Source organism: Affinundibacterium nitidum (assembly GCF_014284155.1).
Classification (GTDB): domain Bacteria; phylum Pseudomonadota; class Gammaproteobacteria; order Burkholderiales; family Burkholderiaceae_D; genus Undibacterium; species Undibacterium nitidum.
In genome coordinates, this window is the sequence record NZ_JACOFZ010000001.1 from 57,672 (window position 1) to 173,014 (window position 115,343).

The 115,343-nt window shown below is 46.1% G+C and carries 103 protein-coding genes and 3 tRNA genes (2 of these 106 cut by a window edge); 64 read left to right on the forward strand and 42 right to left on the reverse strand.

Features of this window, described 5'->3' with window-relative positions:
- From H8K36_RS00270 to H8K36_RS00315, 10 genes are all read right to left on the reverse strand, one after another.
- Positions 1 to 6, reverse strand: the start of a protein-coding gene (locus tag H8K36_RS00270) for a cobalamin-binding protein (RefSeq protein ID WP_329604193.1). Its footprint begins 783 nt before the window's first position; only the first 6 of its 789 coding nucleotides appear in the window; it begins with the start codon at positions 4 to 6; its stop codon lies off the left edge, out of view.
- A 107-nt stretch (positions 7 to 113) separates the two neighbouring features.
- Positions 114 to 953: a pantoate--beta-alanine ligase gene (panC, locus tag H8K36_RS00275; RefSeq protein WP_186915631.1), complete on the reverse strand. Its 840-nt coding sequence runs from the start codon at positions 951 to 953 to the stop codon at positions 114 to 116.
- A 77-nt stretch (positions 954 to 1,030) separates the two neighbouring features.
- Positions 1,031 to 1,879: a segregation and condensation protein A gene (locus H8K36_RS00280; protein WP_186915630.1), complete on the reverse strand. Its 849-nt coding sequence runs from the start codon at positions 1,877 to 1,879 to the stop codon at positions 1,031 to 1,033.
- A 71-nt stretch (positions 1,880 to 1,950) separates the two neighbouring features.
- Positions 1,951 to 2,157, reverse strand: a complete 207-nt coding sequence (locus tag H8K36_RS00285) for a DUF3460 family protein (protein WP_186915629.1) — start codon at positions 2,155 to 2,157, stop codon at positions 1,951 to 1,953.
- A gap of 170 nt (positions 2,158 to 2,327) precedes the next feature.
- Complete coding sequence (locus H8K36_RS00290) at positions 2,328 to 2,909, reverse strand: LOG family protein (protein WP_186915628.1); 582 nt, start codon at positions 2,907 to 2,909, stop codon at positions 2,328 to 2,330.
- Positions 2,910 to 2,935: 26 nt separating this feature from the next.
- Positions 2,936 to 3,610: a TetR/AcrR family transcriptional regulator gene (locus tag H8K36_RS00295; protein WP_186915627.1), complete on the reverse strand. Its 675-nt coding sequence runs from the start codon at positions 3,608 to 3,610 to the stop codon at positions 2,936 to 2,938.
- Positions 3,611 to 3,775: 165 nt separating this feature from the next.
- Positions 3,776 to 4,303: an RDD family protein gene (locus H8K36_RS00300; RefSeq protein WP_329604194.1), complete on the reverse strand. Its 528-nt coding sequence runs from the start codon at positions 4,301 to 4,303 to the stop codon at positions 3,776 to 3,778.
- Complete coding sequence (locus tag H8K36_RS00305) at positions 4,300 to 4,902, reverse strand: DUF3106 domain-containing protein (RefSeq protein ID WP_186915626.1); 603 nt, start codon at positions 4,900 to 4,902, stop codon at positions 4,300 to 4,302. The genes H8K36_RS00300 and H8K36_RS00305 overlap by 4 nt, the downstream gene beginning before the upstream one ends.
- A complete protein-coding gene (locus tag H8K36_RS00310; protein ID WP_186915625.1) occupies positions 4,899 to 5,339 on the reverse strand; it encodes a DUF3619 family protein in 441 nt (146 codons plus the stop codon). The genes H8K36_RS00305 and H8K36_RS00310 overlap by 4 nt, the downstream gene beginning before the upstream one ends.
- A complete protein-coding gene (locus H8K36_RS00315; RefSeq protein WP_186915624.1) occupies positions 5,336 to 5,905 on the reverse strand; it encodes an RNA polymerase sigma factor in 570 nt (189 codons plus the stop codon). The genes H8K36_RS00310 and H8K36_RS00315 overlap by 4 nt, the downstream gene beginning before the upstream one ends.
- 628 nt (positions 5,906 to 6,533) lie before the next feature.
- Between H8K36_RS00315 and H8K36_RS00320 the strand changes: the two genes are divergently transcribed.
- From H8K36_RS00320 to ilvC, 3 genes are all read left to right on the forward strand, one after another.
- The gene (locus tag H8K36_RS00320) at positions 6,534 to 8,309 is read left to right on the forward strand and encodes an acetolactate synthase 3 catalytic subunit (protein ID WP_186915623.1); all 1,776 of its coding nucleotides are present in this window, start codon (positions 6,534 to 6,536) and stop codon (positions 8,307 to 8,309) included.
- Positions 8,309 to 8,800, forward strand: a complete 492-nt coding sequence (gene ilvN, locus H8K36_RS00325) for an acetolactate synthase small subunit (RefSeq protein ID WP_186889435.1) — start codon at positions 8,309 to 8,311, stop codon at positions 8,798 to 8,800. The genes H8K36_RS00320 and ilvN overlap by 1 nt, the downstream gene beginning before the upstream one ends.
- A gap of 172 nt (positions 8,801 to 8,972) precedes the next feature.
- A complete protein-coding gene (ilvC, locus tag H8K36_RS00330; protein WP_186915622.1) occupies positions 8,973 to 9,989 on the forward strand; it encodes a ketol-acid reductoisomerase in 1,017 nt (338 codons plus the stop codon).
- A 118-nt stretch (positions 9,990 to 10,107) separates the two neighbouring features.
- Here ilvC and H8K36_RS00335 read toward each other — a convergent pair whose 3' ends face one another.
- A complete protein-coding gene (locus H8K36_RS00335) occupies positions 10,108 to 10,962 on the reverse strand; it encodes an AAA family ATPase (protein ID WP_186915621.1) in 855 nt (284 codons plus the stop codon).
- A gap of 282 nt (positions 10,963 to 11,244) precedes the next feature.
- Here H8K36_RS00335 and H8K36_RS00340 point away from each other — a divergent pair, with 282 nt between their 5' ends.
- Positions 11,245 to 11,565, forward strand: coding sequence for a c-type cytochrome (locus H8K36_RS00340; RefSeq protein ID WP_186915620.1), 321 nt, complete (start codon positions 11,245 to 11,247; stop codon positions 11,563 to 11,565).
- 12 nt (positions 11,566 to 11,577) lie between these two features.
- Positions 11,578 to 11,922: a c-type cytochrome gene (locus H8K36_RS00345; protein ID WP_186915619.1), complete on the forward strand. Its 345-nt coding sequence runs from the start codon at positions 11,578 to 11,580 to the stop codon at positions 11,920 to 11,922.
- A 71-nt stretch (positions 11,923 to 11,993) separates the two neighbouring features.
- On the opposite strand, the gene H8K36_RS00350 is transcribed toward H8K36_RS00345, so the two are convergent.
- Entirely contained in the window at positions 11,994 to 12,425 is a 432-nt protein-coding gene (locus tag H8K36_RS00350) for a DUF1841 family protein (RefSeq protein WP_186915618.1), read from the reverse strand.
- A gap of 139 nt (positions 12,426 to 12,564) precedes the next feature.
- On the opposite strand from H8K36_RS00350, the gene H8K36_RS00355 reads away from it, so the two are divergent.
- A complete protein-coding gene (locus H8K36_RS00355; RefSeq protein ID WP_186915617.1) occupies positions 12,565 to 13,149 on the forward strand; it encodes a malonic semialdehyde reductase in 585 nt (194 codons plus the stop codon).
- Positions 13,150 to 13,178: 29 nt separating this feature from the next.
- Here the strand turns inward: H8K36_RS00355 and nth are convergent, their stop codons facing one another.
- Both nth and rsxB read right to left on the reverse strand, forming a co-directional pair.
- Positions 13,179 to 13,826 carry an endonuclease III gene (gene nth / locus H8K36_RS00360; protein ID WP_186915616.1) on the reverse strand — a complete coding sequence of 216 codons (648 nt, stop codon included), beginning with the start codon at positions 13,824 to 13,826 and terminating at the stop codon, positions 13,179 to 13,181.
- Positions 13,823 to 14,515 (reverse strand): electron transport complex subunit RsxB, encoded by a 693-nt coding sequence (gene rsxB, locus H8K36_RS00365; protein WP_186915615.1) that lies wholly within the window; start codon positions 14,513 to 14,515, stop codon positions 13,823 to 13,825. The genes nth and rsxB overlap by 4 nt, the downstream gene beginning before the upstream one ends.
- Positions 14,516 to 14,872: 357 nt before the next feature.
- On the opposite strand from rsxB, the gene carA reads away from it, so the two are divergent.
- The 3 genes from carA to greA all read left to right on the forward strand — a co-directional run bounded on the left by carA (position 14,873) and on the right by greA (position 19,925).
- On the forward strand, positions 14,873 to 16,042 hold the full coding sequence (carA, locus tag H8K36_RS00370; RefSeq protein WP_329604208.1) for a glutamine-hydrolyzing carbamoyl-phosphate synthase small subunit: 1,170 nt from the start codon (positions 14,873 to 14,875) through the stop codon (positions 16,040 to 16,042).
- A gap of 1 nt (position 16,043) precedes the next feature.
- Positions 16,044 to 19,262 (forward strand): carbamoyl-phosphate synthase large subunit, encoded by a 3,219-nt coding sequence (gene carB, locus H8K36_RS00375; protein WP_186915613.1) that lies wholly within the window; start codon positions 16,044 to 16,046, stop codon positions 19,260 to 19,262.
- Between the two features lie 186 nt (positions 19,263 to 19,448).
- A complete protein-coding gene (gene greA, locus H8K36_RS00380) occupies positions 19,449 to 19,925 on the forward strand; it encodes a transcription elongation factor GreA (protein WP_186915612.1) in 477 nt (158 codons plus the stop codon).
- A 77-nt stretch (positions 19,926 to 20,002) separates the two neighbouring features.
- Here the strand turns inward: greA and H8K36_RS00385 are convergent, their stop codons facing one another.
- Positions 20,003 to 20,518 (reverse strand): YhbY family RNA-binding protein, encoded by a 516-nt coding sequence (locus H8K36_RS00385; RefSeq protein WP_186915611.1) that lies wholly within the window; start codon positions 20,516 to 20,518, stop codon positions 20,003 to 20,005.
- 32 nt (positions 20,519 to 20,550) lie between these two features.
- Between H8K36_RS00385 and H8K36_RS00390 the strand changes: the two genes are divergently transcribed.
- The 5 genes from H8K36_RS00390 to H8K36_RS00410 all read left to right on the forward strand — a co-directional run bounded on the left by H8K36_RS00390 (position 20,551) and on the right by H8K36_RS00410 (position 25,748).
- Complete coding sequence (locus tag H8K36_RS00390; protein WP_186915610.1) at positions 20,551 to 21,195, forward strand: RlmE family RNA methyltransferase; 645 nt, start codon at positions 20,551 to 20,553, stop codon at positions 21,193 to 21,195.
- Between the two features lie 172 nt (positions 21,196 to 21,367).
- Positions 21,368 to 23,245 (forward strand): ATP-dependent zinc metalloprotease FtsH, encoded by a 1,878-nt coding sequence (gene ftsH / locus H8K36_RS00395; protein ID WP_186915802.1) that lies wholly within the window; start codon positions 21,368 to 21,370, stop codon positions 23,243 to 23,245.
- Positions 23,246 to 23,318: 73 nt separating this feature from the next.
- Entirely contained in the window at positions 23,319 to 24,194 is an 876-nt protein-coding gene (gene folP, locus H8K36_RS00400; RefSeq protein WP_186915609.1) for a dihydropteroate synthase, read from the forward strand.
- A gap of 17 nt (positions 24,195 to 24,211) precedes the next feature.
- Positions 24,212 to 25,549 carry a phosphoglucosamine mutase gene (gene glmM / locus H8K36_RS00405; protein WP_186915608.1) on the forward strand — a complete coding sequence of 446 codons (1,338 nt, stop codon included), beginning with the start codon at positions 24,212 to 24,214 and terminating at the stop codon, positions 25,547 to 25,549.
- Between the two features lie 122 nt (positions 25,550 to 25,671).
- Positions 25,672 to 25,748 (forward strand) — tRNA-Arg (locus H8K36_RS00410).
- Between the two features lie 63 nt (positions 25,749 to 25,811).
- On the opposite strand, the gene H8K36_RS00415 is transcribed toward H8K36_RS00410, so the two are convergent.
- The 5 genes from H8K36_RS00415 to H8K36_RS00435 are packed head-to-tail and all read right to left on the reverse strand — an operon-like array spanning position 25,812 to position 31,817.
- Positions 25,812 to 26,255, reverse strand: coding sequence for a DUF4124 domain-containing protein (locus H8K36_RS00415; protein ID WP_186915607.1), 444 nt, complete (start codon positions 26,253 to 26,255; stop codon positions 25,812 to 25,814).
- 9 nt (positions 26,256 to 26,264) lie between these two features.
- Positions 26,265 to 27,671: an FAD-binding oxidoreductase gene (locus H8K36_RS00420; RefSeq protein WP_186915606.1), complete on the reverse strand. Its 1,407-nt coding sequence runs from the start codon at positions 27,669 to 27,671 to the stop codon at positions 26,265 to 26,267.
- Between the two features lie 21 nt (positions 27,672 to 27,692).
- Positions 27,693 to 28,091, reverse strand: coding sequence for a DUF2069 domain-containing protein (locus tag H8K36_RS00425; RefSeq protein WP_186915605.1), 399 nt, complete (start codon positions 28,089 to 28,091; stop codon positions 27,693 to 27,695).
- Positions 28,084 to 28,698: an NAD(P)H:quinone oxidoreductase gene (wrbA, locus tag H8K36_RS00430; protein ID WP_186915604.1), complete on the reverse strand. Its 615-nt coding sequence runs from the start codon at positions 28,696 to 28,698 to the stop codon at positions 28,084 to 28,086. The genes H8K36_RS00425 and wrbA overlap by 8 nt, the downstream gene beginning before the upstream one ends.
- A gap of 32 nt (positions 28,699 to 28,730) precedes the next feature.
- Complete coding sequence (locus tag H8K36_RS00435) at positions 28,731 to 31,817, reverse strand: glycosyltransferase family 4 protein (protein WP_186915603.1); 3,087 nt, start codon at positions 31,815 to 31,817, stop codon at positions 28,731 to 28,733.
- Positions 31,818 to 32,037: 220 nt separating this feature from the next.
- Here H8K36_RS00435 and H8K36_RS00440 point away from each other — a divergent pair, with 220 nt between their 5' ends.
- From H8K36_RS00440 to bamC, 19 genes are all read left to right on the forward strand, one after another.
- Complete coding sequence (locus H8K36_RS00440; RefSeq protein ID WP_230404252.1) at positions 32,038 to 33,342, forward strand: YihY family inner membrane protein; 1,305 nt, start codon at positions 32,038 to 32,040, stop codon at positions 33,340 to 33,342.
- Between the two features lie 297 nt (positions 33,343 to 33,639).
- Positions 33,640 to 34,947 (forward strand): isocitrate lyase, encoded by a 1,308-nt coding sequence (gene aceA, locus H8K36_RS00445; protein ID WP_186915602.1) that lies wholly within the window; start codon positions 33,640 to 33,642, stop codon positions 34,945 to 34,947.
- A 162-nt stretch (positions 34,948 to 35,109) separates the two neighbouring features.
- A complete protein-coding gene (locus H8K36_RS00450) occupies positions 35,110 to 35,769 on the forward strand; it encodes a phosphoribosylanthranilate isomerase (RefSeq protein ID WP_370587129.1) in 660 nt (219 codons plus the stop codon).
- Positions 35,770 to 35,836: 67 nt separating this feature from the next.
- On the forward strand, positions 35,837 to 37,114 hold the full coding sequence (gene trpB / locus H8K36_RS00455) for a tryptophan synthase subunit beta (RefSeq protein WP_186915600.1): 1,278 nt from the start codon (positions 35,837 to 35,839) through the stop codon (positions 37,112 to 37,114).
- Between the two features lie 109 nt (positions 37,115 to 37,223).
- Positions 37,224 to 38,021: a tryptophan synthase subunit alpha gene (gene trpA, locus H8K36_RS00460; protein ID WP_186915599.1), complete on the forward strand. Its 798-nt coding sequence runs from the start codon at positions 37,224 to 37,226 to the stop codon at positions 38,019 to 38,021.
- Between the two features lie 169 nt (positions 38,022 to 38,190).
- Entirely contained in the window at positions 38,191 to 39,063 is an 873-nt protein-coding gene (accD, locus tag H8K36_RS00465) for an acetyl-CoA carboxylase, carboxyltransferase subunit beta (RefSeq protein ID WP_186915598.1), read from the forward strand.
- A gap of 88 nt (positions 39,064 to 39,151) precedes the next feature.
- Complete coding sequence (folC, locus tag H8K36_RS00470) at positions 39,152 to 40,453, forward strand: bifunctional tetrahydrofolate synthase/dihydrofolate synthase (RefSeq protein ID WP_186915597.1); 1,302 nt, start codon at positions 39,152 to 39,154, stop codon at positions 40,451 to 40,453.
- Between the two features lie 123 nt (positions 40,454 to 40,576).
- A complete protein-coding gene (locus tag H8K36_RS00475) occupies positions 40,577 to 41,647 on the forward strand; it encodes an SPOR domain-containing protein (protein WP_186915596.1) in 1,071 nt (356 codons plus the stop codon).
- 53 nt (positions 41,648 to 41,700) lie between these two features.
- Positions 41,701 to 42,189: a CvpA family protein gene (locus tag H8K36_RS00480; RefSeq protein ID WP_186915595.1), complete on the forward strand. Its 489-nt coding sequence runs from the start codon at positions 41,701 to 41,703 to the stop codon at positions 42,187 to 42,189.
- A gap of 41 nt (positions 42,190 to 42,230) precedes the next feature.
- Entirely contained in the window at positions 42,231 to 43,751 is a 1,521-nt protein-coding gene (purF, locus tag H8K36_RS00485) for an amidophosphoribosyltransferase (RefSeq protein WP_186915594.1), read from the forward strand.
- Between the two features lie 236 nt (positions 43,752 to 43,987).
- Positions 43,988 to 44,935: an ABC transporter ATP-binding protein gene (locus H8K36_RS00490; protein ID WP_186915593.1), complete on the forward strand. Its 948-nt coding sequence runs from the start codon at positions 43,988 to 43,990 to the stop codon at positions 44,933 to 44,935.
- A 27-nt stretch (positions 44,936 to 44,962) separates the two neighbouring features.
- Positions 44,963 to 46,264, forward strand: a complete 1,302-nt coding sequence (locus H8K36_RS00495; RefSeq protein WP_186915592.1) for an ABC transporter permease — start codon at positions 44,963 to 44,965, stop codon at positions 46,262 to 46,264.
- Between the two features lie 252 nt (positions 46,265 to 46,516).
- A complete protein-coding gene (locus tag H8K36_RS00500) occupies positions 46,517 to 48,775 on the forward strand; it encodes a TonB-dependent receptor plug domain-containing protein (protein ID WP_186915800.1) in 2,259 nt (752 codons plus the stop codon).
- A 75-nt stretch (positions 48,776 to 48,850) separates the two neighbouring features.
- Entirely contained in the window at positions 48,851 to 49,699 is an 849-nt protein-coding gene (locus tag H8K36_RS00505; RefSeq protein WP_186915591.1) for a 3',5'-nucleoside bisphosphate phosphatase, read from the forward strand.
- Between the two features lie 80 nt (positions 49,700 to 49,779).
- Positions 49,780 to 50,655, forward strand: a complete 876-nt coding sequence (gene htpX / locus H8K36_RS00510; RefSeq protein WP_186915799.1) for a protease HtpX — start codon at positions 49,780 to 49,782, stop codon at positions 50,653 to 50,655.
- A gap of 66 nt (positions 50,656 to 50,721) precedes the next feature.
- Positions 50,722 to 51,345: an L-threonylcarbamoyladenylate synthase gene (locus H8K36_RS00515; protein WP_186915590.1), complete on the forward strand. Its 624-nt coding sequence runs from the start codon at positions 50,722 to 50,724 to the stop codon at positions 51,343 to 51,345.
- 18 nt (positions 51,346 to 51,363) lie between these two features.
- Positions 51,364 to 51,918: a class I SAM-dependent methyltransferase gene (locus H8K36_RS00520; protein ID WP_186915589.1), complete on the forward strand. Its 555-nt coding sequence runs from the start codon at positions 51,364 to 51,366 to the stop codon at positions 51,916 to 51,918.
- 201 nt (positions 51,919 to 52,119) lie between these two features.
- On the forward strand, positions 52,120 to 53,004 hold the full coding sequence (dapA, locus tag H8K36_RS00525) for a 4-hydroxy-tetrahydrodipicolinate synthase (RefSeq protein WP_186915588.1): 885 nt from the start codon (positions 52,120 to 52,122) through the stop codon (positions 53,002 to 53,004).
- Between the two features lie 98 nt (positions 53,005 to 53,102).
- Complete coding sequence (gene bamC / locus H8K36_RS00530; RefSeq protein WP_186915587.1) at positions 53,103 to 54,296, forward strand: outer membrane protein assembly factor BamC; 1,194 nt, start codon at positions 53,103 to 53,105, stop codon at positions 54,294 to 54,296.
- Positions 54,297 to 54,436: 140 nt separating this feature from the next.
- Here the strand turns inward: bamC and H8K36_RS00535 are convergent, their stop codons facing one another.
- Entirely contained in the window at positions 54,437 to 54,652 is a 216-nt protein-coding gene (locus H8K36_RS00535; RefSeq protein ID WP_186915586.1) for a hypothetical protein, read from the reverse strand.
- Positions 54,653 to 54,957: 305 nt separating this feature from the next.
- Complete coding sequence (locus tag H8K36_RS00540; RefSeq protein ID WP_186915585.1) at positions 54,958 to 56,097, reverse strand: cupin domain-containing protein; 1,140 nt, start codon at positions 56,095 to 56,097, stop codon at positions 54,958 to 54,960.
- Between the two features lie 116 nt (positions 56,098 to 56,213).
- Between H8K36_RS00540 and H8K36_RS00545 the strand changes: the two genes are divergently transcribed.
- Both H8K36_RS00545 and H8K36_RS00550 read left to right on the forward strand, forming a co-directional pair.
- The gene (locus H8K36_RS00545; protein WP_186915584.1) at positions 56,214 to 56,747 is read left to right on the forward strand and encodes an FKBP-type peptidyl-prolyl cis-trans isomerase; all 534 of its coding nucleotides are present in this window, start codon (positions 56,214 to 56,216) and stop codon (positions 56,745 to 56,747) included.
- Between the two features lie 123 nt (positions 56,748 to 56,870).
- A complete protein-coding gene (locus tag H8K36_RS00550) occupies positions 56,871 to 57,539 on the forward strand; it encodes a hypothetical protein (protein ID WP_186915583.1) in 669 nt (222 codons plus the stop codon).
- Positions 57,540 to 57,626: 87 nt separating this feature from the next.
- On the opposite strand, the gene mutS is transcribed toward H8K36_RS00550, so the two are convergent.
- The 3 genes from mutS to H8K36_RS00565 form a co-directional block, all read right to left on the reverse strand.
- On the reverse strand, positions 57,627 to 60,263 hold the full coding sequence (gene mutS, locus H8K36_RS00555; protein WP_230404253.1) for a DNA mismatch repair protein MutS: 2,637 nt from the start codon (positions 60,261 to 60,263) through the stop codon (positions 57,627 to 57,629).
- Between the two features lie 197 nt (positions 60,264 to 60,460).
- Positions 60,461 to 61,834, reverse strand: coding sequence for a DEAD/DEAH box helicase (locus H8K36_RS00560; RefSeq protein ID WP_186915582.1), 1,374 nt, complete (start codon positions 61,832 to 61,834; stop codon positions 60,461 to 60,463).
- Between the two features lie 123 nt (positions 61,835 to 61,957).
- The gene (locus tag H8K36_RS00565; protein ID WP_186915581.1) at positions 61,958 to 62,752 is read right to left on the reverse strand and encodes an inositol monophosphatase family protein; all 795 of its coding nucleotides are present in this window, start codon (positions 62,750 to 62,752) and stop codon (positions 61,958 to 61,960) included.
- A 277-nt stretch (positions 62,753 to 63,029) separates the two neighbouring features.
- Between H8K36_RS00565 and H8K36_RS00570 the strand changes: the two genes are divergently transcribed.
- The 4 genes from H8K36_RS00570 to H8K36_RS00585 all read left to right on the forward strand — a co-directional run bounded on the left by H8K36_RS00570 (position 63,030) and on the right by H8K36_RS00585 (position 71,788).
- A complete protein-coding gene (locus H8K36_RS00570; protein ID WP_186915580.1) occupies positions 63,030 to 63,791 on the forward strand; it encodes an RNA methyltransferase in 762 nt (253 codons plus the stop codon).
- A 190-nt stretch (positions 63,792 to 63,981) separates the two neighbouring features.
- Positions 63,982 to 65,907, forward strand: a complete 1,926-nt coding sequence (locus tag H8K36_RS00575; protein WP_186915579.1) for a type IV pilus assembly protein FimV — start codon at positions 63,982 to 63,984, stop codon at positions 65,905 to 65,907.
- A gap of 196 nt (positions 65,908 to 66,103) precedes the next feature.
- On the forward strand, positions 66,104 to 70,105 hold the full coding sequence (gene purL, locus H8K36_RS00580) for a phosphoribosylformylglycinamidine synthase (RefSeq protein ID WP_186915578.1): 4,002 nt from the start codon (positions 66,104 to 66,106) through the stop codon (positions 70,103 to 70,105).
- 345 nt (positions 70,106 to 70,450) lie between these two features.
- Entirely contained in the window at positions 70,451 to 71,788 is a 1,338-nt protein-coding gene (locus tag H8K36_RS00585) for a DUF3472 domain-containing protein (RefSeq protein ID WP_186915577.1), read from the forward strand.
- A 95-nt stretch (positions 71,789 to 71,883) separates the two neighbouring features.
- Here the strand turns inward: H8K36_RS00585 and H8K36_RS00590 are convergent, their stop codons facing one another.
- Positions 71,884 to 72,846: a sodium-dependent bicarbonate transport family permease gene (locus H8K36_RS00590; protein ID WP_186915576.1), complete on the reverse strand. Its 963-nt coding sequence runs from the start codon at positions 72,844 to 72,846 to the stop codon at positions 71,884 to 71,886.
- A gap of 147 nt (positions 72,847 to 72,993) precedes the next feature.
- On the opposite strand from H8K36_RS00590, the gene H8K36_RS00595 reads away from it, so the two are divergent.
- From H8K36_RS00595 to H8K36_RS00610, 4 genes are all read left to right on the forward strand, one after another.
- On the forward strand, positions 72,994 to 73,884 hold the full coding sequence (locus tag H8K36_RS00595; protein WP_186915575.1) for a LysR family transcriptional regulator: 891 nt from the start codon (positions 72,994 to 72,996) through the stop codon (positions 73,882 to 73,884).
- Between the two features lie 272 nt (positions 73,885 to 74,156).
- Positions 74,157 to 75,077: a ChaN family lipoprotein gene (locus tag H8K36_RS00600; protein ID WP_186915574.1), complete on the forward strand. Its 921-nt coding sequence runs from the start codon at positions 74,157 to 74,159 to the stop codon at positions 75,075 to 75,077.
- A 103-nt stretch (positions 75,078 to 75,180) separates the two neighbouring features.
- Complete coding sequence (gene pnuC / locus H8K36_RS00605) at positions 75,181 to 75,822, forward strand: nicotinamide riboside transporter PnuC (protein WP_186915573.1); 642 nt, start codon at positions 75,181 to 75,183, stop codon at positions 75,820 to 75,822.
- Positions 75,819 to 76,334: an AAA family ATPase gene (locus H8K36_RS00610; protein WP_186915572.1), complete on the forward strand. Its 516-nt coding sequence runs from the start codon at positions 75,819 to 75,821 to the stop codon at positions 76,332 to 76,334. The genes pnuC and H8K36_RS00610 overlap by 4 nt, the downstream gene beginning before the upstream one ends.
- A gap of 73 nt (positions 76,335 to 76,407) precedes the next feature.
- On the opposite strand, the gene rpoD is transcribed toward H8K36_RS00610, so the two are convergent.
- Positions 76,408 to 79,194, reverse strand: a complete 2,787-nt coding sequence (gene rpoD, locus H8K36_RS00615; protein WP_186915571.1) for an RNA polymerase sigma factor RpoD — start codon at positions 79,192 to 79,194, stop codon at positions 76,408 to 76,410.
- 478 nt (positions 79,195 to 79,672) lie between these two features.
- On the opposite strand from rpoD, the gene serS reads away from it, so the two are divergent.
- The gene (gene serS, locus H8K36_RS00620; protein WP_186915570.1) at positions 79,673 to 80,965 is read left to right on the forward strand and encodes a serine--tRNA ligase; all 1,293 of its coding nucleotides are present in this window, start codon (positions 79,673 to 79,675) and stop codon (positions 80,963 to 80,965) included.
- A 101-nt stretch (positions 80,966 to 81,066) separates the two neighbouring features.
- Here the strand turns inward: serS and H8K36_RS00625 are convergent, their stop codons facing one another.
- Complete coding sequence (locus H8K36_RS00625; protein WP_186915569.1) at positions 81,067 to 82,920, reverse strand: GGDEF domain-containing protein; 1,854 nt, start codon at positions 82,918 to 82,920, stop codon at positions 81,067 to 81,069.
- Positions 82,921 to 83,372: 452 nt separating this feature from the next.
- On the opposite strand from H8K36_RS00625, the gene H8K36_RS00630 reads away from it, so the two are divergent.
- The 3 genes from H8K36_RS00630 (at position 83,373) to H8K36_RS00640 (ending at position 84,931) form a co-directional block, all read left to right on the forward strand.
- Positions 83,373 to 83,463 (forward strand) — tRNA-Ser (locus H8K36_RS00630).
- Between the two features lie 282 nt (positions 83,464 to 83,745).
- A complete protein-coding gene (locus tag H8K36_RS00635) occupies positions 83,746 to 84,036 on the forward strand; it encodes a hypothetical protein (protein WP_186915568.1) in 291 nt (96 codons plus the stop codon).
- A gap of 307 nt (positions 84,037 to 84,343) precedes the next feature.
- Positions 84,344 to 84,931, forward strand: coding sequence for an AAA family ATPase (locus H8K36_RS00640; RefSeq protein ID WP_186915567.1), 588 nt, complete (start codon positions 84,344 to 84,346; stop codon positions 84,929 to 84,931).
- A gap of 58 nt (positions 84,932 to 84,989) precedes the next feature.
- Here the strand turns inward: H8K36_RS00640 and H8K36_RS00645 are convergent.
- Positions 84,990 to 85,066, reverse strand: a tRNA-Pro gene (locus H8K36_RS00645).
- Positions 85,067 to 85,322: 256 nt separating this feature from the next.
- On the opposite strand from H8K36_RS00645, the gene H8K36_RS00650 reads away from it, so the two are divergent.
- Positions 85,323 to 86,447: a M14 family metallopeptidase gene (locus H8K36_RS00650; protein ID WP_186915566.1), complete on the forward strand. Its 1,125-nt coding sequence runs from the start codon at positions 85,323 to 85,325 to the stop codon at positions 86,445 to 86,447.
- A 36-nt stretch (positions 86,448 to 86,483) separates the two neighbouring features.
- On the forward strand, positions 86,484 to 86,960 hold the full coding sequence (locus H8K36_RS00655; protein WP_186915797.1) for a CYTH domain-containing protein: 477 nt from the start codon (positions 86,484 to 86,486) through the stop codon (positions 86,958 to 86,960).
- Between the two features lie 78 nt (positions 86,961 to 87,038).
- Here the strand turns inward: H8K36_RS00655 and H8K36_RS00660 are convergent, their stop codons facing one another.
- The gene (locus H8K36_RS00660; protein ID WP_186915565.1) at positions 87,039 to 88,274 is read right to left on the reverse strand and encodes a DUF2863 family protein; all 1,236 of its coding nucleotides are present in this window, start codon (positions 88,272 to 88,274) and stop codon (positions 87,039 to 87,041) included.
- Positions 88,275 to 88,355: 81 nt separating this feature from the next.
- Positions 88,356 to 89,048: a glutathione binding-like protein gene (locus H8K36_RS00665; RefSeq protein WP_186915564.1), complete on the reverse strand. Its 693-nt coding sequence runs from the start codon at positions 89,046 to 89,048 to the stop codon at positions 88,356 to 88,358.
- 203 nt (positions 89,049 to 89,251) lie between these two features.
- Between H8K36_RS00665 and H8K36_RS00670 the strand changes: the two genes are divergently transcribed.
- The 3 genes from H8K36_RS00670 to H8K36_RS00680 all read left to right on the forward strand — a co-directional run bounded on the left by H8K36_RS00670 (position 89,252) and on the right by H8K36_RS00680 (position 91,839).
- Positions 89,252 to 89,665 (forward strand): BlaI/MecI/CopY family transcriptional regulator, encoded by a 414-nt coding sequence (locus tag H8K36_RS00670; RefSeq protein WP_230404254.1) that lies wholly within the window; start codon positions 89,252 to 89,254, stop codon positions 89,663 to 89,665.
- Complete coding sequence (locus H8K36_RS00675; RefSeq protein ID WP_186915563.1) at positions 89,662 to 91,584, forward strand: M56 family metallopeptidase; 1,923 nt, start codon at positions 89,662 to 89,664, stop codon at positions 91,582 to 91,584. Before H8K36_RS00670 ends, H8K36_RS00675 begins: the two co-directional genes overlap by 4 nt.
- A 66-nt stretch (positions 91,585 to 91,650) precedes the next feature.
- On the forward strand, positions 91,651 to 91,839 hold the full coding sequence (locus H8K36_RS00680; protein WP_186915562.1) for a hypothetical protein: 189 nt from the start codon (positions 91,651 to 91,653) through the stop codon (positions 91,837 to 91,839).
- 211 nt (positions 91,840 to 92,050) lie between these two features.
- On the opposite strand, the gene serB is transcribed toward H8K36_RS00680, so the two are convergent.
- Together serB and mfd are read right to left on the reverse strand one after the other, a co-directional pair.
- Positions 92,051 to 92,914, reverse strand: coding sequence for a phosphoserine phosphatase SerB (serB, locus tag H8K36_RS00685; protein ID WP_230404255.1), 864 nt, complete (start codon positions 92,912 to 92,914; stop codon positions 92,051 to 92,053).
- Positions 92,915 to 92,929: 15 nt separating this feature from the next.
- Positions 92,930 to 96,349, reverse strand: coding sequence for a transcription-repair coupling factor (gene mfd, locus H8K36_RS00690; protein WP_186915561.1), 3,420 nt, complete (start codon positions 96,347 to 96,349; stop codon positions 92,930 to 92,932).
- A gap of 301 nt (positions 96,350 to 96,650) precedes the next feature.
- On the opposite strand from mfd, the gene ispD reads away from it, so the two are divergent.
- The 3 genes from ispD to H8K36_RS00705 all read left to right on the forward strand — a co-directional run bounded on the left by ispD (position 96,651) and on the right by H8K36_RS00705 (position 98,235).
- On the forward strand, positions 96,651 to 97,349 hold the full coding sequence (gene ispD, locus H8K36_RS00695) for a 2-C-methyl-D-erythritol 4-phosphate cytidylyltransferase (protein ID WP_186915560.1): 699 nt from the start codon (positions 96,651 to 96,653) through the stop codon (positions 97,347 to 97,349).
- A 61-nt stretch (positions 97,350 to 97,410) separates the two neighbouring features.
- Entirely contained in the window at positions 97,411 to 97,914 is a 504-nt protein-coding gene (ispF, locus tag H8K36_RS00700) for a 2-C-methyl-D-erythritol 2,4-cyclodiphosphate synthase (RefSeq protein WP_186915794.1), read from the forward strand.
- 48 nt (positions 97,915 to 97,962) lie between these two features.
- Entirely contained in the window at positions 97,963 to 98,235 is a 273-nt protein-coding gene (locus H8K36_RS00705) for a DUF4404 family protein (RefSeq protein WP_186915559.1), read from the forward strand.
- 81 nt (positions 98,236 to 98,316) lie between these two features.
- Here H8K36_RS00705 and H8K36_RS00710 read toward each other — a convergent pair whose 3' ends face one another.
- The 8 genes from H8K36_RS00710 to H8K36_RS00745 all read right to left on the reverse strand — a co-directional run bounded on the left by H8K36_RS00710 (position 98,317) and on the right by H8K36_RS00745 (position 105,414).
- Positions 98,317 to 99,093 carry a peptidylprolyl isomerase gene (locus H8K36_RS00710; RefSeq protein ID WP_186915558.1) on the reverse strand — a complete coding sequence of 259 codons (777 nt, stop codon included), beginning with the start codon at positions 99,091 to 99,093 and terminating at the stop codon, positions 98,317 to 98,319.
- A 62-nt stretch (positions 99,094 to 99,155) separates the two neighbouring features.
- Complete coding sequence (locus H8K36_RS00715) at positions 99,156 to 99,431, reverse strand: BolA family protein (RefSeq protein WP_186915557.1); 276 nt, start codon at positions 99,429 to 99,431, stop codon at positions 99,156 to 99,158.
- The gene (locus H8K36_RS00720; RefSeq protein WP_186915556.1) at positions 99,424 to 100,047 is read right to left on the reverse strand and encodes a septation protein A; all 624 of its coding nucleotides are present in this window, start codon (positions 100,045 to 100,047) and stop codon (positions 99,424 to 99,426) included. The genes H8K36_RS00715 and H8K36_RS00720 overlap by 8 nt, the downstream gene beginning before the upstream one ends.
- Before the next feature lie 9 nt (positions 100,048 to 100,056).
- On the reverse strand, positions 100,057 to 100,446 hold the full coding sequence (gene msrB, locus H8K36_RS00725) for a peptide-methionine (R)-S-oxide reductase MsrB (RefSeq protein WP_222611088.1): 390 nt from the start codon (positions 100,444 to 100,446) through the stop codon (positions 100,057 to 100,059).
- Between the two features lie 69 nt (positions 100,447 to 100,515).
- Positions 100,516 to 102,030 carry a protein adenylyltransferase SelO gene (locus H8K36_RS00730; protein ID WP_186915555.1) on the reverse strand — a complete coding sequence of 505 codons (1,515 nt, stop codon included), beginning with the start codon at positions 102,028 to 102,030 and terminating at the stop codon, positions 100,516 to 100,518.
- Positions 102,031 to 102,173: 143 nt separating this feature from the next.
- Positions 102,174 to 103,997 (reverse strand): chemotaxis protein CheA, encoded by a 1,824-nt coding sequence (locus H8K36_RS00735; protein WP_186915554.1) that lies wholly within the window; start codon positions 103,995 to 103,997, stop codon positions 102,174 to 102,176.
- A complete protein-coding gene (locus H8K36_RS00740; RefSeq protein WP_186915553.1) occupies positions 103,998 to 104,738 on the reverse strand; it encodes a protein phosphatase CheZ in 741 nt (246 codons plus the stop codon).
- A gap of 229 nt (positions 104,739 to 104,967) precedes the next feature.
- Entirely contained in the window at positions 104,968 to 105,414 is a 447-nt protein-coding gene (locus H8K36_RS00745; protein ID WP_186915552.1) for a putative toxin-antitoxin system toxin component, PIN family, read from the reverse strand.
- 109 nt (positions 105,415 to 105,523) lie between these two features.
- Between H8K36_RS00745 and yaaA the strand changes: the two genes are divergently transcribed.
- Positions 105,524 to 106,300, forward strand: a complete 777-nt coding sequence (yaaA, locus tag H8K36_RS00750; protein WP_186915551.1) for a peroxide stress protein YaaA — start codon at positions 105,524 to 105,526, stop codon at positions 106,298 to 106,300.
- Positions 106,301 to 106,339: 39 nt separating this feature from the next.
- Here yaaA and H8K36_RS00755 read toward each other — a convergent pair whose 3' ends face one another.
- Complete coding sequence (locus tag H8K36_RS00755) at positions 106,340 to 107,137, reverse strand: outer membrane protein assembly factor BamD (protein WP_186915550.1); 798 nt, start codon at positions 107,135 to 107,137, stop codon at positions 106,340 to 106,342.
- Between the two features lie 43 nt (positions 107,138 to 107,180).
- On the opposite strand from H8K36_RS00755, the gene H8K36_RS00760 reads away from it, so the two are divergent.
- The 8 genes from H8K36_RS00760 to H8K36_RS00795 form a co-directional block, all read left to right on the forward strand.
- Positions 107,181 to 108,212 (forward strand): RluA family pseudouridine synthase, encoded by a 1,032-nt coding sequence (locus H8K36_RS00760; protein ID WP_186915549.1) that lies wholly within the window; start codon positions 107,181 to 107,183, stop codon positions 108,210 to 108,212.
- A 12-nt stretch (positions 108,213 to 108,224) separates the two neighbouring features.
- Positions 108,225 to 108,986 carry a peptidoglycan editing factor PgeF gene (gene pgeF, locus H8K36_RS00765; protein ID WP_186915548.1) on the forward strand — a complete coding sequence of 254 codons (762 nt, stop codon included), beginning with the start codon at positions 108,225 to 108,227 and terminating at the stop codon, positions 108,984 to 108,986.
- A 364-nt stretch (positions 108,987 to 109,350) separates the two neighbouring features.
- Complete coding sequence (gene phaC / locus H8K36_RS00770; RefSeq protein WP_230404256.1) at positions 109,351 to 111,075, forward strand: class I poly(R)-hydroxyalkanoic acid synthase; 1,725 nt, start codon at positions 109,351 to 109,353, stop codon at positions 111,073 to 111,075.
- Between the two features lie 41 nt (positions 111,076 to 111,116).
- The gene (locus H8K36_RS00775; protein ID WP_186915547.1) at positions 111,117 to 111,857 is read left to right on the forward strand and encodes a 3-ketoacyl-ACP reductase; all 741 of its coding nucleotides are present in this window, start codon (positions 111,117 to 111,119) and stop codon (positions 111,855 to 111,857) included.
- A gap of 162 nt (positions 111,858 to 112,019) precedes the next feature.
- On the forward strand, positions 112,020 to 112,571 hold the full coding sequence (phaR, locus tag H8K36_RS00780; RefSeq protein ID WP_186915546.1) for a polyhydroxyalkanoate synthesis repressor PhaR: 552 nt from the start codon (positions 112,020 to 112,022) through the stop codon (positions 112,569 to 112,571).
- Positions 112,572 to 112,660: 89 nt separating this feature from the next.
- Positions 112,661 to 114,049: a 30S ribosomal protein S12 methylthiotransferase RimO gene (gene rimO / locus H8K36_RS00785; protein WP_186915545.1), complete on the forward strand. Its 1,389-nt coding sequence runs from the start codon at positions 112,661 to 112,663 to the stop codon at positions 114,047 to 114,049.
- Positions 114,050 to 114,117: 68 nt separating this feature from the next.
- Positions 114,118 to 115,296 (forward strand): cystathionine beta-lyase, encoded by a 1,179-nt coding sequence (locus H8K36_RS00790; protein ID WP_186915544.1) that lies wholly within the window; start codon positions 114,118 to 114,120, stop codon positions 115,294 to 115,296.
- Between the two features lie 26 nt (positions 115,297 to 115,322).
- Positions 115,323 to 115,343, forward strand: the beginning of a protein-coding gene (locus tag H8K36_RS00795; protein ID WP_186915543.1) for a GNAT family N-acetyltransferase. 459 nt of this gene lie beyond the right edge of the window; only the first 21 of its 480 coding nucleotides appear in the window; its start codon is at positions 115,323 to 115,325; its stop codon lies off the right edge, out of view.

Here is a 115,343-nt window from a genome sequence, read left to right on the forward strand (position 1 = left end):
GTGCACGACACGCTTCGAATCATCAATTATGGAAACATCTGCCCTCGTTTGAAATGAAATGAAGGTGAGGGTGAGTAGGAAAATGATTCGCAACATCATGTGGATGCGGTTCCTCAAATTTCGAGGTTGTCGATTAAGCGTGTGTTACCTAATTTAGCGGCTGTCAATACGACCAAAGCTTCTTTGTTGGCGATGTCGTCCGTGCTCGGCGCCTGCAGGTTGACTCGTTTTCGGACCGCAACATAATCTGGCTTCCAATGACGATCAGCTAGTGTTGCCATTGCTTCTTGTTCGATTTGTGTGATGTCCGTACGTCCGCTTCTGACTTCGTCTGCAACCCGATTCAATGTTTGGTATAGGATCGGAGCTTCGGCTCGTTCATCGGCACTCAAATAGCCATTGCGTGACGAGAGTGCCAGGCCATCTTCGGCACGCCAAGTTTCCGCAGCGATGATTTCAGTAGGAAGGGCAAACTGCTTTGCCATATTTCGGATGATCATTAATTGCTGGTAATCCTTTTTCCCAAAGACAGCGACTTTTGGCTGAACACAGGAAAACAACTTCATCACGACGGTGCTAACACCATTAAAAAAACCTGGGCGGAATTCACCCTCAAGTATGCCGCCCAAGTCATCCGGTGGTTGCACCCGATATTCTTGCGGCTCGGGATATAAATCTTTTTCGGTCGGCGCGAATAAAACGTAAACGCCTTCTTTTTCAAGTTTCTCAACATCGGCTTGGAAGGTACGTGGATATTTCTCAAAATCTTCGTTTGGTCCGAACTGCAGCCGATTGACGAAAATGGATGCAACCACGGGATCGCCATGGCGACGTGCCAAACGCATTAGCGACAAATGCCCCTCATGCAAATTGCCCATGGTGGGAACAAAAGCAGTGCGTAGTTGACCGCGTAGTTGATCGCGTAATTCTTCGATGGAGGAAATGATTTTCATGAGGGATATAGGTTTTTATTTTTTACGCAGCTTGGTTCTGTTTCTACGCTGCTCAGATTTTCTTTAAGATCTTCAACTCAAACGGGAGCATAGGCAAGGCGAACATAAATTGGTGCATATGATTCGGCTTGTGTAATTTCAATGAGTGTTTCTTTGGCGAGTTCAAGTAAGGCAACGAAATTGACCACCAAAACAGGAGCGCCGCGACTGGGGTCAAACAAATCTGAAAACTCGACAAATTTGCTTGATTGCAATCTGCGTAAAATGGCACTCATGTGCTCACGTACCGACAATTCTTCTCGACTAATCTTATGGTGAGCCACCAATTTAGCGCGACCCAGCACGTCAGCCCACGCTTGCTGTAGATCGACGAGTTCAACATGTGGCCAATGTAAAATCGTATTTTGCTCGATGAAAACTTGAGCATGTAAAAAGTCGCGGCCGAGTTGTGGCATGGCGTTTAAATCGTAGGCCGCTAATTTCATTTGCTCGTACTCAAGCAGTCGTCTGACCAATGCAGCGCGGGGATCGTCAGCTTCTTCGCCTTCTTGCGTCTTATTACTTGGAACGAGCATGCGAGATTTGATCTCAATTAGCATCGCGGCCATCAACAAATATTCTGCTGCGAGTTCTAGATTGTGCTTACGGATCTGATCAACATATTGCAAGTACTGCTGCGTAACTTGCGCCATCGGAATGTCAAGAATGTTGAAGTTCTGTTTGCGGATCAAATATAACAAAAGATCAAGAGGACCCTCGAATGCTTCTAAGAAAATTTCGAGAGCATCCGGTGGAATATAAAGATCATTTGGCAGCTTAAAGAGCGGTTCACCATAAAGTTTAGCGAACGCGAGTCCATCCACAACATCTGGTGTGGTGTCGTGACTGCCTGCTGGTGGTAGCTCGGTTGCGTTTGTGCTTGACATAAGTCGACTAAGTGAATGCAGTAAGCTTACTCAAGAAACCACTTCATTAACTTTAGCTATGTGCCTTGATCTTACTTTGATTGGTATACGTAGGCTTGCTGATTGATGCGTGCATCAGCCAATCGACGTTGATTGTCGAGATCAATTGGGCTTTTGTCCCACAATAAAGCACGGCCATCGCGTTGCGACTGCTCCAAATGTGGACTTGCTTCCTTTAAGCCGTTGATGAACTGCGTGGCTTCGGATTGATAGAGAGAAAATTGTTTTGAAAATTTCATTATTTTTCAATCAAAAGGATTATCGTTGAGACTCGATTGCTTTCTATGAGTCTGAAATTCACATTTTACCCTGTTATGTCGGATTTTGACGGTCAGAACGATGGAAATGTGGAAATTGTTGTCTGTTCTTTGGAAATGGCCTGTTGTGCAGCCATCAATATGGAGTCGACCTAATTTTTGGTGATCTCTGCACGATAGCCGTTGATGGCGTTTTCAAAATGCTGCATGCGTTGCAAAAGCAGGCTGCTATCAGTTTCCTTAATGAGTAGAGCGTTGTGTTCCGCTTTCATAAAACCAGCCCCGACTGCATGATCTAGGAAGCTAAGTAAATGATCATAGTAGCCGTCGATATTCAGTAGACCAAGAGGTTTATGGTGAAAGCCTAGCTGTAACCAGGTGAACATTTCAAATAATTCTTCGAGTGTCCCCAAGCCACCTGGCATTGCGATGAAACCATCTGAGAGCTCTGCCATTAATGCTTTTCTCTCATGCATATTGTTCACGACATGAAGTTTACTTAAGGCTGGATGCCCAACTTCACGATCAAATAGAGCTTGAGGAATGACCCCAGTGACATGTCCACCTAATCGCATCACTTCATCTGCGATGACTTTCATAAGGCCAACATCGCCACCGCCATAGACGAGGTCTAATTTATGCTCAACTAATTGCGCGGCAAGGTTTCTCGCGAGGGAGGCAAAAGCGGGCGAATTGCCCGATGCTGAGCCACAGTAAACGCAGACTGATTTCATAAATTGATAACGTCGAATTTGATCGATTAAGACTGTTGTTTGATTTTTATAAGATAGTCTTGCGAAAGCTTCTCGAATACAACTTTGGTATTGCCGCGCAAATAGGGACTGATCTGCACGATCACTTGATAGCAACCGCGAGCCAAGGACTCGGACATAGTCTGCAGTTCCGTATATTTGCGTGGGTTACGTACATATTCATACGATAACCAGTAAGTCGCAACCACGACCATGTTGGTTGCCAGCGCTTCGATCGTAATGTCGTCCGCTTCAAATTCACCATCCGCACGCAAACCTATGCAAAGCTCTGTCGCCACTTTGATTTTGTGATTCAAAATCTGCTTGAAAGTGAGTTCAAGTTTTCGATTGCGGGTTAAGAGATCATTGAGATCGCGGTAAAAGAAGCGATAACGCCAGATTAACTCGAAGGTGAGATGCAAGTATGTCCAAATATCTTGGATGTTGGCTTTTCGCCCTTGGGGGAAAGCCAGTTTCTTGTTGATCTCTTCCTCGAACTGTAGGAACAGTGAGTTGACGATATCTTCCTTGTTTCGGAAGTGATAATACAGATTGCCCGGAGAGATGCTCATCTCTTCAGCAATAATTGTCGTTGTGATGTTCGGTTCACCAAAGTCATTGAATAACTTCAGTGAAAGATCAAGAATTCTGTCTCTGGTACGTCTTGGTGTCTTATTTTGCATAGGGAATGCCTATTGATCTTGTCAATCGTAAATATCGATCATTTGGCAATAGAATATCATTGATTGAGGGAATCCCCCAAACATGTGCATGCAAAATTGTGTCAAAACAAAATCTTATTAATTGATTTGAGTTTGTCATCGCAGCTTGATTGTGCGACGCGAAATTCAGTTTTGCTTCGGATTGGTTTCGGGAAGGGGTAATTGGATTAGGCGTGTTTTCGCTAATTTATCGTGCAAGAATTGCTTATCTTTGTCGAAAATCGCGGTTGTTGCCCATGCCATAAAACCCAGTGCTACAGGAATAAGGAGTTGAGCATTTTTTAGGCCTAACTGATGGGCTACAATTAGTCCTGGAATGCACCAGCACCATGCTAGAAAATATCGCAGTATTGCCTTTATTAGCGGTACTTTTTGACCATTATTGTCAACAAGCTTGATGCGCCAAGTTTGCATAGCAAGGGTTTGCCCGCTGCGACGCCAAAAGAAGACAAAGTATGTACCAATTACGAGAAATAAGAATGCTTCACGTACGTGTCTAAGCATTAAGGCATGCTTGCTTTGGGTTGCGACATCAAAAATAAAACTAGCGAAGAAAATGACGCCAAAAACCAAAAGCGCCTCGTAGATCATACATACGAGGCGACGTTTAAGATTTGGTGTTGGGATGGGGGCGAGAGAGTTCTGTTCAGTCACTGTTTGGATGCTGTAGGTTGTGAAATTGCTGCGGCCTCAACTTTACTTGCTGGGACCTTTTTTAAAGGTTCGATGATTGCGCCAGTTCGTTTTGATTCTGGTTGAATCGCAGTCACCGACTTTTTGGTCTTGGCCTCGGCCGCGAGTTTTTGTTTTTCTTCATCGCTCAGTTGTTGGTATTGCTGCCATTGAGCGGATTTTTGTTCGGGAGTTTTCTTTGCGGTATTGGTAAAATTCTCGCGCGCCATCATTCGTTGCTCAGGCGTCAATTTCACCCAAGCCGCTACTCGTTCTTGAATGCGTTTTTGTTCTTCTGGCTTCATTGTGGAATATTTATCCGCGATGCCGAGCCATTTCTTTTGTCGTAAGGAATCCATCGCATCCCATTCGCCGGCTAAGGGGGATAGCGCTGCTTTTTGATCCGCACTAAGATTGACCCATTTGACATTCGCACCCGCGGAAGTGGTTGTGGGACCAGTTGGCGCAGTGGCGTGGGCGCTCGGCGCCGACGCCACCGAAATGTAAGCAGCGATTACACCGAATGCGCCCAAGATGAAGCTATTCTTGATAATTGATGACTTGCCTCGAAGCACGTTCATTCCTCAGTTTTTTGTTCCGCTGGTTTATTGTTGTCTTTATTTAAGTAGGCATTGAAACCATTGTCTACATAGGCGTCTGGTGGCAGTTCGTCCACTAATACAGCCGCATCAATTTCGGCAAGATCGTTAATTTGTTGCTGCTGTTCATACTCAAAAATTCCATAGAGTCCAACAGCCAGTACAATTAATGGTAGCGAAAACGCAAGTTTCTTAACCCAAGATTTCTGCGAGAATGAGGCGCCGTTATTGCCCGCTAAGATGCCGCCAAATGCCAAAGCTGCTGTAGGGCTAGACTGTTTTTGACGCGACAACGCAAGTTCACGTGCTTTCGCCAGACGCTCCAATGTTGGCTCAGAAATGCTTTCTGCAGACTCTGTCATGGCACGACGAACTTTGTAGGCAAAGTCGATATCTGCTTTTTCTTTTGCGTAAGTCATAAGTGAACTCCTAAGGCTTTAAGTGCGGCGGCTAATGCGTGTGTTGCTCGAGAGCAATGGGTTTTGACGCTACCTTCAGAGCAACCCATGGCTAATGCTGTCTCGGCGACATCCATGTCTTCCCAATAACGCATGAGGAAGGCTTCGCGTTGACGCGTTGGAAGTTTTTTTATTTCTTCGTCGATGATGTTGAGAACTTGTTCTCTTTCTAACTTATTCTCGGTTGACTCTGCTGCTTCACTGCCTTCTTCTGGTGCGTAACTTTCCAATAAATCAAAATTGTCATCTTCTTGATTGGATGGTGTGATGTTAGAAAATAAACTCACCCAATTGTTTCTTACTTTTTCTCGGCGGAAAAAATCAAGAATAGTGTTTTGAAGGATTCTTTGAAAGAGCAAGGGAAGTTCGTCTGCAGGCTTGTCACCATATTTTTCAGATAACTTAATCATTGAATCCTGCACGATGTCGAGTGCAGATTCCTCATTGCGCACCATGTACACGGCATGCTTGAAAGCACGACGTTCTACGCCTTCGAGAAAGTTAGATAGTTCTTTTTTTGTAGCCATTCGGAGGGTAGATTCTCAATGCCTTAATAAACGTCTTTCGCTTCGCAAAGATTGAGTCCTATACAGTTTTGCTGAATATGTAATAACGATAAACGCAAAAGGCAGGTATATGGTTGACTTTTCTGTATGCATGGGCAAGTTAATATCTGCATGCAAATTGGCGAAGCACCAAAAGTGCGCACATGCTAACAAAAAAAGCTCATCGTGTCCTGCGCTTTCTGGTGAAACGAACCTTTATCATCATTTTTTATTAAGTTTTCACAGAAAGTCTAACAAATATACTTGACCAAATTGTTGCATCGCAGTACTGTAGAGGCTCGTCCCAAAATCTCGGGGCACACACACTTATTGATTTGGCCCACAATGCCTTTGTCAATAAGTCACTATCAGTAAATTGTTAGTAGCTGTTTGTTCTAACCCATGCCACAAGCGTGAGAAATTAAAGATTTCTTAGCTATACCCTGACCGCACGAGTCGCCATTAAGCTTTGCCTGGAATATTGTCCAACGGATAGTAGAAGGGGAGAGTGACCGCACAAAAAGGAACGTCAGTTGACTGCTATTGAAACTTGAATTTCGTCAGGAAAGAACATCCGATCAATCTCCAATGGACCTTGAAAGGAAACAAGATGAGTTCAGAACGACCGTCCGATCGTCAATCGGAACGCGGTGCTGAAAGAAATTCAGACCGCAACACTGAGTACACTGGCGCAGAAATTCTCGTTAAGTGCCTCGCAGAAGAAGGTGTGGAACACGTATTCGGATATCCGGGTGGTGCTGTTCTTTACATCTATGACGCGATTTTTAATCAGCGTAAATTTCAACACGTACTAGTTCGTCACGAGCAGGCTGCCATTCATGCTGCAGATGCTTATTCTCGTTCGTCCAATAAAGTCGGCGTCGCTCTGGTGACCTCTGGCCCTGGCGTAACGAATGCAGTGACTGGATTAGCGACAGCGTACATGGATTCTATTCCCATGATCGTCATTTCTGGACAAGTGCCTAGCCATGCCATTGGTGAAGATGCCTTCCAAGAGTGCGACACCGTGGGTATCACACGTCCGTGTGTAAAGCATAATTTTTTGGTCAAGGATGTCCGCCAATTGGCAGAGACAGTAAAGAAGGCTTTCTTTATTGCGACCACAGGACGTCCAGGCCCAGTCTTGATCGATATTCCTAAAGATATCAGTAATCAAAAGACGACCTATCACTATCCAAAAGAAATCGAAATGCGTTCATATCGCCCAGTCGATAAAGGACACGCAGGACAAATTCGTAAAGCCGTTCAATTATTGTTGCAAGCTGAGCGCCCGATGATTTACACCGGTGGTGGTGTGATCTTGGCGAATGCTGCACCAGAACTCAATAAATTGGTCGATCAACTGGGGTTTCCTGTCACTAATACCTTAATGGGCTTGGGTGGCTATCGTGCCACTGACGAGAAGTTCGTTGGTATGCCAGGTATGCATGGCACCTATGAAGCGAACATGGCAATGCAGCACTGCGATGTGCTAATTGCGATTGGTGCTCGTTTTGATGATCGTGTTATCGGAAATCCTAAGCACTTCGCTTCGCATCCTCGTAAGATTATTCACGTCGACATTGATCCATCATCAATCTCGAAGCGTGTGAAGGTCGACATTCCTATCGTCGGAAATGTGAAAGACGTTTTGGTTGAGATGCTCTCCCAACTGTCTACGGGCGATGCCAAGCCAAACACCAAAGCACTGGCTGATTGGTGGAAGCAGATTAATAAATGGCGTGCACAAGATTGCTTGGGTTATGAGCAGTCATCGACCATCATTAAACCGCAATCTGTGATTCAGAAGGTATGTGAACTGACGAAAGGCGATGCGTTTATCACCTCCGACGTTGGACAACATCAAATGTGGGCGGCACAGTACTATAAATTCAATCAGCCGAAACGCTGGATCAATTCCGGTGGCCTTGGCACCATGGGTGTTGGCTTGCCGTACGCGATGGGGGTGCAAATGGCGAACCCAGATGCGACAGTCGCTTGCGTGACAGGTGAAGCGTCGATCCAGATGTGTATTCAAGAGTTGGCGACTTGTAAGCAGTATCATCTGACACCGAAAATTATTCTCTTGAATAATCGTGCTTTGGGTATGGTTCGCCAATGGCAACAGATCGACTATGCAGGCCGTTATTCTGAGTCTTATATGGACTCTTTGCCAGATTTCACTAAGCTGGTGGAATCGTACGGACATGTTGGGATGAAGATTGAAAACCCTGCGGACGTTGATGGCGCTTTGCAAGAAGCGTTCGCGATGAAGGATAAATTGGTATTCATGAATTTCATTACAGATCAGGACGAGAAGGTTTGGCCTATGGTGAAAGCCGGTAAAGGTCTCACTGAAATGTTGCTTGGTTCGGAGGATTTGTAATGAGACACATTATCTCTGTATTGCTCGAAAACGAAGCGGGCGCATTATCACGTGTAGTCGGTTTGTTCTCCGCACGTGGTTACAACATCGAAACTCTAACGGTCGCTCCGACCGAAGACGCAACCTTGTCGCGTATGACGATCGTGACAACAGGTTCTGATGACGTGATTGAACAGATCACCAAACACTTGAATCGTTTGATTGAAGTGGTGAAGGTCGTCGACTTAACTGAAGGTGCGCACATTGAGCGAGAACTCATGCTCATTAAAGTGCGAGCCGTTGGTAAAGAGCGTGAAGAAATGAAGCGCACTGCGGATATCTTCCGTGGGCGCATCATCGATGTGACTGAGAAAAGCTACACCATAGAATTGACCGGCAACAAAGGGAAACTCGATGCTTTTATCGACTCCATTGAGCGCACGGCGATTCTAGAGACGGTTCGTACCGGTGGATCAGGTATTGGCCGTGGTGAACGCATCCTCAAGGTTTAATCAGATCTAGCAGAAGAAGTAAAACCGCACAGGCGCAGAGGATGCAGAGTATTGCTGGCTCTTCCTCTACGCACTCGGTGTCTCTGCGGTTCAGATTGTCACCAGACATAAAGTTCAATTTCGTTTTTCGATTATTTACATACAATTTAATTTAATTTAATAGGATATCAACATGAAAGTTTTTTACGATAAAGATTGCGATCTCTCTTTGATCAAAGGCAAAAAAGTTGCCATCATCGGCTACGGTTCACAAGGTCATGCACACGCCTTAAATATGAGCGAATCTGGTTGCCAGATTACTGTCGCTTTGCGTAAAGGTGGAGCATCTTGGGATAAGGCAAAAAATGCAGGCTTGAAAGTTGCTGAAGTTAATGATGCGGTGAAAGAAGCAGACGTCATCATGATCCTTCTGCCAGATGAAAATATCGCTCAGGTTTACAACGAAAATGTTGCTCCTCACGCGAAACAAGGTGCTGTATTGGCATTCGCCCACGGCTTCAACGTTCATTATGGTCAAGTTGTGCCGCGCGCTGATATGGACGTGATCATGATCGCTCCTAAGGCGCCAGGTCACACAGTACGTGCAACTTATACGCAAGGCGGCGGTGTACCTCACTTGGTCGCTGTGTATCAAGATAAATCGGGCTCCGCTCGTGATATCGCCTTGTCCTACGCCATGGCGAATGGTGGTGGACGCGCCGGTATCATCGAAACGAACTTCCGTGAAGAGACAGAAACAGATCTGTTCGGTGAACAAGCTGTTCTGTGCGGCGGTGCTGTTGAGTTGATCAAAGCGGGCTTTGAAACTCTGGTTGAAGCTGGCTACGCACCCGAAATGGCGTATTTCGAATGCTTGCACGAATTGAAGTTGATTGTTGACTTGATCTACGAAGGTGGTATCGCCAATATGAACTATTCGATTTCGAATAACGCGGAATACGGCGAATATGTGACAGGTCCACGTGTTGTTACTGCTCAAACCAAGGAGGCTATGCGTCAATGTTTGAAAGACATTCAAACGGGTGAATACGCGAAGAGCTTTATTTTGGAAAACAAAGCAGGTGCTCCAACCTTGATCTCGCGTCGCCGTTTAAACTCTGAGCATCAAATCGAGCAAGTTGGCGCTAAGTTGCGTGCGATGATGCCTTGGATTGCTAAAAACAAGATGGTTGATCAATCGAAAAACTAATTTCGCGATCGATTAGTCATGATTAGGTCTAGTTTTCTAGACTGAAATTAAAAACCACCCGGATACTATGTCGGGTGGTTTTTTTATGTGTATCTAGGTGAAATGCTGATGCCGCCAGTTAGCGATGGTTGCGCGACATCATCATCAGACGTTCAAATAAATGCACGTCTTGTTCGTTCTTGAGCAATGCGCCATGCAAAGGTGGTACAGCATGTTTCGAGTCTTTTGATTGCAATGCTTCTAAAGGTATGTCTTCCGCTAATAGCAGTTTTAGCCAATCAATTAGTTCGGAGGTCGATGGTTTTTTCTTGAGACCATTCACTTCGCGAATTTGATAAAACGATTCGAGTGCCGATGTAATGAGTTCGGTCTTTAAATTTGGAAAGTGCACATTAACAATTGCTTGCATCGTCTCCTTATCAGGAAACTTGATGTAATGGAAGAAGCAACGGCGTAAGAACGCATCCGGCAATTCTTTCTCGTTATTCGAGGTAATGATCACTAATGGGCGATGCTTTGCCTTGACCATTTCTCTCGTTTCGTAGACATAGAATTCCATACGATCTAGTTCACGCAATAAATCGTTTGGGAATTCAATGTCTGCCTTATCAATTTCATCGATCAACAAGACCACAGGCTGTTCTGCGGTAAAAGCCTGCCATAGCACACCTTTTACAATGTAGTTGTGGATGTCTTTTACGCGTTCATCGCCAAGTTGAGAGTCTCGTAAGCGAGACACGGCATCGTATTCGTAGAGACCTTGCTGAGCTTTGGTCGTCGACTTGATGTGCCATTGTAGAAGCGGCATGTTCAGCGCTGCTGCGACTTCTTCTGCCAGCATGGTTTTGCCAGTGCCAGGTTCACCCTTGATTAACAGCGGGCGTTGTAGGGTCAAGGCGGCGTTCACCGCTAACTTCAAGTCGTCGGTAGCGACATAATTGTCGGCACCCTCAAATCGCAGTTGTGTTGTCATGGAATAGTTGCGCTTATTGTTTTGAATAAATGATGATGAGGAGTATAAACACTTTCTCGTTTTTGAAAGTGACGAGTACTTCTAAATTGTTCTTTGTCGGATTTGTACTAGCAAAACTTGTTGAAAAGTTTAGAGGGAAGATGTGATTCATCCTGTGTTGCAATCGTCACGATGTCCAGACTTATTCGGTATTTCCCATTCGAAATTTGCGCAAAATTAAGTTTTATCGGCTAAAATACTGATTTAAATCAATCCGTCACTTCGATTATTCACTTGGCTAATATGAAAAAATTATTCGCTTTACTCGCGTTGGCGAGTGTTACACAGCTGGCAATGTCAGCAGAGATCAAAGGCGATGCAAACGCTGCAAAAAACAAAGTAGCAATGTGCATCGGTTGTCATGCGATTCCAGGCTACAAAGCTACTTTTCCTCAAGTTTACCAAGTGCCTATGATCGGCGGCCAAAGCGAAGGCTACATCAAGAGTGCCTTGGAAGCTTATCGTAAAGGTGATCGCAAGCATCCATCGATGCGCGGTATCGCAGGTAGCTTGAGCGACCAAGATATTGCTGATTTGGCAGCTTACTACTCACAACAAAAATAAGCCGAGGAATTCATGAAAAAGATCTCTTTATTGGTATTGATGCTGGTTGCTGCTTCTGCAGCTCATGCAGGTGGTAACATTGCAGCTGGCAAAGAGGCTGTTGCGAAATTTAACTGCGTGTCTTGCCACGGCGATAAATTTACAAACCCAATTGATCCAAGCTACCCAAAGCTTGCTGGCCAACATAAGGATTATTTGGTACAAGCGTTGAAAGCTTACCAACGCGGTGCAAATGGTTTGGCGGGTCGTAGTAATGCGATCATGGAAGGTCAAGCGAAAGCATTGAGTAACGCAGACATTGAAAATATTTCTGCCTACCTCAATAGTTTGCCAACAGATTTGGTGTTGAAAAAATAATTTAATATCAGTCAAAGCTGATATTAAGCTGGAGTTAAGCTGAAAAAGCCGCGAGTTAAACGCGGCTTTTTTTATTTTCCGGCGCGGCGTAGCAGAGATGCGATATACGCTTCACCGTCAGGTGGCGTGCCGTTTCTCTGAGAGTTCCAGATCATTTCCCCGAGGCAGTCCATCATCTCGTGATGTGCTTCGTGAATCGAACTCTTCTTGTGTGCCAGTGCCTCATAGGCAATCCGCACGCCATGCGGTTGATTGATCGTCACTTGTTCTGCGATGGTCAAGTGCATGGAGAGATGTAGGAAGGGATTTGTCTTGCCATTGTCTACACTATAGTCCCGCGCCAACGCCGCATCCACATCACGAAAGTCGTCAGCATATTCTGGATGTTCGGCGATCCAGTCGGCGGCTATAGTTTCGAGGGGCGTCAGGAGTTCTTTTGCTTGGTATTTACGAAAAGTTTCACAAAAAAAGCGCCTGACATCGGCTTGGCTAGGATTAAACATAGTTGACTGAATTAAGTTAAGGTCGCGATTTTACCGTGAAATTTGCTTTGCCATCACGATGCGTCGCTTCGTGCGTTAGTGCTCAGAAAAAGAATTGGTTTTGAGATATGATCTTGGCTTCATCATTGGAGGTCAAAGAATGTTAAATCAAGAACAATTAGCTTTGCTGTTTTCAAACGCGCGTACCCACAACGAATGGCTGGATAAGTTGGTCAGCGATGAACAAATTCATGCCATGTATGAAGCCATGAAATGGGCGCCGACTTCAGCCAATAGCTCGCCTGCACGCATTGTGTTTGTCAAGTCGGTTGAGCAGAAAGAAAAATTGGTGGCTTGCATGTCGCCCGGCAATGCAGATAAAACGCGCAAAGCGCCGGTCACTGCAATTATTGGTATGGATATGGCGTTCTACGAAAAACTCTTGCAACTGTTTCCACATGCGCCAGATGCTCGCTCTTGGTTTGAAGGGAATGATGCGGTTGTAGAATCGACAGCATTTAGAAATTCGAGCTTGCAAGGTGCTTACCTGATGATGGCCGCTCGTGCTCTGGGTTTGGATTGCGGGCCAATGTCTGGCTTTGATGCAGAGAAGATTAATGCGGAATTTTTCGCGGGTACGAATGTAAAAGTTAACTTTGTCTGCAATATTGGTTATGGAGATGCAGAAAAGTTATTCCCACGTTCGCCTCGTTTAACATTTGAGGAGGCATGCAAAATCGTTTGATCTTGCACGCTGAGGTAATTAAAACGCCTTTACACAGATTCTGGTAAAGGCGTTTTTTCTTTGTATTCGCAAAGATCTTGAATCATGCAGTTCCAGCACTTCGGCGTGCGGGCGAGACAGGTATAGCGTCCGTGCAAGATGAGCCAGTGATGGGCGTCGAGTTTAAATTCCTTAGGTACAAACTTGAGTAGTTTCTGTTCAACTACATCGACATTTTTGCCTGGCGCAATGCCGGTGCGATTGGATACTCGAAAAATGTGTGTATCGACTGCGATAGTCGCTTCGCCAAATGCGGTATTGAGAACGACATTGGCGGTTTTGCGGCCAACGCCTGGCAGCGCTTCGAGCGCTTCGCGATTGCGCGGAACTTGTCCCTGGTGCTGCTCAAGCAAAATGCGGCAGGTCTCAATGGTATTTTTGGCCTTGGTTCTGAAAAGGCCGATGGTTTGGATGTAGGGGATCAAGCCATCGACACCCAATTTGAATATGGAATCAGGCGTATTGGCGATAGGGTAGAGCCGTCGTGTCGCCTTATTTACCGAGACGTCGGTGGCTTGAGCAGATAAAAGCACAGCGATCAAAAGTTCAAATGGGCTCGTGTATTCAAGCTCAGTTGTGGGGTGAGGATTTTCATTGCGCAAGCGGGAAAAAATCTCATGGCGCTTTTGCTCATTCATTTTTGCGTCTCGTCCAATTGGCTGTTGCTTGGGTTTTTCTTAAGGGCGGCTTTGCGAATCGCATCGGCAATGATTCTGCGTTTGCGTTCTTTTTCATCGAGTTCCGCTTGTGTTTCAGGGATTTCCGCGTTAACTAGCTTTAGTTTTTCTTGTGCCTTCAATGCAAGGCGAGCTTCATTCTCTTGCTTTTCACGAACGAGACGTATTTCACGGGCTTCAAAGCGCTCACGTGCTGCTTGAGCCTGTTCGTTTGACCAAGCGTCCCATCCTGTCGCACTACTGTCTTCGTAAATCATCGTGATGCAGTCGACTGGACAGGGTTCAACGCAGAGATCGCAACCAGTGCAGAGCTCTGGAATGACCGTGTGCATTTGTTTGTTTGCACCCATGATGGCATCGACTGGGCAGGCTTGTATGCATAGCGTGCATCCTATGCATACGTTTTCATCTATAAATGCGACTGGGCGGGGACGTTCCAGTCCATGCTCAATATTGAGTTGGATTGCTGGTTTTTGAATTGCCAAAGCAATTCTATTGATGCCCTCTGCACCGCCTGGAGGGCATTGGTTGAAGTTGGCTTTGTTGCTCGCAATTGCTTCTGCATAAGATCTGCAATTGGGGAATCCGCATTTGGTGCATTGCGTTTGCGGCAAGATGTTGTTAATTTGATCTGCTAATATTGAAAACACGGTTGAATAATTTCATGCAGGAAAAACCTTATTATCCGGATAAACGCATGCTTCACCAAATCTTTTGCGACTTTTGTTTAGCCTGTTGATTAAAGCAGGTTTCCTGTCGAATGCCGGATCTTGTTCGGGAAAGATGGTGGTTTTGCATTCACTTCGATTGCTTGGGGGCTCTAAATGCGCTATAATTCGAGGGTTTAGCTTATTCAAATCTCGTCGTAGCGCATATCCAAAAAATCACTCTCTACTTTGATAGTTTCTCATTCTCTGGATAGCGCAATACTATTTAGGGACAGTCAGTAACGATCGATGTTTTGGCGCGCAGCGACGGTAACACTACAGGAGTTGCCCTTGCTGCCCATTCCGCAGTCCTTAAGTTCCAATCCCGATGCCATCGCCATTCTTGCCCTCGCTGACGGCACGATTTTTACAGGCGTTTCCATCGGTGCCAACGGACACACTATCGGTGAAGTCGTCTTCAATACCTCCATGACTGGTTATCAGGAAATTTTGACTGATCCTAGTTATAGCTCTCAAATCGTTACTCTAACCTATCCACATATCGGTAATACCGGTATTAATAGTGAAGACGTCGAGTCTGAAAAAATTCATGCTGCAGGTTTGATTATTAAAGACTTACCGATGCAAGTGTCTAATTTCCGCTCTGAGCAATCTTTGTCTGACTACTTAAAGTCGCAAAACATTGTGGCAATCGCTGGTATTGATACGCGAAAATTGACGCGTATCTTGCGCGAAAAAGGTGCGCAAGGTGGCGCGATTTTGGTCGGTGCGGATGCAGCAAAAGCATTAGAGTTAGCAAAAACTTTCCCAGGTTTGTCTGGCATGGATTTGGCAAAAGTCGTTTCAGTGACGAAGTCCTACGAATGGACCGAATCCGAATGGAAGCTAGGTCAAGGTTACGGAAAATTGGCGAATCCTGAGTTCCACGTAGTGGCTTTTGATTTCGGCGTAAAGCGCAATATCTTGCGCATGTTGGCTGAGCGTGGTTGCAAAGTCACGGTATTGCCAGCGCAATCGAGCGCAGCAGACGTGTTGGCCTTGAATCCGGATGGTGTGTTCTTGTCGAATGGTCCTGGTGATCCAGAGCCATGTGATTACGCCATTGCAGCAGCTAAAGAATTAATTGAAAAAGGTATTCCTACTTTCGGTATCTGCTTAGGTCATCAAATTATGGCTTTGGCTTCAGGCGCGAAAACCCTGAAGATGAAGTTTGGTCACCACGGTGCGAATCACCCAGTGCAAGATCTCGATAGTAAACAAGTCTTGATCACTTCTCAAAACCACGGCTTTGCAGTGGATGCGAGTTCTTTACCAGACAACTGCCGCGTGACACACGTGTCTTTGTTTGACGGTTCATTGCAAGGATTTGCGCGTACAGATAAACCGGCATTCTGCTTCCAGGGACATCCTGAAGCTTCACCAGGTCCGCATGATATTGCTTACCTGTTTGATCGTTTCACGTCCTTGATGAAAGTTGCAAAGTCAGCTGCAACGATGGAGAAGAATTAAAATGCCAAAACGTATTGATATAAAAAGTATTCTGATTATTGGTGCTGGTCCGATCGTAATTGGCCAAGCATGTGAGTTCGACTATTCTGGTGCACAAGCTTGTAAAGCGTTACGTGAAGAAGGCTATAAAGTTATTTTGGTCAATAGCAATCCTGCGACCATCATGACCGATCCCGAGATGGCCGACGTTACATACATTGAACCAATCACTTGGCAGATCGTTGAACGCATTATCGATAAAGAGCGTCCAGATGCAATTTTGCCGACGATGGGTGGTCAAACGGCGTTGAACTGCGCCTTGGATCTGCATCGTCATGGTGTACTTGAAAAGTACAAGTGCGAGTTGATTGGCGCGACACCAGAAGCCATTGATAAAGCCGAAGATCGTTCGAAATTTAAAGAGGCGATGACCAAGATTGGTTTGGGTTCTGCGCGTTCTGGCGTAGCTCATACTATGGATGAATCTTGGGAAGTGCAAAAACGCATTGGTTTCCCAGTCATTATTCGCCCATCTTTCACAATGGGTGGAACCGGTGGCGGTATCGCTTACAACGAGGAAGAATTCGAAACGATCTGTAAGCGTGGTCTGGAAGCCTCTCCAACTAGTGAATTATTGATTGAAGAGTCTCTGATCGGTTGGAAAGAATACGAGATGGAAGTTGTCCGCGATAAAGCGGATAACTGCATTATCGTTTGCTCAATCGAAAACTTAGATCCAATGGGCGTACATACTGGTGACTCTATCACTGTGGCGCCAGCGCAGACTTTGACTGATAAAGAATATCAAATCATGCGTAATGCCTCTTTGGCAGTGTTGCGTGAAATTGGTGTTGATACCGGTGGTTCGAATGTGCAGTTCTCAGTTAATCCTGAAGATGGACGCATGATCGTTATTGAGATGAATCCACGTGTCTCTCGCTCATCGGCTTTGGCTTCGAAAGCCACTGGTTTTCCGATCGCGAAAATCGCAGCGAAATTGGCAGTGGGCTTTACGCTCGACGAATTGCGCAATGAAATTACCGGCGGTCAAACACCAGCATCGTTCGAGCCTTCGATCGACTACGTCGTGACTAAGATCCCGCGTTTCGCATTTGAAAAATTCCCGACTGCAGACAATCGTTTAACGACACAAATGAAGTCTGTCGGTGAAGTGATGGCCATCGGTCGTACATTCCAAGAATCCTTCCAAAAAGCCTTGCGTGGTTTGGAAGTTGGCGTAGATGGAATGAACGAGAAGACGACAGACCGCGAAGTGTTAGAAAAAGAATTGGGTGCGCCTGGTCCTGATCGTATTTGGTACGTCGGTGATGCTTTTGCTCAAGGCTTCACAGTGGAAGAAGTTCATCAATTGACGCGTATCGACCCATGGTTCTTGGTGCAAATTAAAGATATCGTTGATATCGAATTGTGGTTGGAAACGCAGTCGCTCGACGCTATCAGCAAAGAAGTGTTGTTGAAATTGAAGAAAAAAGGTTTTTCTGATCGTCGTTTGGCAAAGCTCTTGAAAACAACCGCAGCTGCGGTTCGTGCGCAACGTAAGGCATTGAATGTACGTCCTGTGTATAAGCGCGTCGATACTTGTGCCGGTGAGTTCGCGACGAATACGGCGTATATGTACTCAACCTATGAAGAAGAGTGTGAGTCTGCTCCAACCGATAAGAAGAAGATTATGGTTTTGGGTGGCGGCCCGAACCGTATTGGCCAAGGTATCGAGTTCGATTACTGCTGCGTTCATGCAGCATTCGCGATGCGTGACGACGGTTATGAAACCATCATGGTCAACTGTAACCCGGAAACAGTCTCGACTGACTACGACACTTCTGATCGTTTGTACTTCGAGCCCTTGACTCTAGAAGATGTGTTGGAAATCGTTGAGCTGGAAAAACCAGTCGGCGTGATCGTGCAATACGGTGGTCAAACGCCGTTGAAATTGGCATTGGAATTAGAAGCTAATGGTGTGCCGATTATCGGTACCTCGCCAGATATGATCGATGCTGCGGAAGATCGTGAACGTTTCCAAAAAATGTTGCAAGACCTAGGGTTGCGTCAGCCGCCAAATCGTACTGCGCGTACAGAAGAAGAGGCTTTGGCCTTGGCGCAGGAGATTGGTTATCCATTGGTGGTTCGTCCATCCTACGTTTTGGGCGGCCGTGCGATGGAAATCGTGCACGAACAACGTGACCTCGAGCGCTACATGCGCGAAGCGGTTAAAGTTTCCCACGATTCGCCAGTATTGCTTGACCGCTTCTTGAACGATGCGATCGAAGTTGACGTTGATTGCTTGTCAGACGGCACTCGCACCTTTATCGGTGGCGTGATGGAACACATTGAACAAGCAGGTGTTCACTCTGGTGACTCTGCATGTTCATTGCCGCCTTACTCATTGAAACAAGCAACAATCGATGAACTCAAACGTCAAACGAGTTTGATGGCAAAAGGCTTGAACGTCGTTGGTTTGATGAACGTACAGTTTGCGATCCAGCAAAAAGATGGCGAAGACATCGTTTATGTACTTGAAGTGAATCCTCGCGCATCACGCACGGTTCCTTATGTTTCTAAGGTTACTGGCTTGCAATTGGCGAAGATTGCTGCTCGTTGCATGGTGGGACAGTCTTTGGATTCTCAAGGCATCTACAAAGAAGTGGTTCCTTCCTACTTCAGTGTTAAAGAGGCAGTATTCCCATTCGTGAAGTTCCCGGGTGTTGATACGATTCTTGGTCCAGAGATGAAATCCACTGGCGAAGTGATGGGCGTTGGCCGCACGTTTGGCGAAGCTTTTGTAAAATCACAGATGGGTGCGGGTATTAAGTTGCCAACTTCAGGCAAAGTTTTCCTGACTGTGAAAAATGCGGATAAGCCACGTGCTATTAACATTGCCAAGAATTTGGTCGCGATGGGCTTTGAGTTGTTGGCAACAAAAGGCACTGCGGCAGCAATTTCGGCTGCTGGCGTGCCATGTGCACCAGTGAACAAGGTTGCTGAGGGACGTCCACACGTTGTCGATATGCTTAAAAACCGCGAAATCGTGATGGTCATCAATACGGTTGAAGAGAAGCGTAATGCAATTGCAGATTCTCGCTCAATTCGTGTGGCGGCCTTGGGATCTGGTGCAACGACTATCACGACGATTGCAGGTGCTGAGGCGGCGGTGGAAGGTATGCGTCATCTCAATCAATTGCATGTCTATGATTTACAAGGTCTGCATAAGTCTTTACACTAAGCAAAAATCGAGATCGCTGTGATGGCGATCTTAACGATTTCAAGAAGTAAATGCTGAGGTCACAACAGGTAACGTGATGCGTTATCTCTGTGACCTCTCTATTTTTGGTGCGGTAATTTTTGTGGTCGAATTACCGATAGTGCAGAAAGCACAATATTTTTAACCTTTTACATTGAGTAGTAAGCTATGAGTACAGTACCCCTGACAAAATTTGGTGCAGAATTGCTCAAGCAAGAGTTGCATAAGCTGAAGACGAAAGAACGTCCTGAAGTGATTAATGCGATTGCTGAAGCGCGCGCACAAGGCGACTTGTCTGAGAATGCGGAATACGACGCGGCAAAAGAGCGTCAAGCTTTTATCGAAGGCCGTATTGCCGAACTTGATAGCAAGTTGAGCGCAGCACAAATCATTGATCCAACGGAATTGGATGCAGAAGGTCGCGTTGTCTTTGCTTCAACAGTTCACCTCGAGGACTTGGAAAACGGGCAAAAAGTTACGTATCAAATCGTCGGTGAAGACGAGGCCGACTTGAAGTTGAGTAAAGTCTCAATTACTTCTCCAATTGCACGCGCGTTGATTGGTAAATACGCAGGTGATGTGGTTGGCGTTCAAGCACCAGCAGGCGTTCGAGAATACGAAATTTTAGAAGTGCAATACATCTAAATTGCGCTTGTCGCTAAAAACAAAGGGCACTCGCTGTGCCCTTTGTTTTGTATGAAGTGTTCACGAGTGTGTCAGTATTAAGCAGCTGACTTTTTGACACTCTTTTGACGCGGTTTAGCACGCTTGATGTTACCACCTTGGGTCACGCGTTCGTTGCCTTTGACCAGAACCTTAGAAACAGATGGTTTTTTTGTGCCACTTGCGCTAGGCTTAACTACTGTCACTTCCCGTAAACCCTTACCGCGTTTGACGAATTTTGTTTCTTTCGTGCCTTCTAATTTGGGACGGTAAATAACCAGTAACTTGCCGATGTGTTGTACTGGTTCGGCACCAAGTTCGGTGCAGATTGTTTCGTACATTTCGATGCGTGCTTCACGGTCATCACCGAAAACGCGCACCTTAATGAGACCATGAGAATTCAAACTCGCATCGATTTCTTTTTTGACTGATGCAGTAAGGCCCGCTTCACCAATGATGACTGTAGGTTTCAACCCATGAGCTTCCGCACGCAATTCGCTACGTTCAGCAGGGGTGAGTTTCGATTTTAGTTTTGATTTTAGTGTTGAAGTTGCGGTTGTAGCTTCGTTTGACATATAAATTCCTTTAAAAGCAGTATTTTACGCCAATGGCCAAGAATAAATTCAATCAAAATTGGGTTCACGATCATATTAATGATCCTTATGTGAAATTAGCACAAAAAGAGGGCTTCCGGTCACGTGCTGTGTATAAGCTTAAAGAGATAGATGAAAATGAGAAACTGATCAAAAGTGGTCAAATTATTGTCGATCTTGGGGCGACGCCCGGGGGATGGTCTCAGTATGTGAGGCAGAAACTCTCTGGTAAAGAGGGTGGCGGCATTCATGGTGCAATTTATGCACTGGATTTGTTACCGATGGAGCCAATCGCAGATGTTGAGTTCATCCAGGGAGATTTTCGTGAAGAAACCATTCTCGCCCAGTTAGAAACTCATCTTGAAGGAAAAAAAGTTGACATAGTATTATCCGATATGGCGCCCAATCTTTCGGGTAACTCCACAACGGATGCAGCGCGAGTTGAGTATATCATCGAGCTAGCAGTGGATTTTGCTAAGGCTCACTTGAAACCAAATGGTGCGTTGTTGGTCAAATGTTTCCATGGTCCGAGCTATAATACGCTCGTAACGCTATTTAAAAACGAGTTCAAGATTGTGGCGAACAAAAAGCCCAAAGCGAGTAAAGATAAGTCGGCAGAAGTGTTTTTGCTTGGCAAAGGCTTAAAAAATTCAAATTAAGGCGATTTACCCCTTGATAATTGTCAAGCTCGCCAGCATATCAACTGCAGCAAGCTCTATTCATTACGAGTAGAATAAACGTTTACCAGTGCAAGTTGTTTTGCGTGATTAAAATGGACCGCGGCACTTTGTACAAAAATGCACCCAAGGAGTTTTCGTGAATAATTCAAATATGACCAAACTGGCGATGTGGGGAGTTGTGTTATTGATCCTCTTCATGGTCATTAACAATTTCACCAGTAAGAACCTCGCTGCAGGTGCGACTATAGTTGGTTATTCTGATTTCTTGGATGATGTGAAATCCAAGCGAATTAAAGAAGCGACATTCGATGACTCGACCTTCTCCATTGTCGGAACAACACAAGATGGTAAGAAAGTCAAAGCTCAAGTGCCTCGTCAAGAGCGAGGATTGGTTAAGGATCTCGTAGATAACAACATCAAATTTGATGCGAAAGCACCAGATGAACCTTCATTTATTGAGAAGATTTTGTGGAGCTATGGCCCAATTTTGTTATTGATAGGTGTCTGGATTTTCTTCATGCGTCAGATGCAAGGAGGAGGCAAGGGTGGTGCATTCTCTTTCGGTAAATCAAAAGCTCGTATGCTCGATGAGACCAACAACCATGTTACCTTTGCCGATGTCGCAGGATGTGATGAAGCTAAAGAAGAGGTAAGTGAGGTAGTCGATTTCTTGCGAGATCCAAGTAAGTTTCAGAAGCTCGGTGGACGTATTCCACGTGGTGTATTGATGGTAGGTCCTCCAGGTACTGGTAAGACTTTGTTGGCGCGTGCTATTGCAGGTGAAGCGAAAGTCCCATTCTTTACTATTTCCGGCTCAGATTTCGTCGAAATGTTCGTTGGTGTTGGTGCATCACGTGTTCGCGACATGTTCGATAACGCAAAGAAGCATGCTCCTTGTATTATTTTTATTGATGAGATTGATGCGGTAGGTCGTCATCGCGGTGCAGGTATGGGTGGTGGTAATGATGAGCGCGAACAAACTCTGAACCAAATGTTGGTGGAGATGGATGGTTTCGAGCCGAACTCTGGCGTCATTGTTATTGCTGCTACTAACCGCTCCGATGTATTGGACAAAGCATTGTTGCGCCCAGGTCGTTTTGATCGCCAAGTGACGGTTGGTTTGCCGGATATTCGTGGACGTGAGCAAATCTTGAACGTACACATGCGTAAGGTTCCTATTGCCCCAGATGTGCGAGCTGATATTTTGGCGCGCGGTACGCCAGGCTTCTCCGGTGCTGATCTCGCCAATTTGGTTAATGAGTCTGCTTTGTTTGCTGCACGTCGCAATAAGCGTTTGGTGGAGATGCAAGACTTTGAAGACGCAAAAGACAAAATCTACATGGGGCCAGAGCGCAAATCTATGGTGATGCGTGAAGATGAGCGTACCAACACGGCTTATCATGAATCTGGTCATGCAGTGGTTGCGAAACTGTTGCCTAAGGCTGATCCGGTTCATAAAGTCACGATTATGCCGCGCGGCAATGCACTCGGCTTGACATGGCAGTTGCCAGAGCATGACCAAATTAGTGGCTACAAAGACAAAATGTTGGAAGAGATCGCGATCTTGTTTGGTGGCCGTATCGCAGAAGAGATTTTTGTTGGTCAGATGTCGACAGGCGCATCGAATGACTTCTCACGGGCGACTAAGTTAGCTCGTGCCATGGTGACGCGTTTTGGTATGTCGGATACCTTGGGCGTGATGGTATATGAAGATAGTCAAGATCAAGGTTACTTCGGCGGCAGTTCCAAGACAATCTCTGAAGCAACTCAGCAAAAAGTAGATGCTGAAATTCGGACTATTCTCGACGCGCAGTACGCCATCGCACGCGGTTTATTGGAAGAGAATCGTGACAAAGTCGAAGCGATGACGAAAGCGCTGTTGGAGTGGGAAACGATCGATGCTGAGCAGATCAATGACATCATGAAGGGTATTGAACCAACACCACCGAAGTCGGTTTCGTCTGTGCGTAAATCTTCTTCAGATACACCTCCAGGTGGTGTGTCGCCAAATGCAACTGCACCGGCCTAATCGTCGATTGTAAGAGCGCTTTATTGTTCAATGTATATGCTAGGGTGGGGAGTGATCCTCACCCTAAATTTTTATGACGACAGCTTTTTTTGACTGCGGACGATATCGTTTCCGCATGCATTCCTCGGATCCTGCGATACGAGTGAAACCATTGGTGATGGGTGTTTTAAATGTAACACCGGACTCATTTTCGGATGGTGGAAAATATCAATCTTTAGATCACGCTTTGTCACATGCAGAGCAGATGATAGAGCAGGGTGTCGACATTATCGACATTGGTGGTGAATCAAGTCGGCCTGGTTCGGCGCCTGTATCGTTGGAAGATGAGTTGCATCGAGTCATACCTTTGGTTTACGCCTTGCGAGATTCTGGTCGCGCAATCTCGGTAGATACTTACAAGCCCGAGGTAATGCGCGAAGCCATCATTGCCGGCGCTGATATGATCAACGATATCCGCGGATTTGGTTCGATCGCGGCACGTGAAGCCGTGTTGAATAGTGATGTGGGCCTCTGTGTCATGCATATGCAGAATTCACCAACAGACATGCAGGTCGCTCCACAGTATCTGAACGTCTTCGCTGAAGTGTCTGATTTTTTGAAGCTTCATACAAATGAATTGATTCGTTTGGGAGTAGAACGTTCGCGTCTTTGCGTCGATCCTGGTTTCGGCTTTGGGAAAACTCTGGAGCATAATCTTGAGCTTTTACGCAAGATAAAGAGCTTGAAGATTGAGCTTGATTTGCCTGTTCTCGCAGGCTTATCACGTAAATCCATGATTGGTGCTATTACCGAGAAACCAGTTGAGCACAGGCTCGCTGGCAGCTTGTCTGCAGCGCTTGCAGCGTATGCTCAAGGCACGCAAATCATACGGGTTCATGATGTTGCCGAAACGGTTGATGCTCTCAAAGTATGGGATGCGGTTTACAATAAGAATAACGAAGCCCTATAAGAAAGGATAAGAAAATTATGGCGAGAAAATATTTCGGTACGGATGGTATTCGCGGCAAGGTTGGTGTTAAGCCAATTACCCCTGATTTTGTGATGCGTCTTGGTTATGCTGCCGGTAAAGTGTTGGCACAGCTTGATCAATCAGGGACGACAAAGCCGACAGTATTGATTGGTAAAGATACTCGTGTGTCTGGCTACATGTTAGAGGCAGCACTAGAGGCAGGTTTTGCGGCTGCGGGGGTTGATGTGATGCTGTCTGGCCCTATGCCGACACCGGCAATTGCCTACTTGACTCGCGCACTGCGCTTATCTGCGGGCGTCGTGATCTCGGCATCACATAATCCGTATGACGATAACGGCATCAAGTTTTTTTCCGCACAAGGTACAAAGCTTCCAGACGACGTTGAATTGGCGATTGAGGCAGAGTTGGATCAAGAAATGCAATGCGTTAGCTCTGATAAGTTGGGTAAGGCTAAGCGACTACGCGATGCAAATGGGCGTTATATCGAATTTTGTAAGAGCACCTATCCTAATGAATTGGATTTGCGGGGAATGAAAATTGTGGTCGACTGCGCGCATGGTGCGGCATACGACATTGCGCCACACGTATTTCATGAGCTTGGTGCTGAAGTGATTGCCATCGGAAATCAACCTAATGGTTTCAATATTAACGACAAAGTTGGAGCAACCGCACCGGATGCATTGTCGTTAGCGGTGAGAGCAAATCATGCTGACTTAGGTATCGCTTTGGATGGCGATGCAGACCGTCTGCTTATGGTCGATAAAAACGGCAAGATTTATGATGGTGATCAGCTTCTCTATCTGATGGTATTAGATCGTCTTGCGATCGGGCCTGTGGCCGGTGCCGTCGGCACCTTGATGACAAATATGGCAGTCGAGTTGGCATTTAATAAGTTAGGAGTTGGCTTCGCACGTGCCAAAGTTGGCGATCGTTATGTCTTGGAATTGATGCAACAGAATAATTGGTTGCTGGGCGGGGAAGGGTCTGGGCATTTGCTGTGTCTTGATAAGCACACCACTGGTGATGGTATCGTGTCGGCGTTACAGGTTTTATCAGCTCTCAAACGCAATGGTAAGTCACTGGATCAATGTTTTGATGATTTGCAGTTATTTCCCCAAGTTCTGATTAACGTAAGAGTGACACCCGGTTTTGATTGGCAAAAAAATGAGCACTTGGTTTCTGAGAAGGCTGCAGTGGAAAAAGAATTAGTAGGTAAAGGGCGAGTGCTGATACGAGCATCGGGAACAGAGCCGTTGATTCGAGTGATGGTTGAGACTTCTGATGCTAACGATGCGCAACGCTTGGCTAGACGGCTTGCTGATTGTATTAAGTAGTATTTGCCCAGTTTTGAATTAGTTTAGGCGAGGATTAGTGTCCCGCATGGCTTGAATATAGAGGGGATACCCTGTAATATTCAGCCTTCTGATTTTTGCGCGTCCCGCGCAAGAATATGTGTGCGTCGGTAGCTCAGTTGGATAGAGCAATGCCCTTCTAAGGCATGGGTCGGGGGTTCGAACCCCTCCCGACGCGCCAGTATCTCTCCCGCTCCCGCACTTCGCTATGCGTCATTCCAAATCTCAATTATAGCGAGTTCGGTTATTTGCAGCTTAGTGCGTATACCTCTTCACTTCGTTTTAATTTTGTTTTCGCTTGCGCTTGATTCTTAGGCTTGGCATTTCGATAGTCCTCCTTTGCCCAATCTATATGCATCTTTAGATTGTCACAACGCTTGCGTGTGGCTGCAGCTTGCTTTGCCAGTGCTCGGTTCTGTGCATCGAGCTTTGCTTCTTCTGCATGGCGAATTTTGATTAATCGATCGTATTCTTTTTGTCTGACTTGATTATCTTTGAAGGCCTTTTTTTGATCTTCTGCGTTTGGTGTATAAGTCTTTATGTTTTGCGATTCACTAATTCTTCCATCGCAAGGAGTTTGGCTGAAACTTGTGACACCGTTCTTGCTGCACTTGTACACCTGCGTATCTGCTTGTAGGTTTGCTATGGGGGCGACCAATAAAAATGCGAGCATCAACAAAGTTTTCATTTTGTTGTCCTAAAAAATTTTTCCAGGGTTCATTAAATTATGGGGGTCAAGCGCCGATTTTATTTGTCGCATCATCGCCAATTCAACTGGCGATTTGTAGCGTTGAAGTTCATCTTTTTTCAACTCGCCTATCCCATGTTCCGCTGAAATTGATCCATCAAATTGATGGACTAGGTCATGCACAACTCGATTTACTTCGCATTGCTTTTCGAGAAAAATTTCAGATGAGATTTCTATTGGCGGGGACACGTTGTAGTGAAGATTGCCATCGCCAAGGTGACCGAAGGTGACTAACTGGCAGCCTGGGTAAGCGGTGCTGAGTGCAGCATCGCAAACCTTAACAAATTCAGCAATGCGGGAGATGGGCAGAGATACATCATGTTTGATGTTTTTACCTTGTCTCGCTTGTGCTTCTGAGATTGACTCTCTTGTCTTCCAGCAGTTTGCTGCTTGAGATAAGGTCTGTGCGATCGCCGCATCCCGTATCAAGGCTTGATTGAAAGCGATTTCTATACTGGATTCGAGCTTACGGGAGCTATTGTCGAATGTGTCAGTATTTGATAACTCAAGAAGAACGTAATACGCAGTTTTCTCGTAAAAGATGCGAGAAACTTGAGGTATGTGTTGGAGGACCAGTTCGAGACTGCAACTGTTAATTAGTTCGAAAGCGGTGAGGCTATCAGCGTGATATCGCTGCATCAGGTGCAGCAGTTGAAGTGCATTTTCTACGTTGTCGAGCGAGATAAAGGCCGTGACCACGCTTGTTGGTTTAGGGAATAACTTCAGCACCGCTGCGGTGATGATACCAAGAGTTCCTTCTGCGCCGATGAATACATCCCGAAGATCGTATCCAGTATTATCTTTGCGTAGGCTGCGTAGACCATTCCAGATATGACCTTCGGCGGTAACTACTTCTAACCCTAAACAAAGTTCACGCGTATTTCCATAGCGAAGTACGGCGGTTCCGCCTGCATTGGTCGAAAGATTGCCGCCAATCGTGCAACTGCCTTCGGAAGCCAGCGATAGAGGAAATAATCTTTGGTGCTGATCGGCGGTGTTTTGGATTACGTTAAGGAGGCATCCAGCTTCGACGGTCATCGTGTTATTGTCGATATCAACTTGCCGCACCTGATTGAGTCGCTTCAAAGAAAGAAGGACCGCAGCTCCCGATGAATCTGGAATGCTTCCAAAGACCAGGCCCGTGTTGCCGCCTTGCGGTGTGATGGCTATACGACGTTCGCTACAGAGTTTTACAAGCCCGGCAACCTGCTCAGTGTTTGCCGGCAATAGAACCGCGCATGCTTTTCCTTTCCGTCTTTGTCGCCATTCGCTCAAATAGACCGCTTGTTGATCGATATCAGTGAGCACGTATCGCTCGCCAATGAGATCTCGACAATGTTGGAGGAAGTTGTTCATGCTTGTGTTGTCAGATAAAGATCAACCTGCGGAATGGCTGGCTTCTTGTTTTTTCTTTTCTGCTTTAGCTATTTTTTTGTATGGCCTGACATAAAGAATGCTCGTAAAAAAGAAGATCAGACAAAGGAAAATCTCGAGCGCGGCGAGTATTCGTGAAAGTGTGTCGGCATCACCCATGGCTCGAACAATACCTTCCATGAAATAGAGCAAAATCAGCATTGATGCCCATTGCATGGTATAGATGTTCCTCTTGATGACTCCATTCAAAGGGAGTAATAGTGGCACCACCTTAATCGCCCAAAAATAGCTGCCAGGCTTTACGGGCGACAGCACGGTTTCCCATAGAATCCCCAAAACGATTAAGGCTCCGAGGCTGAGGAGTGAAATGAGATGTAAATGGCCAGCGTTTTGTTTATTCATCTTCAGCTTGTAATTTTGTTGCAGCGGTCGCGAGTCGTTTGCCTAACGCGATTGCTAATGTTCGGGTCTCTTCTGTCATTTTGTTCTTGCCGTCTAAACCCGACCAATGCGTGGCGCCATAAGGGCTGCCTCCGGTGCTGGTCGACATTAATTCTGGATGGCTATAAGGAAGGCCCAAAATAAGCATACCGTGATGAAGTAAGGGAATCATCATAGATAGCAAGGTGGATTCCTGGCCACCATGCATGCTACCTGTCGAAGTAAACACACAGGCAGGCTTTCCGCTTAGTGAGCCATTGACCCAGTCAGACGCAGTGCCGTCCCAGAAATATTTCATCGCGGATGCCATGTTTCCGAATCGCGTTGGGGAACCAAGGGCGAGACCCGCACATTCTTTGAGGTCGCTGAGTTCAATGTAGGGAGCACCGTCCGCAGGGATACTTGATTCCGTCGCTTCAACAACAGTGGAAACGGCTGGAACGGTACGTATCCTTGCTTCACAGCCAGAAACGCTTTCTACCCCTTGTGCAATCAAATCAGCCAAAGCACGGGTGCTTCCATGTCTGGAGTAGTAGAGCACGAGAATAATAATGGATTTTTCGTTCATATTAAAAAGTTAATATAAAAATATAATTGTTGTCAAGCTTTTATATTTGCAATGATGTCGTTTTGAATAAAGGATAGTCGTTCATGGATACGCTTGCCGATTACTTCTGGGCTGTAAAGATCCCGCATTGTTTTTGCCGCAGCAGCACCAATTTTTTCTCGTAAAGCTTCGTTTCCGACGATCAACCGCATTAAGCTCGCTGCATGTTCGACTGAAGGATCTGCCCAGGTATTTCCCGCCTTATAAACCCCAACGTCCTTTTCTATCTTGATGAGTTCAAAATCAACTAAGAGTGAATTGTGCTGGTGCATAAATTCGGTATTGCCAGACCAATTGGTGGCGATTACAGGCTTCCCTAAAAACATTGATTCTGCTGGCCCTAAGCCATATCCTTCTGAGCGATGAAGTGAAACATAGCAATCACATACCGATTGCAAGTCATAAACTTCTTGCCTGCTAAGTGTTTCATCGATCCAGAAAACGTTCTTGAAATGAGCTAAGCGCTGCTTGAGCGCAGCCATGTCCTGTGGATGATGATGAGAATTCTGGGTCTTAATCACTAATGCCACTTCAGTATCCGTTGCTGCAAATGCTTGTTCGAAAGCGCGAATACTTGCATCTGGATTTTTTCGGTCTTGAAACGAAGAAAAATCGTACATGACCAGAAATAGAAACTTATTCTCAGGGAGTTTGAAATGAGCACGTGTTGCTCGCGCAGAAGTTTCAAAATGGATGGCGTGCGGAATCTTAACCACCGGTATAGGCGATACTTTTGCGACGGCTTCTTGGACGAATGCAGTCGGTACCCATACTTCATTAAGGTTATCGAAGCCAGCCCTGTGTTCTTGCAGCATGTCAGGTAGTTCCCAATGCCAGTAACCGATGTTGTAACGGGAAAAGAAATGGCTAGGAAGCTGTAATGCGGCTTCGCCAATTTGGTCTGCATTAATGTGCAGTACATTGATACCATGCTCCACATCCTTGATCATTTTTTCTTCAAGGCTACTATCTTGGGTGCGGCTCAAATTGTTCTTATTGAAGTCGATTACACCGAAGGTAATATTGGAAGCAACTAGTGCCTGTGCGAACTGTCGTAAAGATTGTCCCACGCCGTGCTCCGAGCGTGCATAACCAATCAGATTGATGCCGATTGATAAATGATCCCTTGCTGCACTTAAGTTTGGTAGTGCTGCGCCATTGAATATCAACGAGTCACCAAGTGAGAGATTTCGGATTTTTATGGTCAAAGTACGCGTGTCTTCATTTAATCCTAATTCTTTTGGCGAAAACGAAGATGAAGGCGTTACATGCAACACCGCTGGCCATTCCTCGGGTAAGTGTGGAATGTCGCCTTCAATAAAGCTGGTATGCGCGTCAACGATAAATTTTGTTCGAGGCAACTCATTGAATCCGACTTCAAGTTCGATCTCAGTTTTGCCAAACGCTTGTTCAAATAACTCGCGGTATATTTCAACTTCCATTCTGAATGAGCCGTCTACGGGATGCTTTACCATGAAGCGCGACTGTTTGCCCATCCAATGTGCATGTTGTCCTTCTTCGATAAAGAGCCCAGTGAAGTGATGACTTTGTCTTCTCGGTTTGAAAACGATTGGTTCACTTGCATGAGTCTTGTAGGGAAGGTTTATACGTAAGGGATCAATCTTGACGGGTTGGTTACTTGCCATGCCAAGCTTACTTGCCAGTTTCGTTCCTCGGAATTGTGCAAATCCTAAACGTAGAAAGTCGCCCAAGCTGGTGACTTGCTGGTATTGAGTAAGTCTCGCGTGTCCTAGTTGGCCACCTGTCGCACGTTTATGTAAGAACACCAAGCCACGTGCCCAAATTGATGGGCGATAATTGGGAAGCTGGTTGATGGGTATTGGTTGCTCTTGGTTTTTTTGTTGTAGTTGTTGTGCCTCGATGAGCGCTCGACGAATTGGAAGAACATACGTTTCAGGGATGCCAATTTCAACGGCGCCCTTGTCCGCAAACCAGTGGTAATACGGAACTCTGCTCTGTCCTAACGGGTCTGGGAATGCGCGTTGCAAATGGGTATGTTCTAACCAGACGGCGCGAAGAATTACAGGTAATTCACCTGCTTCGCCATTGATGAAAAAATCGCTTGCTTCGAATGGATTCTCGCCCGCTTCGAATCTTACTTGCGGATCTTCGCGAAAAAGGACGCGAAGCGCGTTTGGAATCGGTGTGCCATCACTGAAATAACCAAAGGCATACGGGATTTTTCGAAAACTACTTAACCCGTTGTCGATCACTTTTTGCGCATATTCAAGCGCAAGTGCTTTCGTAGGTCCAATCGACTCTAGATCCAAACGATTTTGATGTTTAGAAAAAGGCTTTGGGTTTAATGGATCAAAACCACTGAAGTGAAAGAAGCGAAGAGGGCGATCATTTGAAAACCAATGATTATCGCGCGAGCTAATCTTGCGATGTGGCAGATTCCAATAAGCTACGTTGTAGCCAGGGTCGCGTAGAACTTGAAACCCTTCAAACATGCCGGGTGCTAGATCGACCCATTTCTGGTCCGTAAAAAGTCCTTTTTCTGGCGCAGAAATCGCGCCGAATTCTAATTTTTTTTCCCACCACGAGATGAATCTGTCGGCTTGTTCAGTCTTACCTAGTGCTAGAAAGCCTAGATTGTAAGATCCCGCCCGCATGATATCTAATTCGCTCGGCAGTCTTTCATCTTCTAGTGGGGCGGTTAGATGAGGTGTGAGTACGCCAGTCGCATTTTTATCTAGAAGATTTTCAACATCAACTAGTCTATCGACCACAAGAATATCTGGGTCAATGTACACGATGTGTTCGTAACCCATTCTTCGCAAATGTGAAAACATGTATGGCTTTGCTGCAGTGTTGAGTTCCATAATGCCATAACGAAATAAAAATTCATTCATCTTTGGCAGTGGCAACTCCTCAACCAGGGTGGCGGCATATAGCTCTTCGGCAAAATCTCCGATACTAGAGTGACGATCGACAAAAAGAACGTGTCTGTCCCAGTCGGGATGGGTGTCCTTTAGCGAAAGCATGAGAGTTTTGGCAAACGCGCCGTAATTGAGAGAAACGATAGTGAAAACGGCGGTTTTTGAGTTGGTTTTCAAGCTAGATACTTCCATAATTTAAAATTGTAGGACTGTTGAGTCTGGCTACCGGTAGTAAAGCGAGTGTAGCTCTTGAAATCTTTTGCATAGAGGCGCAATCATAACCGATGATGGTGAGCATGCGTAATGTCGAATTCAAGATGCGCATTAGGGCAATATCGTTTTTTATCGACGAAGCGAAAGAGATATCCTGCGGACAAGATGTGACTGCGGGGGTAGAATGCTTCTCTTGCAATTATTCGCAACAAAAATAGTGTTTGCTTTGGGAAATGGTTTATTTATGCGTGGATTGAGTTGGCCTCAACTTAAAAATTTAATACAGTTCGCACATCGTCGTTTGCAGGAGGTGCGGCTCCCCCAAGTTGCGGGTAGTCTGACGTTCACGACCGTGCTCGCTCTGGTGCCAGTGTTAACCATAGCGCTAGCGATCTTGACAGCATTTCCATTGTTCACAGACTTCAAGACATCCTTAGAGGCCTACTTTACGCAGAGCCTGATGCCAAAAGCAATTTCGAGCTCGGTGCTTGGATATTTGACTCAGTTTGCGACGAAGGCGACTCGTCTCTCAGCTGTCGGTGGTGTGGCTTTGATGTTCACTGCGGTCGCCACGATGGCGATGATTGATCGTACTTTTAATCAGATTTGGCAGGTCAAACGCTCGCGACCGCTGGTGCAACGCATTGTTGTGTATTGGGCGATTGTGACCTTAGGACCATTGTTGATAGGTATTTCGATTAGCGCCACTTCGTTCTTATTTACCGCAACTACCGGTGTCGCGAAATCAGCGCCTTTAGTGGGGACTATCTTTTACACTTTGTTTTCAGTTGCACTTACTACGGGTGCCTACACATTGCTGTACTTGATTGTCCCGAACCGACCGGTTAATTGGCGCGATGCAGCGTGGGGTGGTTTTTTTGCGGCAGTCGTATTTGAGATTGCAAAGCGTGTATTTGCGATGTTCATTAAGCAGTTTCCAACCTATACGATTATTTATGGTGCGCTCGCTGCAATTCCTATTTTCTTAATTTGGATTTACTTGTCGTGGCTAATTACTTTAGTTGGTGCTGTCATTACGGCCTCTTTACCTGTAGTGAAATACGAACGTTGGTGGCATGTGCCGGTTGCTGGCAGTGTATTTGAAGATGCCATCGCTGTTTTGCGTGTTTTAGTATTGGCGCGAAACTCGGATGCGAACGCGACAGTTGATACCTTAACTATTCGAGCTCGAACTCGATTCGGAGTCGACGAAATCGAAGGCATTTTGGAAAAAATGTTGGAGCTAGGCTGGGTCGGGCGTGTCGTGGTTGAAGTGCCGGAAGCTGGACGTCGTCGTATTTGGCGAAAACATGATGCGGGAGCAGAGCGCTGGATTTTAATAATGAATCCCGCGGCATTGACACTTGCCGACGTTTATCGATTATTCGTCTATGACACGCGAAGTGATACCGCGTTGGCCCGTGAAGTACACACCGTTTTGGAGCAAGGCTTATCAGAGAGCTTGTACGACTATGTCCTTAGTCGTTGAAGTTCTTTTGGGGCGCGATTCCATCAATTTCACTAGAAATTCTATATCGTGGAATACTCTTTTCACATTGTGAAATCTTGTGGTGTGCCGCATCAAAAAAATATTTCATTTTGAGGAGTGCTGTTTCGTATCATGAAATCGAGTATTTAAGTATTTGATTTAATTAAGTAAAATATTTATCCTATGTCTTATATAAGACATTGTTGCGCTGCAAGGTTTGTCCTACTATGTATCTCAAGGACGAACACTTTTTAATCATTTGTTTAAAACTGCAGCACTCACTTCAGGAGAATCACCATGACACAGAAACTCACTCGCGAACAACAAATTGCAGAAATCCAAAAAGACTGGGATACCAATCCTCGCTGGAAAGGTATCAAACGTAATTACACAGCAGAAGATGTAGTGCGTTTGCGTGGTTCTTTGCAAGTTGAACACACGATTGCGAAAACTGGCGCTTTGAAGTTGTGGGACTTGGTCAACAATGAGCCATTCGTCAATGCCTTGGGTGCACTGACGGGTAATCAAGCGATGCAACAGGTTAAGGCTGGTTTGAAAGCGATCTATTTGTCTGGCTGGCAAGTTGCAGGCGATGCTAACGTCGCTGGTGAAATGTATCCAGATCAATCTTTGTACCCAGCAAACTCTGTGCCTTTAGTGGTTAAGCGTATCAATAACACGCTGACTCGTGCTGATCAAATCCAATGGTCTGAAGGTTCTGGTGATGTTGATTTCTTCGCACCTATCGTCGCTGACGCTGAAGCTGGTTTCGGCGGAGTGTTGAATGCGTTCGAATTGATGAAAGCAATGATTGAAGCTGGCGCATCAGGTGTTCACTTCGAAGATCAATTGGCATCCGTGAAAAAATGCGGCCACATGGGCGGTAAAGTTTTGGTTCCAACACGTGAGGCGGTAGAGAAATTGAATGCTGCACGTTTGGCGGCAGACGTCATGGGAACGCATACCGTGTTGTTGGCACGTACTGACGCGGAAGCAGCTGATTTGTTGACATCCGATATCGATGATAACGATAAGCCTTTCTTGACAGGTGAGCGCACCGTTGAAGGTTTCTATAAGACGAATCCAGGCTTGCAACAATCTATTTCTCGCGGTTTAGCATATGCTGAATATGCAGATATGATTTGGTGTGAAACTGGTAAGCCAGATTTGGCTTTCGCTAAAGCCTTTGCAGATGCGATTCATGCGAAATTTCCAGGTAAATTGCTGGCCTATAACTGCTCTCCAAGCTTCAACTGGAAAAAGAACTTGGATGATGCAACGATTGCGAAATTCCAAAAAGAACTCGGTGCAATGGGTTACAAATTCCAGTTCATTACCTTGGCAGGTTTCCACGCATTGAACTACGGCATGTTCAACTTGGCCCATGGATACGCGCGTCGTCAGATGTCTGCTTTCGTTGAGCTGCAAGAAGCAGAATTCGCGGCGGCAGAGAAGGGTTTCACAGCAGTGAAACATCAACGTGAAGTAGGTACTGGTTACTTCGATGCGGTCACGCAAGTAATTCAACAAGGTCAATCTTCTACGACAGCTTTGCACGGCTCGACAGAGGATGAGCAATTCTTTGATTCTAAGAAGGTTGCGTAAATAAGTTTGTCGATTGAATTTGCTTTGAGTCTCAAAAAAACGGCTGCAATATTTGCAGCCGTTCTTTTATTGCAGACCTGTTTAAATGCGAGAATAGGGCTCATGGGTTAGTATTCTGATTCTGACTTACTTTTTAACGATTTCTTTGTTATGGCAAACCCTGTGAGAACTCGAATCAAAATCTGTGGTATCACGAATCACGATGACTTGCGGACCACTGTTGCGGCGGGCGCTGACGCTCTTGGGTTTGTATTCTATCCACCCAGTCCTCGCTATGTGGAGCCGCAATTGGCGGCAGATTTGATCTCATCCATGCCCGCATTTGTGACTTCGGTTGGCTTGTTTGTGAATGCAAGCATAGATCAATTACGTGCGGTGGTGTCCAAGGCGCCAGTGCAGTTATTGCAATTTCATGGGGATGAGACACCAGAACAATGCCAGCAATTGGCAGCAGCGGTGAACCGACCATTTCTTCGCGCTTTTCGCGTCAAAACTGACACAAGCCCCCAAGATTTGTTAGAATGTGAAGCACAATATCGTGCTGCAAGTCCCTTATGTCAGGGCTTGTTGCTTGATACTTTCGTCGATAGTTTCGGTGGTAGTGGAAAGGTTTTTGATTGGTCTCTCATTCCAAAAGAACTCGCGCCTCGGGTCGTTTTAAGTGGTGGCTTGAGCGTACAAAACGCGACTGACGCGGTGGTTCGCGTGCGGCCGTACGCCGTCGACATCAGTAGTGGTGTCGAGTTGTCAAAAGGGATAAAAGATCAGCTGAAAGTTCAAGCGTTTGTAGACGCGGTTCGTTTGGCTGATCGGACGCTATAAAAAACCGTAGAAACTGCAAATGCTGCAGTTGCAGTAGTTTCTACTTTGCTATCACTAAGGAAGTATCATGACAGAACATTTTCACTCTGGCGCTGCATCGGCGCGCCTATCGGGCTTGGGACAAGAATCCAACGCCATTTATCATTCGAGTTCCTATGCTTTTCCAGATGCTAAAGGTCACTTCGGCGTTTATGGCGGAAGTTTTGTATCGGAAACGCTGACGCATGCACTTAACGAGCTGAAGGATGCTTACGCCAAATTTCAACATGATCCCGAGTTTCTGGAAGAGTTTCGCTACGAACTGAAGCATTTTGTCGGGCGCCCATCTCCGATTTATCATGCAAAGCGCTGGTCTGAAATCATGGGGGGAGCGCAAATTTATTTTAAGCGTGAAGACTTAAACCACACTGGTGCACACAAAATCAACAATGTGATTGGTCAGGCATTGTTGGCAAAACGGATGGGCAAGCCACGTGTGATTGCAGAGACTGGGGCTGGTCAACATGGCGTTGCAACAGCCACAATTTGCGCGCGTTTTGGCCTCGAGTGTATTGTGTACATGGGCTCTGAAGACGTCAAACGTCAGGCGCAAAACGTATATCGAATGAAGCTACTTGGTGCCACCGTCGTGCCAGTGGAATCAGGCTCAAAAACTCTAAAAGATGCGCTGAATGAAGCGATGCGTGATTGGGTCGCTAACGTCGACAATACTTTCTACATTATTGGTACAGTAGCAGGTCCACATCCTTATCCAATGATGGTTCGCGACTTTCAGTCTGTGATAGGAGAAGAGTGTTTATGGCAGATGCCTGAAGTCGCTGGTCGCCAGCCAGATGTGGTCACAGCATGTGTTGGCGGTGGCTCAAACGCCATGGGTATTTTTTATCCCTATATCGATCTCCAAGAAGTGAAATTGGTCGGTGTTGAGGCGGCTGGTGAGGGACTTGATTCTGGTAAACACTCGGCGTCCTTGACCGCCGGCTCTCCAGGAGTTTTGCACGGCAATCGTACTTATCTGATGCAAGACCAAAACGGGCAGGTGATTGAAACTCACTCTGTGTCTGCAGGTCTTGATTACCCTGGAGTGGGGCCAGAACATGCGTGGCTCAAAGATTCTGGTCGTGCACAATATGAAACGATTACGGACGAAGAGGCGCTTAAAGCGTTTCACGATTGCTGTCGAATCGAAGGCATTATTCCGGCTCTCGAATCGAGTCATGCTCTGGCCTATGCGGCAAAGCTTGCTGCTTCACTGCCAAAAGATAAAATTGTTTTGGCGAACTTGTCTGGGCGGGGAGACAAAGATATGCATACCGTCGCTGAGCGAGCAGGGCTAAAGTTTTAGGCGCATTCTGCAGTCGCTTGCTTGACTTCCAACTACATCCATTCAACTAGACTAGTTTAAATCTTGAATGGATGATTACCGTATTGACTTTCATAAAGAGAATAATTCTATGTCCCGTATTCAATCTTGTCTTGCAGCACTCGCAGCAAATCAAAAGAAGGGTTTGATTCCATTTATCACCGCTGGGGATCCTGATCCGAGCCTGACCGTGCCGCTGATGCATGCGCTGGTAGCTGGCGGAGCTGACATTATTGAACTTGGTGTGCCGTTTTCTGATCCGATGGCAGATGGTCCAGTGATTCAGCGTGCTTCCGAACGTGCTTTACTCAAGGGTGTTGGCTTGCGCCAAGTTTTGGCGATGGTTCTGGAATTTCGTCAAACGAATCAGAATACGCCGGTCGTGTTGATGGGGTATGCCAATCCTATCGAGCGAATGGGGCAAGGGGAATTCATTGTCGCAGCCGTCAATGCAGGTGTCGACGGTGTATTGGTTGTTGATTATCCTCCCGAGGAATGTGAAGATTTCGCCGCGCAGATGCAAGCTCAGGGCATGGATACCATCTTTTTACTCGCGCCAACATCGACTGATGAACGTATTGCGCAGGTCGGCAAGATTGCAAGTGGCTATGTGTACTATGTGTCGCTTAAAGGGGTAACAGGTTCAGGCGCGTTGGACTTGGATGCCGTTGCAGCGATGATTCCACGTATTAAGAAGCACGTGAAAGTGCCAGTTGGCGTTGGCTTTGGGATTAGAGACGGCGCGACTGCAAAAGCAATCTCCTCAGTATCTGATGCAGTGGTGATCGGGTCTCGTATTATTCAAGAGTTAGAAAATACCTCGCAGGACAATGCTGTTGAAGCTGTGCAGACCTTTATTGCAGGAATTCGAGTTGCTATTGATTCATGACAATTTCCCGAATTTATTGTCGTTATGATCATAAAAGCCTAGTTTTCTGCCTGATCCTGTTCGCAATTGGCGCTGAAATAGAATAGAATACGCGCCAATTGAAGCATTCTTAGAATAAATGCGCCCCGGTTGATCCCACGCTGGATCAAATCGACATGAGGAGAGAGCTATGAGTTGGTTAGAAAAATTACTTCCCCCACGTATTCAACGTTCTGAGACGGCAAATCGTCGCTCGATGCCTGAGGGCTTATGGGTGAAATGTCCATCCTGCGAAGCCGTTCTTTATCGTTCCGACCTTGAAGCTAATGTGCACGTATGTTCCAAATGCGATCACCATTTGCGTATCAGTGCACGCGAACGTCTCGATGCCTTGTTAGATACGGGCGGACGCTACGAGATTGGGCATGAAGTTTTGCCAGTCGATACACTCAAATTTAAAGATAGTAAAAAATACCCTGAACGTCTGAAAGACGCAATGGACAGTACCAATGAAACCGATGCTTTGGTTGTGATGGGTGGGTCGATTATGTCCGTGCCAGCCGTGGTGGCCTGCTTTGAATTTGGTTTCATGGGAGGCTCCATGGGTTCCGTGGTTGGTGAACGTTTTGTACGTGGTGTACAAACTGCACTCGAACAAAAAATTCCATTTATCTGTTTTACGGCAACAGGTGGTGCGCGTATGCAAGAAGGCCTATTGTCTTTGATGCAGATGGCTAAAACCACGGCAATGTTGACCAAACTTACAGAAAAGAAACTGCCTTTTATTTCGGTGCTGACCGATCCAACAATGGGCGGAGTCTCAGCGTCATTCGCTTTCATGGGTGATGTGGTGATCGCCGAGCCTAAGGCCCTGATCGGTTTTGCTGGTCCGCGCGTCATTGAGAATACTGTGCGTGAGAAATTGCCAGAAGGCTTCCAACGTGCAGAGTTCCTTTTGCAAAAAGGAGCTGTTGATATGGTGGTTGATCGTCGTAAACTACGTGAAGAATTAGCTCGTTTAATGGCCTTGTTGCAAAACCAACCAGCAGAAGCGGTATCCTAATTTTGAAGTTTTCGATAAAGCCTGAAGATTTTGCCTGTTTGGCGAAGTCTTCGGGCTTTTGTCATTTTGTAACCCGATTTTCTGAATAATGAATTCATCGATTGAAAATACCCGACTAGAGAGTTTGAGTGATTGGCTCGCTGTTCTAGAGAAGCGTCATAATAAAGAAATTGATATGGGTTTAGCCCGTGTCGCCAGTGTGAAAGAGCGCCTTGGCGTTTCCTTTCGTTGCCCTGTCATTATGGTGGCGGGTACCAACGGTAAAGGGTCGACCTGCGCGATGTTGGAGTCAGTGTTGCTCCAAGCGGGATATCGGGTAGGTCTTTATATCAAACCACATTTTTTGGATTTTAACGAACGTGCTCGTCTCAACGGTATTCCGGCTTCAGACCACGAGCTAATTCGGGCGTTTGAAAAAGTAGAGGCTGCACGTGCGGACACATCATTAACGTATTTTGAATTCACGACCCTTGCGATTTGCCAGTTGATGGCTGATACCGAACTTGATGTCGTAATTCTTGAAGTTGGCTTGGGCGGTCGTCTTGATGCTGTCAATGTGATTGATGCCGACGTATCGATTGTTACCAGCATTGACATCGATCATACCGATTATTTGGGCGATACTCGAGAAAAAATTGGCTTTGAAAAAGCGGGCATTTTTCGATCGGGGAGAGTGGCGATTTGTAGTGACCCTCAGCCACCACAAAGTTTAATTGATCATGCAAATGAAATTGGTGCTGATTTGAGATTGTTTGGTCGTGATTTCAACTACAGCGCCGATAAGCAGCAATGGAATTTCGGTGGTCGAGAGCAACGTAGGAATTCATTAGCCTATCCTGGCTTGCGTGGCGCCAACCAATTGTTGAATGCCTGTGCAGTATTGGCTGCATTGGAGGCGTTACGATTCCAACTGCCTGTCGGCGCTCAAGAGGTCCGTAGTGGCCTCGTTATGGTAGAGCTGCCAGGGCGCTTCCAGGTGATGCCAGGTCGACCAGTAGTTGTGCTGGATGTGGCCCATAATCCCCACGCCGCCGCAGCACTATCCCAAAATTTGGACAACATGGGTTTTCATGCCTACACCTATGCGGTGTTTGGATCTATGCTCGACAAAGATATTGCTGGGGTGCTCGCTCATATGAAGGATAAGATTGATCACTGGTGCGTATGCGATTTGCCATTGCCACGCGCAGCGACGGCAGTGCAGTTAGAGCAACAGTTGCAAGCAGCAGGAATTCCACAAGATGCGGAGCATAGTGTACAAAAATTCATCTCTCCTGAAGAAGCTTATGCTTTTGCGATGAGTAAAGCGGGGGAAAATGATAGAATAGTGGTCTTCGGATCTTTTTTGACCGTCGCTGGTGCGATGCGAGCGAGAAGATCTCCGCAATAGTGATGTTTGATGTTATATGCAGATGTGAAATGCTAGAGATGTTTTACGGTATTCATCGCCAACACGAAGCTGTTTTAGTAGTAAGAATTTGCAATCCTAATCGAGAGTCAACAGAAATTTGCTATGAGCCTGGACACGCTATTTAAGCAAAAAAAGCAGGATCCTCAAGATACGGTCGATGACGGTGAGTTTCGCTCTCGAGCTGAGGATGAATCGGCCGCGATTGCAGCAGAATCTGCTCGTACACCGCGAAGCGCAAAATCAAATAAGCGTTCAGGGCAAAGCCGGAAAAGTCCTCAAGACGATTCCGCGTTACCAGAGAAAAAGCGTGCTCGGCGCCGCTTAATTGGTGCGATAGCTTTGGTGCTCGCAGCTGTTATTGGTTTGCCGATGCTGTTTGAATCTGAGCCGAAAAGTACTGCTCCTAAAATTTCCATTGAGATTCCGTCTAAAGATGCTAGTGCGCCGGTGCAAGTGAAAGAGGTGGCACGTGCTCCTCTGCCAGAAATCGTCGCAAGTCAGGTTGCGCAAAGCATCGACAAGACAGAAGAAATAGTGACTCCTTCTACATCGAAAACGGGTGCTCCACTCGAATCTAAATCAGGTCCAGATACTTCTGTAGCGAGAGTAGACCTCAACGCTAAGGCTGCCGTCAACACAGAAAAAAAGACGGATAGTAAAGATAGTTCGACCGCTGGCAAATCTCATCAGGCAGAGGCAGTTGCCTCAAAAGCTGTGATTGAGCAGCCTAAAAAATTAGATTCGAAATTAACGGAAGTGAAGACGGCTGATGCTAAAGTCGTCGAAAAATTGAGCAGCAAACCCGCAGAGAGAAACGAAGTAAAGTCAGAGCCAAAAAAAGAAAGCAAGGATGAAGCTGCACGTGCGATGGCCTTGTTAGAAGGTCGTTCGGAGCCAAGCGCAAAGCTTGACGCCAAAACCGAAAAGACCACAGCAAAACCAGCGGGTAGTTTTTCAGTACAGGTTGCAGCGATGAGTTCTGCGGCAAAGATCAAAGAGCTTCAGGGAAAACTGAAGGCAGCCGATATACAAACGTACACCCAGAAAATACATACCGATAATGGTGAAGTCATTCGTATTCGTGTAGGTCCATTCAATTCAAAAGCTGAAGCTGAAAAAATGCAAAAAAAATTGGTCAAACTTGGTCTGAGTGGTAGCTTGATTCCGAATTGATTTGGACAAATTAAGATAAGTGAAGCTCAATCAAAAATGATGATGAGGATAGTGTGACGCTTTTTGATTTCGTGGTTTTGTTTGTATTGATCTGCTCCATCGTGATCAGCACGATGCGTGGGCTAATTAAAGAGATCCTTTCGCTGATTAGTTGGATTGTCGCTTTAGTGGTGGCGAATGCTTTTGGCGGTACTGTTGCAGCTTGGCTGCCCGACATGATCCCAGGTCAGCTGACACGCATGATTGTCGCTTTTTTGGCTCTCTTTATCGGTGTTCGACTATTAATGGCTCTGTTAATGAAGGCGGTCGACGCTCTTATTAAGGCCAGTGGGTTGAGTTTAGCTGATCGTGGCCTAGGTGGCTTGTTTGGTTTAGCCCGAGGTTGCGTGATTGTGATGGCGATGGTTTTGGTATGTGGGATGACTGCCATACCACAGCAGGCTTTTTGGAAAGATGCCTTATTGAGTCCAGTTGCTGTGAGCGCTGTCCAAACGGTAATGCCTTTCTTGCCTGGATCGGTCACGCAGCATGTACATTTTTAGTTTTGGTTTTTGTTTTTAATTTTTGTTTTTAGGAGTCCACCATGTGTGGCATCGTCGGCGTCGTCTCAAAAAATCCCGTTAACCAATTGATCTATGATGCTTTGCTTTTATTGCAACATCGTGGGCAAGATGCTGCTGGTATCGCTACTAGTCACGGCAATAAATTCGCTATGCACAAGGCGAATGGTTTGGTACGTGACGTGTTCCGTACTCGCAATATGCGTTCGTTACCGGGTAACATAGGTATCGGTCAGGTTCGTTATCCAACCGCTGGTTCGACTAGCGAAGAGGAAGCACAGCCTTTCTATGTGAACGCACCTTTCGGGATAGTGTTGGCGCACAATGGAAACTTAACCAATGCCGCTGACTTGAAAATTGAGTTGTTCAAAAATGACTATCGTCACCTGAATACTGATTCTGATTCTGAAGTGTTGCTCAATATTTTGGCGCATCAGATACAAGAGGTAGTAAGTGGTTATTCCCTTGACCCAGCCTCAATGTTCCGTGCAGTGTCGATGCTACATCGCCGCGTTCGTGGTTCTTATGCTGTTGTCGCACAAATTGCTGGCTATGGCTTGTTGGCGTTCCGTGATCCATTTGGTATTCGTCCATTGTGTATCGGAACAGCACAAACTGATAACGGCATTGAGTACATGCTCGCGAGCGAGTCCGTTGCCTTGGAAGGTACTGGATTTAAATTTGAGCGCGATGTTGCTCCAGGTGAAGCGATTTTTATCGACCTCGACGGTAATATGTACAGCGAACAGTGCGCCGAGAGCCCGAGTTTGAATCCATGTGCTTTCGAATTCGTCTACTTGGCTCGCCCAGACTCAACGATTGATGGCGCATCTGTTTATCAAACTCGTCTGCATATGGGCCAATATTTGGCAGATAAAATTCGTCGTGAATTTAACAGTGGCGATATTGATGTTGTGATGCCTATCCCAGATTCATCTCGCCCATCTGCAATGGAATTGGCCGATGCACTGAATCTCGATTATCGGGAAGGCTTCATTAAGAACCGTTACATCGGCCGTACGTTTATGATGCCAGGTCAGGCGATTCGTAAGAAATCGGTACGCCAAAAATTGAACGCGATTGCATCTGAGTTCAAAGGCAAAAATGTATTGTTGGTAGATGATTCTATCGTGCGTGGTACCACTAGTCGTGAGATCGTACAAATGGCGCGTGAATCTGGTGCGCGTAAAGTAATTTTTGCGTCCGCGGCACCTCCAGTCCAATTTCCAAACGTGTACGGTATCGATATGCCGACACGCAGTGAATTAATCGCTTATGGACGCAGCCAAGAAGAAATTTGCCGCGAAATTACAGCTGATGCTTTGGTGTACCAAGATGTTGCTGATATGAAGCGGGCAATAACCGCTGTGAATCCCGCCTTGAAGAGCATTGAAGCATCATGCTTTGATGGTTTCTACATTACCGGTGATGTCACACCAGATTATCTCGATCGTCTTGAAGCGGTGCGTAATGGCTCTCGTTCCGACAAAGAAGATATGGTTCGTTCGCAATTGAATTTGAATCTGTCGAATAATTCAGACTAATCTTGCGTCGCTGATTGGTATCACTGTTGAAAACGCCATCTTCGGATGGCGTTTTTTTTGCTCGTTACTTTAGTTTCTACTGCAAGAAAGTGCCGAGTGTTTGCGTGTATGACAAATGTCATGCAAAAGAAGTGGCAATTTGTTCTTTAAATCTGTTCGCTTATTGGTGATACTAGTCCCATAGATCGTATTGGCGATCACATGATTCTTATTGAAGCGTTTGCGAGAGGTGTCAAATGAATGAGGCTTTGTTGGAAGTGCGAGAGTTAAGTAAAAATTTCGCTGAACGACGCGTGTTGGATTCGATCTCTTTTACCGTTAAAAAAGGGCAGACCTTGGGCTTGCTTGGGCCGAATGGGGCAGGTAAGTCGACTGCGGTTAATCTCATCTGCGGATTGCTCAAAGCTGACCATGGACAAGTAGTGTTGGCAGGCGAGGACGTAGCTTTGGGGATGAAATCAACCAAGATGCGTTTAGGTTTGGTGCCACAAGACTTGGCGCTGTATGAAGAATTGCCCGCGATTGAAAATTTGAGAATGTTTGGTGGACTCTATGGCTTAAAGGGAGTTCATCTAAACCACCGAATGGAAGCCGTGTTGAAGTTGGTGAGCTTGTCTGACCGAGCAAAAGATAGGGTTGCAAACTTCTCCGGTGGGATGAAAAGAAGATTGAATATTGCTGCGGCGATGTTGCACGAGCCAGAGCTATTGATCCTGGATGAACCGACAGTTGGTGTCGATCCGCAGAGCCGCAACGCGATTTTCGATGCCTTAGAGACATTGAAAGCAGGAGGTCTGGCCTTGATTTACACCAGTCATTATATGGAGGAGGTCGAGCGCTTAGCAGATCATCTGGTGATTATCGATCATGGCACTGTGATCGCCAACGATACACCATCTGCCTTGTACACTCGATTGCCAGTGCAAGCGGCCCTACAGCTTGATCTGTTCGCACCATTGGAAACGCAATTGCTGCATCAACTTGAGTCTCTCGACGGTGTGCTCGTGGTCGAAGCCACAGCCGACGGCCGTTCATTAACGATAAAACTCAAGGAGCAACACTTGGCGTTTTCATGTCTTGCATTTTTACAGCAGCATGGACAATTGCCGATTCACTTCTCGACCGCCAAGGTCAAACTTGAGGAAGTGTTTTTGAATCTGACCGGCCGCCGCTTGCGCGATTGAAGCAAACAAATAATTGAGGAGATTGAGATGCAAGCTATATTCGCTTTGATGAGAAAAGATTTACTGCTGTTTTTGCAGGATAAACGCGCTTTGTTTCTGACCTTGGTTATGCCGATTGCGCTGGCTGCTTTTTTTGGATCATTGACTGGCGGTGCGGGTACAAAAGAGGCTGCGAAGATCGAGCTTGGACTTGTCGTTGAAGATACTCATCCGATCACTGTCAAGATAGCCGCTGGCTTAAGAGCGGAATCAACTCTGGACGTAAAAGAGTTAGATTTGGCCAAGGCTCAAGAGCTGGTTCGTAAGGGGAAATTAGCGGTCGCCATCCAGCTTCCCGCCGGCTTCGGTTTGACCTCGGGCGCCGCGCTCTTCGGTGCAGGGGCGAAGGCGGAGTTACCGATTTTTTATGACCCATCGCAGACAGCTACACTGGCGATGGTGAAGGGAATGCTGACCCAACATGTGATGCAAAGTGTAAGCAGTGAAATGTTTAGCGGCAAAACTGGAAGCGACTTGATTGAAAAGGATTTGCAGTATTTGCAAAGCGCGCCGGCGAAGGATACGCAATCTCAAGAGCTTTTAACTTTTCTTACCAGCCTCAAGCGTTATCAGGATCATACCGCGCAGGCAGCGGCCGCTGATGGAAAACAAAAGCAAACAGCTACTTTAGCAGCGCCTTTCGTGAGCAAAGAACAAGCATTGACGGCAAAATCGTCGCTTGAGACGCAATACAATGGCTATTCGCATTCGTTCGCTGGCATGATCGTGCAGTTTATGCTGTTCATGGCAATCGATGTGGGAGTTGGCGTTCTACTCGTACGTAAGTTGGGGATCTGGAATCGTATTTTGGCGGCACCGGTGAGCCTCAATGCCATGTTAGGAGCTCGTGCCCTGTCTTGTGCTTTGATTTCTTTTGTCTTGATTTGCGTTATTTTTGCACTTGCGATGTTAGTGTTTCAAGTGCGTATTCTTGGTAGTTGGATTGGCTTTTTCGGTATCGCCTTGAGCTTTTCTTTGATGACAGCGAGCTTTGGTTTGCTGATTGCAGCGTTTGGAAAAACGCCGGAAGCCGCGCGTGGTATAGCCGTATTTGTGACCCTGGTGATGGTGATGCTCGGCGGGGCATGGATGCCTTCGTTCTTGTTCCCTGCATGGTTACAGCAGATTACCGTGTTTATCCCGACGCGTTGGGCAGTCGATGGCTTCGATGCGATGACTTGGCGTGGCTTAGGTCTTGATGCAGCGCTTCCTGCTATTGCTGCATTGTGTGTCTTCAGCCTTTTGTTCTTCGGTCTGGCGCAATGGCGCTTCAAGAAGGAACAAGCATAGCCCATCTAGGAGCCTATAGGTATCAATAAGTAACATAGGAGTAGCGCTTGTTTCAATTCTATACAAATCTCTACTCCTTGCTTCGGTTGTAAGCAAGATTTCATCCATATAATGTCGGCTATCGTTATTCAACCTTGAGGGAAGCGAGTTCTTTTCTCAATTTTTTGCTTGGCCCATTTTATGCATTCTTCGTTCATCCTCAAGCCTCTTACTCTTGCAATCTCTTTGATCTTCGGCATTTCTCCTGTTTGCATGGCACAGAGTGAAACGACGGCTTCTAAACAAGAGCTCAATAAGCTAGAGCAAGAAACTGCAAAAAGCGAAAAAGAGAAAACACAAACGCCCGAGAACAAACGAAAGGCTCAACAACGCAACGCCCCAGTTAATCAGCAAAGCAATGCAAAAAATGATCAAGTCCAGAAAGTAACGGTTAATGGCGCGAAGCAAACCGACACCGATGTGCGCCGTAATTCGATTGCGGGAAAAATCGTCATCGGTCGTGAAGAGTTGGATCGTGATGGCGATAGTACGGTTGGCGAAATTCTTAAACGTTTGCCTGGTGTAACAACCGGTGGTAGACCAGGTCGTGGTGGCGATGTTCGCATGCGGGGCATGGGTAGCGGTTACACCCAAATTCTCGTCAACGGCGAACGTCCACCTCGTGGTTTCTCGATGGAGTCATTGGCACCAGATCAGATTGAGCGTATCGAAATCATGCGAGGTCCTGTTGCGGAGTTTAGTACGCAAGCAATTGCTGGCACGATCAACATTGTTCTGCGTGAGGAGTTTCATCCCAAAGATACTGATCTGAAACTCGCGCTCGGTTTTGAACAAGGGCGGGTAGCACCAAATTTATCGATTACTTACCCTGGGCAAATTGACTCTCTCAATTATGCTCTGAGTGGATCGATATCTCACAATGGTCAACAAGACGAATCGATTACGCACAAGACAGAAGTCGCTGACAGCGGGCAGGTGAATTTGATACAGGACCAGATCGACCGTACAAGACGTTCATCTAGTGCGATACATTTGACACCGCGTTTAAGTTATCGTTTCGAAAATGGAGATAATGTAAATCTGCAGCCGCTGTTGATGAATAATCGTAGTCATTCAAATAGCGAGAGCAGCATTGATCAAACGCCTCAGGTGATCGATCCAATCACCCAAAAAGCTCCCGTTGCACGCGCGTATTCGAGTGGTAACTCCGAGTCTACTTTCGGCCGAGCAAATCTGAATTATCAACATAAGTTTGAAGATGCATCAAAGTTGACGATGAAGTTGGGTTTGGGACTGGGCCGTTCGGAGAGTAACAGCGTGCGTACCCAGTTTGCGCTTGATGGAAGTCAGCTTAATCTGATGACCGACGTCAATAATACGCGTGATACGTCTTGGAGTTTAGGGGGCAAGTACACAACCCCGCTAGGTGATAAACAGAATCTAGCCGCAGGCTGGGAAATCGAAAATAGTCATCGTAATCAAACTCGAATTTCTTTAGATAATGGTTTGCCGCAGTTTATCGATTCTGGTGATAATCTCGATGCGAATACACGTCGTGTTGCCGCCTATGCTCAAGATGAAATTGATATCGATGCGCAATGGTCGGCCTATGCGGGATTGCGTTGGGAAGGGATCGATACCCACAGCACTAAATCAAACTATGTGGTGAACAATGCTAGTCGGGTCGTTAATCCCATTGTACATGCTGTGTATCGCATTCCAGGATGGGGTAAAGATCAAATTCGAATGGGCCTGACAAGTAGCTATCGCGCACCGTCTTTGAATGACATCATCGCGGTGCCAACGATTTCTCCATTGAATGGACCAACGCGTCCAGACCGCAGTGGAAATCCTGATCTGAAGCCAGAATCTTCACGCGGCATTGATATCGCATTTGAACACTATCTCAAAGGTTCAGGGATTATGAGTGTGAATCTGTTCGCACGCAGCATCAACGACTTGATCCGCCGCCGAACAGAATTAGTCGACAATGGAAAAGGTCCACGTTGGGTGAATTCGCCTATCAATATTGGTCATGCCCTTGCTAAGGGCATTGAGTTGGAAGCGAAATTTCCACTTCAGGAATTCTTTGTAGAGGGGCCAGCGATTGATGTGCGTTCAAACTTCAGTCGATTCTGGTCGAATGTTGATGATGTAAGAGGTCCTAATAATCGCCTCGACCAACAGCCGACCATGACCGCGAACTTGGGTATGGATTATCGTCCGAGTGCGCAGCCTTGGAGTGCGGGTGGTAATATCAATTGGACACCAGCCTATACTAATCAAGTGAGTGATACGCAAACCAGCATTTCTGGCGTAAAGAAGCAAATTGACATGTATGCATTGTGGAAATTCAATGCGAATACCAAACTTAGGCTGTCAGCGAGTAACTTGCAAGCGAATGATTTCACCAGCGGCAGTAGTTTGTATGTGAATGGCATAAATTATTTGCAATCAAATCGTTCCAAGACCTATACCGTATTTAATTTGCGTTTAGAACTGAAAATATAGTGTTGGTGGCTTGTCGCTGCAAATGCTGCGCTGCAGGAGTACAATGGCAGTATTGCTTTTCTATGTGTTTTCATTATGTCGCTCCACAGCCTAAATGTTGATTTACATTGTCATTCGACCGTATCTGATGGCGTGCTATCGCCAGATGTTTTAGCACATCGTGCCAAGGCAAATGGTGTTGATGTTTGGGCTTTAACCGATCATGACGAGGTTGGTGGCATCGCTCTAGCAAAAGAAGCAGCACGTGATATTGGTTTGCAATATGTGACTGGGGTAGAAATTTCTGTCACCTGGGCGAGTAAGACAATTCATATCGTTGGTTTAAATTTTGACGAGACCAATAATGAACTCGTTCTTGGTCTGGCAAAAACACGTTCTGGACGTCAGCGTCGTGCAGAAGATATGGCTGCAGACCTCGCTCGCGTTGGTATTCCGAATTGCTATGAGGGAGCTTTGAAATATGTTGGCAACCCAGACCTTATTTCTCGTTCCCATTTTGCGCGATATCTAGTCGAAATTGGCGTGTCTCCTGATGTCTCGTCGGTATTTAAATCTTACCTTGCTGATGGCAAACCCGGTTTCGTGCCGCACCGATGGGCTACCCTGAGTGAAGCGGTTGGTTGGATTCGTGGGGCTGGTGGATATGCTGTTGTCGCGCACCCAGGTCGCTACGATTTGTCTTTGATTGCTCATGACGAGTTTCTAAAAGAATTTAAAGAGTTGGGAGGTGTCGGCATTGAGGTTATCACCGGTAGTCACACCCCAGACCAATATGAAGATTATGCAAAAGTTGCTAAGCAATATGGCTTTCTTGCATCGCGAGGTTCTGATTTTCATGCCCCAGACGAGAATTTGCCAGATCTTGGGCAACTTCCTCTTTTGTCCAAGGATTTGACCCCTGTTTGGAGTTCTTGGATCACGTAAATCGTTTTCTTACCTACTTGAAATTGATGTATCTAGGCCCGATCTCCAATCGGTCTGCATTCTTTTGATGGAGGTTAATGATGACACGTATCTTTTTGCTAATTGCGACCAACCTTGCTGTGATGCTGGTCATGACGGTCGTGCTCTCTCTGCTAGGTGCTAATCGTTTCTTAACTGCCAACGGACTCAATCTTGGCACTCTGATGGTGTTCTCACTTGTCGTGGGTTTTACTGGCTCGATCTTTTCTTTGTTGATCAGTAAGCCAATGGCAAAGTGGTCAACGGGAGCCCACGTCATTGAACAGCCATCCAGTTCCACCGAAGTTTGGCTGGTGAATACTGTGCAAGTTCTCTCGCAGCGCGCAGGGATTGGCATGCCTGAAGTTGCGATCTATAACGGTGAACCAAATGCCTTTGCTACAGGTGCATTCCGTGATTCGGCTTTAGTGGCGGTGTCGACCGGATTGCTCAATAGTATGACCAAGGAAGAAGTTGAAGCCGTTCTGGGGCATGAAGTTGCGCATATCGCGAATGGTGACATGGTCACGATGACACTAATCCAAGGTGTTGTTAATACTTTCGTTGTCTTTCTTTCGCGGGTTGCAGGTTATTTGGTCGATAGCTTCCTATCGAAGGATGAAGAAAATCATCGTCCAGGGATAGGATTTGAAATCGCGAGTTTCATTTTCCAAATTATTTTCGGCATCGGTGCCTCTTTGATTGTTGCTTGGTTCTCACGTCAGCGTGAATTTCGGGCCGATGCAGGTTCTGCGCGTTTGCTCGGGCAAAAGCAGCCGATGATCAACGCTCTGGCTCGATTGGGTGGTCTGCAGCCAGGCGCATTGCCATCAGATTTGGCTGCTTCAGGCATCGGTGATGGTTCACAACTTAGCGCAATGTTCTCGACACATCCTCCAATGGAAGAGAGAATTATCGCCTTGCAGCGCCTCAACTGAAATTTTGGACTTCGATCTTGATGTAGATGCTCGCGTTATAGAGGTTTTAGCCTCTATAATCGCGGTATGAGCCAATTTTTCCAAATTCACCCAGAAAACCCGCAGTTGCGCTTGATTAAGCAAGCTGTACAAATCATTGACCAAGGCGGTATCGTTGCTGTTCCAACGGATTCTTGCTACGCCTTGGTTTGTCATCTCGATGATAAAGATGCTGTCACTCGGTTGCGTCGCATTCGTGGGGTCGACGAGAAACATCATCTGACTTTATTGTGTCGAGATTTATCTGAAATCGCTCAGTACGCCAAAGTCGATAATCGGCAGTTTCGCATGCTGAAAATGGCAACTCCAGGTCCGTATACATTTATCCTCGAAGCGACTAAAGAAGTTCCACGGCGTTTAAGTCATCCATCACGTAAAACGATAGGATTGCGGATTCCTGAAAACCGCATTGTTGACGCAATATTGGTTGAGCTCGGACAACCCCTGCTTGGTACGACTCTTATTCTGCCAGACGGTGCGGAAGCATTGACCGACCCAGAAGAAATTCGGGCCCGTTTAGAAAAAGTAATTGATTTGGTCATTGATGGCGGTGCTTGCAGCTTGATACCGACGACGGTCGTTGATATGACCCATGAAGAGCCAGAATTAGTCCGCCAAGGTCGAGGCGACGTTAGCCTTTTTGGGCTATAAGGTACTTGGCACCTAGCGATGTTGGCGAATCCTCAAATTTCCCCATGGGTGGCAAAATATGCCAAATTGATCGACGGCTCGCTTGGTCCAGTCTTAGATCTTGCCTGTGGGGCAGGCCGTCACACAGATTACCTTAGTTCCTTGGGCTTGGATGTCATAGCACTGGATCGAGATGAGGTGTCACTCCACTTGCTTCGCAAAAAGGGAGCAAATTGCATCAGCTGTGATCTCGAAGTGAGAGGATATGGCAATGGATCTTATGTTTGGCCATTCGCAAAAGAGTCATTTGCTGCCATTGTCGTCACCAATTACCTGCATCGTCCCTTGTTTCCTGAATTGTTAGGCTCGATCAAAACTAGCGGCGTCTTGATTTATGAAACGTTTGCGGTTGGGAATGAGGTCTATGGTCGACCGAAGAACCCCAACTTTTTGCTACAAGAAAATGAGCTTCTTCGTCGCTGTATTTACGATATTTCGGACGACCTTCGCTTTAATTGCTTGGGTTATGAACATGGCCTTGTCAACCAAGTAGCACCTGCAATCGTTCAGCGAATTTGTGCCCAACGATACTAAGGTTTTCGCACGCTTTTTCGTTGGATCCAATCTCAAGATAGTATAAATTTTTCTCTTAACCAATAAAGCTAGTGTAGAGGCTGAGAAACTTGACCTTCAGCACCTTTTTTCTTCGAAATTCTCATGAATTCCAAGGCTTGAACTCACCAAGCACGACTTCGATCCGCTACAATAATGGCTTTACTTTTCTCCCGCCCTAACATGACAAAGATTCAAGGAAGTCTGGTCGCAATTGTGACCCCTATGCACCCTGATGGGAGCCTCGACGTACGAAGTCTGAAGAAATTGATCGATTGGCATATTTCTGAAGGTACAGACGGTATCGTGATTGTAGGAACTACCGGTGAGTCTCCGACTGTCAGTGTGGAAGAGCATTGCGAACTGATCCGCATTGCAGTCGAGCATACAAATAAACGTATTCCAATCATTGCTGGTTCTGGCGGTAATTCAACCGCTGAAGCGATTGCGTTGACTAAGTTTGCAAAAGAAGCAGGCGCGGATGCTTCTTTGCAGGTTGTTCCTTACTACAATCGCCCGACACAAGAAGGCATGTATCAGCACTTTAAGAAAATTGCTGAATCGGTCGATATTCCAATTATTCTCTATAACGTGCCTGGTCGTTCAGTGGCTGATATGTCGAACGAGACTATGGTTCGCTTGTCGCAAGTGCCAGGGATTATCGGTGTGAAGGAGGCGAGTGGGAATATCGCTCGTGGTATCGAGCTTATTCGTATGGTGCCAGAGTCATTTGCCGTGTATTCCGGTGATGATGCGACAGCGATCGCGTTGATGGCTTTAGGCGGTAAAGGCAATATTTCCGTAACAGCAAACGTAGCGCCGCGCGCAATGCATGAAATGTGTGCTGCTGCAATGAAGGGCGATTTGACAAAAGCTATCGAAATTAATAACAAGCTCTTGTCATTGCATTCAAAGTTATTTATTGAGCCAAATCCGGTTCCCGTAAAATGGGCCTTGGTGGAAATGGGCATGATTCCTTCTGGCATTCGTTTGCCTTTGGTTAGCCTTTCTACCCAATATCATGATATTGTTCGTTCCGCATTGCGTGAAGCGGGGCTAGTGTCTTAACTGTCCGTAATGCTGACAAGTAGTGGACTTCGATTAAGTAGTAAGTTGTCCCCGTACGGTGCATACACCAATTGATTTCAATTCGTAGGGATTTTCACATGGTAAAAAGCGTAGTTGCTAATAAAAAGATGGTTCGTGCCTTAGGCTTGGCAGGGGCAATCGGTTTCGCTGGTTTGACCGCTGGTTGTACATACACAGGAAATATTTCTGAGAATCGTATCGATTATAAGAGTGCAAGTAAGGCGAAGAGCGTTTCCTTAGAAGTGCCTCCTGATTTGACCCAAATTCGTCGCGACAGTCGTTTTTCTATTCCTGATGCTGAGTTGGGAAGTGCGACAGCGTCTTCTTACATGCAACAAAAAGTTGGTGGTGCCGCAGCAGTGGCAGGTGGCGTGGTGGCTCCGATTCAAGTTAAAGATGCACGCATTGCCCGTGACGGATCGCAGCGTTATTTGGTGATTAAAGGATCGCCTGAGGTTCTATGGCCTCAGTTGAAAGATTTTTGGCAGGAAAATGGGTTCTTGATCAACGTTGAGAATGAGTCTACGGGCGTTCTTGAGACTGATTGGGCTGAAAATCGAGGAAAAATTCCTCAAGACATGATTCGTGCCACTTTGGGCAAAGTGTTTGATTCACTTTATTCGACGGGGGAGCGTGACAAGTTCCGTACGCGCGTCGAACGTGCTGCTAATGGCGAAATAGAAATTTACATCAGTCATCGTGGCGCTCAAGAGATATATACGGGCTCTCAAAAGGACAACACGGCATGGACTTCACGCGCGAATGATCCAGGTCTCGAAGCTGAGTTTCTGTCTCGTTTGATGGTTCGCTTGGGTGCTGATTCGGCGAAAGCAAAAAGCGTAGTTGCGGCTGCGACCTCAGAATCTGTTGGTGCTTCCACTTCGAATCCGCGTTCAAAGATTCTTAGTTTGAATGACTTGAGCTACTTGGAAACGGATGAGGGGTTTGATCGCTCTTGGCGCCGTGTCGGTTTAGCGTTGGATAGAATCGGATTTACGATTGAAGATCGCGATCGTTCTAAAGGCATTTACTATGTTCAGTATATTGACCAAGATATCGACGCCAAGAAGAAAGGTGCTAGCGAAGGCTTCTTTGCTCGTCTCTTCTCATGGGGCTCAAGTGATGCAGCCAAGGATGGTCAAAAATACCGTATTTTCGTGAAAGAAAGTGGTGATGTGAGCCATGTCACGGTTCATGGTGAGGACGGTAAGGTTGCCGCCACGCCAGTTGCCCAGAAAATCTTAAAAGTGTTGAATGATCAATTGAAATAAACGCTTTGAAGTAATTTTGATTGATAAAAAAAGCAGATCGAAATGATCTGCTTTTTTTTTGCCATGTTTAGTCGGTCGATGCTAGCCACGTAAACAAAAAAAGCCGGTCAAAGACCGGCTTTTTCTTGAAGTAATAAAAATTACTTAGATGCTGCAGAAGCTGCTGCTTCAGCTGCTGGTGCAGATGCTGTAGAAGCTGCTGCGTCAACTGCTGGTGCAGATGCTGGAGCTGCTGCTGGTGCAGATGCTGGAGTTGCTTCAACAGAAGCGGAAGCAGATGCTGGTGTTTCAGCTGGTTTGTTGCATGCTACCAAAGCTACAGCCAACAAGGAAACGAGCAAAAGTGATTTTTTCATGTTTTTACTTTCAATAAATAGATCTAAAAAAACAACAAACTTGCGATGAATAATTACCGGTAATTATCGCTCAATAGGTTAAGCCGCGGGCAGAAAATCAAAATGACCTTGCAAATCCTACGAAACTTTCCTAACCGCGAATTATAATGATTTTTCTGTCAATCGAATATAGTTCTTGGCTTTTTTTTCCAAAAAAATGATGGTTTTTTGTGTTTTCCCGATCATTTATTCTATTGTTCGTTGTTTGTCGGCCAAAACCCTGTACATTTGCGATGATTTTGCATCGGAAATTTGTAGTAAACCATTCATTTCTTAATTAAATTTAACCAACCATCCTCATACCAAATGCAGAATGCCTCAAGAACGTCGTCGGAAGCTTCTGCCATGTCTTTAGCATCTAGATGTCTTTGATTGGCTAGTTTGTTGAGGACCAGCTTGTCTTCACGTCCTACCTTAAAAGATTCACCATTAATAAATATATGTTTCCCTTGATATAGCATTTGGGTCTTTAGCGCTAATGACACGCCATTTTTCAATGCCGCTTGTGCAAAACGTTTCGGGGTTAGGGGGTTTTCTGGCGACTCAAAGAAGACTGAGGCTTTCGGCTCAGTTAAGTATTCACCTAAGAATATCGCCATGTCTTCTTTTGAAAGCGTAATCTTATTGAGCTCGTGCACCACCTTTTCAAGCATCGCGCTGCTAATCTCTGCAGGATCTTTGGGGGCAGTTAAGTCCGGGTCAGAATAGCGACCTGGGAGCTCTATGGTATCGACCATAAATTGCAGGAAGTTTTCGCCGAGTTCTTGAAATGATGGCGAGCGAAATCCAATTGAGTAGGTCATACACTCATTTAAAGCGACGCCGTCGTGAGCGTAATGTGGTGGCAGATAGAGCATGTCGCCCGGTTCTAGCACGAACTCTTGATCACAAACGAAGTTACGCAAAATTTTAAGGGGCATTCCTTCAATTAAACTCAAATCCTTTTGTGCACTGATTTGCCACCGTCGCTGACCATGCGCCTGCAATAAAAACACGTCATAGGAATCGAAATGTGGTCCAACGCCGCCGCCCTCGCGGGCGTAGCTAATCATCAAGTCATCAAGGCGGGCATCTGGCGCAAAACGAAATTGTCGCAAAAGCGCATCGGCCTTTTCTTGATGTAAATTTACCCCTTGTACCAACAAGGTCCAATCTTTCTTTTGCTTGAGCGGAATTTTATCAATTGGTCCATTTTGCATGTCCCAGTGTTGGTCAAAAAAACAGATCAAACGAGACTCCACGTCGTCGCGAGCAGCCATCTCGAAGAGTTCCTCAGGTGAGAACAGTGCCTTAAAGCCCGGAATCGCTTGTCGGATGAGCAGTGGTTTTTTCTGCCAATAAGTTGCAAAAAATTCCTCAGCTGTGATGCCGCCAAGTAAAGTCAGTGCTTGAGATGTTTTTTTCATGATGCCTAAAACCTGTGAGAAACGAAAAGTTCAGGCAGGATAAATCATAGTCGCCGCGGGAGGAAGGTATAATGCATGAGGTAACACAAAAGATCTGAAATTATTAAGGAAATAGTATGAAAATTGCCAAAAATACCGTGGTGACGGTCGAATACAGTTTGTCCGATACGCTCGGCAATCTGATTGAGGAAGGCCAGGAGCCAATGGTTTACCTTCATGGTGGCTACGAGAACACATTACCCAAAATTGAGGAAGCGCTCGAAGGTAAAGCGGTGGGCTTCAACGAAACGATTCAAGTTGAACCGGAAGATGCTTTTGGCGATTACGATGCTGAATTGGTTAAAGTGGAAGAGCGTAGTCGATTACCATCACCAATTGAAGTGGGAATGCAATTTGAAGGTACCCCAGAAGAGAATGAAGATGGCGAAAGCGTGATCTTTACTGTCACTGAAATCGCGGAAGATAAAGTAGTCCTTGACGGTAATCACCCGCTTGCAGGTATTGCTTTGCGCTTTGCTCTCAACGTTGTCGACGTGCGTGCGGCCACTGAAGAGGAAATTGCGCATGGTCACGTGCACGGTGCGCACGGTCATCATCATGGTGACGAAGATGATGAAGACGGTGAATTTCGCACAGTGCAGTTGCATTGATCAAAATTCGAATCTAAATTTTGCTTTATCACCTTGATGAACTCTAGCTTGGTCTGTTTAGATTAAGCTGGAGTTTTTTTATGTCTCTTTTTTTTCTGAGTTGTGCAAAATAAAAGTCGATCGATGAAATTTATATTCGTATTTTTAATGCTTGGTGTTCAGTTTTTGTCGGCAAGTGCACAGAATTGCGATCGAGCGATCACTTGGAGAGATGCAAGCTACCTTAAACGAAGTACTAATAGCGGCGCAGTATCGAGCATCGCTGAATGGCGACGTTATCGTGATGCTGATTGGGTTCAAATTGACTTTGACGGGCAAGTCACAACCATGATTAGCTTCAAGAGCGGCCTTCGGCTCCTGCACTCAAAAGATAATTCGAGGCCGATAGAGTTAGCTGAAATCGTTATGGCGATTGAAAGTCCCATGTGGTCGGCGGGGAAAGCGATGTTTACGAATCTTAAGACACCGTGCCAACTCAAAGAAGGTGAAAACACGCCGGTAAGTCAGCGCGATCTTGATTTAGGCGTTGCTCGAGCCTCAGATTCCCCAAGGTTTTATGGAAATCTAAAGCGCCAAGGCATGCGCGTTACGTATTCGATCGAGATTCAGCGTGGAAAATCTGATGATCAATTTGATCGTTTGTATGGGACCTGGGAATATGACGCTAACTTACAGAAATTTTCGGCCGATTATGATGTGCAGGGTTGGACAATCTATCGTGGTAGCGTTCGTCAAGAGCAATTGCCTTTGGGGCGCGAACTGCCTATTTCGGAAGTGTTGAGACAGTATTGAGTACGCTTGAGTTTGCCAAAATAGTAGCAATCTAAACTGTAAAACTACCAATGCAAATCACAAGACTTGCATTGGTAGTTGTTGGTGCTATTGCTCGTCACGCGAGAGAGACTTAAGATGGTAGAGTGCCTCGAGTGCTTCGCGGGGCGTCATTGCATCTGGATCTAAATCCTTGATCGCGATAGAAAGCGGAGACTCCAGCAGAACTTCATCGCCGTCGGTCTCTCCACTTATATTGGGATTTGCCCCAGCAAATAAATCAAACTGCGGCGTACTCTGTAAGGATTGTGCTTCAAGATCTGCCAAGTGCTTACGTGCCGCGCGAATTACTGGTTGTGGAATGCCCGCTAATTGCGCGACCTGCAAGCCATAACTTTGAGATGCTGGTCCAGCTTGTACCGCATGTAAGAAAACAATATTTTCTTTGTGCTCAATCGCAGATAAATGTACGTTTTCTGCACTGGGGTGGATATCGGGCAGTTGCGTGAGTTCAAAATAATGTGTGGCGAAGAGCGTAAAACTCTTTGATGCAGTAATGAGGTGACGTGCAATGGCCCACGCTAGCGCTAAACCGTCAAAGGTGGAAGTGCCGCGACCAACTTCATCCATGAGCACCAAAGAATTCTCAGTAGCACTATGTAGAATTGCTGAAGATTCTGTCATCTCGACCATAAAGGTTGATCGACCACCGGCTAAATCGTCTGCAGCGCCAATGCGAGTAAAAATGCGATCAATCGGACCAATGTTGGCGCTATTGGCAGGCACGTAGCTGCCGACATAGGCTAATAAAGTGATCAATGCGGTTTGGCGCATGAAGGTGGATTTACCACCCATGTTAGGACCAGTGATTAAGAGTAGTTTCTTATCCGCGGACAGTTGGCAATCATTTGCAATGAAACGCTCAATTTGATTTTCAACAACCGGGTGACGACCTTGGACGATATCGAGGGTCGGTTCAATTACGAGTTGCGGCGCACACCAGTTATTCTTCATGGCGTGATCTGCAAGACTGGATAAGGTGTCGATTTGCGCTAAAGCATGCGCAATCGCTTGCAGAGTTTGGATATGCGGTAACAAGTCTTGAAGTAATTTTTCATATAAGACTTTTTCTCGCACTAAGGCGCGTTCCTGAGCAGATAGTGCTTTGTCTTCGAAAGCCTTTAGCTCTGGTGTGATGTACCGCTCTGCGTTCTTGAGTGTTTGTCGACGGCGATAATTATCCGGAACCTTGTCAGCTTGGCCATTAGTGACTTCGATGTAGAAACCATGCACCTTGTTGTATTCAACTCGCAAATTGGCAATGCCTGTGCGGGCGCGCTCTGAGGTTTCGAGGTCAATTAGAAATTGCCCCGCATTTTCTGAAAGCGAACGTAGTTCGTCCAATTCGGCATCAAAACCATTGGCGATGACTCCACCATCGCGCACCATGGTCGCCGGTTGTGCCATCAATGAACGTTCAAGCAAATCGAGGCAGTCGATCGGTGTAGCTAAATCACTTAATGCGTGTGTTAGTAGTTGGGGCTCGTTATTCTTAATGCACATCGATACATAACTTCTAACTGTGCCGAGATGCTGTATGCCGTCACGCAAAGCAGCGAGGTCACGTGGTCGTGCGGATTGTAAGGCAATGCGCGTTGTGATGCGTTCGATGTCGGGGATCGAGGTCAGTGTCGTTGAAAGGCCGTTGGTGGCGTCGGCTTGCAATAGTGCATGAATTGCTTGGTGGCGATTGCGTGCAATGCTCTGGTCGCGTTTGGCGTGATGTAACCAGTGTCGAAGTAGACGAGAACCCATCGCCGTACGGCAGTGATCAAGCAATGAAAAAAGTGTCGGTGATTCTTGACCTCGGAGTGTTTCAGTCAATTCCAAATTGCGGCGGGTGGCACTATCGAGGCCGATGAATTCATTTTCATCTTCAACACTCAGTGCGTTGACATGCTTTAAACCACGACCCTGGGTTGATTCGGCATAACGTAGTAGCGCACCCGAAGCGCCAAGCGCGGCTCCGAAATTCTCAACTCCAAAGCCGGTTAAAGACGAGGTCGCAAGTTGGTCTTGCAAGGCCTTTTGCCCCTGTTTTACGTCGAAATGCCAATCAGGAACTTCAGAGAATTTACCTGGTAATTCAGGTCGAATCTCATCAAGAATAACTGCTCCAGCGGAGCATAAAATTTCGGCAGGAGAGATGCGTTCTAACTCGTGTTGAAGGCGCACTCTTAGAGACTTTTCTTCGGTGCTGAACTCCATTAGTTTCAAGGCGCCACTAGCAAGTGATAGCCAAGCTAAACCGACGTTGACAGTTTTGCGCTGCGTCAGCAAGGCGATAGCAAGTAAAGGTCGCTCTGACTTCTCTGGTAAGAGGTCGGTGTCGGTCAAGGTGCCGGGTGTGATCACTCTCATCACTTTGCGTTCTACAGGCCCTTTGCTGGTTGCTGGATCTCCGATTTGTTCGCAGATTGCAGCGGATTCGCCAATCTTTACTAACTTTGCTAAATACGGTTCTAAAGAATGAAACGGCACGCCCGCCATTTTGATCGGTGCACCATTCGAACTGCCACGTTGGGTCAGCGTAATCCCCAAAATTCGAGATACCTTTTCCGCATCTTCGAAAAACAATTCATAAAAATCGCCCATGCGATAAAACACGAGCGTGTCTGGATAATCCGCTTTGATCGCGAGATATTGGCGCATCATTGGCGTGTGATTCGATTCTACTGCTGCCATAGTCTTGGATTCTTCTTTTTAAAATGGATAGTCGGCATGAAAGCACTAAGTGCGAAATCATAGCGCAATTGGGGCTAAAAACCTTGGTTTTATCGTCGACTTTTCGATGGAATTTGCTTACGAGATCAGCGTCGGAAACAAAAAACGGGCGGTACTGATGTACGGCCCGTCTGTTTTACTCTCTACTCTACGGTAACTTATGCACCGCCACGACCGCCTGAGCGACGCGGAGTGTTTTGTTTAAATGCGGGTTTTGCACCTTGCGGCTTTGGAGTTGCGTTACGGTTGGGCTTACTTGGCGCTGCCGTTGCTGGCCGGTTGCCTGTTTTTGCACTGCTGCTCCGCTGATTATTGCTGCGACCACGGCCTTGACCAGGCTGCGGAAAACTACGCAATTGTATCGGTTGTGCTTTCGCATTCGGGTCTGGAATGAAGCCGTCAATAATTTCTTGTGGAATTTGACGTTTGATAAACTTCTCGATATCAGCCAATAATTTGAATTCATCCACACATACCAAAGATACGGCTTCACCAGTGGCGCCAGCGCGCCCAGTGCGGCCGATGCGGTGGACATAATCCTCAGGCACGTTTGGTAAATCGTAATTGACGACGTGCGGCAATTGGTCGATGTCGATACCGCGAGCGGCAATATCTGTTGCTACAAGCACTGTCAGGCTGCCATCCTTGAATTCTGCCAACGCCTTGGTGCGTGCTGATTGACTCTTGTTGCCATGAATCGCCATTGCGTTAATGCTATCTCTGGCTAGCTGCTCAACCAGTTTGTTGGCGCCATGTTTTGTACGCGTAAACACCAAAACTTGCGACCAATTTTGGGTTTTAATCAGATGCGCAAGCATAGGATGTTTTTTATCGCGATCGACTGGATGAACCTTTTGTGCAATAACTTCAACCGTTGAATTGCGACGAGCAACTTCGATCATCGCCGGATTGTTGAGTAACTTGTCAGCGAGTGCCTTGATGTCGTCTGAAAATGTCGCCGAGAACAACAAGTTTTGACGTTTACTAGGTAAGATTGCCAAGACCTTTTTGATGTCATGAATAAAGCCCATGTCCAACATACGATCGGCTTCGTCAAGAACGAGGATCTCTATGTTTTTGAGGTCGATCGTATTTTGCTGATGATGATCTAAGAGTCGGCCAGGTGTCGCAACCAGAACGTCGACGCCATTTTTTAATAGCTTAATCTGTGGGTTAATGCCTACGCCGCCGAAAATCACTCCAGAATTCAGAGGTGTGTGTTTGCCATAGGTACGCACACTTTCCTCTACTTGTGCGGCGAGTTCGCGGGTTGGTGTCAATACGAGAACGCGAATTGGGCGCTTGTCAGTTTTGTTCTTGGGTACAAGTTTATTGCGTAATAAACGTTCAAGTAAGGGGAGGGTAAAACCTGCAGTCTTACCTGTGCCGGTTTGGGCGCCTGCTAGCAGGTCGCCGCCTTGAATCACAGCAGGAATCGCTTGTGCCTGAATCGGAGTCGGGGATGTGTAACCGTGTTCGGTGACTGCGCGAACGATGGACTCGGAGAGACCGAGATCTGAAAATGTGGTCATGCTAATTTCTATAAAAACAAATCGCTCACGGAAGGTGAACAAGACTTGTGTGCTGCTATCAACTTACCGAAGCACTTAGTAGCTTCTTGTGGAATTTACTGTGCTCCGGCAAAGGTAAAACAATTATTTTGCAAAGCTTTGCAATGCATTCACCATTTGTCCAAAGACTTTCGGTGTACCGGCCAAGACATCACCTTTGTACAAGTAGTCTGATTCGCCCGCGAAAGTACCAACGATACCGCCAGCCTCGGTCACGATTAAGGAGCCAGCAGCGATATCCCAAGGAGCCAAACCTTTTTCAAAGAAGCCGTCAAGGCGACCCATCGCAACGTAAGCCAGATCTAAAGCAGCAGAACCTGGACGACGTAAACCCTGGCATTTTTGCGTCATGATCTTGTACATCTCCATGTACTCATCAATTTTGGACATGTCGCGACCAGAGAAGCCGGTGCCAATCAAAGCATCTGCAATCTTGTCGAGTTTGGTAACTCGAATACGTTTGTCGTTGAGGAATGCACCAGCGCCTTTTGATGCAGTGAACAATTCATTGCGTGTAGGATCGTAAATTACGGCTTGGGTAATAATGCCTTTTTGTTGCAAGGCGATTGAGATGCTGTATTGTGGAAAACCGTGAATGAAATTGGTTGTGCCATCGAGCGGATCGATGATCCAAACATTTTCGTTTTCGTCGTGGAGATTTTTGGATGCGCCGGATTCTTCTGCGAGAATGGCGTGATCAGGATAAGCGGTTGTCAAGACCTCAATGATGGCTGCTTCTGCTGCCCGGTCGACTTCGGTAACGAAATCATTATTTTGTTTTTCACTGATCTGAACACGATCAATATCAAATGAAGCACGATTGATAATGGTTGAAGCGCGACGAGCGGCCTTAATAGCCGTATTAAGCATTGGGTGCATGTGAGTTTCCGTTAAAATGGCGGCACGTCTTCCACTCGCAAAGCCGAGCTTGCAAAGCATTTTCGTATCGCACAAAGATAAATTAAAGAGCAGGGCGAAATTCGGATTGAAAGAAATCTCGCGTAACTTCGCATTTTAACTCAGAATAGAGGGCGAAAATCAGGCTTGGGCTTCTTTTTTGAATTGTTTTCATCCATAGAGGCATGTTCTTGCTAGGTTCGCTGCGCTTTATTGTTGTCACTTTTTTCTTTTTGTCGGAAAGCACCTCGCAACACAAATGACTATTGAACACTTTTTTAGCCAACTTCGCTTTGTTCTCGTTGATACGAGCCACCCAGGTAATGTTGGTGCAGCCGCACGCGCCATTAAGACGATGGGGTTTGGTCAATTGTATTTGGTGAATCCTCGCTATGACAATGTGCTCAGTCATCCAGATGCGATCGCATTCGCAAGTGGCGCTCAAGATGTTTTAGAGCGTGCTTGTGTCGTCAGGACAATTGAAGAGGCATTAACTGGTTGTCAATTTGTCGCCGCAGTGAGTGCAAGGTTGCGCGAATTTTCACCTCCAGTTATCGACGCCCGCGCTTTTGGAAAGCGATTGGTTGCAGACTCACAGCAAAAGTCTGCTCTGGTATTTGGAAGTGAGCGTTATGGCTTGCCGAATCAAATTGTGATTGATAGCCATGTTTTGATCAATATACCTACTGATGCAACCTATTCATCTTTGAATTTGGCGCAGGCCATTCAAATTTTGGCCTATGAGGCAAGGCTGGCGATTATGTCTGCAGTGGCGTTGCCAAATGTGCCTGATGCAACGATCAGTGTTGGCTTTCGTGGCGAATCAGCGACAAGCGAGCAGATCGACGGTATGTATGATCATTTAGAACAGGCTTTGACACACGTGGGATTTTTGGATGCCGATAATCCAAAGAAACTCATGCCGCGATTGAAACGAATGTTTTCTCGAACGCAACTCGAAGTAGAAGAAGTGAATATAATGCGAGGTATCGCTCGAAAAATTCTGGGCTTAAAGAATTAAAGATTTCGGAAGCATCGTCGTTTATTGTTATAACAGTTAGCAAAATTACTTAGTCTCCGTCATTTTTGTTTTTTTTGTGTTGAATGTTACGATGTTTAACCAAATTCCAAGCCGTTTTGCTTTAAATCTACATGCAAAAGAAGTAACATTGGGCCTTGCGTCGGATAGAGAATAAGAATAGTAAGAATCCATGATTTCCGAAGGAAAAATTATTTTAGTTGCAAAAGCTCGTCATCTCGCCTGGGGCCTCTCAATTGCACTCTTGCTATTGTTGACCGCCTCTATGTCTTTCGCCCTTGGTTTGGGTGAGATACGTGTTCGTTCTAACCTCGGCCAAAGCTTATTGGCGTATTCCGATGTGTTGGGCAATGATTTTGAATCCTTGAATCCGAGTTGTTTACGTGCACGGGTTGTCACACTCGATGGAGTATTTTTATCTAGCGTCAATGTCACTGTCCATCAGCGCCAAAATAAACGGGCGTTGAGCTTCACAACGCGTCAAGCGATTAATGAGCCGGCCGTGACTTTGGTGATTGATATTAATTGTGAAACTCAACTTCATCGAGAGTTCTCTATTCTTCTCGATCCACCAGATGCCGGTCATCAATTAAGTGCCCAATCGAAGGATGAATCACCATTTTCAGTTTCGCCGCAAGATGTAAAGAAACCAGCGCAAGCTATCGAGACAGTGGCGCAAGTAGTGACTAACGCAAAGCCTCGAATCGGCAAGCAAAAGCCTGAGCCATCAGTCACACCAGTGACAAGAACTGAGACCGCGGTCGCACCAGAACCTAAAAAGCCTTCAAAAAAAGCAAGTAAACAGACACGTGATGTGCTGAAACTGTCTGATGAAGTGATCATTCCCGAACTGCCATCTGGACTGCGCATGAGCGATGTTCTGAGCACGGATGCTGGAAGGCAATTGGTTCAAAACAATGAAGAGTTGCGTGCCGCACAAGCCCGTATGGCCGCAATTTTGCGAGATGAGGCCGCTGCTCCAGCTTCGGTCGTGTCTAAGCCTAATGATTTAGCTGAAATTGCTAGCCTTAAGCGAGAAACTGAAATTCTTCGTAAGCAAAGCGCTGTTGATAAAAGTGCTTTGGAGGAGCTTCAGAATAAATCTCAGTTTGATCTTTGGTTGGTTTTATTGGCAATCGTTGCAGTTGTCGCAATTCTCGTAATCGTTTTCTTGTTGTTTTACATTCGTAAAAATATGGCAATGGGGAAAGCGACTTGGTGGGAGGGTAACGTAGTTGCCGATATCGATGATGAGATTACTGACGCCGTTGAGTCTCGAAATGAAATTGATCTTGATAGTAGAAGTCCGAGCGGTTTGAGGTCAAGCGAAAGAGCTGACACTACTAAAGGTCCTCAGTCAAATTCGACTGAATCTACTCAAAGAGATTCTGGTTTGGCAACGGAAACTGATAGTGGATTTCAGCGAACGCCAACGCTTGAAGAAACGAACAGCAGTATCTTTAATTTTTTCTCACCAAGAGGTAGCTCAGTTAAGGTTGAAGAAATTTCTGATGTGACGCAAGAAGCAGAATTCTGGATTTCGATGAATGATCCGCTTCGAGCAATTGAAATTTTGCAAGCTCAAGAGCGAATAGAGCATCCCGATTCACCTGTGCCTTGGCTGTTTTTGTTGGACCTGTATCGGACAGTAAAAGATGTTGAGCGATATAACCAACTTCGAGATCGCTTTATCGTTCACTTCAACGCCAATATTCCAGAATTTGATGTGGATTTGACACTGCTTCCGATGCGCTGTCTGGAAGATTTTGAACACCTACTTGGTCGCATCTGCGCGCTATGGGGCACCCACGAAATTATTCCTTATCTTGAGAGTTTGCTGGTGGATGATAGGGAAGGAAAGCGAGCAGGTTTTGACCTTCCCGTGTATCGCGATATTTTAATGTTGCTGGGTATCGCTCATGAGCTTGAACGCATGCGTGCTATGGATGCGGAAATGCAAGACATGCTTGTTGCGTCGCATAGAGCTGAGCCGCCAGCGAAAGTTGATCCAGTCAGTGAGGCGGAGTTTGGAACAATTGAGTTTGAATCGATTGATTTTCACGCAATAGATTTATCTCAGCCAGAGAAAAAGAATTAATTACAAGTTCTTGCCATTTGTAGTGAGTTCCAGCCGGTAAAGGGTGGGAAAACGATGATATCTTCAGCTTGAGGCTGGAGTCGACCGCGACATCAAGGTATAATCTCGTTTTCCGTTTCAACCCGCGATGTGTCTGTGATCTCTCGTTATCGCGAGCCCTTGAGATCAGCCACCTCGCCTCAACTACATTCACGCCATGTTGATATTGCCAGGCTCTAACGCCCTGTCTGCTTTCCGAACTAACGGTCTCCTTTCCCGCTTACAAACTGCTGATGCCAATATCGTTGGCGTAACAGCTCGCTTTGTACACTTCGTTGATGCCTCTGCACCGCTATCGGATGCTGAAGTGAAGCGTCTTGAGGCTTTGTTGGTGTATGGCGATGCTTTTGATGGTAGTGAAGAGGGTGAAAGATTTGTTGTGATCCCGCGTTTCGGCACGATCTCCCCTTGGGCATCGAAAGCGACCGATATAACGCACAATTGCGGCATGCAACAAATCAAACGCTTAGAGCGCGGTATTCAGTATTTCGTGCAATTAAAGACTGGTCTCTTAGGTGGCGCGAAAAAATTAAGTGATGAATCAAAGCAAGCGGTGATCTCACTTTTGCATGATCGTATGACTGAGATGGTGCTAGATGACGTCGGTGCGGCGAATGGTTTGTTCCAAGAGTTAGAAGCTAAACCATTGGAGTATGTGGACGTCTTGGCAGGCGGTAAGAACGCGTTGGTCGAAGCAAATTCAACACTGGGTTTAGCTTTGTCCGATGATGAAGTCGACTACTTGGTGGATGCTTTTACAGCAGCAAAACGTAATCCTACAGACGTTGAGTTGATGATGTTCGCGCAAGCGAATTCAGAGCATTGCCGCCATAAGATTTTCAATGCGGACTGGACTATCGACGGAGAGAAGAAAGATATCTCCTTGTTCGGGATGATTAAGAACACGCACTTGCTCCAGCCAAAAGGTACGATCGTCGCCTACAGCGATAACTCATCGATTATGGAAGGCGCTACTGTTACGCGCTTCTATCCAAATGGTGCTGAAAATGGCAACGAGTATCAAGCTTCGGTTGAGCTGACCCACACGTTAATGAAAGTGGAAACGCACAATCACCCCACGGCAATTTCACCATTTCCAGGTGCCTCTACTGGCGCAGGTGGCGAGATTCGTGATGAAGGTGCGACAGGGCGCGGCGCTAAACCAAAAGCGGGCCTTACCGGTTTTACAGTATCGAATTTGAATTTACCTGGCAATGTACAGGCTTGGGAAAACGCTACCGATGTCACATCGAATGCGACCACCGCTGTTCAATACGGTAAGCCTGATCGCATTGCATCACCGTTGCAAATCATGATTGAAGGTCCGATTGGTGGCGCGGCCTTTAGCAATGAATTTGGACGTCCAGTTCTTGGCGGCTACTTCCGCACCTACGAACAAAATGTAGGCGGCACGGTGCATGGGTATCACAAGCCCATCATGATCGCCGGTGGTATTGGTAATATCAACGATAATCATACGAAGAAATTTGATCTGCCAGTTGGTAGTTTGTTGATTCAACTCGGTGGTCCAGGTATGCGTATTGGCATGGGCGGTAGTGCTGCGTCGTCAATGGCGACAGGTAGTAATACAGCAGATCTTGATTTTGATTCCGTGCAGCGTGGTAACCCAGAAATGGAACGGCGCGCGCAAGAAGTGATTAACTCTTGCTGGCAGTTAGGCGATAAAAATCCAATTTTGTCGATCCATGACGTTGGCGCTGGTGGTTTGTCTAATGCCTTCCCAGAAATCACGAATGATGCTAAACGCGGTGCGATTTTTGATTTGCGTAAAGTGCCGTTGGAAGAGAGTGGAATGGCTCCAAGAGAAATTTGGAGTAATGAATCGCAAGAACGTTACGTTCTGGCGATCGCGCCTGAGAGCCTGCCACTGTTTCAGTATTTCTGTGAACGTGAACGTTGCTTGTTTGCGGTAGTAGGCACTGCGACAGAAGAGCGTCAATTGAAAGTAATCGATCCGCTCAATGATAATTCTCCGGTCGATATGCCGATGAATGTTTTGCTCGGCAAACCACCGAAGATGCATCGTCAAGTAGAACATGTAAAACGTGATTTACCGGCCATTGATTTGACCGGTATGGATTTAAAACTAGCGGCTGAGCGCGTGTTGAGCTTGCCAACGGTTGCCGATAAATCTTTCCTGGTAACGATTGGCGATCGTACTGTTGGCGCGATGTCAGTACGTGATCAAATGGTTGGGCCATGGCAGGTCCCCGTCGCTGATTGCGCTGTGACAGCGATGAGTTTGGAAGGTCATCTCGGTGAAGCGATGGCTATGGGCGAACGCACGCCAGTTGCGGTGATTGACGCTGCGGCGTCAGGTCGCATGGCAGTCGGCGAAGCGGTCACCAATATCGCAGCCGCACCGATTGCGAGTATTGAGGACATCAAATTATCTGCAAATTGGATGGCGGCATGCGGTCAACCAGGCCAAGACGCAGCGCTGTTTGATACGGTCAAAGCAGTTGGCATGGAGTTGTGTCCAGCCCTAGGAATTTCTATTCCAGTTGGTAAAGATTCTCTGTCCATGCGCACAACTTGGAAAGACGAGGGCGTCGATAAGTCGGTTACATCACCAGTTTCTTTAATTATTTCAGCATTCGCGCCGGTGTACGACATTCGTAAATGCGTGACACCGCAACTCAAGTTAGACGCAGGTGACACGAGTTTGATTCTGATTGATCTCGGTCGCGGTAAAGGGCGTTTAGGCGCGTCTGCATTCGCGCAAGTCATGCAGAAAATTGGCGATCAAACTCCCGATGTCGATAGCGCAGAAGATCTCAAAGGGTTTTTCGCTTCGATCCAGCAATTGATTAAAGAGGATAAATTACTTGCCTACCATGATCGTTCGGATGGTGGTTTGTTTGCGACTTTGTGCGAAATGGCATTTGCCGGCCGAAGTGGCCTCGCAATCAATCTGGACATGTTGACCATGGAAGGTGGGCACGCTGCAGATCATGGCGATGCCAAGAACTGGGCCGGTCAAGTGGCAGAACGTCGTAATGAATTGACGTTGCGTGCTTTGTTTAATGAAGAACTCGGTGCTGTGATTCAGGTGCGAACTGAACAGCGTAGTGAAGTGATGGATGTGTTACGTGCTCACAATTTAGGTGCTTGCAGTCACGAGATTGGGAAGCCGAGTACAACCGGTATCGTATCCTTCATGCGCGATGCAAAGGAAATTTATCGTGAGTCTCGTAGTGCTTTGCATCAAATTTGGAGTAAGACAAGTTGGCAAATTGCGCGTATGCGCGACAATCCTGCTTGTGCCGACGCCGAATTCGCACGATTGGCCGATGAGTCTGATCCAGGAATGCAACCGAAACTGACTTTCGATCCTCAGCAAGATATCGCTGCGCCATTTATTGCAACAGGTGCTCGTCCGAAGGTCGCAATCTTACGTGAACAAGGTGTGAATTCGCATATCGAAACTGCCTATGTAATGCATAAAGCAGGCTTCACAGCTGTTGACGTTCACATGAGTGATTTGATTGCTGGTCGTTCGAAATTGGCTGACTTTAAAGGCTTAATCGCAGTGGGCGGTTTCTCCTACGGTGACGTTCTGGGTGCGGGCGAAGGCTGGGCGAAAACGATTTTGTTCAATACCATGATGTCAGAACAATTCTCCGAATTCTTCCATCGTGCAGATAGTTTTGGCTTGGGTATTTGTAACGGTTGTCAGATGATGAGTAATCTGAAATCTATCATCCCAGGTGCAAAGGCATGGCCGAAGTTTACGAAGAATAAATCAGAGCAGTTCGAAGGCCGTTTTGCGATGGTCGAGATTCTGGAATCAAAATCTATTTTCTTCCAAGGCATGGCAGGCACGCAAACACCGATCGCTGTTGCACATGGTGAAGGTTTTGCAGACTTTTCTACGACGGGTGATATTAATGCTGCTTTGTCAGCGATGCGTTTTGTTAATCATCATGGTCAAGCGACTGAAGCGTATCCTTATAATCCAAATGGTTCTCCAAACGGTCTTACTTCTGTCACCAATGAGGACGGCCGCTTCACCGTAATGATGCCGCATCCGGAGCGTGTGTTCCGCACGCCAGTTCATTCCTGGGCGCCGGAATCTTGGGGTGAAGATTCTCCATGGATGCGTATGTTCAGAAACGCGAGGACTTGGGTCGCATAAACGCTTACCTTGTCTCCATGCAAAACGCAGAGTTAGCTTTCAAGCGCTCTGCGTTTTTTATTTTCTGCGCTGTTCGTACTGCGTATCCAACCTAATTTCTACAAGCCATTCAATTTTTGTACACGGAACATAAAATTTATATCGCTGGCAGCATTCTCTAGCTCTTTCTACAATCTTTTTGCGTAATTGATGTTGATCGATGGGCTGAATCGTCGAATTCAGAACTCTCTCTCATTTGACTATTTTTCTAGCGTCAACTCGGTTAATCGCATAGGGGCACGTTATGGCTGTGTGTTTTGCGATAACTAGTCTTTGATAGAAATACACAAAAAAGGGAGGCGCAATATGAGTAAAATCAGCAATTTGAGAAGAAGTGCTTTGTTAATCGGCTTGACTGGCTTGATCAGTATAGGAAGTCTGTTGAGTGGATGTGGTGGACAATCAAACGAAGCGAAAGCGACATCGGGGCCTGAACCCGCACCGGTTGCAAGCATTTACAATGCAAGTGTGCCACTCGGTGGCAATGCCTTTATTACTGCAAGTGCAGTGAATGCTAGTGAAGTTATTGGCGATGGTGGATTGGGCAATTGGACCGATGCTGGAACGATCACAAGTGTCTACTTTCGTCTGGCGCAAGCCGGAAGCTTGAAGCTTGGTTTGGTAGCGAGCTTAAACGGCGCGAGTAGCAGCAAAGTTAAAGTGAGCATTAACGGAACACCGTTCACCGTGAATTTAAGTGGCAGTGCGAGCAAAACTTACGATGTGGGGACGGTCAATATTCCAGCAGCTGGCTACGTTAAAGTGGATCTCCAAGGGGTTAGTAAAGTAGGCGGATACTTTGGTGATGTTTCTGCCTTAAAGATTGCTGGAACGGCGGCAAGCAATGGCATGCAGTTTGCCAACGATGCTGCCAACTATTATTGGTCTCGTCGCGGACCATCTGTCCATAGTGCATATGTGACTCCAGCAAATACCGAGTATTTTTACAATGAAATCACAGTTCCTGTGGGTGAGGATAAGATCGGATCTTACTTCATGTCCAATGGCTTCGATGGAGGCTATGCAGGAATGCAAGTGAAGTCAACGACTGAGCGTTGGATCTTGTTTTCTGTCTGGGATGGCGACAATAATGCTAAGACTACATTAGTTCGTAAAGGGCCGAACGTGGTTGACAATAGTTTTGGCGGGGAGGGAACCGGTGGCCAAACCTACTTGGTCTACAATTGGAAAGCCGGTAACACCTACAAATTCATCACGCGCGGATTGCCAGATGGTGCCGGAAATACCAGTTACTCTGCATGGTTTTACGCTCCTGAGACCGGAAGCTGGCGTTTCATGGCAACCTGGAAACGTCCAGCTACGAACAACTCATACTTAACTGGAAATCATTCATTCCTTGAAAACTTTGAAGTTGAAAATGGCTATCTAGGGCGTAAGGTTTTGCTCGGAAATCAATGGACACGCAGTAATACTGGCGTTTGGACTGAATCGACGCAGATGCGATACACCGGTGACGCAACTGCCACCAATCAACAACGAATGGATTTTGCAGGCGGTGTTGAGGCTGGAAAATTCTATTTGCGAAATGGCGGCTTCTTCGCAAATTATGTATCAGTCGGGCAAAATTTCAATCGCACTCCGACTGGCGCCATGCCGAATGTCAATCTAAGTACTTTGCCTTAGATTTGACCAATTGATCAACCAGCTATGGACGATTGAGTGCCGCCATAGCTGGTTCTCCATTCATTATTCTGTCTCTTGAATCGATGCCAATCCAATTAAAGGTAAGTTTGCGCGATCTTGAGATACGTTGGAATTCCAATCACTATATTGAAAGGGAAGGTGATGCCCAGTGACATGCCAATATAAAGTGAAGGATTCGCTTCTGGAATCGCATACCTAACAACCGCTGGTACTGCGATATAAGAAGCACTGGCGGCAAGTACCATCAACAGTACGGTATCGCCCAAGCCCAGACCAAAAAATTTTGCTAAGACGAAGGCAAAACTCGCATGAACCATTGGCGCCAGTAATGCGTAGATAAACACCAGAATGGATTGTCCTTTCAACCCAGGCAAATTGCGTGCGGCAGTCAGGCCCATATCAAGCAAGAAGAACGCTAACAATCCTTTGAATAGATCAACCGAGAAGGGTTTCATCATGGCTTGTCCCGATTCTCCGCTCAAGACCCCAATGAGTAGAGAACCTAGCAGGAGAAGTTGAGCACCATCTGTCAGTGACTCGTGTAGGAGGCTTGACAGTTTTACGTTATTACTTTGTTTTTGCGTCTGTTGATCTTGGCGCACTTTGTTGGCGAACAATACGGCTAAGATGATGGCCGGCGATTCCATTAATGCCATTGCGGCTGCCATGTGACCACCGAAGCTTACTTGAGTTGATTCAAGTATTTGTGTTGCCGTTATGAAGGTGACTGCGCTCACTGAGCCATAAGTGGCGGCCACTGCCGCCGCGTCGAATGCAGAAATGATACGGCGCAACAGCCAGAATGAAATCAAAGGTATTGCCACCGCCAGGCCTACTGCACACGCCAAACTGACGAGTATGCTTTCGTTCATACCAGACTTCGCGAGCGCAAACCCGCCTTTGAGGCCGAGTGCCATTAGAAGATAAAGCGATAGAAACCTTGAGATAGCTGGCGGGATTTCTAGGTTGGATTTCGATAGTCCGGCCAATAAGCCAAAAATGAAGAAGAGAATTGTAGGATCAAGTAAACCGTGCATTGCTGAAAGTTCCCAAAGTTTTTGTCGTTTTTTGAAGTGGCGTCATGATATGGTTTTTTGAAAATAGAGTAAAATCAATTATAGTTATTAAAATCATCGTATTTTATCTATGGATGAAATCGGTTTTTTCTCGCGGAAGGAAGAGTCATGCATTTCACAGTGCGCCAAATGAATGTGCTGCTCGCAGTCGCTGAACATGGTAATTTGACCGCCGCAGCGAAAGCTTGTCATGTCACGCAACCAACGGTCTCAATGCAATTGAAATCAATGGCGGAGCAAGTTGGACTGCCTTTATATGAAGTCATCGGTAAGCAAGTGTTTCTGACTTCGGCTGGCGAAGCGGTAGCGAAATCTGCACGAGTGATGCGCGACGAGTTACAGTTCTTGGAACAAAGCATAAATGCGATGAAGGGGCATACCCAAGGTAGCTTACGGGTCGCTTTGGTCAGCACTGCCAAATATTTTGTGCCTCGGATGTTAGGAAGCTTCTTTAAGAAGTATCCTGAAATTGACATTTCCTTTGAAGTGCTAAATCGTGATGGTGTTGTTAGTCGTCTCAAGGAAAATGCGGATGACTTGTACATCATGTCTATGCCTCCGGTAGATCTCGAGCTAGAGTGCTTTGCTTTTATGGAAAATCCGCTGTCTGTAATCGCCCCTCGCAAACATCGATTGGCGCAGCGAAAGTCGATTACACTTACCGACCTCAAAGACGAGCAGTTCATTCTTCGGGAATCGGGTTCAGGCACACGGCTCGCATGTAACGCCTATTTCGCGACAAAACATTTTGAACCTAAGGTGAGGCTAGAATTAGGAAGTAACGAGGCGATTAAACAGGCCGTGGCGGGCGGGCTTGGTATTTCAGTTTTGTCAGAGCATGCTCTCGTGGGGCGGGGTGTAAAAGAGGGTCTTGTAGTGCTGCCAATTCGTGAGTTCCCAATTCATTCAAATTGGTGGATTATCTTCCCAAAAGGAAAACGTCTTTCGCCGATTGCCCAGGTGTTTTTGCAGCACCTGAAGAAGAACGTGTCGGCTTAGTCAGGCGTTTTTGTCGGTAATTTGACGCATGTCATGGAGTTGTCATTAAAAGTCGATATGATCATGACATCTGCTGTACATGCAACCGATATGCATGACGGTAGGCAGGTGCGCTTTGCCCAGGTTTACTGGGCAGCACACCGCTCCGAATTTTAATGATACGCCAACGCTTGCGTGTCTCGTCCCCACAAAGCAGGTCTGCCTAACTTGCCACCTCGAGTTTAACTGTTTATAGTCAGCAATTACGACAAGCAATTATTTGGGGTGTAAGTATGTTTTCAGTCTGTTCACGTCTGGCTTTTGCACTTCTTCTTGGGTTGCTGGTACCAGCCAGTACGAACGCAGAAGAAAAAAATCAAACCCATCCTTTACAAGATCAGATAGTAGACAAACAAGGGCAGACACTCACTAGAGAATTGGTGGCTGAGAAGATTCGTCGCCATGCTTACGTTTTCGTTGGTGAAAAACATGATAATCCGAGACATCATCAGTTAGAGCTAGACATACTGCGCATTCGATTTAGTGGTGTTGAACAGGGAAAGGGGAGTGCCGTTTTTGAGATGCTTGACGATGCCCAGGATACTTTTATTGCGCAGCTTAAGCGTGAACAAAGTCTCGATGAGATGAAGCAAGTAATGCAATGGCCCAATAAAGGCTGGGATTGGAACAGTTACGGTCCCTTGTTTCGCGAATCCGTGCAATTTGATGCACTCAAGTCCGGCAATATTTCACGCTCGATGATTAGTACGATTTATAAAGACGGCCAGAAAATCCTAACATCAACTCCCAAACTGTTTAGCGCCACTAAACAATCCACCGAAACTCAAAATTATTTGCTTGATCAAATTTTCGGATCTCATTGCGGCATGCAGAGCCGAGACACTTTACAGCCGATGTTACATATACAATTGGCTAAAGACGCTAGCATGGCTTCTGCCATGGCGAGTGATGCGAGAGCTATCCTCATTGCAGGAGGTGAGCATGTCCGCCCAAACACAGGGGCACCCACGCATCTTAAAACCCTGCTACCAAATGCTGATATTTTGGTGATTCAATTGGTGGAAGTGAAGGCAGACAAGCTGAAATTGAACGACTATTTACCGGCGGTTGGTGCTGCCGACTTGTATTGGTTCACCGAGGCGACACCGGAGCAAGACTATTGTTCGGGCGTTAAAGGACGGGCTGCACAGTAATCGTGCTCAGTTCCAAAAAATAACTTAAATTCTTCGGTTTATGTTTGATGCCTTGACTCGAAAATTTGCTATGCTTCGCGCTACCGTTTTTTAGCAAATTTTCATGAATCAAATAATCCCACTTTTCTATGGTTTGAGCACAACTCCTTTGGAGTTGCTGTCGTTCGTCTTATCGATCATCACTGTCGCTTGTAACATAAGGCAAATACATTGGGGCTGGTTATTTGCAATTTTGTCTTCTGGCTTATACGCTTTAGTATTTCGAGATGCTAAATTGTATGGGGATATGGGCTTGCAATTTGTGTTCATTGCGGTCTCATGTTGGGGCTGGTGGCAATGGCTCAAAGGCGATCTTGGAACACATACCGAGATCACCTCCGGCGAACTGGCTTTTCCGCAATTGCGACCCAGTCGACTAAACCGACTTGAAACGCTGTGGTCTGTTTCGTTTTGGGGAGTTAGTTTTTTGATGCTGTATTTTTTCCTCCACCGTTTTACTGACACTGATGTACCCCTCGCTGATGGTTTTCTGACGGCCGGCAGTTTGCTTGGACAGATTCTGATTTCACGTAAGAAGTTAGAGAATTGGTGGGTATGGATTGTGGTCGATATTCTCTATGTTGCACTGTATCTCTACAAAGGCTTACATCTCACAGCCTTCTTGTATGGAATTTTCGTCGTAATGGCAGTCGCCGGTGCCCGGGCGTGGTCAAATGAAATTCTCAAGAATGAAGGCAGCCGATGATACAAAAAATAGCGATTCTCGGTGCAGAATCCTCCGGTAAATCGGTCTTGGCCGAGGCGTTAGCGAGGCGTTTTAAGACGATTTGGGTGCCAGAGTATTTACGTGAATTTGTCGATCATCATCAGCGTGTTCCTCGTTCGGAAGAGCAATTACATATCGCACAAACTCAACGCAAGCGTGAACTTGAGTTGAGCGAAAGTGCGAAGGACTATCTGTTTTGCGACACAACTCCTCTCATGACCGCGCTATATAGTCGCCATTATTTCGAGGAACTAGACCCTGAATTGTTGCAGTTAGAGAAGCAACACGACTATGCTTTCACCATCGTCACTGCACCAGACTTTCCATGGACAGCGGATGGTTTGCAACGTGAGTCGCCCGCTGTCAGACAGCGTGTGCATGAGGAATTGTTAGATATTCTGGACTCACGTGAGATCCCCTTCATGTTGGTCGAAGGGGCTTTGGAGCAGCGTATAACGCAAGTAGATTTTGCACTGCAATTTCTAAACTAAAAGTGCGATAGAAAAAAGCGCTCAAACCTTACAGTGTGAGCGCTTTTTTTTCGATCATATTTTCGCAGAGAGCTTAATTATTCTCTAGCAAGCTCTTTAATTGTTCCATGCGAGAAGGGTGACGTAATTTCTTCATCGCTTTGGCTTCGATCTGGCGAATCCGTTCGCGGGTGACGTCGAACTGATTGCCGACTTCTTCCAGTGTATGATCGCTCGCCATTTCAAGGCCGAAACGCATACGGAGAACTTTAGCTTCGCGAGGGCTCAATGCATCCAATACTTCTTTCAGCTTGTTCTGAACTGATGCCTGCATCGCTGCTTGCATAGGCGAGAGTGTTACGTTGTCTTCAATAAAATCGCCTAACTGAGAATCGCCATCGTCACCAATCGGTACATCTAGAGACACTGGTTCTTTGGCGATCTTCAGAATCTCACGAACCTTGATTTCTGGCAGGTCCATCTTTTCTGCGATTAAGGCTGGGTCAGGCTCGATACCATTTTGTTGCAAACATTGGCGCTTGATGCGATTAAGTTTGTTGATGGTCTCAATCATATGCACTGGAACACGGATCGTACGTGCTTGATCAGCGATTGCACGAGAAATCGCCTGACGAATCCACCAAGTTGCATAGGTCGAGAACTTGTAACCTCGGCGGTATTCAAACTTATCTACAGCTTTGAGTAGACCGATATTGCCTTCCTGGATTAGATCCAAGAACTGCATGCCGCGATTAATGTATTTCTTCGCGATCGAAATCACCAAGCGCAAGTTTGCTTCTGTCATCGCCGCTTTTGCTTCACGTGTGCGTTTTTCTGCAGAAATCATTTTCTTGTGGATCGCACGTAGATCGCTCAATGGCAGTTTCGCTTCTTGTTCCAAGACGATCAAACGCCCTTGCAATTCACGTGCTGCATGGATATGACGCTTCAGTATCGCTCCATATGCTTCTTTCGCTTCCGTTTCGCTTTCTAGCCAATTACGGTTAGTGGCATTTTGCATGAAGTTCGCGATGAAATAGGCGCGAGGCATGCCGCATCGATCGACCATTAACTCCAATATGCGTTTTTCGGTTTGACGTAGCTCGGTCATTTGCTTACGCAAGATATCGCACCATTTTTCGGTCGTCTTCACGCTAAAACGAATGCTTTCCATTTCTTGCGTTACTTTTTCTTGTGCGGCTTGGTAAGCTTTTGACTGATAAGCATTTTTCTCAATCTCAGCAAACATATCATCGAAGCTCAACTTGATCACAGCAAATTTTTCCATTGCTGTTTGCTTCATTTGTGCTAACTGTTCTGCTGATAAAGAGTTGCCGGTTTCACCCGCACCGCCTTCTTCCTCGTCTTCTTCTTCGAGATCATCCGCATCTGCGCTAGCTTCAACACTAACAGGTAAATCGAGTGATTCGGGAACGTGGAAGCCATCGATGACGTCGTCAATAATGAGATCGTCATTGCGAACTTTTTCGGCTGTATTCAAAACTTCTTTGATGACAGAAGGGCAGGCAGAAATCGCTTGCAACATGTCTTTGAGGCCGCCCTCAATACGTTTAGCAATTTCAATTTCGCCACTGCGCGTCAACAATTCTGCGCCACCCATTTCACGCATATACATACGTACGGGATCTGTTGTGCGGCCAAAGTCTGAGTCGACAGTTGATAATGCTACCGCTGCGGTCGCTTCGGCATCATCATCGCTAACGCTCGTTACTACATTGTCCGACAAAAGCAGCATCGTGGCGTCAGGAGCTTGGTCATAAACCGCGATACCGACGTCGTTGAGTGTGCTGATAATGCTTTGAATCATTTCTGGATCATCGACATTCTCTGGCAAATGATCATTAATTTCTGCGTGTGTCAGATAACTGCGGTCTTTGCCGAGTTGTATCAATTTAGTCAGGCGTTGGCGGTATTCCTCTAACTGTTCTTTGCTCGCTTCGTTTGCCACCGCTTTGCCTGCACGTACACGGGCTGCGCGCTTTAATTCTGACGATTCGACTGCGTTAAAAGCATGAATTTCATCGTTATAGACCTGTGGTGAAGATGGCTTACGACCGCGACGTGCAGCCTCTTTGACTGTGGGCAAAGTGTAGGCGGAAGTGTCTATGTCGGCGATCGTTGTGTTGCGAACCTCATCGCTTGCTGAACTTTCACCACTTGTCTTTACTGAGTCGTTTGCGGAGACAATGTTCGTTTTTGCTGGCCGCGCTTTTGTCTTGGTGGTCTTGGTATCTGTTTCATTTGCATCGACCAAAACGTCCGAGGTAGAACTCAGTTGTTGTGTTTCAACTTCCGTCACATTGGTTGTGACGGCAACTTCCGTTTGCTCATTGGAGACTGAAATTGAACGTTTCTTTTTGACTTTGACAACGGCTTTTGAAGTAATTGACGCAACTTGCATGCTTCCATCTTCATTGACAATGACGGCATTGGCATCTGCCGTATTTAGCGATAATTGTTCGTCGATTGGTGCCGTGATTTCGATGCTTTGTGCAGCGTCTTTTTTCTCACTATTCGCTGGTGCGTTCACTTCAACGATAGTTGGAGTATCAGTATTTTCGTTACCGTCCAATGTGTCTACCGCATCCACGGTTTTTTCGCTGGCGGGTGCGGCAAGGCGAGAACGGCGTTTTGTCACTACTGTGACAGACTGTACTTGCGTACGAATTACATCACCAGAATCGAGCTCTGGCGATTCAGTCAATACAGGAAGTTCGAAAGTTCTAGTCTCAGCTTGAATATTCTTTGCTTTAACACCGGCAACTGCTTTGCCGAGTTTGATGGTTTTAGTCTTACCAGAGGCCGCTTCATCTTTTGAAGTGACTGATTGCGATGTGGATGATGTTAAGCTGTTTTTCATGTAACGAATTAAGTGCGACAACAAGTGCCAATCAAGTTTGGATGGCAACAACAAAAGCAATAGGTAAACCAACGCAAAAAATATCCCCGTTCCAGCATTGTGAAATGCGGGAAGAATGGGGCTTGTCTATCAATGAAATAAAAAACCCGCGGTTGCGGGCAATTTGTTGATGTGTTTTTTTTGCGTATATTTATGCGAGGTCGGGATTATCCACGGCTTCACCTTTCTTGACAAGCGAAACCGCGATTTTAGAAGCATAATTTTACAGTTCAAGATTTTGAGTTTTGTCTTGTTGTTGAGAAAAAAGTAAGCAAACTTTGATTGGGTTTGATGTGGGGTGTGACTTGAATCAAAGTTTGAGCCACTAATATCGTAGAAACTTGGTGTAAGTTACCGCTTTTTCAGCGAAAACATAGAGGAAAAGCATGAGCCTTGTTACAATACGCGCTTCGTCTTCTTTTTTTTGCACTTAATTATCATGATTGATATTCAACTTCTTCGTAAAGACATCGATAGTGTGGCCGCACGTTTGGCGAGCCGCAAATTCGTCTTGGATGTAGCGACCTTTAATACTTTAGAAGGTGAACGTAAACAAATTCAAAGTCGTACTGAAGAGTTGCAGGGCAAGCGTAATTCTTTGTCGAAGCAAGTGGGTATGCTGAAAGGCAAAGGCGAAGATGCTTCTGCAGTGATGGCAGAAGTCGCTGCAATTGCTGATGAGCTTAAGGCTTCTGAAGTGCGTTTGGGTGAAGTGCAAGTTGCTTTAAGTAATTTCATGTTGACGATTCCCAATCTTCCAGACGAGTCGGTCCCAGTTGGGCAAGATGAAACGGGAAATGTTGTGGTTCGCAGTGTGGGTACGCCACCAAGCTTCAGTTTTGAAGTAAAAGATCATGTGGACGTGGGTGCTGCACTTGGCCTCGAGTTTGATGTCGCTGTGAAATTGACCGGCTCACGTTTCGCTGTATTGAAAGGTGGAATGGCTCGTTTGCACCGCGCATTAGCGCAGTTTATGCTCGACACACAAACTATGGAGAACGGATACACTGAACATTACACACCATATATGGTGAATGCAGACTCGATGCGTGGCACCGGACAGCTCCCGAAGTTTGAAGAAGATTTGTTCGCAGTTAAAAAAGGTGGTCAAGAAGGTGAGGGCGAGTCCTTTTATTTGATTCCAACTGCCGAAGTGACATTGACCAATACGGTACGTGACGAGATTCTGCCTGCCGATGCGCTGCCGATGAAGATGACCGCACACACACCATGCTTCCGTTCCGAAGCTGGCAGTTACGGGCGTGACACTCGCGGCATGATTCGTCAACATCAATTTGATAAAGTTGAGTTGGTGCAGGTAGCTCATCCTGAAAAATCGATGGAGGCGTTAGAGGAAATGGTTAATCATGCTGAATCGATTCTGCAAAAATTGGGCTTGCCATATCGTGTTATGAGTCTGTGTACAGGTGATATGGGCTTTGGCGCTGCAAAAACTTATGATCTCGAAGTGTGGTTGCCGGCGCAAAATACCTATCGTGAGATCTCTTCGATTTCCAATATGGGCGCTTTCCAAGCCCGTCGAATGCAAGCACGCTTCCGTAATGCGCAAGGTAAAACGGAATTGGTTCATACCCTCAACGGTTCAGCGTTAGCGGTAGGGCGAACATTAGTTGCCGTTCTTGAGAATTACCAACAAGCTGACGGCAGTGTGGTCATCCCTGAGGCATTGCGTCCGTATATGGGTGGTGTTGAAAAGTTGCTAGCGGTTTGATTATAGAGCGAGATTAGAAAGTCTAATTCTCATTGGTCCTTTAATATTAAACAAAAGCCCGCACATTTGCGGGCTTTTTTTTGTTCAGGCGCGAGAGGCTATCATTGGTGTCTTTCACATTCAGTCCTTCGATCGATGAATAAGCTGTTGCCGTGAATTTTTTTTGCTTGTTTCTTCGAGTCTGCAGCTGCAACAGAAATCTCATGATGCGATTGGAATCGTTGAGATGGTACCGGGATCACGCCCAGCGATAGAGAAATGAGTGGATAAAATGTTTTTTTGCCCTGCCGGTCCTCGCTGATGTAACCACCTTGCTCTCTATCCTCGTGGCTGTAGAAATCACCTATTGATTGTTCAAAGCGTCTCAGAATTTGTCTGCATCGATTTTCCCAATCTTCGCTATGAAAAAGGATAATAAAATCGTCGCCGCCAATATGGCCAATAAAATCCTCATTTGAGTCACAAAACTCACGCAAGATCGCGCTCGTCAACTGGATAACTTCATCACCTTTCTGATAGCCGTAGACATCATTAAAAGGTTTGAAGTGGTCTAAGTCTGCGTAGCACGCCGCAAAGGTGCTTTGAGTTGTAAGTAGTTGATCGATGTGTTGATTGATAGCGACGTTGCCAGGTAATTGGGTCAGTGGATTCGCATATCTTGCAGCCTCAATTTGCATCTGGGTGATTGTGCGCATCAATTCTGGTCCAGTAACCATACCGATATAGCGACCATCTTCGGTAATGAGGATGCCGTTGATGAGTTGATCTGGGTCGGCCTCCACGATCACGTGGCTGACTTGATGTAAACTCGTCTCGTGATCGACCACTACTGGGTCACGGTCCATGAATAAAGAGCATGGCTTCTTGCCATACAGTTCGCGTTGAAATGGTCGTGAAAAGCGATCAACCATGTTGTGTCGATTGATAATGCCTACTGGTATGCCTTCGTTAACGATAGGAATGACCTTGAGCTGTCTATCACTCAAGAATAGGTTTTCGACGTCGTTGTTAAGCGTTTGTGAGTTGACCGTCTGAGGTGATTTAATCAGATCTCGAATGGTGCTCATTGGTTTACTCTTTTGCGGTTCCGGCAATGGCTTGCGAACACGACTATGTGTGATGCTACGCGCGACCTCCGCTGAAATTGCTTTGGCCGGAGAGGCATGTGGTTTAGCGATGTGATATCCCTGGCCGCAAGAAACGCCGAGGTCTCTGACAGCAATAAGCTCGCCATGTGTTTCAATTCCTTCAGCGATAACTTTCGTTGCAGACTGGATCGCGATACTTTGAATTGATCTTACAAACTGCATTTTCACCGGATCTTTGTCAATTCCTTGAATAAAGTGCATATCGATTTTGACGTATTCAGGTTTTAACTCTGACCACAAGCGAAGGCTGGAAAACCCTTCCCCCAAATCATCAATTGCGATTTGAAATCCCATGTTTCTATAATGCTGTACAGCCTCTTGTAGCACAGCGTAATCATGAGTTGGTTGGTACTCAGTAAGCTCGATGATTACTCTGTCGGGCTGAATGCCGAGCTCATGAATGTAATCGAGTGTCTCGCCATGTTTAGCATCACGCTGAAGGAGGCATTCGGGACTCACGTTGAGAAAGAGCTTGCCCGGTAGCTCTAAAGCCTTGAATTGCTCAAGTACTACCCTTCGGCAAAGATGTTCCACGCGTACTGTTAAGTTATTCTCCCAAGCGGCTTGAAACAGTTTGATTGGTGAATGAAGAATACTATCCGAAGGGCCGCGTATTAAGCCCTCGTACCCAAGTATGGTGCCACGACCTAGGTCAATAATCGGTTGAAACCGTGCACTTAAACGTTTCCTCTGGATGATGTCCAAGAGTTCACGCTGAGTATCATGAGCCGTTTGGTGATCCGATAATGTCACTCCATCTGTCTGTACATGATGGGCGGTCTGGTTTAGAACAATTTGATCATCCATATTTGGTACTCACTTTCAAAGCTTGGAAATTTGCGCCTTAAATTTTCTGTGCTGTGAAAAAGAGTAAGTGCTAAATGTGACTTCCTTATGTCAGAGGATTGCTGATTTGTTTTTCAAGTGGAGAGTGCAAATTTAAAATATATCTTTAATATGTGATTTCAGTAGATTTCATATATTTGAGGTCGTGCTCATTCAGAGATTTTGTTATATGAAAAACAGGCGTAACAAATCTACAGAAAATGCTAGTTGAAATACTTAGTAAGTTTACTCTAAATGCCGCATGCTTATTAGCTTTGCAAGTGAAAATGGCCTTTAGCGCTATGTATATTCAACAAATAAAGTGAAAAGTGTAAGCTTTATAAGCCTTTCGGGCTTGACCTTGCCAAAAAAACAGGCTACCAAACCGATTTGATCTTTGCTACAATCGCACGCTTGACTGCATTTGGTAGTTTGGAAAGATGGCAGAGTGGTCGAATGCACCGGACTCGAAATCCGGCATACGTTTATGACGTATCCAGGGTTCAAATCCCTGTCTTTCCGCCATTCAAACAAATGAGAGCCGGAATTGACGCAGATCAATCGGCTTGAACTTGAGTCAAACCCCCATCAGATTTATGTGTTCTATTAGAGCTTTGCTCAAGAAATGATTCTAACGAATCATGCAAAACTAATGACAAACTTGCTGTTTGACACGATTTCTGATTTGAAACGAGGCGATTCTGTAGTTTTATTACCAGAGTCGACATTATAAGAAGCGACCAAATTACCCGTACTTTGGCGCATACAGATGTAATTGGCTGTATTTTGTGAAGAGTGAGTAAAACAATGGCAAATCTATTAGATCTGAAGTCTGACGATTTTGATTACAATCCAAACAACCTGTTGGATACCTTGATCAAACAATTGAATTTGAAAAATGACGCAGCACTGTCCAGAGCCTTGGAAGTTGCTCCTCCGGTCATTAGTAAAATTCGTCATCACCATCTCCCAGTTGGTGCTTCTTTGTTGATTCGTATGCACGAAATCAGCGATTTGAGCATCAAGGACCTGCGTGCTTTGATGGGCGATCGCCGTGAGAAATTCCGTATTGGCGATCAAGTTATTCGCGTCGATTAATCGGCTAGATTTCAAATATACAAAGGGACCAAATCAGCGATGATTTGGTCCCTTTGTCTTTTGGGCAGTCAAGAAGTGACTCTCATTGTGATTTCATTGTTGCTTTAAAGTAGTCGTAGATAAAGCGGTTGCGTAGTCACTTTGTATGTCTCTTCAGGCCTCGTAAGGCTTAAATTCCCTGGGATACCACGATATGTTTGTGTTTGCGCTGATGTTCAGTGGATTATGATTAACTAAATTGCCTTACGGAAAAATACCGTCTATGATGAAAAACAGATGGTGAACCTAGTGTGACCAAGGAGGTGATATGTCGATGCAAATAGCCGGTGTGACGCGCGCTATGCCCGAACACAAAATGCGGCTCTACCCAACCAAGGTGATTAATATTATTGGTGGGCCAGGCTGCGACAAGTCTTTGTTTTCTTCTGCCATCATTTTGAATCTCAATCTTAGACATAAATCTGTCGAGCAAATTCCTGACTATGCAAAATCCCTGGTTTGGCAGAAAGATTTTGAGGCTTTACGAAATCAATATCGAGTTGCACAGCGGCAGTTCGAAATGCTAGATCTGCTTGATGGACAAGTTCAATACTTGGTTACCGAGTGTGCATTGATGCAAGTCCTGTATTACAACGAGAACTATCGTGAAAATATATGCGATGTTGCGAAAACCAAAGAACATATTCTCGATTGGTACCACCGTCATGACAATATCAACATACTAGTCGAGCGTGGTGATAAAAAATACGTACATACCGGGCGTTTTCAAAGTGAAGAAGAAGCTAAAGTGATCGATCGAGAGTTGCGCGAGACTTTAGAAAGGGAGCAGATACCATTCATTTCTATGCCCCCAGATGTCACAGCAATCAATAATTTTGCCAGATCTTTACCCTAGGTAGTGGGTAAAAGAATAAAGGCCCGTTATCGTTTAGATGACAGGCCTTTTTCATAATTGGTCGGGGCGAGAGGATTCGAACCTCCGACCCCATGCACCCCATGCATGTACGCTACCAGGCTGCGCTACGCCCCGACTCTGAGCGGGCGATTATAGGGTATTTACTGTTTTTTTTCCATCGAAAGTTCGTCTCACAACACGGGTTTATAGGTGAGTATCTAATGTTGTTAGGCTCAAGAAAGGGAGTTTTTATGGCTATCGAGCGATTTTTTGATTGTCAGTTGTGGGTGATTGCGGTGACAATACTGCTTCTGTGATACCGCAGCTATCCACCTCCTTTTTTAAAAAAAAACAGCGCAAATCAACAGCGTCCTAATGCCAAGAGAAGAATATGTCGATAAAAATCAGCCAAAATTTTGATGCAGGTGCAATCGAAGTCGTAAATGCCTCCGATGTGAATAATATCGAATTGAATTTGCGTAAAGACTCCCACGCGGACTTTATGCAGTGGTTCTATTTCCGTTTGCAAGGTGCGCGCAATCAAGATGCAACAATTCGTATTTTGAATGCAGGAGATGCGACCTATGCAGATGGCTGGGACGGCTATCGTGCTGTAGCTTCTTATGATCGTGAAAATTGGTTCCGTGTCGAGACGGAGTTTGACGGTAAAGTGATGACGATTAAACACACTCCGGATGCGGACAGCGTCTATTTCGCTTATTTTGAGCCCTACAGCTGGGAGCGCCATTTAGCTTTGCTCGGCAGTGTTGGCCAATCTGAGCAGGTTAGTGTGGTAGATCTTGGCAATACGATCGATGGTCGTGATTTAAATATGGTCGTCGTTGGCAATCCAAGTGCTGAGAAAAAAGTGTGGATTATCGCTCGTCAGCATCCAGGTGAATCAATGGCGGAATGGCTAGTCGAAGGGACGTTAAACGCCCTGTTAGATCCTGCGAATCCAATTGCTCGTGCGATTTTGGATCGTGCTGTGTTGTACGTCGTACCGAACATGAATCCCGATGGCTCCGTGCGCGGTAATTTACGTACCAATGCCGCTGGTGCAAACCTCAATCGTGAGTGGATGACACCATCGCTAGTGACAAGTCCGGAAGTGTATTACGTCAAGAAGAAAATTGAAGAAGTCGGTTGCGATTTGTTCCTTGATATTCATGGCGATGAAGGCTTGCCTTACGTGTTTGTCGCTGGTAGCGAAATGTTGGAAGGGTTCAGCGAAAAGCAAACGCGCGAACAAAATGCTTTCGTCGATAGCTTCTGCGCTGCTAGCCCAGATTTCCAAACCAAGTTTGGTTACGAAGCGAGTAAGTACAATGAAGATTTGTTGAAGTTAGCGTCCAAGTATATCGGTCACACTTATAAATGCGTATCGTTGACCTTGGAATTGCCGTTCAAAGATAATGCCAATATGCCGGATCTAGAAGTGGGTTGGGATGGCATGCGAAGCATGAAGTTGGGTGAAGCGATGTTGCAACCAATTTTGACTTCATTGAAGGCCTAAACCTTCTTTATGAATTTAGTCTGAGAGTTCTTGAATATGGGTTTGGAGATTGAGCGTAAGTTCCTAGTGCGAGGGGATGCGTGGAAAGCCTTGGCAAACCCAGTTACGATGCGTCAAGGATACTTAAGCAGTGATCCTGCTCGCATCGTCCGTGTTAGGATCGAAGATCAGCGTGCTATGTTGACGATTAAGGGCAAGGCATCAGGTATAGAAAGAGCAGAGTGGGAATATGGTATTCCTGTTGCAGATGCTGAATGCATGCTCGATTCCTTATGTACTGGACCATTGATTGAAAAATATCGTTATCGCATCGCAGTTTCAGAGTTTGTGTGGGAAGTGGATGAGTTCCTTGGTGATAACCTTGGTTTGGTTGTCGCGGAAATCGAATTGCAGTTTGCGGATCAAGCGTTTCCTAAACCAGATTGGGTTGGCGAAGAAGTTAGCCATGATCATCGATATGCAAACTCGAATCTTTTGAAGCACCCATTCTCCGCATGGTCCAAGGCTACCTGATCGCAAGTTTGGGTTATCAAAAATAAAGGCAGGAATTTCCTGCCTTTATTTTTTCTTAGTTGATTTCACAAATTGAACTCAATGCAAATGAACTGAACCTTCTGGTGGTGCATCATCGGGCATTTCAGGATGTACCAGTTCGCCTTCCGCATCAGCATACAAAGGCGCTTGGCAATCGTCGCAATACTCCATCCCGAAGATATCTTCGAGGATATTGATGTTGGTGACCCCACTTTCAGTAAGTAGTGTTGGAATTTCACCGAGTCTTTCGTCCATCTGGTGAATGGATGGACCAATCAAAGCATTGATTTCGTCTTCTTGCTGGTACAACGGCCAAATCACACCATAGATGACTTCCGGCTCGTTCTTCAGTGTGAACCCTACCCGCAACTCATCGACCTGACCTGGGTGAGTTTCTGGCCCAAATCGGCCAATAACAGCACCGAGATCTGATGCTTCAACATTTAATGTCTGTGTTAGGTAAAAGACAGCCGAACGAATTGAAATGGGACGTATCAAAATATCGGCTTCGCGGCAAGCTGAGTAATATGCTTCTGGGAGTAAAAATTCGAACCCACAACCGGGGAGTAAATGCGCGACTTCTGCATGTGCTCTTTGCTTCCAGATCAGCAAAGTCGCTTCTTTCGCTTTTGCGATATCAAATGGCGATGGTGTCATTTGCCATTGGAATACAGGTGAATTGACTGGAGCGAGTACCACACCTAACAGATATCGACTGTCGGCCAAGAAAGGTACTGTCTTAGGTAAATCTTTGTGCGCAATAGCGGGCTTATTATTGAGATAGTCTTTTGCAGTGTGGTGCAAAACATCGTTCACATCGCAGTAAGTTTGCGGGAGTTGGTCGATTGAATATAAGGTCGGCAAGATGCTAACCTGAACACCTTTGCATAGCAAAGATTCGCGCCAACTCGTCGTCAACGATTTCAATATCGCTGCAGGGATACTCCCCGAAAATATTTCGAATCTGCTCCAAGCCAAAATCGGTGCGGCGACGAGAATAATTTCGTATTCAGAATCGCCATCTTTGATCTGATCGGCGGTCGCTTTGGACTCTATTGATTCGATCAAGATTTCATAAGCATCGGGCAGATTGGTAAATACATGCTCCGCAGCAGCGTCTAATACGGCTTGGTGTTTGAGTTCAAGGTTCTTAGCGACCATTGCGTCAAGTAAGTTTTGCCAATCTTGATCTTCGAGCCTGCTTCCTGCTTGAGAAATCGCTTGGGCCAAGTTCGCGATGCGCAAAGCATCGCCGGCCAGTTTTTGAATTTTCTTTTTGGGTGCGCGTCGCATAGTCATAATTTTTAATGAATGAATTTCAGTTTCAAAAAGTGCGCACGAATCGGGCTGTCTTCATGCAGCCCAGAGCATCCATTATCGTTTGGCGTATTGGGTTTTGCCAAACAAAATATCGCGTGTTTTGTCATCTGTCAGCGCTTTGCGTGAACTTGCCAACACGCTTAAACCTCGTTGAACAGCAGGGCGTGCATTGATTTCATCGAACCAGCGTTTGGTATTGGGGAAGTCATTCCAGTCCACGCCTTGATTCGTAGCTGAACGCGTCCATGGGAAGCAGGCGATATCTGCAATCGTGTAGTTGTCGCCCGCCAGATAGGCTGACTGGCTTAGACGTTTTTCTAGTACGCCATAGAGCCGATTCGCCTCGTTGGTATAACGATTGAATGCATACTCAATTTTCTCAGGGGCATAGATACGGAAGTGATGAGCCTGACCCAGCATAGGGCCCAGACCACCCATTTGGAACATCAACCACTGCAAACATTCAAATTTTTCGCGATCCGTATCACCAAGGAAACGTGCGGCTTTGCCAGCTAAATACACCAATATCGCACCCGATTCGAAGAGGGCGATTGGTTTGCCATCGGGGCCGTCAGCGTCGACGATTGCTGGGATTTTATTGTTGGGAGAGATGGCGAGAAAGTCCGGCTTGAATTGATCACCGGCGCCGATATCAACGGGAATGGCGCGGTAAGGGATACCACACTCTTCCAACATGATGTGAATTTTGTGTCCATTTGGGGTGGGCCATGTATACACGTCGATCATTTTTCTCTCCTAGTGTTGAGGTCAACCAAGTGAAATCATTATAACGCTTGATCTGCTCGCGAGCGTCCAATGGTCGTGTCGATAGTGGTACAAATAAAGCATTAAAAAAAATAAAATAAATCCCAAAAAGTTCTAGACAAGTCGATCTAGATCAACTAATCTAGATCATGTGATCTACTTAATTTACTCCTTGCAAGGTAAAAATGAAGAACCTGTCCTCAAACACAGCTGCTGATAAAGCGATGAAGAAACGAACAAAACCGACTAGCGCTGAAATGGAAATGATGCGTGTGCTCTGGGAAATCGGGCCATCCACAGCCAAACAAGTGCATGAGTTCGCGCAAAAGACTCGTCCTGAATTGGCATATGCCTCAGTGTTGCGCTTGCTGCAGGTGATGCATAGTAAAGGGCAACTAAGCCGTGATGAAAGTCAACGTGCTCATGTCTACGCCGCCATCGCTGAGCAAGATAGTGTGCAAACGAGTTTGGTAAAAGATTTGATTCAAAAAGCATTTTCTGGTTCGGCTAAAGCATTGGTATTGGCTGCTTTGAAAAGCCATGTGAGTAAAGAAGAACGTGCTGAAATTCAAAAATTTCTACACGGAGAAGAAGAATGAATCCTCAACTTACGAAGATTATTGATGCCATCGGTTGGGCGTTACTTTCAAGTCTATGGCAATTGAGTGTAATCGCGTTGCTCCTATTTGTGTTCTTATATTTGTTTGCAAGATCAAAGCCTCGAATCACATATGTCATTTCCTATCTCTCACTCATGCTATGTGTTCTTCTTCCTATCGCGTCTGTCCTACAGAGCCTGCAGGCACCTGTTATTGAAGTGCAAGGGCAGGTGGCGATAAGTGCGACATGGGCGGAGATGGGGGACCGCAGTTCCGAGTTCAATCTCCAAAGCTTTCTCGCACAGTATTTGCAAGAAATTGTTTTCGCTTGGTTTGCCATCGTCTGTCTTTTGAGCCTACGTTTGATCATGGGCTTTGCTTGGTTGCAGTGGATTACGCAATCGCAGCATCCTCATCAAGCGCAACTGCAAGTGCTGCTTGATCGTCTTGTTGAACGTTTTAATTTGAAGTTTGGTGTAAGCGTGCGAGTGGTCGCTGACCTTACGGGCCCAATAACAATGGGCGTCATTAAACCCATGATTTTGGTTCCAGCAGCGATGATAAGCAGAATCGATATTCATTTGGTCGAGGCACTGATTGCACATGAGTTAGCGCATATCAAACGCTTCGACTATGCATTTAATTTGATACAAAACTTGATCGAAATTATTTTGTTCTACCATCCAGCGGTATGGTGGATTTCTAAACAAATTCGTAGAGAGCGCGAGATTATTGCTGATGATATTGCAGCGAATGTACTTGGCGAACCGCGGCGACTTGCTATTGCACTTCAAGAGCTGGAATTGTTCCAGTTTTCTCAAACACAAATTGCTCTAGGAGCAAATGGAGGAGATCTTATGTCCAGAATTTCACGCTTGATTCATCCACAACGCCAATCTTTGGGTTGGAAGGCGATCTTAACGTTCGCTACCGTCGTTGGCACTAGTCTTGCATTAGCGGCTAATGCGATGAATGTTCAAATGAGAGAGGCACCTATTCAGCAAGTTAATCGCGGTGAAATCGTGGATCGTGCGGATTCGCATGCTGAGCCAGTCACACAAGTGAACTTGCCAGAGATGATGAGCGACGAGAAGCGCGATCCTTTGCAAAAATTAGCGCTAGATACCACACAGGTAGAATCTTCTCATATCGCTAAAAATACTGAAGGGGGTGGCGCTAGTCTCGAAAGTGATTTGAAGGACACAAAGTCGTCAGAATCGAAAATGGCGGATCAAGTTAAAACGCCCACTTCCAAGCTAAGTGAGCTTGCTGGAAAAGTTTTCGAATTTAAGTCGCCTCGTGTAGATCTTTCAAACCCAAATTGCAGTCCTAGTTTGCCTGCAACCACTATCGAGATCGTGCCCTCAGGATTGACGATAGCAAAAGCATTAGTGGCAGAAGACGGCAATATTGTCAGAGTGAATACCGTGAAGTCGAGTGGCTTTGTTGAATTCGATGACGCAGTTAAACACGCTTTAATGAACGGTCGCTGTAAAGCGACTCCTGGTATGGTTAACGGTCAGAGTTTTGCAGCCGAGGCCAGCATAAGTGTAAATTGGGGTGATGTCGGTCGACGTCCTGCGACACCTCCTGAGACCGTGACTTTTGCCGCGGAGAAGGGCTCTACAAGGCCAGCGATCGTGCAACTTGGTGCAGCTGAATGCCAATTGGAATATCCTAAAGCATCGCGCCGTAATCAGGAGGAAGGTATTACTGAGGCGCAGTTGAGTATTGGCACGGACGGCCAGATCTCGAATGTTACGATCCTAAAATCTAGTGGATTCCGCGGTCTTGATAAGGCACTACAAGCTACGTTGCAGTCAGGAAATTGCAAGGCGTCTCCTAGCGTGATCAACGGCGTTCCCGTGGCATCGACCATTGAGCTAGCCCACGTTTGGAAGTTATCTCAGGCGAATTAATTCGACTTATTCCCTAATACTGCGAGGGCCAATCACGGTTTTTGTTTGGTCCTCGTACGAGAAAAAATGACGCGCAGTTATCGGATTTTTTCTGGCCTGATGTTGAGTGCGTTCTTTGCCTTTACTAGGGCGACAAGGACTGGTGATCTTCCGAATCATCGTTTCATTTATGCAGCAGGCAAGGTGGTATGTGCTGATGTCGCGAACATTGGGGAAATCAACTTCGAGTGGACGGAGCTCAATCCACACCCCTAAACTTGTTTTGAAACGATGTTAAGAGACAGCGAGGATGTCTTGCTGCGCAAATTGCGCGTTACATGAGCCCGATCGAATACCTTGAGATAGCAGGAAACAAAAAAAGTATCGATTTAAGTGAGTTACTTCAGTATGGATTGATGTCGCAATGTTCCTTGGTGTGTCATTTTAGGCCAAGCCCCAAGGCTTGGCCAAGACGCAGCCTCATCGCTTAACTTAAATAATTCAGCACTCCGTTGAGTCCGGCGAAATTCAGCGCCAAAGATGCTTGTTGCCGTACCACAGGCTTGGCACGGAAAGCAACTGAGAGCCCAGATATCGACATCATCTTGAGATCATTTGCGCCATCACCCATGACGATGGCTGCTGCTGGTGAGATATTCAGTTCAGCACAAACACGTTCGACAGTACGTTTCTTTTCATCTGCATCGACGATAGTACCGATCACTTTGCCCGTGAGTTTCCCATCGATAATCTCTAACTGGTTCGCATGTGTAAAATCAAGGTTCAGCCTTTGTTTGATGCGGTCGGTAAAGAAAGTAAATCCACCCGACACCAACAAGGTTTTTAGGCCTGCTTGCTGCACCGCGGATAGCATTTGCTCCGCGCCCGGTGATAATTTAAGTCGCTCTTCATAGACCCGTTCGAGCGCACTTGCGTCTAAACCTTTTAGTAGCGCTACTCGACGCAGTAGACTTTCTTGGAACTCGAGCTCTCCTCGCATTGCTGCTTCTGTAATCTCAGATACTTGGGCCTTGAGACCTTGCATATCTGCGATTTCGTCTATGCATTCGATCGTGATCAGCGTGGAATCCATGTCCATCGCCACCAGCTTGAAGTCTGTTAGTGTTCGTTGTTTTTCTTCCCAATAGAGATCGATTTTTGCTTCGAAACAGCGTTGTTCTATCTGTTCGCGTAAGGAATCATTCAGCTGGATATTGTGCAGGCGAACGCTACCATTCGCAAGTTGTTCATTAACGTTGGCTTTGAGTTGGTATGTGAATTCATCAATCAAAGTTTGATGAATAATCATGGAGCCGACGGCGATTTGTAAAACAAGATTTGTTGGATTCATATGCATCGTGAACGCTCAGTGGAGCGCTCTCATAGTAGTTTTAATTTGCGCAACACGTGCTGCGAGGTCAGGCATGTTTGCTGTGATCCGTAACTTGTCCTGACCATTGAGTTTGACATGCTTGTTTTTCTGGACCAACTCAATAATACGCATGGCGTCGATAGGTGGTTGAGGCTCAAACTGCAGTGTCGCAGCTTCACTATGCGCATCAATCTTAATAATGCCTAGTGGTTTCGCAGCGACTCGTAAGCGGTGAGTCTCAAGCAAAGATTTGACAGGTTCAGGTAATTTACCGAAACGATCGATCAATTCTTCTTGCAGGTCATCGATGGCATCCTGTTTGTTACAGTTTGCGAGACGCTTGTAGATAGACAAGCGTTCGTGTACATCTCCACAGAAGTCACTCGGTAAAAGTGCTGGGATGTGTAAATTAATTTCGGTTGTGGTGGAGAGTGGCGCCGCTAAGTCTGGTTCTTTACCCGCTTTCAGGGCGCGTACTGCTTCGTTGAGCATATCGGAATACATTTGGAAACCGATCTCATGCATCTCACCGGATTGATTGTCTCCAAGTACTTCACCTGCGCCACGGATCTCTAAGTCGTGCATGGCAAGATAGAAGCCACTGCCAAGTTCCTCCATCTGTTGGATTGCTTCTAAGCGGCGGTTGGCTTGTTTAGTTAAACCTTGTACATCATGCACTAATAGGTAGGCGTAGGCTTGGTGGTGGGAGCGACCGACTCGCCCCCGCAATTGATGCAGTTGCGCTAGACCGAATTTGTCAGCACGATGCATGATAATGGTGTTGGCGCTTGGTACGTCAATACCAGTTTCGATAATCGTGGTACACAACAAAATGTTATAGCGCTGCGCCACAAAGTCTCGCATGACTTTTTCTAGGTCTCGCTCGTTCATTTGTCCATGGCCGACAGCGATGCGGGCCTCAGGCAGTAAAGCTTCCAGCATCGCTTTTCGATTCTCGATAGTCTCGACTTCGTTGTGTAAGAAGTAGACTTGGCCACCACGTTTGAGTTCGCGCAAGCAGGCCTCACGAATCACAGATTCACTCTCACTACGTACGAAAGTTTTGATGGCGAGACGTTTTTGTGGCGCGGTTGCAATCACAGAGAAGTCACGCAAGCCTTCTAAGGCCATACCTAAAGTTCGCGGAATTGGCGTCGCGGTTAAGGTCAATACATCCACTTCAGCGCGGAGCGCTTTCAGCGTTTCTTTTTGACGTACGCCAAAGCGATGCTCTTCATCGATAATCACTAGGCCAAGGCGCGAAAATTTCACATCATCGGATAGCAATTTATGCGTGCCGATCACGATGTCGACCGTACCATCGCCCATGCCTTTGATGGCCTGACTAATTTCCTTGCCACTGCGGAAGCGCGACAACTCTGCAATGCGTACTGGCCAATTGGCGAAACGGTCGGCAAAGGTCTGCGCATGCTGCTCAGCGAGTAGGGTGGTCGGTGCTAGGATCGCGACTTGTTTGCCGCCCATAACAGCCACAAAAGCTGCACGCAGTGCGACTTCGGTTTTTCCAAACCCCACGTCACCGCAGATCAGCCTATCCATCGGCTTGCCGGAGGTCATATCACCAATGACGGCATTGATTGCAGCGGCTTGATCTGGAGTTTCATCGAAACCAAAACTATCGGCAAAGGCTGCGTAGTCATGCGCCGAATACTCAAAAGCATGGCCCGTGCGCAGCGCACGACGCGCATAAAGATTGAGCAGCTCGGCTGCGGTATCACGTATTTGTTGCGCGGCTTTGCGTTTCGCTTTTTCCCACTGACCTGAGCCTAAAGCGTGTAGTGGCGCATCATCTGGGTTCGCGCCAGAGTAGCGAGAAATGACGTGCAATTGAGATACAGGCACATAGAGCTTGGTATCTTTGGCGTATTCCAAATGCAAAAATTCGGTTTCACCTTCACCTAGATCCATGTTGATCAAGCCCATGTAACGACCGATACCATGATTGCTATGAACCACAGGGTCACCAATCTTGAGCTCAGATAAGTCGCGCACCATGTGCTCAACCTGCGTCACTGCCTCTTGTTTTTTTCGGCCTATACGTTTTCCAGAGCCTGCGTAAAGCTCTGTTTCTGTGATGAAGGCGAAATCACTAAGCTGGAATCCAGTATGGATTGGTGCAACGCCCAATACCAATTTGTTCTGGGATGTTAGAAAATCAGTAAAGCTTTCGCTCACTTGAAGTTCAAGATCGAAATCACGGAAATACTGCTGCAGCGTTTCGCGACGTCCTGCGGTTTCGGCACAGATAAAGATGCGTTTGTCGGTTTGTAGTAGGAATGCACGTAGATTGGTTAAAGGATCATCTGCACGACGATTCACTGCGATGTCCGGAAGCATACTGGAGACTTCCGAAGCAGCACCGCCACTTTGTAAAACCCAGCGTGCTTGGTCTTTTAGCGCAGAGAAAAAATCTTCATCACGTAAAAATATAACTTCGGGTGCTAAGACTGGACGCTCACGATCAGACTTCAAAAAGTTATAACGCGAACGAGTGTCATTCCAAAAACGTTGAATGCCAGCTTCAATATCACCTTGCAAGGCAAAATAAGTGTCAGAAGGTAGGTAGTCGAAAAGACTCGCGGTTTGCTCAAAGAATAAAGGTAGGTAATACTCGATCCCTGCAGAAGCTATGCCATTGCCGATGTCTTTATACACGGTTGAACGTGAAGGATCGCCTTCAAACTGTTCACGCCAACGATTGCGAAACGCTGACCGTCCTGCCTCATCCATTGGAAACTCACGACCAGGTAAAAGTCTTACCTCTTTGACCGGGTACAAAGAGCGTTGAGTGTCAGCATCGAAGGTGCGTATAGTTTCAATACTGTCGCCAAATAAATCGATGCGATAAGGGAGGACAGATCCCATCGGAAAGAGGTCAATTAAACCGCCACGCACAGAATATTCACCAGGTGACATAACCTGCGATACATGCGTATAACCTGCCAAGGTTAGTTGAGATTTTAGTTTTGCTTCGTTGAGCGTCTCACCTTGCTTGAAAAAGAAGGTGTAGCCAGCGAGGAAGGAGGGTGGTGCCATGCGAACCAATGCGGTCGTCGCTGGAACTATCAATACATCGCAATTGCCAGAATTGATCTCGTATAAGGTCGCAAGTCGCTCCGAAACCAAATCTTGATGGGGCGAGAAGGCGTCATACGGCAATGTCTCCCAATCTGGAAGAAGATGGCAACGTAAATCTGGCACGAACCAAGGGATTTCTTGTAATAGGCGCTGCGCATCCCCGGGGTTGGCCACAAAAATTGTGAGGAGACGCCCCTCTATTTTTAGTTTGTGCGCGGCTTGCGATAGGGCATAAGCATCGGCAGATCCGTGAGTGGATGGCAGAACAAAACGATTCCCCGCTTTCGCCAAGGCTTTGCTAAAGTCAAAAGACATTCGGTAATGATTCTAAAATCGACTCGAAACCCATTGCCTAACGATCACAATCAATAAAACACTGAATTTGAATTCGTTTAAACGGGTTGGAGAGTTGGCGGTTAAAATGATCTCTATTATAAACGAAGCGAACTGCTGGGGCATTTGCCAGATTCCGGTTTCTAGTCTGAAACCGGGGCGCTGGTTGTAAGTACTCAATCTAGTGTAAAGTTGTCACGATATCCGAATGAATTCGCTTGTCACTTTCAGTAGAAAAGTACCTTTGGCACCAATGACAATATAAAAAGTAATTAAATAGCATATGCACGCTTCCTCAAAGACGCCATACATAGCACTAATCCCTGCAGCGGGTGTCGGTTCTCGCATGGGCAATAACGTACCAAAACAGTATCTGGAGATTCACGGGAAATCAGTGATCGCACATACTGTGCAAGCTTTTATTAACAGCCCTCAGATCACCCACACTTATATAGTCGTAAGTGCAAATGATACTTTTATTGATAGCTCGCTTCCGCAACAGGAACGCTCGACAGTGTTACGTTGCGGTGGGAGTACTCGAGCTGAGACAGTGACAAACGGCCTCCATTTTCTGCTTGCAAACAAGTTGGTCGGCAAAGATGACTGGATATTGGTGCACGATGCAGCCAGACCTGGTCTAACTAGGCAGTTGATCGAAAATTTAATCCAACAAATAAAGGATGATGATGTTGGTGGCTTATTGGCCTTGCCCGTAGTCGATACCGTTAAACGAGTGGTCGAGGGGCGGGTGCAAACGATCCCACGTGAGGGTATGTGGCTGGCGCAAACGCCGCAAATGTTCCGTGCGAATAATTTGTTGAGCGCTTTAAAACAAGCACCAGCCGTCACAGATGAGGCGAGCGCGATTGAATTTATGGGGGGGAGCCCTAAACTAGTGGAGGGGCATGCACACAATCGCAAATTGACTATGCCAGATGATATCGAGTATCTGCAGATGGTCTTGCAGACTAGGCAGACCTGAGTTTCAATTCTCCTCACCGATTCCAATTAAATGTACATAGAAACTTGAAAGAAGTATGAGCATGATCAATGAAAGTAAAAGCTTTCCTCCGTTTCGTATCGGCCAAGGATATGATTGCCATGCATTGGTGGCCGGTCGTAGATTAATTATTGGTGGCGTCGATATTCCGCACACTACTGGGTTACTTGGACATTCGGACGCAGATGTGTTGTTGCACGCAATTACAGATGCCTTGCTCGGCGCAGCTGCCTTGGGCGATATTGGCAAATTGTTTCCGGATACAGATGCGAAATACGCTGGCGCAGATTCGCGTGTGTTGTTACGAGAAGCTCTTCGACAGGTGCAGTTGGCCGGCTTTGTTGTAGGCAATGTAGATGCAACCATCATTGCGCAGCGCCCCAAAATGGCGCCGCATATTCCAACAATGGTAAAAAACTTAGCGGAAGATCTGCTTGTGTCGATTAGTCAAGTGAATGTGAAGGCGAAGACCAATGAGAAACTGGGCTATTTGGGACGGGAGGAGGGAATTGCTGCCGAAGCCGTAGTGATGTTGTTTAGGAGCTGAGCAAACGATTTTGATTTGTATATTTGAACTTGATTGGGGGAATATTCTATGAAACGAGAAATGCTCAAGGGGTTGCTGAAACAATTGCATGATGGTTTGCAACATACCGATGAAGTCGATGCTGAAATGAAGCAAATGCTGCAGAGCTTGAACGGCGATATCGAGAAAGTTTTGGCCGCAAAGGAGGCCCCGGATGATCCTGTATTTGCTGCCTTAAGTGATAAGTCAAAAGAAATATATGCACGCTTTGCCGTACAACACCCTAAACTGGAGCCGGCGCTTCGTGAACTCGGTAGTATGCTCGAAAAAATTGGAGTTTGATTGAGTCAGAGACATCCTTACACCGTTTAACATCAATAAAAAAAGACGCCGTAGCGTCTTTTTTTATTTCATCAATGAAGCTTACTTGATAGTAGCTTTCTTGATCAATGCTTGTTGATACAACTGCACTTTTTCTTGCACCAAGCTTTCGCCAATTTGTTGTTTCAATTCATCTAAAGTTGGCAATTTCAGAGGACGTACATCATCCAATTTAATGATGTGGAAGCCAGCTTCAGTTTTCACTGGAGTTTCAGTGAATTGGCCTTTTTTGAGTGTTGCTAAAGCCGCGCCAAACGCCGGTGGAACGTTACCTTGTGAAACCCACTCCAAGTCGCCACCCTTGCCAGCAGAACCAGTGTCTATAGATTGCTTCGCTAACTCTTCAAACTTAGCGCCAGACTTCAATTTAGAGATGATGGCTTTTGCTTCATCTTCTTTAGCTACAAGAATATGGTACGGATGAAACTCAGTTTCCCCCATTTGTGTTTTCCATTTTTCATAAGCAGCTTTGATATCTGCTTCTGTTACTGGATTCTTTTCAACGTGTGCGCGCATCAGAGATTGAATCAAGATTTGCTGACGAGCCATTTCGATTTGCAATTTGACGTCTTCGCTCTTACTGAAGCCTGCTTTTTCCGCCTCCTGAAGCAAAACTTCTGTACCAACCAAGCGGTCTTTGATCATTGCACGTAATTGTGGCGTGTCTTTTTGACCTTGAGCCAAAGCTTGTTTCAAGAATGGTTCTGCTTTAGAGGCAGGGATAGCCTTACCATTGACAGTTGCTAAATTGTCGGCAGCCATAGCTGGGAATGCGGTTACTAAAAGTACAACCAGCAAATGAGCGGGTTTAAAAGTCATTATCTGTTCCTAAAATAACAAAGTAAAAAACAAAATCGTAAATGAATAGTATTTAAGCCATGCTAAATCTGTGTTTCTCTAGGACTTAATGCTTTAATCACCAGAGCATGAATCTCGGTGTGCATCAAATCGCCAACGGCATCATACACTAGTCGGTGGCGAGATATACGATTTAGCCCCTCAAATTTTTCGCTGATAATTGTAACAGAGTAGTGCCCAGCGCCAGAAGCAGCGCCAGCATGGCCTCGGTGCGCCTCAGAATCGTCCTGCAAAGCGCATTTTGCCGGGAAGAAATGGCTATTTATCTTATCTTCAATGCGTTGAAAACGGTTATTCACTCTTAGGTTCCTCGATGTATTTTGCCAAAAGGAGGCTTTGCCCGATCAAGAACACTGGAAGTGCAAAGAAGGAATAGAACTTATAACTTACCCATTCACTTTGACTGTAATTGAGTGCGACATAGAGGTTTGCCGCACCCATCACCACAAAGTAGCCCACCCAGAGATGATTCAGTGTCGTCCAGGCATGGTCCGGCATTTTAATCTCAGAGCCTATTGTGATTTTTAAAAAATTCTTCTTCAAAAAATATTCACCAACGATAAAACCAGCGGCAAATAGCCAATAAATAATGGTGATCTTGATGCGAATAAAAAGATCGTTCTGGAAATAAATTGTCAGACTTCCAAAAACAGTCACAATGAAGAAAGATACCCATAACATGACATCGATCTTCTTTTTTCTAAGATACAAGTAAGCGATCTGCAATATAGAAATGACGATAGCGATTGTGGTCGCCAATAGAATGGGAGCCATTTGCATCGAGACGTTTCCGCCAGAAGTAAAGCTCGCAAGAAAATCGTTAGCAATCCTATGTGAGATTTCTGGGTATTTCTCAGCACGGTTATAGCTAACAAAAAATAGTAATACCGGAAACAGATCGAACAGTAACTTCATCTCAATTTTTTATTTGGGGGTAAAAGCCAATGAGGCTGAATTAATGCAATAACGCAATCCAGTTGGCTTGGGACCATCTGGAAAAACGTGTCCTAGATGCGCGTCGCAGATATTACACACAATTTCGATTCGCGTCATGCCATATGAGTGGTCTCGAATCTCTCGTACATGAGCCGGATTCAGAGCCTTGAAGTAGCTAGGCCATCCGCAACCAGACTCAAATTTCGCATCTGATTCAAATAACGGTGTTTGGCAGCAGACGCAAGTATATATACCGTGCTCGTGGTGATCCCAGTAGCGCCCGGTAAATGCACGTTCAGTGGCGGCTTGTCGTGTCACTTGAAATTCAATATCACTTAGTTGCTGGCGCCATTCGGCTTCAGTTTTTACGACTTTCATATCTATCCTCCTCAGTATTTGATGGTCAACTTTAATAGGTCATGAAAATGACTTGAACATTAGTCGAGATTATGAAGAACAACTGACAGAAATAGTTTGTGCCCAATCTGGCGGCAGTGCCGCATAGTTTTCGAGTTCTTTTTGTTCATCAAAGGGATGAAGCAAAACAGTATACAAACGCTCAAGTTCACTAAAATCTTTGTTCTCCGCCGCTTCGATCGCCTGTTGTGCGAGGTAGTTGCGCAATACGAATTTTGGGTTACTGCGTTTCATTGTTATTTCGCGTTGTTCGTCATTGCTTTGTTCTGTGATCAAACGTGTTTTATAACGCTCTAGCCACTTATCTAAGCTTTCGCGATCTAGAAACAGATCTCTCAGTTTTTCATTTTCCAAAGAAACTGGTGCTAATTTATAGTTTGATAGCGCTCTAAAACTATTGGTGTAATCGGAATTGCCCTTCGCCATGATGTCTAGAAAATCTGAGATCAAGTCCAGGTCTCCATCTTGTGTTCGCTGGAATCCGAATTTTGCAGCCATTAACTGTGCATGCTTTTGTTCAAAACTCGGCACATAGGTGGCGAGTGCCTCTTGTGCTGCGTTTACATCGCCAATGAGCGGCAGCATTGCCTGTGCTAGAGCATGGCAATTCCATTGGCCGATACGCGGCTGCATATGGAAGGCATAGCGCCCCTGAGTATCACTATGATTGCAGATTTGTTGCGGCTGATAGCCGTCCATGAAGCCAAATGGACCATAATCTAGTGTCAGTCCAAGTATCGACATATTGTCAGTATTCATTACGCCATGCATGAAGCCGACAGCCTGCCAATGGGCGATCATCTCGGCAGTTAATCTGACTATGTTCTTCAGCATTGCCTGATAGGGGTTCTCTTCGACAAGGCAACTTGAGAAGTAATGCTCCAAACAGAAATCAGCGAGTTGTTTTAGTTTCTCGTGTTCGTCGTTGTAATACCAATGTTCAAAAGAGCCGAAGCGGATAAAACTTGGCGCAGCCCGTGCAACAATCGCCGTCTTTTCTGGTTGTTCACGCATTGCATATTGATCTGAGCCGATTAAGCTTAATGCTCTTGAACTTGGTATGCCTAAGGCGTTCATCGCCTCGGAACAAAGGTATTCACGCAGGGATGACCGTAGCACGGCGCGACCGTCGCCCATGCGTGAAAATGGTGTCGGACCAGCGCCTTTCAGCTGGATCTCATAACGAGAATAGCTGTTCGAATCTGGCTCGTGAAGTTTGATATCACCAAGTAAAAGGGCACGACCGTCGCCGAGTTGGCCCGCCCAAACACCGAATTGATGGCCAGAATAGACGGCTGCGATGCTCTGACTACCATCAGCCAACTTCTCCCCTGAGAAAATTTGTCGGAAAAAATCGTGGCGAATCAAACTCGGGTCGATACCAAGTTGTTCGGCCAGCGGTTCGTTGGCAGCGATGAGATATGACGACTTAAACGGCTGCGCCTGCACAGAAGCTGAAAACGCATCGCCCAGCGTCGCGAAAGTATTTTCGAAGGTCGGAAAAGACGGGGTTGACGATTTGTTTGTTGTTGAAGCTGTAGCCATAAGGGAGCTCGGTCTGTATCGTTCTAATGGAGCGTATTTTGACAGAGAATCCTAAAACGCGTTTGGCCCTGTGCTTCGCCAGAAAACTGGAGCAAATCACAGGGCCAAACGATTGAACTAATTGTTGATCTTACTTACTATCCTTAAGCACTCAAGCGTTCAACAACTTTGCAGCCATCGAGCAAGAACGACAAACTAATCACGAGCACCAATTCACCTTCAGCAGAACGCGCCGTTCCAGTAATGCCTGGGGTTGAGATGCAAGTGAGCGGCTTGATGACGAGGTCTGAAGTGCCGTCCACAGAATCTACTGAAATGATGTAAGGATTCGGTGCTGCAATGACAATCCCTACTTTTTCTGTACTCTTTTCGTAACCAAGAACTTGTCCTAGCGAACGAATTGGAAGAGGGCGTCCCAAGTCGCGTAAGACTGGTTGACCGCCTACGCTTTCAAACGAATCTGGCAATTCGACCACACGTTGAACTGTTGCCATCGGTAACGCCAAGGAAGCGCCAGCACAACGGACTAACATCGTAGGTACGATCGACAACTCGATCGGCAAACGAATGATAAAGGTAGTGCCTTTGCCTAATTGTGAATTGATGCGAATCGCCCCACGATGACGTTCTACTGCGGTTTTTACCACGTCCATACCCACGCCACGACCGGAGACACTTGACGCTACCTCTTTTGTCGAGAATCCTGGTAGGAAAACGAGTTGGAAAGCCTCATCGTCAGTCCGCGCTTCATGTGAGTTAATAAGGCCTTTAGAAATCGCTTTTTCACGGAGGCGATTCGCGTCCATACCTTTGCCGTCATCTGTCACTTCGATCATGACACTACTGGATTCTTGCCATGCTTTGAGCAAAATCTTCGCTCTCGCTGGCTTAGTGGTTGATGCACGTTCTTCGCCAGTTTCAATACCATGATCCAGCGAGTTACGAAGCATATGCACGAGTGGATCGTAAAGGCTATCGACGACCACACGATCAACCTCTGTTTCCGCACCGGAAATTTCGAGATCCACATCTTTGCCAAGATCTTTGGCAAGTTCACGAATCAAGCGAGGGAATTTCTGGAACAAGCGCCCCACAGGCTGCATCCGGGTGGCTAAGGTCGCACGTTGTAGTTCTGTCGAGTAGCGTGAGGCGCGATTCAGTGTTTCCGTCAACGCTGACATTAATGGCGCCGCGTCACCGTCAAAAGTAAATTGGGAAAGCTTTTCAAGTAATACTGCTGCTTGGTTTGCGGCTTGGACTGATTCGCCAGCAACCTCGAGCAGCACATCTAGTTTCACAGCATCGATCCTGATGCTTTCCTCTTTAAGTGGCGCAGCTTGCTTAACGTCATTGGTCGCAAGTGAGGTTTTGACGGCTTCCTGCTCTTGTTTGATGACAGGAGAAACGATTTCTTTTTCAGGTAAAGTTCCTGCAGGTGTCACTGCGCGATAGTAGTCTTCCCAAGGCACATCGCCACTTACGATTGGTGCTGCACTAGCGGCGTTGCTTGCAACTGGAGCTGCTTCAGCGGGTTTTGGTGCAGCAACAGGCTTGGTTTCGGATTTGCCGGAGGACGCGGGTTCTTTACCGTCGATCGCGTCATTAAGCGCCTTCTCTAAATGCGCTGGCATCGTAGACAGTTGATCTGGTTCAGTGCCGTTTGACAGCGCAGTCAACTGATCTGAAACAAATCCACTGGCCTCGAGAGCCGCCTCTATCGCAAAAGGGGTAACGGGTGATTTGCCTGTTCTTAGGGCATCAAACAAATTTTCGGTCAGATGGCATGCAGAAACCATCGCTGACAGATTCATAAAACCTGCGCCGCCCTTGATGGTGTGGAACGATCTAAATACCGCGTTGAGGGTATTCATATCCCCTGGGTTGCGTTGAAGCGAAAGCAGGTGCTCTTCTACGTTGATCGCCAAATCCAATGCCTCAACGACAAATTCTTTGAGCATGTCATCCATTTAGAAGCCCAGACTATCAAGGAGGTTATCAACATCATCTTGTTCCAAAGCCGCGTTTGGAACCGATGGGCCTTCCATTAACTCAATCGCTTTTTCTTTGAGTTCTGTAGGAGCATTGTCGAGAAGAATCTGTGCCAATTCACGTTCAACCGCTTGCGTAATAACCAGAACTTTCTTAATCAACTGTCCCGTCAGATCTTGGAAATCCTGTGCCATCATAATGTCCAATAGACGTGCTTTTTCAGCATCTGTGGCTGCTAGAACTTTATTGGCAAAAGATTTGGAATCCGCAGAGAGTAATTTAAACTCATCTATGCTCATCTTGCCAGCAAACAGACTTTCCCAACGTTCATCGATATCTTTTGCGGTTTTACCCAAAGCGTCTTGCTCAGGTATGCCTACGTCGGTCGCGTTGAGAACTTTGTTTGCGGCTTGCTCTGTTAGGCTCGCTACGTACTCAAGTCGGCCTTGCGCATCTGCTATCTGTGAAGCGACGTCAGACAATGAACGGTCATAACCTAGTTCGCGCATAGAGTCATGCATCATCCTGACCAAGCCACCTAAACGATCAAACATCGGTCTAGATGCATCAGGCTCTTTACTTGGCTGTAACTTATGAGCTGAAGCAGGGTCCTCACTTGGCGTTGGTTCCGGAGTTGCGGGTGCTGCGGGTGCCGAAGAAGCGTGTTGGCTTGCCATTTCTTCGAAAAGTGCATCTAGATCATCTGCTGAATCGGTCATAATCCTTGATTCTCCATAATCGCCATAAATGTGATGCGAGTTGATTTATCGTGACGCTTGCCAGTCTGGAACCTTACTTCAACACGTATTTTCGCCACTTTTTTTATAGTGGTTTTATAGCATTGAAAACTCTAAAAAATTTACTGGCAGTAACAAGTCCTGCATGTTGTAAGCATAACCCTGAGCAACAAAATTTGTCACCACTTTATTCAAATTTTGGTGAAATTAATTACAAACCTTGCGGATTTGCAACTAACCGCGTCACAAATTGCTCTGGTGTCTCAATTGAGAATAGGCCGAGTGCCTTGGTTTTACGGGCTAACTTGAGTAAGGCCTTATCCTTACTAACTAACACTGCAACCTCCGCGTCGCGGCTGATTTCAAGAAATTTTTGATCATCCTTGTCTGTGCAGATTGGTAGGCGAAGCTGTTTCGCTGGAAAATTTTGAACCGAAATGAATTCATCAAAACTTGCTACAATCGCGCCTCGATTCTGATCGTCGACCGGCAGGTGAGGGTAGTGAAGAACGGCAAGCCATTCTTCACGACAGTCATCGCGAGTGATGGCATGCAGGGACTTGTCTGCGAGCGCATTCATAATTGGAGTCCAGCGTGGATCGTGGAAAGCGAATAGATCCAAGCAGACGTTTGTATCGAGAACTATTTTGAGACTCATGCACGCCTTTTTTGGGGACAAAAGAGATTACTTGCTCGTCTGGACATATTGGTATCTTCGTCCAGCGGGAAGTTGGTTTATTAATTTAGTAGTTGTTGATAAGGTAATTATGCTTTTTCTGCTTTCACCTGCGAAGAGTCTTGATTTTGAGACGCCGTTAAAACTGAAGTCGGCTACAGAAGCACAGTTTCTGCAGCAAGCCCAGCAATTGGCGAATACTGCAGCAAAACTTAGCTCGACTCAACTGCAAACTTTGATGGATATTTCTCCTGCATTGGCTGAACTCAATCGAGCCCGCTTTCAAGAGTGGCAAATCGAACATCCAATTGAGCATGGAGCAAGACAGGCAGTGATGGCATTTGATGGCGACGTCTACGACGGTCTCGACGCAAAGAACCTAACAAAATCCGATCTGAATTATCTTCAAAAGCATTTGCGTATTTTATCAGGCCTATATGGTTTGCTGCGACCGTTTGATGCAATTAGGCCCTATCGACTTGAAATGGGAAGTCAGTTGAAAACTAGGGATGCGAAGAATCTTTATGAGTTCTGGGGTGATCGGCTATCGCAAGCCGTCAATGAACATGTCAGCGAAATCAACTCTAAGGTAGTTGTTAACTTGGCTTCGGAAGAGTACTTTAAGTCGATTAGACTTTCTTCGTTGAATGTAAAGGTAATTACACCGATTTTTGAAGACTTCTCAAATGGAAAATTTAAGATCGTTTCATTTTTTGCCAAGCGTGCTCGTGGCTCCATGGTGCGTTACTGTGCATTAAATAGGCTGAAGCAAGTGAAAGCGCTGAAGCAATTTGACCATGATGGTTACCACTTTTGCGAGGAAGTATCGACTGATACACGCTGGGTCTTTCGTCGAATGCCTGCATAAAAAAAGCCCCAACATGGGGCTTTTTTTTAGATTAGCAACTTAGTTCCAGAATTTCCACCAAGATTTCTGTTTGTCGCCATTTGCCAGTACTGTGCTATTCGGGAAGTTTTTCTCGTACACTCGCTTAGCATCGTCACGTAATTCTTTCATTCCCATGGCGTCATAAGACTTAATTAGTACAACCAACGCTTCTTCAATTGCAGGAGCGTCTGGATACTCTTTGATAGCCGCTTGAGCACGATTTGCTGCCGCGAGGTAGGCGTTGCGACGCAAGTAATATTTGGCAACGTGAAGATCATATTGTGCCAAAGAATTAACTAAATATTTCATACGCAACAGGGCGTCAGGAGTGTACTTGCTATTCGGATATTGCGTAACGAGCTCTTTAAATGCATCAAACGAATCGCGGGTCGCCTTTGGATCACGCTCTGTAATGTCTTGATTTGCGATAACGCTGAGGAAGCCCATGTCATCGTTGAAATTAACCAGTCCACGCAAATAGTACATGTAGTCGACATTAGGATGGTTTGGGTGAAGTTTAATAAAGCGATCAACTGCGGCTAAAGCCTGCGCAGATTCACCCTGCTTGTAATAAGCATAAGCAATTTCCAGTTGTGCTTGTTGTGCATATGTGCCGAAAGGAAAACGTGACTCGAGCTTTTCAAACAGCTGAACGGATCTTTCGTAACTGCCAGAAGCCAATTCTTCCTTAGCTTCAGCGTATAATTTCTCAGCTGGCCAATTTTTACTCTCTTCAACTCGATCGCCAAAGATTCCACAGCCAGAAAGCGATATCAAGAGTGTGAGACCGAACAACTTTACATATTTGATTTGCATAAACTTTTTCGTGTGCATGAGAATAACTTACGGATTATAGCCGATGGCAATTAATGTGATACCAACAGATTCAACGATTTTAACCGATAGTTTGCTTGAAATTGATGAAACTGAGTTAGAAGAATCTGCAGAACAGGAAACTTCCCCCGAAATTATCGAGCTTAAATTGCCCGCAAGCATTTGCGGCGAGCGTCTGGACAAGGCATTGTCTAAACTGATTCCGCAATATTCAAGAGGGCGAATTCAAAAGTGGATTGAAGATGGTTTTGTTACTGTAGATGGTGAGAAGTCGAAAATTAAGACCACAATGCTCGGAGATGAGTTAGTAGTCATCAAGCCGCAAGCAGCGCCAGACGAGGGGGCATTCTCTCCTGAAGATATTCCGATTCAAATTGTCTATGAAGATGAGAGCATTATGGTCATTAACAAGCCAGCTGGGTTGGTGGTTCACCCTGCTGCCGGCAATTGGTCTGGTACCTTGCTTAATGCCTTACTGTTTCACCGTCCTGCACTAGTCAATTTACCAAGAGCTGGTATTGTTCATCGCTTAGATAAAGATACTTCCGGTTTGATGGTGGTTGCCAAAACCTTAACAGCGCAAACCGAATTGGTGCGCCAGCTGCAAGCACGTACGGTTTCGCGTGAATACTATGCGCTCGTTTGGGGAACCCCGATCACGAGCGGCACTGTTGATGCCGCGATTGCTCGACATAATCGCGATAGACTAAAGATGGCAGTTTCTTATAGCGTCTTGGCGAAACCTGCTGTAACTCATTATCAGCGTGTCGCAACTGGAATGCTTGAGCGCTTTCCAGTTAGTCTAGTTAGCTGCAAGCTGGAGACTGGGCGAACGCATCAGATTCGTGTGCATATGCTTTCTTTAGGCTTTCCGTTAGTGGGCGATACTCTCTACGGTAAGCAGCATTTAGCCCGATTTTTCCATCGTCAAGCATTGCAAGCGCGAAAGCTAGGCTTGGTTCATCCCGTGAGCGGTGATTATGTCGAGTGGCGTATTCCGCTTGAAAACGATTTTGCCGATTTGTTAGTGCAAGCAGGTATGCAGGTTCCTCAATAGGGTGAGTTGAGTATGAAACTGAGTGGCTCGTGGATCGTTCCAGATTGGCCAGGTAAACCTGCAAATGTAAAGGCTATGTCGACTACACGTTTTGGTGGATGTAGTGCAGCGCCATTCGATGATGGTGTGGGCGGTTTAGGCTGGAATCTCGGTGATCACGTTGGTGACTCTGCAACGGCGGTCAATACAAATCGAGATTTATTGCAAAGCTTCTTGCCTACGCCTGTCACATTCTTATCACAAATTCATGGCAATATGGCAGTGGATGCGGAGTCCTTAAGCGCTGGGTGCGAGGCAGATGCGGTGTTTAGCGCGATGCCTTTGCAGGTGTGTGCAGTGATGACAGCAGATTGTTTGCCAGTCTTGTTTAGTGCTGCTGATGGAAGTTGTGTGGCGGCTGCTCATGCGGGTTGGCGTGGATTGGCGGATGGGGTTTTGGCCAACACTGTCGAAAAAATGCGATCGAAGGGAGCTCAAGGGATCACCGCTTGGTTGGGGCCAGCGATCGGCCCAAATCAGTTTGAGGTTGGTGAGGAACTGATCACCATCTTCGAGCGAGGTTTCGGCTCAGTAAGCCACTGCTTTAGATCAAGCGGTGTGCCCGGTAAATACCTCGCAAACTTATATGCGCTTGCGAGTATCAGTTTGAAGCAATGTGGTGTTGCGCAGGTGTACGGCGGAGATTACTGTACTTACAGCGATCCATCGCGCTTTTATTCGTACCGTCGCGATAAAAGGACAGGGCGTATGGCTACTCTGATTTGGCGCGAGTAGCTTCACTTGTTTGATCTAATGTAGCTTGCCGTTTCGCTTCGAACTCCGCGTGTAGTTTACGTTTTCTGGCAGACGAACTTAGGATGTAGAGCACCAACGACAAAGGAATAATGCAGTAGAAAATGAAGGTCATTATGCCTGCGATGAACGAAGATTCGGTTATCGCCATCATAAGAACGACAAAAATCCATGCGATTGCGATAAGATACAGAAAAGGCATATGGGTCCTAGAAAAAGCGATCGAAATGATGCAGTTTTTTCACACATTGATATAGATTCAAATGCGCGGGTGATTTGTATTGGACAATCGAACTGAAAGTATCATTTTAACTTAGTGTAGGCAAACTCTAAACGGGAAATGTAGATGAGTGAAAACCCTCAAACCATGATGATGAATTGGATGCAGCAATGGATGAAGCAAAATCCTATGCAGGATTGGATTAAGCAAGATCCACAGAATTTGTTTGGAGCAGACTCCTCGATGCTCAAAACATTGAAAGATTTTGGTGCAGAGATTGACCCAGCGGTACTATCCCGTTTGCAATCAGAATACCTTGTTGAGCTAGGTAATCTCTGGAAAGACTTTCTGTCGTCCAAGCTTCCCGAGTTTGATGATCGTCGCTTTTCTGCATCAGATTGGCATAAGCAGACCATGCACGCCTATAACGTTGCTATCTATCTTCTTAATGCACGATTCCTGGGCTTGCTGACCGAAGCGGTCCAAGCTCCAGAAAAGAAGAAGCAGAAAATTCGATTCGCTGTACAACAAATGGTCGATGCAATGTCACCAGCCAACTTCCTGGCAACGAACCCCGAAGCACAAGCCAAAGTAATCGAAACTGGTGGAGAAAGTCTACGCCAAGGCATGAGCTTAATGCTCGAAGATATCCAAAAAGGTCGAATTTCATTGACGGATGAAGCTGCCTTTGAAGTAGGTCGCAATGTGGCGACGACCGAAGGTACGGTTGTATTTGAAAACCGCTTATTCCAACTGATTCAGTATAAACCGCTGACTAAAACAGTTCATCAAACACCGCTATTAATGGTGCCACCGTGCATCAATAAATTCTACATTCTTGACCTTCAACCTGAAAATTCATTGGTGCGTTATGCGGTTGAGCAAGGGCATACCGTATTTTTGGTCTCTTGGGCAAACCCTGATCAATCGATGACAGATGTGTCATGGGATGATTACATTGAGCAAGGTGCGATCACTGCAATTGAAACAGTTCAGGCAATTACAAAGCAGAGCAAAATTAATGCATTTGGTTTCTGTGTCGGTGGCACTATTGTGTCGACTGCCTTGGCCGTATTAGCCGATCGCGGGATTCATCCAGCAGCTAGCCTAACATTGCTCACCACTTTGCTTGATTTCTCTAATACAGGCGTATTAGATGTATTTGTCGATGAGCTACAAGTAAGCATGCGGGAACAAACAATCGGTCAAGGTGGCTTGTTGCCAGCACGGGATTTAGCCAGCACATTTTCCAGCTTGCGCCCCAATGATTTAGTTTGGAATTATGTTCAGTCAAATTATTTGAAGGGGCAAAAGCCACCTGCATTCGATCTGCTGTATTGGAACTCAGATAGTACGAATTTGCCAGGCCCAATGTTCTGCTGGTATCTGCGTAATACTTATCTCGAGAATAGTCTACGTGTGCCAGGAAAATTGAAGGTGGCTGGTAGCGCTGTAGATCTTGGCAAAATCGATGCCCCCGTTTTCATTTATGGCTCGCGCGAAGATCATATCGTCCCTTGGCAGGCTGCTTATGCATCGGCAACTTTACTGAACCCTAAAAAGAAGTCTCGAAATCGCTTCATTTTGGGTGCTTCAGGTCATATAGCGGGTGTCATTAATCCAGCTTCGAAAAATAAACGTAATTACTGGGTAAACGACAAAATTCCAGCGGAAGCGCAGGCATGGTTCGATGATGCGACCGAGTGCCCAGGTAGTTGGTGGCCCGAATGGGCGGAATTTTTGTCAAATCATGGTGGCAAAATGGTAAAAGCACCTATCAAAGCGGGTGCAGTAGGGTATAGTGAGATTGAATCCGCACCAGGTCGTTATGTGAAAGTTCGTGCAGACTAAGTTAGTAGTTGTAGTACACCTTTATAAAATGGAGATTATGTATGTCAAAGCGCATTGCTTATGTAACTGGTGGTATGGGTGGTATTGGAACTCCAATTTGCAAACGTTTGTGTAAGGACGGTTATACCGTCGTTGCAGGTTGCGGTCCAAATTCGCCTCGTAAAGATAAGTGGTTGGCCGATATGCGCGCTGAAGGCTACGACGTTCATGCGTCGGAAGGCAATGTGTCTGATTGGGAATCTACCCGAGCCGCGTTTGAAAAAGTACGTACAGAAATTGGAGAGGTTGATGTGTTGGTTAACAACGCCGGCATTACTCGCGATGGTCAATTTCGTAAGATGAGTAAAGCTGATTGGGATGCTGTTATCGATACCAATTTGAACTCTCTCTTTAATGTTACTAAGCAAGTGATCGACGGTATGGTGGAACGTGGCTGGGGGCGCATTATTAATATCTCCTCAGTTAACGGCCAAAAAGGCCAGTTTGGTCAAACTAACTATTCGACTGCAAAAGCCGGTATTCATGGTTTCTCAATGGCGTTAGCGCAAGAAGTCGCAACGAAAGGCGTTACGGTCAATACCGTGTCTCCAGGTTACGTAGGTACAGATATGGTGCGTGCGATTCGCCCTGATGTTCTTGAAAAAATTGTTGCAGGCATTCCTGTAAAACGTTTGGCTGAACCAGAAGAAATCGCATCTATCGTGGCGTGGATTGCATCTGAGGAAGGCGGTTATGCGACTGGATCCGACTTCTCGATTAATGGTGGCTTGCATATGGGTTAATTTCGTGTCCGCGAAATTGAACTAAAATCTGCTTTCGTACCTAAGTAGGTGGACTATGCTCCACCTACAGCAATAAATAGGCAAGAAAAGGTGTTAAGATCTTAATCGACAAGCACTTTGCAAATTGTTTCTGGATTAATGTCGTTTTACTACGAGAATTCGATGAATAGCACAAAAAAAATAAGCAAACATTTGATTAAGAAGTACCCAAATCGTCGCTTATACGATACCCAAACCAGCAGCTATATTACGCTTGCTGATGTGAAGCAGTTTGTGATGGAGAACGATGACTTTGCCGTGGTTGATGCAAAAACTGGTGAAGATCTGACTCGCAGTATTTTGTTGCAAATCATTTTGGAAGCTGAGGCTGGTGGCGCACCTATGTTTTCTAGTGTCGCTTTGGCTCAGATCATCCGCTATTATGGTCATGCGATGCAGGGCATGATGGGCTCATACCTCGAGAAAAATATTCAAGCATTTATTGATATTCAAAATAAATTGACCGAAGGTGCAAATGGGGGCTTTGAAGGTAAGGCCTTTAGTCCTGAAATGTGGACCCAGTTTATGAACGTACAAGGGCCAATGATGCAAGGTATGATGGGCAACTACATCGATCAAAGTAAGAATTTGTTTGTGCAAATGCAAGAACAAATGCAAAGTCAGTCTAAGAACATGTTTGGTTTTCCTTTCCCAACGGAAGAGAAGAAGAAATAGGTCAGTATTGAACACATTGGTTCCTATTCTTTTGGGAACCTAGTGAGAAAGGGTACAATAGCGCATTGCTTTGTATCCTTTTTTTTATTATGTCCATCGAAAATTCGAATTCCCCACTCAATATTGGTCAACCAGCTCCCAAAGTTGGCTTTGTCTCCCTTGGCTGCCCAAAGGCTTTGGTAGACTCTGAGCAAATCTTGACTCAGCTCAGAGCAGAAGGGTACGAAACTGCAAAATCTTATGACGGCGCTGATCTGGTTGTTGTGAATACCTGTGGCTTTATCGATGCAGCAGTTCAAGAGTCTCTGGACGCGATTGCAGAGGCCCTCAATGAGAATGGCAAAGTCATCGTGACTGGGTGTTTAGGGGCTAAAAAAGATGCTAATGGTAATGATTTGATTACCAGCATTCATCCAAAAGTATTGGCAGTAACTGGCCCGCATGCTGTAACAGAGGTCATGAGTGCGGTACACCAGCATTTGCCTAAGCCGCATGAACCCTTTATCGATTTAGTGCCAGCGCAAGGCGTGAAACTCACGCCAAAACACTTCGCTTATTTGAAAATCTCTGAAGGTTGCAATCATCGCTGTAGTTTCTGCATTATTCCATCGATGCGTGGGGATTTGGTTTCACGTCCAATTGGCGATGTTTTGCAAGAGGCAGAAAACCTATTTAAGGCCGGCGTCAAAGAATTGCTAGTAATTTCTCAAGATACGAGTGCCTACGGCGTTGACATCAAGTTCCGTACAGGTTTTTTTGATGGCAAGCCGATCAAAACACACATGACGCAATTAGTCGAAGCACTCGGTGAGATGGCTAAGCGTTACGATGCATGGGTGCGTCTGCATTATGTTTATCCTTATCCGCATGTCGATCAAATTATTCCGTTCATGAATAATGGACACGTGTTGCCGTATCTGGATGTGCCGTTGCAGCATGCCCATCCAGATGTCCTGAAACGCATGAAGCGTCCGGCAAGTGGTGAGAAGAATATTGAACGTATCAAAGCTTGGCGCGAAATGTGTCCTGAGATCACTATTCGTTCGACATTTATCGCAGGATTCCCAGGGGAAACAGACGAAGAGTTTGAATACCTCTTAGATTTCTTAAAAGAAGCGCAGATCGATCGTTTGGGTTGTTTTGCCTACTCACCGGTCGAAGGCGCGACAGCCAATGAAATTGAAGGTCAATTGCCTGATGACGTACGTGAAGATCGTCGTCGTCGTGTGATGGAGCTGCAAGAAGAAATTTCTAAGCAACGCCTGCAAGCAAAAATCGGCAAAACAGTTCGTGTCTTAATCGATAGCATTGATCGCAGCGGAGGGGTTGGCCGTACTTCAGCTGATGCACCAGAAATTGATGGCGTGGTTTATGTGAAGCCACCGTACGAGCCGCACCGAAAATTGAAGGTCGGTGAATTTATCGATGTCATGATTACTGCAGCAGACTCCCATGACCTGTGGGGCGATGCGGTTTAATTTTGTTTAGATGAGATAAAGGGGCCGTGAGCCCCTTTTTTGTCTCAATAGCTATGAAAGTGCTTTTCATGAAAGAACGGAATCAAGGCCCAAATACCTCATTGGTACACCCTGAGTATCGTGCTCCAGACGGTTTTTCAGCATTCCCAACTGCGATTCATCATGCATCAACGGTATTGTTTAAAGACGTTGAGAGCATGCGCACACGAAGCTGGCATAACAAATCAGCTTATACCTATGGATTGCATGGAACGCCAACCAGTTTCACCCTGGAAGGTCAGTTGTCTGCGATTGAAGGTGGTCGCCATTGCGTCTTGGCACCGAGTGGATTGGCAGCCATTACGTTGGTGAGTATGACGTTCTTGCAAACTGGCGATGACGTCTTAATTCCTGACAATGCCTATGGGCCAAACAAAGAACTGGGCGAATGGCTCAAGCAAAATTTTGGGATCCATGTGCGATACTATCCACCAATGATTGGTGCAGGTATCTCGAATTTAATTCAAGCAAATACGAAGTTGATTTGGGCTGAAGCCCCGGGTTCAGTTTCTATGGAGGTGCCTGATATTCGCGGAATAAGTGACGCAGCACATGCAAAGAATGTGTTGGTTGCTTTGGATAATACGTGGTCTGCTGGCATCGCCTTTAAGCCATTTGAGCATGGTGTAGACATCTCTATGCAGGCTTTAACGAAGTATCAGAGCGGCGGATCCGATGTGTTGATGGGGGCAGTTATTACCAGAGATACCGAACTAAACAATCGCATTCTCACGACCCATATGCGACTTGGATTTGGAGTAGGTATGGATGATGTCTATCTGGTCTTGCGTGGCCTCCAGACTATGAAGCTGCGCTTTGATGCGCATGATCTAAGTGCCAGAAAGATTGCCGCTTGGCTTAAGCAACGACCAGAGATTAGTAAAGTATTGCATCCCGCATGGGATGATTGCCCTGGTCATGAATTTTGGAAGCGTGATTTTACTGGCGCAGGTGGCTTGTTCTCAGTGATTTTCAACGAGGATATCCCTGAATCAATGACTGATTGTTTTGTAAATAGTTTGGCAGTGTTTAAGATCGGCTTTAGCTGGGGTGGTACGCACAGTTTATGCGTGCCTTATCGTATCGAAAAAATGCGAGAGCAATGGGATCAAAAAGGTGTGTTGGTTCGTTTCAATATTGGACTTGAAGACAGCGAAGATTTGATTGCTGATATCGAACAAGCTTTAGTTAAAATGCGCACGATCTAAGGTGCAAATAGTATGAGAGGTCATAAGTGAGTGTAGTCATTCGAAAT

What these genes read in the sequence shown, in the direction of transcription:
- H8K36_RS00660 (WP_186915565.1), bottom strand. Translation starts at nt 88,274, where the DNA reads ATGCGACGCGCACCCAAAAAGAAAATTCAAAAACTGGCCGGCGATGCT.
- H8K36_RS00415 (WP_186915607.1), bottom strand. Translation starts at nt 26,255, where the DNA reads ATGAAAACTTTGTTGATGCTCGCATTTTTATTGGTCGCCCCCATAGCA.
- folP (WP_186915609.1), top strand. Translation starts at nt 23,319, where the DNA reads ATGACGACAGCTTTTTTTGACTGCGGACGATATCGTTTCCGCATGCAT.
- H8K36_RS00425 (WP_186915605.1), bottom strand. Translation starts at nt 28,091, where the DNA reads ATGAATAAACAAAACGCTGGCCATTTACATCTCATTTCACTCCTCAGC.
- H8K36_RS00730 (WP_186915555.1), bottom strand. Translation starts at nt 102,030, where the DNA reads ATGGCTACAGCTTCAACAACAAACAAATCGTCAACCCCGTCTTTTCCG.
- carB (WP_186915613.1), top strand. Translation starts at nt 16,044, where the DNA reads ATGCCAAAACGTATTGATATAAAAAGTATTCTGATTATTGGTGCTGGT.
- rimO (WP_186915545.1), top strand. Translation starts at nt 112,661, where the DNA reads ATGTCCATCGAAAATTCGAATTCCCCACTCAATATTGGTCAACCAGCT.
- H8K36_RS00490 (WP_186915593.1), top strand. Translation starts at nt 43,988, where the DNA reads ATGAATGAGGCTTTGTTGGAAGTGCGAGAGTTAAGTAAAAATTTCGCT.
- H8K36_RS00295 (WP_186915627.1), bottom strand. Translation starts at nt 3,610, where the DNA reads ATGCAAAATAAGACACCAAGACGTACCAGAGACAGAATTCTTGATCTT.
- yaaA (WP_186915551.1), top strand. Translation starts at nt 105,524, where the DNA reads ATGCTTTTTCTGCTTTCACCTGCGAAGAGTCTTGATTTTGAGACGCCG.
- H8K36_RS00350 (WP_186915618.1), bottom strand. Translation starts at nt 12,425, where the DNA reads ATGTTTAATCCTAGCCAAGCCGATGTCAGGCGCTTTTTTTGTGAAACT.
- ilvC (WP_186915622.1), top strand. Translation starts at nt 8,973, where the DNA reads ATGAAAGTTTTTTACGATAAAGATTGCGATCTCTCTTTGATCAAAGGC.
- ilvN (WP_186889435.1), top strand. Translation starts at nt 8,309, where the DNA reads ATGAGACACATTATCTCTGTATTGCTCGAAAACGAAGCGGGCGCATTA.
- H8K36_RS00285 (WP_186915629.1), bottom strand. Translation starts at nt 2,157, where the DNA reads ATGAAATTTTCAAAACAATTTTCTCTCTATCAATCCGAAGCCACGCAG.
- H8K36_RS00355 (WP_186915617.1), top strand. Translation starts at nt 12,565, where the DNA reads ATGTTAAATCAAGAACAATTAGCTTTGCTGTTTTCAAACGCGCGTACC.
- H8K36_RS00590 (WP_186915576.1), bottom strand. Translation starts at nt 72,846, where the DNA reads ATGCACGGTTTACTTGATCCTACAATTCTCTTCTTCATTTTTGGCTTA.
- H8K36_RS00710 (WP_186915558.1), bottom strand. Translation starts at nt 99,093, where the DNA reads ATGACTTTTAAACCCGCTCATTTGCTGGTTGTACTTTTAGTAACCGCA.
- H8K36_RS00565 (WP_186915581.1), bottom strand. Translation starts at nt 62,752, where the DNA reads ATGCACCCAATGCTTAATACGGCTATTAAGGCCGCTCGTCGCGCTTCA.
- H8K36_RS00740 (WP_186915553.1), bottom strand. Translation starts at nt 104,738, where the DNA reads ATGACCGATTCAGCAGATGATCTAGATGCACTTTTCGAAGAAATGGCA.
- H8K36_RS00625 (WP_186915569.1), bottom strand. Translation starts at nt 82,920, where the DNA reads ATGGATGATCAAATTGTTCTAAACCAGACCGCCCATCATGTACAGACA.
- H8K36_RS00790 (WP_186915544.1), top strand. Translation starts at nt 114,118, where the DNA reads ATGAAAGAACGGAATCAAGGCCCAAATACCTCATTGGTACACCCTGAG.
- H8K36_RS00735 (WP_186915554.1), bottom strand. Translation starts at nt 103,997, where the DNA reads ATGGATGACATGCTCAAAGAATTTGTCGTTGAGGCATTGGATTTGGCG.
- H8K36_RS00315 (WP_186915624.1), bottom strand. Translation starts at nt 5,905, where the DNA reads ATGGCTACAAAAAAAGAACTATCTAACTTTCTCGAAGGCGTAGAACGT.
- pnuC (WP_186915573.1), top strand. Translation starts at nt 75,181, where the DNA reads ATGAATCAAATAATCCCACTTTTCTATGGTTTGAGCACAACTCCTTTG.
- H8K36_RS00760 (WP_186915549.1), top strand. Translation starts at nt 107,181, where the DNA reads ATGGCAATTAATGTGATACCAACAGATTCAACGATTTTAACCGATAGT.
- H8K36_RS00755 (WP_186915550.1), bottom strand. Translation starts at nt 107,137, where the DNA reads ATGCAAATCAAATATGTAAAGTTGTTCGGTCTCACACTCTTGATATCG.
- H8K36_RS00680 (WP_186915562.1), top strand. Translation starts at nt 91,651, where the DNA reads ATGACGCGCAGTTATCGGATTTTTTCTGGCCTGATGTTGAGTGCGTTC.
- H8K36_RS00540 (WP_186915585.1), bottom strand. Translation starts at nt 56,097, where the DNA reads ATGAAAAAAACATCTCAAGCACTGACTTTACTTGGCGGCATCACAGCT.
- H8K36_RS00320 (WP_186915623.1), top strand. Translation starts at nt 6,534, where the DNA reads ATGAGTTCAGAACGACCGTCCGATCGTCAATCGGAACGCGGTGCTGAA.
- mfd (WP_186915561.1), bottom strand. Translation starts at nt 96,349, where the DNA reads ATGTCTTTTGACTTTAGCAAAGCCTTGGCGAAAGCGGGGAATCGTTTT.
- H8K36_RS00340 (WP_186915620.1), top strand. Translation starts at nt 11,245, where the DNA reads ATGAAAAAATTATTCGCTTTACTCGCGTTGGCGAGTGTTACACAGCTG.
- H8K36_RS00705 (WP_186915559.1), top strand. Translation starts at nt 97,963, where the DNA reads ATGAAACGAGAAATGCTCAAGGGGTTGCTGAAACAATTGCATGATGGT.
- H8K36_RS00610 (WP_186915572.1), top strand. Translation starts at nt 75,819, where the DNA reads ATGATACAAAAAATAGCGATTCTCGGTGCAGAATCCTCCGGTAAATCG.
- H8K36_RS00520 (WP_186915589.1), top strand. Translation starts at nt 51,364, where the DNA reads ATGTTGGCGAATCCTCAAATTTCCCCATGGGTGGCAAAATATGCCAAA.
- H8K36_RS00650 (WP_186915566.1), top strand. Translation starts at nt 85,323, where the DNA reads ATGTCGATAAAAATCAGCCAAAATTTTGATGCAGGTGCAATCGAAGTC.
- msrB (WP_222611088.1), bottom strand. Translation starts at nt 100,446, where the DNA reads ATGAAAGTCGTAAAAACTGAAGCCGAATGGCGCCAGCAACTAAGTGAT.
- glmM (WP_186915608.1), top strand. Translation starts at nt 24,212, where the DNA reads ATGGCGAGAAAATATTTCGGTACGGATGGTATTCGCGGCAAGGTTGGT.
- trpB (WP_186915600.1), top strand. Translation starts at nt 35,837, where the DNA reads ATGACAGAACATTTTCACTCTGGCGCTGCATCGGCGCGCCTATCGGGC.
- H8K36_RS00655 (WP_186915797.1), top strand. Translation starts at nt 86,484, where the DNA reads ATGGGTTTGGAGATTGAGCGTAAGTTCCTAGTGCGAGGGGATGCGTGG.
- H8K36_RS00560 (WP_186915582.1), bottom strand. Translation starts at nt 61,834, where the DNA reads ATGACCACATTTTCAGATCTCGGTCTCTCCGAGTCCATCGTTCGCGCA.
- H8K36_RS00545 (WP_186915584.1), top strand. Translation starts at nt 56,214, where the DNA reads ATGAAAATTGCCAAAAATACCGTGGTGACGGTCGAATACAGTTTGTCC.
- H8K36_RS00495 (WP_186915592.1), top strand. Translation starts at nt 44,963, where the DNA reads ATGCAAGCTATATTCGCTTTGATGAGAAAAGATTTACTGCTGTTTTTG.
- panC (WP_186915631.1), bottom strand. Translation starts at nt 953, where the DNA reads ATGAAAATCATTTCCTCCATCGAAGAATTACGCGATCAACTACGCGGT.
- mutS (WP_230404253.1), bottom strand. Translation starts at nt 60,263, where the DNA reads ATGGCAGCAGTAGAATCGAATCACACGCCAATGATGCGCCAATATCTC.
- rpoD (WP_186915571.1), bottom strand. Translation starts at nt 79,194, where the DNA reads ATGAAAAACAGCTTAACATCATCCACATCGCAATCAGTCACTTCAAAA.
- H8K36_RS00505 (WP_186915591.1), top strand. Translation starts at nt 48,851, where the DNA reads ATGTCGCTCCACAGCCTAAATGTTGATTTACATTGTCATTCGACCGTA.
- serS (WP_186915570.1), top strand. Translation starts at nt 79,673, where the DNA reads ATGATTGATATTCAACTTCTTCGTAAAGACATCGATAGTGTGGCCGCA.
- H8K36_RS00280 (WP_186915630.1), bottom strand. Translation starts at nt 1,879, where the DNA reads ATGTCAAGCACAAACGCAACCGAGCTACCACCAGCAGGCAGTCACGAC.
- H8K36_RS00745 (WP_186915552.1), bottom strand. Translation starts at nt 105,414, where the DNA reads ATGAGTCTCAAAATAGTTCTCGATACAAACGTCTGCTTGGATCTATTC.
- phaR (WP_186915546.1), top strand. Translation starts at nt 112,020, where the DNA reads ATGAATAGCACAAAAAAAATAAGCAAACATTTGATTAAGAAGTACCCA.
- H8K36_RS00670 (WP_230404254.1), top strand. Translation starts at nt 89,252, where the DNA reads ATGAAGAACCTGTCCTCAAACACAGCTGCTGATAAAGCGATGAAGAAA.
- H8K36_RS00585 (WP_186915577.1), top strand. Translation starts at nt 70,451, where the DNA reads ATGAGTAAAATCAGCAATTTGAGAAGAAGTGCTTTGTTAATCGGCTTG.
- H8K36_RS00675 (WP_186915563.1), top strand. Translation starts at nt 89,662, where the DNA reads ATGAATCCTCAACTTACGAAGATTATTGATGCCATCGGTTGGGCGTTA.
- H8K36_RS00345 (WP_186915619.1), top strand. Translation starts at nt 11,578, where the DNA reads ATGAAAAAGATCTCTTTATTGGTATTGATGCTGGTTGCTGCTTCTGCA.
- H8K36_RS00310 (WP_186915625.1), bottom strand. Translation starts at nt 5,339, where the DNA reads ATGACTTACGCAAAAGAAAAAGCAGATATCGACTTTGCCTACAAAGTT.
- folC (WP_186915597.1), top strand. Translation starts at nt 39,152, where the DNA reads ATGAATTCATCGATTGAAAATACCCGACTAGAGAGTTTGAGTGATTGG.
- H8K36_RS00500 (WP_186915800.1), top strand. Translation starts at nt 46,517, where the DNA reads ATGGCACAGAGTGAAACGACGGCTTCTAAACAAGAGCTCAATAAGCTA.
- purL (WP_186915578.1), top strand. Translation starts at nt 66,104, where the DNA reads ATGTTGATATTGCCAGGCTCTAACGCCCTGTCTGCTTTCCGAACTAAC.
- H8K36_RS00440 (WP_230404252.1), top strand. Translation starts at nt 32,038, where the DNA reads ATGCTTCTCTTGCAATTATTCGCAACAAAAATAGTGTTTGCTTTGGGA.
- dapA (WP_186915588.1), top strand. Translation starts at nt 52,120, where the DNA reads ATGACAAAGATTCAAGGAAGTCTGGTCGCAATTGTGACCCCTATGCAC.
- pgeF (WP_186915548.1), top strand. Translation starts at nt 108,225, where the DNA reads ATGAAACTGAGTGGCTCGTGGATCGTTCCAGATTGGCCAGGTAAACCT.
- H8K36_RS00535 (WP_186915586.1), bottom strand. Translation starts at nt 54,652, where the DNA reads ATGAAAAAATCACTTTTGCTCGTTTCCTTGTTGGCTGTAGCTTTGGTA.
- H8K36_RS00600 (WP_186915574.1), top strand. Translation starts at nt 74,157, where the DNA reads ATGTTTTCAGTCTGTTCACGTCTGGCTTTTGCACTTCTTCTTGGGTTG.
- H8K36_RS00575 (WP_186915579.1), top strand. Translation starts at nt 63,982, where the DNA reads ATGATTTCCGAAGGAAAAATTATTTTAGTTGCAAAAGCTCGTCATCTC.
- wrbA (WP_186915604.1), bottom strand. Translation starts at nt 28,698, where the DNA reads ATGAACGAAAAATCCATTATTATTCTCGTGCTCTACTACTCCAGACAT.
- H8K36_RS00635 (WP_186915568.1), top strand. Translation starts at nt 83,746, where the DNA reads ATGGCAAATCTATTAGATCTGAAGTCTGACGATTTTGATTACAATCCA.
- phaC (WP_230404256.1), top strand. Translation starts at nt 109,351, where the DNA reads ATGAGTGAAAACCCTCAAACCATGATGATGAATTGGATGCAGCAATGG.
- H8K36_RS00775 (WP_186915547.1), top strand. Translation starts at nt 111,117, where the DNA reads ATGTCAAAGCGCATTGCTTATGTAACTGGTGGTATGGGTGGTATTGGA.
- H8K36_RS00720 (WP_186915556.1), bottom strand. Translation starts at nt 100,047, where the DNA reads ATGAAGTTACTGTTCGATCTGTTTCCGGTATTACTATTTTTTGTTAGC.
- H8K36_RS00305 (WP_186915626.1), bottom strand. Translation starts at nt 4,902, where the DNA reads ATGAACGTGCTTCGAGGCAAGTCATCAATTATCAAGAATAGCTTCATC.
- ftsH (WP_186915802.1), top strand. Translation starts at nt 21,368, where the DNA reads ATGACCAAACTGGCGATGTGGGGAGTTGTGTTATTGATCCTCTTCATG.
- greA (WP_186915612.1), top strand. Translation starts at nt 19,449, where the DNA reads ATGAGTACAGTACCCCTGACAAAATTTGGTGCAGAATTGCTCAAGCAA.
- H8K36_RS00390 (WP_186915610.1), top strand. Translation starts at nt 20,551, where the DNA reads ATGGCCAAGAATAAATTCAATCAAAATTGGGTTCACGATCATATTAAT.
- H8K36_RS00665 (WP_186915564.1), bottom strand. Translation starts at nt 89,048, where the DNA reads ATGATCGACGTGTATACATGGCCCACCCCAAATGGACACAAAATTCAC.
- H8K36_RS00475 (WP_186915596.1), top strand. Translation starts at nt 40,577, where the DNA reads ATGAGCCTGGACACGCTATTTAAGCAAAAAAAGCAGGATCCTCAAGAT.
- H8K36_RS00595 (WP_186915575.1), top strand. Translation starts at nt 72,994, where the DNA reads ATGCATTTCACAGTGCGCCAAATGAATGTGCTGCTCGCAGTCGCTGAA.
- accD (WP_186915598.1), top strand. Translation starts at nt 38,191, where the DNA reads ATGAGTTGGTTAGAAAAATTACTTCCCCCACGTATTCAACGTTCTGAG.
- ispF (WP_186915794.1), top strand. Translation starts at nt 97,411, where the DNA reads ATGATCAATGAAAGTAAAAGCTTTCCTCCGTTTCGTATCGGCCAAGGA.
- H8K36_RS00385 (WP_186915611.1), bottom strand. Translation starts at nt 20,518, where the DNA reads ATGTCAAACGAAGCTACAACCGCAACTTCAACACTAAAATCAAAACTA.
- H8K36_RS00290 (WP_186915628.1), bottom strand. Translation starts at nt 2,909, where the DNA reads ATGAAATCAGTCTGCGTTTACTGTGGCTCAGCATCGGGCAATTCGCCC.
- H8K36_RS00640 (WP_186915567.1), top strand. Translation starts at nt 84,344, where the DNA reads ATGTCGATGCAAATAGCCGGTGTGACGCGCGCTATGCCCGAACACAAA.
- trpA (WP_186915599.1), top strand. Translation starts at nt 37,224, where the DNA reads ATGTCCCGTATTCAATCTTGTCTTGCAGCACTCGCAGCAAATCAAAAG.
- H8K36_RS00515 (WP_186915590.1), top strand. Translation starts at nt 50,722, where the DNA reads ATGAGCCAATTTTTCCAAATTCACCCAGAAAACCCGCAGTTGCGCTTG.
- purF (WP_186915594.1), top strand. Translation starts at nt 42,231, where the DNA reads ATGTGTGGCATCGTCGGCGTCGTCTCAAAAAATCCCGTTAACCAATTG.
- aceA (WP_186915602.1), top strand. Translation starts at nt 33,640, where the DNA reads ATGACACAGAAACTCACTCGCGAACAACAAATTGCAGAAATCCAAAAA.
- htpX (WP_186915799.1), top strand. Translation starts at nt 49,780, where the DNA reads ATGACACGTATCTTTTTGCTAATTGCGACCAACCTTGCTGTGATGCTG.
- ispD (WP_186915560.1), top strand. Translation starts at nt 96,651, where the DNA reads ATGCACGCTTCCTCAAAGACGCCATACATAGCACTAATCCCTGCAGCG.
- H8K36_RS00570 (WP_186915580.1), top strand. Translation starts at nt 63,030, where the DNA reads ATGACTATTGAACACTTTTTTAGCCAACTTCGCTTTGTTCTCGTTGAT.
- H8K36_RS00420 (WP_186915606.1), bottom strand. Translation starts at nt 27,671, where the DNA reads ATGAACAACTTCCTCCAACATTGTCGAGATCTCATTGGCGAGCGATAC.
- H8K36_RS00550 (WP_186915583.1), top strand. Translation starts at nt 56,871, where the DNA reads ATGAAATTTATATTCGTATTTTTAATGCTTGGTGTTCAGTTTTTGTCG.
- bamC (WP_186915587.1), top strand. Translation starts at nt 53,103, where the DNA reads ATGGTAAAAAGCGTAGTTGCTAATAAAAAGATGGTTCGTGCCTTAGGC.
- nth (WP_186915616.1), bottom strand. Translation starts at nt 13,826, where the DNA reads ATGAATGAGCAAAAGCGCCATGAGATTTTTTCCCGCTTGCGCAATGAA.
- serB (WP_230404255.1), bottom strand. Translation starts at nt 92,914, where the DNA reads ATGAATCCAACAAATCTTGTTTTACAAATCGCCGTCGGCTCCATGATT.
- H8K36_RS00335 (WP_186915621.1), bottom strand. Translation starts at nt 10,962, where the DNA reads ATGACAACACAACTGCGATTTGAGGGTGCCGACAATTATGTCGCTACC.